This is a genomic window from Thauera terpenica 58Eu, assembly GCF_000443165.1.
In the GTDB taxonomy this organism is placed as follows: Bacteria; Pseudomonadota; Gammaproteobacteria; order Burkholderiales; family Rhodocyclaceae; genus Thauera; species Thauera terpenica.
Window position 1 is genome coordinate 1 of sequence record NZ_ATJV01000002.1, and the last position, 115,343, is coordinate 115,343.

101 protein-coding genes, 4 tRNA genes and 1 pseudogene (1 of these 106 running past the window's edge) are annotated in these 115,343 nt (G+C 64.3%); 46 read left to right on the forward strand and 60 right to left on the reverse strand.

The window, feature by feature from the left end:
* Positions 1-76: 76 nt before the first annotated feature.
* From M622_RS22320 to M622_RS22385, 17 genes and pseudogenes are all read right to left on the reverse strand, one after another.
* Positions 77-538: a bacteriohemerythrin gene (locus M622_RS22320; RefSeq protein ID WP_021247776.1), complete on the reverse strand. Its 462-nt coding sequence runs from the start codon at positions 536-538 to the stop codon at positions 77-79.
* Between the two features lie 344 nt (positions 539-882).
* A pseudogene (locus tag M622_RS40945) lies at positions 883-1,191 on the reverse strand (type II toxin-antitoxin system RelE/ParE family toxin); the annotation flags it as partial.
* Between the two features lie 21 nt (positions 1,192-1,212).
* Positions 1,213-2,439: a glycosyltransferase family 4 protein gene (locus tag M622_RS22325; protein ID WP_021247778.1), complete on the reverse strand. Its 1,227-nt coding sequence runs from the start codon at positions 2,437-2,439 to the stop codon at positions 1,213-1,215.
* A gap of 19 nt (positions 2,440-2,458) precedes the next feature.
* On the reverse strand, positions 2,459-4,114 hold the full coding sequence (locus M622_RS22330) for a heparinase II/III family protein (protein ID WP_021247779.1): 1,656 nt from the start codon (positions 4,112-4,114) through the stop codon (positions 2,459-2,461).
* A 77-nt stretch (positions 4,115-4,191) separates the two neighbouring features.
* Positions 4,192-4,773, reverse strand: coding sequence for a hypothetical protein (locus M622_RS22335; protein ID WP_157281926.1), 582 nt, complete (start codon positions 4,771-4,773; stop codon positions 4,192-4,194).
* A complete protein-coding gene (locus tag M622_RS22340) occupies positions 4,766-6,184 on the reverse strand; it encodes an AAA family ATPase (protein WP_021247781.1) in 1,419 nt (472 codons plus the stop codon). Before M622_RS22340 ends, M622_RS22335 begins: the two co-directional genes overlap by 8 nt.
* A gap of 125 nt (positions 6,185-6,309) precedes the next feature.
* The gene (wecB, locus tag M622_RS22345) at positions 6,310-7,404 is read right to left on the reverse strand and encodes a non-hydrolyzing UDP-N-acetylglucosamine 2-epimerase (protein WP_021247782.1); all 1,095 of its coding nucleotides are present in this window, start codon (positions 7,402-7,404) and stop codon (positions 6,310-6,312) included.
* 1 nt (position 7,405) lies between these two features.
* Entirely contained in the window at positions 7,406-8,572 is a 1,167-nt protein-coding gene (locus M622_RS39555; RefSeq protein ID WP_157281929.1) for an O-antigen ligase family protein, read from the reverse strand.
* Complete coding sequence (locus tag M622_RS40090; protein WP_157281932.1) at positions 8,556-9,815, reverse strand: phenylacetate--CoA ligase family protein; 1,260 nt, start codon at positions 9,813-9,815, stop codon at positions 8,556-8,558. Before M622_RS40090 ends, M622_RS39555 begins: the two co-directional genes overlap by 17 nt.
* A complete protein-coding gene (locus M622_RS39560) occupies positions 9,812-10,849 on the reverse strand; it encodes a CapA family protein (RefSeq protein ID WP_084520646.1) in 1,038 nt (345 codons plus the stop codon). Before M622_RS39560 ends, M622_RS40090 begins: the two co-directional genes overlap by 4 nt.
* A complete protein-coding gene (locus M622_RS22360; protein ID WP_084520647.1) occupies positions 10,846-11,979 on the reverse strand; it encodes a glycosyltransferase family 4 protein in 1,134 nt (377 codons plus the stop codon). The genes M622_RS39560 and M622_RS22360 overlap by 4 nt, the downstream gene beginning before the upstream one ends.
* Positions 11,969-12,802 (reverse strand): carbohydrate deacetylase, encoded by an 834-nt coding sequence (locus M622_RS39565; protein ID WP_084520648.1) that lies wholly within the window; start codon positions 12,800-12,802, stop codon positions 11,969-11,971. Before M622_RS39565 ends, M622_RS22360 begins: the two co-directional genes overlap by 11 nt.
* Positions 12,799-14,013, reverse strand: coding sequence for an oligosaccharide flippase family protein (locus M622_RS39570; RefSeq protein WP_157281935.1), 1,215 nt, complete (start codon positions 14,011-14,013; stop codon positions 12,799-12,801). The genes M622_RS39565 and M622_RS39570 overlap by 4 nt, the downstream gene beginning before the upstream one ends.
* Before the next feature lie 205 nt (positions 14,014-14,218).
* Complete coding sequence (gene tviB, locus M622_RS22370; protein WP_021247788.1) at positions 14,219-15,505, reverse strand: Vi polysaccharide biosynthesis UDP-N-acetylglucosamine C-6 dehydrogenase TviB; 1,287 nt, start codon at positions 15,503-15,505, stop codon at positions 14,219-14,221.
* A gap of 28 nt (positions 15,506-15,533) precedes the next feature.
* Positions 15,534-17,177, reverse strand: coding sequence for an MraY family glycosyltransferase (locus M622_RS22375; RefSeq protein ID WP_021247789.1), 1,644 nt, complete (start codon positions 17,175-17,177; stop codon positions 15,534-15,536).
* Between the two features lie 390 nt (positions 17,178-17,567).
* The gene (locus M622_RS22380) at positions 17,568-19,754 is read right to left on the reverse strand and encodes a polysaccharide biosynthesis tyrosine autokinase (protein WP_031346102.1); all 2,187 of its coding nucleotides are present in this window, start codon (positions 19,752-19,754) and stop codon (positions 17,568-17,570) included.
* A gap of 822 nt (positions 19,755-20,576) precedes the next feature.
* Positions 20,577-21,806, reverse strand: coding sequence for a polysaccharide export protein (locus M622_RS22385; RefSeq protein WP_021247791.1), 1,230 nt, complete (start codon positions 21,804-21,806; stop codon positions 20,577-20,579).
* A gap of 454 nt (positions 21,807-22,260) precedes the next feature.
* On the opposite strand from M622_RS22385, the gene M622_RS0119740 reads away from it, so the two are divergent.
* A complete protein-coding gene (locus tag M622_RS0119740) occupies positions 22,261-22,479 on the forward strand; it encodes an antitoxin MazE family protein (RefSeq protein WP_084520654.1) in 219 nt (72 codons plus the stop codon).
* Positions 22,476-22,802: a type II toxin-antitoxin system PemK/MazF family toxin gene (locus tag M622_RS22390; protein ID WP_021247793.1), complete on the forward strand. Its 327-nt coding sequence runs from the start codon at positions 22,476-22,478 to the stop codon at positions 22,800-22,802. Before M622_RS0119740 ends, M622_RS22390 begins: the two co-directional genes overlap by 4 nt.
* 39 nt (positions 22,803-22,841) lie before the next feature.
* Here M622_RS22390 and M622_RS22395 read toward each other — a convergent pair whose 3' ends face one another.
* The 5 genes from M622_RS22395 to M622_RS22415 all read right to left on the reverse strand — a co-directional run bounded on the left by M622_RS22395 (position 22,842) and on the right by M622_RS22415 (position 27,884).
* Positions 22,842-24,845: a chorismate-binding protein gene (locus tag M622_RS22395; RefSeq protein WP_021247794.1), complete on the reverse strand. Its 2,004-nt coding sequence runs from the start codon at positions 24,843-24,845 to the stop codon at positions 22,842-22,844.
* Between the two features lie 19 nt (positions 24,846-24,864).
* Positions 24,865-25,230, reverse strand: a complete 366-nt coding sequence (locus M622_RS22400; protein WP_021247795.1) for a HepT-like ribonuclease domain-containing protein — start codon at positions 25,228-25,230, stop codon at positions 24,865-24,867.
* The gene (locus tag M622_RS22405; protein ID WP_442478135.1) at positions 25,227-25,493 is read right to left on the reverse strand and encodes a nucleotidyltransferase family protein; all 267 of its coding nucleotides are present in this window, start codon (positions 25,491-25,493) and stop codon (positions 25,227-25,229) included. Before M622_RS22405 ends, M622_RS22400 begins: the two co-directional genes overlap by 4 nt.
* Before the next feature lie 100 nt (positions 25,494-25,593).
* Positions 25,594-26,964, reverse strand: coding sequence for a DNA repair protein RadA (radA, locus tag M622_RS22410; protein WP_021247797.1), 1,371 nt, complete (start codon positions 26,962-26,964; stop codon positions 25,594-25,596).
* Positions 26,964-27,884, reverse strand: a complete 921-nt coding sequence (locus M622_RS22415) for a LysR family transcriptional regulator (RefSeq protein WP_021247798.1) — start codon at positions 27,882-27,884, stop codon at positions 26,964-26,966. The genes radA and M622_RS22415 overlap by 1 nt, the downstream gene beginning before the upstream one ends.
* A gap of 186 nt (positions 27,885-28,070) precedes the next feature.
* Between M622_RS22415 and lplT the strand changes: the two genes are divergently transcribed.
* Positions 28,071-29,321, forward strand: coding sequence for a lysophospholipid transporter LplT (gene lplT, locus M622_RS22420; protein WP_021247799.1), 1,251 nt, complete (start codon positions 28,071-28,073; stop codon positions 29,319-29,321).
* Between the two features lie 41 nt (positions 29,322-29,362).
* Here the strand turns inward: lplT and M622_RS22425 are convergent, their stop codons facing one another.
* From M622_RS22425 to M622_RS22440, 4 genes are all read right to left on the reverse strand, one after another.
* Positions 29,363-30,370, reverse strand: a complete 1,008-nt coding sequence (locus tag M622_RS22425; protein WP_040830258.1) for a uracil-DNA glycosylase — start codon at positions 30,368-30,370, stop codon at positions 29,363-29,365.
* A 4-nt stretch (positions 30,371-30,374) separates the two neighbouring features.
* Complete coding sequence (gene rimI / locus M622_RS22430; RefSeq protein WP_021247801.1) at positions 30,375-30,797, reverse strand: ribosomal protein S18-alanine N-acetyltransferase; 423 nt, start codon at positions 30,795-30,797, stop codon at positions 30,375-30,377.
* Positions 30,798-30,826: 29 nt separating this feature from the next.
* Positions 30,827-31,519: a tRNA (adenosine(37)-N6)-threonylcarbamoyltransferase complex dimerization subunit type 1 TsaB gene (tsaB, locus tag M622_RS22435; protein ID WP_021247802.1), complete on the reverse strand. Its 693-nt coding sequence runs from the start codon at positions 31,517-31,519 to the stop codon at positions 30,827-30,829.
* 137 nt (positions 31,520-31,656) lie between these two features.
* Complete coding sequence (locus M622_RS22440) at positions 31,657-32,034, reverse strand: hypothetical protein (protein WP_021247803.1); 378 nt, start codon at positions 32,032-32,034, stop codon at positions 31,657-31,659.
* Positions 32,035-32,256: 222 nt separating this feature from the next.
* On the opposite strand from M622_RS22440, the gene ompR reads away from it, so the two are divergent.
* From ompR to M622_RS22475, 7 genes are all read left to right on the forward strand, one after another.
* Complete coding sequence (gene ompR / locus M622_RS22445) at positions 32,257-33,066, forward strand: osmolarity response regulator transcription factor OmpR (protein ID WP_052028657.1); 810 nt, start codon at positions 32,257-32,259, stop codon at positions 33,064-33,066.
* Positions 33,067-33,113: 47 nt separating this feature from the next.
* A complete protein-coding gene (locus M622_RS22450) occupies positions 33,114-34,484 on the forward strand; it encodes an ATP-binding protein (RefSeq protein WP_021247805.1) in 1,371 nt (456 codons plus the stop codon).
* Between the two features lie 3 nt (positions 34,485-34,487).
* Complete coding sequence (locus M622_RS22455; protein ID WP_021247806.1) at positions 34,488-35,204, forward strand: MBL fold metallo-hydrolase; 717 nt, start codon at positions 34,488-34,490, stop codon at positions 35,202-35,204.
* A 78-nt stretch (positions 35,205-35,282) separates the two neighbouring features.
* Positions 35,283-35,891 carry a septation protein A gene (locus M622_RS22460; RefSeq protein WP_021247807.1) on the forward strand — a complete coding sequence of 203 codons (609 nt, stop codon included), beginning with the start codon at positions 35,283-35,285 and terminating at the stop codon, positions 35,889-35,891.
* Complete coding sequence (locus tag M622_RS22465) at positions 35,891-36,190, forward strand: YciI family protein (protein ID WP_021247808.1); 300 nt, start codon at positions 35,891-35,893, stop codon at positions 36,188-36,190. The genes M622_RS22460 and M622_RS22465 overlap by 1 nt, the downstream gene beginning before the upstream one ends.
* Positions 36,187-36,474, forward strand: coding sequence for a BolA family protein (locus M622_RS22470; protein ID WP_021247809.1), 288 nt, complete (start codon positions 36,187-36,189; stop codon positions 36,472-36,474). Before M622_RS22465 ends, M622_RS22470 begins: the two co-directional genes overlap by 4 nt.
* Before the next feature lie 10 nt (positions 36,475-36,484).
* Entirely contained in the window at positions 36,485-37,267 is a 783-nt protein-coding gene (locus M622_RS22475; protein WP_021247810.1) for a peptidyl-prolyl cis-trans isomerase, read from the forward strand.
* A 160-nt stretch (positions 37,268-37,427) separates the two neighbouring features.
* Here M622_RS22475 and M622_RS39235 read toward each other — a convergent pair whose 3' ends face one another.
* The 6 genes from M622_RS39235 to M622_RS22500 form a co-directional block, all read right to left on the reverse strand.
* Complete coding sequence (locus tag M622_RS39235) at positions 37,428-40,346, reverse strand: hybrid sensor histidine kinase/response regulator (protein ID WP_021247811.1); 2,919 nt, start codon at positions 40,344-40,346, stop codon at positions 37,428-37,430.
* Between the two features lie 45 nt (positions 40,347-40,391).
* Positions 40,392-41,483: an ABC transporter substrate-binding protein gene (locus M622_RS22480; RefSeq protein WP_084520650.1), complete on the reverse strand. Its 1,092-nt coding sequence runs from the start codon at positions 41,481-41,483 to the stop codon at positions 40,392-40,394.
* A gap of 296 nt (positions 41,484-41,779) precedes the next feature.
* On the reverse strand, positions 41,780-43,576 hold the full coding sequence (locus tag M622_RS22485) for an acyl-CoA dehydrogenase (protein WP_021247813.1): 1,797 nt from the start codon (positions 43,574-43,576) through the stop codon (positions 41,780-41,782).
* Positions 43,577-43,607: 31 nt separating this feature from the next.
* Positions 43,608-44,273 (reverse strand): energy-coupling factor ABC transporter permease, encoded by a 666-nt coding sequence (locus tag M622_RS22490; protein WP_021247814.1) that lies wholly within the window; start codon positions 44,271-44,273, stop codon positions 43,608-43,610.
* A gap of 27 nt (positions 44,274-44,300) precedes the next feature.
* Positions 44,301-45,233: an electron transfer flavoprotein subunit alpha/FixB family protein gene (locus M622_RS22495; protein WP_021247815.1), complete on the reverse strand. Its 933-nt coding sequence runs from the start codon at positions 45,231-45,233 to the stop codon at positions 44,301-44,303.
* A 2-nt stretch (positions 45,234-45,235) separates the two neighbouring features.
* On the reverse strand, positions 45,236-45,985 hold the full coding sequence (locus tag M622_RS22500; protein WP_021247816.1) for an electron transfer flavoprotein subunit beta/FixA family protein: 750 nt from the start codon (positions 45,983-45,985) through the stop codon (positions 45,236-45,238).
* A gap of 176 nt (positions 45,986-46,161) precedes the next feature.
* On the opposite strand from M622_RS22500, the gene M622_RS22505 reads away from it, so the two are divergent.
* Entirely contained in the window at positions 46,162-46,776 is a 615-nt protein-coding gene (locus tag M622_RS22505; RefSeq protein WP_021247817.1) for a TetR/AcrR family transcriptional regulator, read from the forward strand.
* Here the strand turns inward: M622_RS22505 and M622_RS22510 are convergent.
* The 8 genes from M622_RS22510 to ppx all read right to left on the reverse strand — a co-directional run bounded on the left by M622_RS22510 (position 46,765) and on the right by ppx (position 55,454).
* Positions 46,765-47,544: a TatD family hydrolase gene (locus M622_RS22510; protein ID WP_021247818.1), complete on the reverse strand. Its 780-nt coding sequence runs from the start codon at positions 47,542-47,544 to the stop codon at positions 46,765-46,767. The genes M622_RS22505 and M622_RS22510 overlap by 12 nt on opposite strands.
* 34 nt (positions 47,545-47,578) lie before the next feature.
* A complete protein-coding gene (locus tag M622_RS22515) occupies positions 47,579-48,379 on the reverse strand; it encodes an enoyl-CoA hydratase (RefSeq protein WP_021247819.1) in 801 nt (266 codons plus the stop codon).
* A 172-nt stretch (positions 48,380-48,551) separates the two neighbouring features.
* Positions 48,552-50,204 carry an acyl-CoA synthetase gene (locus M622_RS22520; protein ID WP_021247820.1) on the reverse strand — a complete coding sequence of 551 codons (1,653 nt, stop codon included), beginning with the start codon at positions 50,202-50,204 and terminating at the stop codon, positions 48,552-48,554.
* 46 nt (positions 50,205-50,250) lie between these two features.
* The gene (locus M622_RS22525; protein ID WP_021247821.1) at positions 50,251-50,883 is read right to left on the reverse strand and encodes an ABC-type transport auxiliary lipoprotein family protein; all 633 of its coding nucleotides are present in this window, start codon (positions 50,881-50,883) and stop codon (positions 50,251-50,253) included.
* Between the two features lie 7 nt (positions 50,884-50,890).
* On the reverse strand, positions 50,891-51,844 hold the full coding sequence (locus M622_RS22530; protein WP_021247822.1) for an MlaD family protein: 954 nt from the start codon (positions 51,842-51,844) through the stop codon (positions 50,891-50,893).
* 1 nt (position 51,845) lies between these two features.
* A complete protein-coding gene (locus tag M622_RS22535) occupies positions 51,846-52,652 on the reverse strand; it encodes an ABC transporter ATP-binding protein (protein WP_021247823.1) in 807 nt (268 codons plus the stop codon).
* Positions 52,649-53,752, reverse strand: coding sequence for an MlaE family ABC transporter permease (locus tag M622_RS22540; RefSeq protein ID WP_021247824.1), 1,104 nt, complete (start codon positions 53,750-53,752; stop codon positions 52,649-52,651). Before M622_RS22540 ends, M622_RS22535 begins: the two co-directional genes overlap by 4 nt.
* 202 nt (positions 53,753-53,954) lie before the next feature.
* The gene (gene ppx, locus M622_RS22545; RefSeq protein ID WP_031346128.1) at positions 53,955-55,454 is read right to left on the reverse strand and encodes an exopolyphosphatase; all 1,500 of its coding nucleotides are present in this window, start codon (positions 55,452-55,454) and stop codon (positions 53,955-53,957) included.
* Between the two features lie 203 nt (positions 55,455-55,657).
* Between ppx and ppk1 the strand changes: the two genes are divergently transcribed.
* Positions 55,658-57,739, forward strand: coding sequence for a polyphosphate kinase 1 (gene ppk1, locus M622_RS22550; protein WP_021247826.1), 2,082 nt, complete (start codon positions 55,658-55,660; stop codon positions 57,737-57,739).
* A 24-nt stretch (positions 57,740-57,763) separates the two neighbouring features.
* Here ppk1 and M622_RS22555 read toward each other — a convergent pair whose 3' ends face one another.
* On the reverse strand, positions 57,764-59,974 hold the full coding sequence (locus M622_RS22555; RefSeq protein ID WP_021247827.1) for a RelA/SpoT family protein: 2,211 nt from the start codon (positions 59,972-59,974) through the stop codon (positions 57,764-57,766).
* Positions 59,975-60,151: 177 nt separating this feature from the next.
* Here M622_RS22555 and M622_RS22560 point away from each other — a divergent pair, with 177 nt between their 5' ends.
* The 3 genes from M622_RS22560 to M622_RS22570 all read left to right on the forward strand — a co-directional run bounded on the left by M622_RS22560 (position 60,152) and on the right by M622_RS22570 (position 62,030).
* Entirely contained in the window at positions 60,152-60,931 is a 780-nt protein-coding gene (locus M622_RS22560; protein ID WP_021247828.1) for a M90 family metallopeptidase, read from the forward strand.
* Entirely contained in the window at positions 60,928-61,392 is a 465-nt protein-coding gene (locus M622_RS22565) for a flavodoxin family protein (protein ID WP_021247829.1), read from the forward strand. The genes M622_RS22560 and M622_RS22565 overlap by 4 nt, the downstream gene beginning before the upstream one ends.
* Positions 61,393-61,592: 200 nt before the next feature.
* Positions 61,593-62,030 carry a host attachment protein gene (locus M622_RS22570; protein WP_021247830.1) on the forward strand — a complete coding sequence of 146 codons (438 nt, stop codon included), beginning with the start codon at positions 61,593-61,595 and terminating at the stop codon, positions 62,028-62,030.
* Positions 62,031-62,202: 172 nt separating this feature from the next.
* Here the strand turns inward: M622_RS22570 and ispF are convergent, their stop codons facing one another.
* Together ispF and ispD are read right to left on the reverse strand one after the other, a co-directional pair.
* A complete protein-coding gene (gene ispF / locus M622_RS22575) occupies positions 62,203-62,697 on the reverse strand; it encodes a 2-C-methyl-D-erythritol 2,4-cyclodiphosphate synthase (RefSeq protein ID WP_021247831.1) in 495 nt (164 codons plus the stop codon).
* Complete coding sequence (ispD, locus tag M622_RS22580; protein WP_088178565.1) at positions 62,694-63,458, reverse strand: 2-C-methyl-D-erythritol 4-phosphate cytidylyltransferase; 765 nt, start codon at positions 63,456-63,458, stop codon at positions 62,694-62,696. The genes ispF and ispD overlap by 4 nt, the downstream gene beginning before the upstream one ends.
* A 173-nt stretch (positions 63,459-63,631) precedes the next feature.
* Here ispD and amrB point away from each other — a divergent pair, with 173 nt between their 5' ends.
* The 6 genes from amrB (at position 63,632) to corA (ending at position 71,654) form a co-directional block, all read left to right on the forward strand.
* Complete coding sequence (gene amrB, locus M622_RS22585; RefSeq protein ID WP_021247833.1) at positions 63,632-64,456, forward strand: AmmeMemoRadiSam system protein B; 825 nt, start codon at positions 63,632-63,634, stop codon at positions 64,454-64,456.
* Positions 64,443-65,036: an AmmeMemoRadiSam system protein A gene (amrA, locus tag M622_RS22590; protein WP_021247834.1), complete on the forward strand. Its 594-nt coding sequence runs from the start codon at positions 64,443-64,445 to the stop codon at positions 65,034-65,036. Before amrB ends, amrA begins: the two co-directional genes overlap by 14 nt.
* Positions 65,033-66,151, forward strand: a complete 1,119-nt coding sequence (gene amrS, locus M622_RS22595) for an AmmeMemoRadiSam system radical SAM enzyme (RefSeq protein ID WP_021247835.1) — start codon at positions 65,033-65,035, stop codon at positions 66,149-66,151. Before amrA ends, amrS begins: the two co-directional genes overlap by 4 nt.
* 48 nt (positions 66,152-66,199) lie before the next feature.
* Positions 66,200-66,919, forward strand: coding sequence for a dienelactone hydrolase family protein (locus tag M622_RS22600; RefSeq protein WP_021247836.1), 720 nt, complete (start codon positions 66,200-66,202; stop codon positions 66,917-66,919).
* 291 nt (positions 66,920-67,210) lie between these two features.
* Complete coding sequence (gene mfd, locus M622_RS22605) at positions 67,211-70,669, forward strand: transcription-repair coupling factor (RefSeq protein WP_040830273.1); 3,459 nt, start codon at positions 67,211-67,213, stop codon at positions 70,667-70,669.
* Positions 70,670-70,688: 19 nt separating this feature from the next.
* Positions 70,689-71,654, forward strand: a complete 966-nt coding sequence (corA, locus tag M622_RS22610) for a magnesium/cobalt transporter CorA (RefSeq protein WP_021247838.1) — start codon at positions 70,689-70,691, stop codon at positions 71,652-71,654.
* Between the two features lie 11 nt (positions 71,655-71,665).
* Here corA and mgtA read toward each other — a convergent pair whose 3' ends face one another.
* On the reverse strand, positions 71,666-74,410 hold the full coding sequence (gene mgtA, locus M622_RS22615; RefSeq protein ID WP_021247839.1) for a magnesium-translocating P-type ATPase: 2,745 nt from the start codon (positions 74,408-74,410) through the stop codon (positions 71,666-71,668).
* Positions 74,411-74,616: 206 nt separating this feature from the next.
* On the opposite strand from mgtA, the gene M622_RS22620 reads away from it, so the two are divergent.
* Together M622_RS22620 and serB are read left to right on the forward strand one after the other, a co-directional pair.
* Positions 74,617-75,696 carry a 3-deoxy-7-phosphoheptulonate synthase gene (locus M622_RS22620; protein ID WP_021247840.1) on the forward strand — a complete coding sequence of 360 codons (1,080 nt, stop codon included), beginning with the start codon at positions 74,617-74,619 and terminating at the stop codon, positions 75,694-75,696.
* Positions 75,693-76,523, forward strand: a complete 831-nt coding sequence (gene serB, locus M622_RS22625; protein WP_021247841.1) for a phosphoserine phosphatase SerB — start codon at positions 75,693-75,695, stop codon at positions 76,521-76,523. The genes M622_RS22620 and serB overlap by 4 nt, the downstream gene beginning before the upstream one ends.
* A gap of 17 nt (positions 76,524-76,540) precedes the next feature.
* Here serB and M622_RS22630 read toward each other — a convergent pair whose 3' ends face one another.
* Positions 76,541-77,266, reverse strand: a complete 726-nt coding sequence (locus M622_RS22630; RefSeq protein WP_021247842.1) for an ABC transporter ATP-binding protein — start codon at positions 77,264-77,266, stop codon at positions 76,541-76,543.
* Here M622_RS22630 and M622_RS22635 point away from each other — a divergent pair.
* Positions 77,250-77,864: an arylesterase gene (locus M622_RS22635; protein ID WP_021247843.1), complete on the forward strand. Its 615-nt coding sequence runs from the start codon at positions 77,250-77,252 to the stop codon at positions 77,862-77,864. The two genes, M622_RS22630 and M622_RS22635, sit on opposite strands and share 17 nt — an antisense overlap.
* A gap of 21 nt (positions 77,865-77,885) precedes the next feature.
* On the opposite strand, the gene selD is transcribed toward M622_RS22635, so the two are convergent.
* Entirely contained in the window at positions 77,886-78,926 is a 1,041-nt protein-coding gene (gene selD / locus M622_RS22640) for a selenide, water dikinase SelD (RefSeq protein WP_021247844.1), read from the reverse strand.
* 45 nt (positions 78,927-78,971) lie between these two features.
* Here selD and mnmH point away from each other — a divergent pair, with 45 nt between their 5' ends.
* Positions 78,972-80,048, forward strand: a complete 1,077-nt coding sequence (gene mnmH, locus M622_RS22645) for a tRNA 2-selenouridine(34) synthase MnmH (RefSeq protein WP_040830275.1) — start codon at positions 78,972-78,974, stop codon at positions 80,046-80,048.
* 17 nt (positions 80,049-80,065) lie between these two features.
* On the opposite strand, the gene M622_RS22650 is transcribed toward mnmH, so the two are convergent.
* Entirely contained in the window at positions 80,066-80,626 is a 561-nt protein-coding gene (locus tag M622_RS22650) for a class I SAM-dependent methyltransferase (RefSeq protein ID WP_021247846.1), read from the reverse strand.
* A gap of 256 nt (positions 80,627-80,882) precedes the next feature.
* Between M622_RS22650 and M622_RS0119750 the strand changes: the two genes are divergently transcribed.
* From M622_RS0119750 to M622_RS22700, 13 genes are all read left to right on the forward strand, one after another.
* Entirely contained in the window at positions 80,883-82,250 is a 1,368-nt protein-coding gene (locus M622_RS0119750; protein WP_174377403.1) for a sensor histidine kinase, read from the forward strand.
* A 166-nt stretch (positions 82,251-82,416) separates the two neighbouring features.
* Positions 82,417-85,104, forward strand: a complete 2,688-nt coding sequence (locus M622_RS22655) for a bifunctional acetate--CoA ligase family protein/GNAT family N-acetyltransferase (RefSeq protein WP_021247848.1) — start codon at positions 82,417-82,419, stop codon at positions 85,102-85,104.
* Positions 85,105-85,109: 5 nt separating this feature from the next.
* The gene (locus M622_RS22660; RefSeq protein WP_021247849.1) at positions 85,110-85,961 is read left to right on the forward strand and encodes a D-hexose-6-phosphate mutarotase; all 852 of its coding nucleotides are present in this window, start codon (positions 85,110-85,112) and stop codon (positions 85,959-85,961) included.
* Between the two features lie 89 nt (positions 85,962-86,050).
* Positions 86,051-88,402 (forward strand): Tex family protein, encoded by a 2,352-nt coding sequence (locus tag M622_RS22665; RefSeq protein WP_021247850.1) that lies wholly within the window; start codon positions 86,051-86,053, stop codon positions 88,400-88,402.
* Between the two features lie 16 nt (positions 88,403-88,418).
* A complete protein-coding gene (locus M622_RS22670; RefSeq protein WP_021247851.1) occupies positions 88,419-88,781 on the forward strand; it encodes an ArsC family reductase in 363 nt (120 codons plus the stop codon).
* On the forward strand, positions 88,778-89,641 hold the full coding sequence (gene hslO / locus M622_RS22675; RefSeq protein WP_031346134.1) for an Hsp33 family molecular chaperone HslO: 864 nt from the start codon (positions 88,778-88,780) through the stop codon (positions 89,639-89,641). The genes M622_RS22670 and hslO overlap by 4 nt, the downstream gene beginning before the upstream one ends.
* 66 nt (positions 89,642-89,707) lie before the next feature.
* Entirely contained in the window at positions 89,708-90,502 is a 795-nt protein-coding gene (minC, locus tag M622_RS22680; RefSeq protein ID WP_021247853.1) for a septum site-determining protein MinC, read from the forward strand.
* Positions 90,503-90,535: 33 nt separating this feature from the next.
* A complete protein-coding gene (gene minD / locus M622_RS22685) occupies positions 90,536-91,348 on the forward strand; it encodes a septum site-determining protein MinD (protein WP_084520652.1) in 813 nt (270 codons plus the stop codon).
* 1 nt (position 91,349) lies between these two features.
* Entirely contained in the window at positions 91,350-91,613 is a 264-nt protein-coding gene (gene minE / locus M622_RS22690; protein WP_021247855.1) for a cell division topological specificity factor MinE, read from the forward strand.
* A 39-nt stretch (positions 91,614-91,652) separates the two neighbouring features.
* Positions 91,653-91,737, forward strand: a tRNA-Leu gene (locus tag M622_RS22695).
* A 72-nt stretch (positions 91,738-91,809) separates the two neighbouring features.
* Positions 91,810-92,253 (forward strand): DUF1178 family protein, encoded by a 444-nt coding sequence (locus M622_RS0119755; RefSeq protein WP_031346135.1) that lies wholly within the window; start codon positions 91,810-91,812, stop codon positions 92,251-92,253.
* A 263-nt stretch (positions 92,254-92,516) separates the two neighbouring features.
* Positions 92,517-92,651 carry a hypothetical protein gene (locus tag M622_RS40680; protein ID WP_281168215.1) on the forward strand — a complete coding sequence of 45 codons (135 nt, stop codon included), beginning with the start codon at positions 92,517-92,519 and terminating at the stop codon, positions 92,649-92,651.
* Between the two features lie 50 nt (positions 92,652-92,701).
* Positions 92,702-93,850, forward strand: coding sequence for a baeRF3 domain-containing protein (locus M622_RS22700; protein WP_031346136.1), 1,149 nt, complete (start codon positions 92,702-92,704; stop codon positions 93,848-93,850).
* 31 nt (positions 93,851-93,881) lie between these two features.
* On the opposite strand, the gene M622_RS22705 is transcribed toward M622_RS22700, so the two are convergent.
* From M622_RS22705 to pgsA, 8 genes are all read right to left on the reverse strand, one after another.
* Complete coding sequence (locus M622_RS22705) at positions 93,882-95,069, reverse strand: alkaline phosphatase family protein (RefSeq protein ID WP_031346137.1); 1,188 nt, start codon at positions 95,067-95,069, stop codon at positions 93,882-93,884.
* A 59-nt stretch (positions 95,070-95,128) separates the two neighbouring features.
* Positions 95,129-95,204 (reverse strand) — tRNA-Gly (locus M622_RS22710).
* A 189-nt stretch (positions 95,205-95,393) separates the two neighbouring features.
* Positions 95,394-96,671 (reverse strand): glycolate oxidase subunit GlcF, encoded by a 1,278-nt coding sequence (glcF, locus tag M622_RS22715; protein ID WP_021247859.1) that lies wholly within the window; start codon positions 96,669-96,671, stop codon positions 95,394-95,396.
* A 49-nt stretch (positions 96,672-96,720) separates the two neighbouring features.
* Entirely contained in the window at positions 96,721-97,824 is a 1,104-nt protein-coding gene (glcE, locus tag M622_RS22720; protein WP_021247860.1) for a glycolate oxidase subunit GlcE, read from the reverse strand.
* Positions 97,824-99,323: a glycolate oxidase subunit GlcD gene (glcD, locus tag M622_RS22725; protein WP_021247861.1), complete on the reverse strand. Its 1,500-nt coding sequence runs from the start codon at positions 99,321-99,323 to the stop codon at positions 97,824-97,826. Before glcD ends, glcE begins: the two co-directional genes overlap by 1 nt.
* A gap of 272 nt (positions 99,324-99,595) precedes the next feature.
* A tRNA-Cys gene (locus M622_RS22730) sits at positions 99,596-99,669 on the reverse strand.
* 75 nt (positions 99,670-99,744) lie between these two features.
* Positions 99,745-99,820 (reverse strand) — tRNA-Gly (locus M622_RS22735).
* A gap of 62 nt (positions 99,821-99,882) precedes the next feature.
* Positions 99,883-100,458, reverse strand: coding sequence for a CDP-diacylglycerol--glycerol-3-phosphate 3-phosphatidyltransferase (pgsA, locus tag M622_RS22740; protein ID WP_021247862.1), 576 nt, complete (start codon positions 100,456-100,458; stop codon positions 99,883-99,885).
* Between the two features lie 239 nt (positions 100,459-100,697).
* On the opposite strand from pgsA, the gene M622_RS22745 reads away from it, so the two are divergent.
* From M622_RS22745 to M622_RS22755, 3 genes are all read left to right on the forward strand, one after another.
* Positions 100,698-101,711: a glucokinase gene (locus tag M622_RS22745; protein WP_306415630.1), complete on the forward strand. Its 1,014-nt coding sequence runs from the start codon at positions 100,698-100,700 to the stop codon at positions 101,709-101,711.
* A 72-nt stretch (positions 101,712-101,783) separates the two neighbouring features.
* Positions 101,784-103,448 (forward strand): glucose-6-phosphate isomerase, encoded by a 1,665-nt coding sequence (gene pgi, locus M622_RS22750; protein WP_031346138.1) that lies wholly within the window; start codon positions 101,784-101,786, stop codon positions 103,446-103,448.
* Positions 103,449-103,551: 103 nt separating this feature from the next.
* Positions 103,552-105,189 (forward strand): alpha-D-glucose phosphate-specific phosphoglucomutase, encoded by a 1,638-nt coding sequence (locus M622_RS22755; protein WP_021247865.1) that lies wholly within the window; start codon positions 103,552-103,554, stop codon positions 105,187-105,189.
* A gap of 190 nt (positions 105,190-105,379) precedes the next feature.
* Here the strand turns inward: M622_RS22755 and M622_RS22760 are convergent, their stop codons facing one another.
* Positions 105,380-105,790: a RidA family protein gene (locus M622_RS22760; protein ID WP_031346139.1), complete on the reverse strand. Its 411-nt coding sequence runs from the start codon at positions 105,788-105,790 to the stop codon at positions 105,380-105,382.
* Positions 105,791-105,867: 77 nt separating this feature from the next.
* Entirely contained in the window at positions 105,868-107,118 is a 1,251-nt protein-coding gene (locus M622_RS22765) for an MFS transporter (protein ID WP_245543025.1), read from the reverse strand.
* 270 nt (positions 107,119-107,388) lie between these two features.
* On the opposite strand from M622_RS22765, the gene M622_RS22770 reads away from it, so the two are divergent.
* From M622_RS22770 to M622_RS22780, 3 genes are all read left to right on the forward strand, one after another.
* Complete coding sequence (locus M622_RS22770) at positions 107,389-108,534, forward strand: helix-turn-helix transcriptional regulator (protein ID WP_031346140.1); 1,146 nt, start codon at positions 107,389-107,391, stop codon at positions 108,532-108,534.
* 169 nt (positions 108,535-108,703) lie between these two features.
* Positions 108,704-110,065, forward strand: a complete 1,362-nt coding sequence (locus M622_RS22775; RefSeq protein WP_245543026.1) for an NAD(P)/FAD-dependent oxidoreductase — start codon at positions 108,704-108,706, stop codon at positions 110,063-110,065.
* Between the two features lie 234 nt (positions 110,066-110,299).
* Positions 110,300-111,184, forward strand: a complete 885-nt coding sequence (locus tag M622_RS22780; RefSeq protein WP_031346141.1) for a ZIP family metal transporter — start codon at positions 110,300-110,302, stop codon at positions 111,182-111,184.
* A gap of 38 nt (positions 111,185-111,222) precedes the next feature.
* Here the strand turns inward: M622_RS22780 and M622_RS22785 are convergent, their stop codons facing one another.
* The 3 genes from M622_RS22785 to M622_RS40780 form a co-directional block, all read right to left on the reverse strand.
* Complete coding sequence (locus M622_RS22785; protein WP_021247871.1) at positions 111,223-111,846, reverse strand: class I SAM-dependent methyltransferase; 624 nt, start codon at positions 111,844-111,846, stop codon at positions 111,223-111,225.
* Positions 111,847-111,850: 4 nt separating this feature from the next.
* Positions 111,851-112,831, reverse strand: a complete 981-nt coding sequence (locus M622_RS39240; RefSeq protein WP_021247872.1) for a toll/interleukin-1 receptor domain-containing protein — start codon at positions 112,829-112,831, stop codon at positions 111,851-111,853.
* 234 nt (positions 112,832-113,065) lie between these two features.
* Positions 113,066-113,260: a type II toxin-antitoxin system HigB family toxin gene (locus tag M622_RS40780; protein ID WP_088178564.1), complete on the reverse strand. Its 195-nt coding sequence runs from the start codon at positions 113,258-113,260 to the stop codon at positions 113,066-113,068.
* Between the two features lie 126 nt (positions 113,261-113,386).
* Here M622_RS40780 and M622_RS22790 point away from each other — a divergent pair, with 126 nt between their 5' ends.
* Both M622_RS22790 and M622_RS22795 read left to right on the forward strand, forming a co-directional pair.
* Positions 113,387-114,904: a TIGR02677 family protein gene (locus M622_RS22790; RefSeq protein WP_021247873.1), complete on the forward strand. Its 1,518-nt coding sequence runs from the start codon at positions 113,387-113,389 to the stop codon at positions 114,902-114,904.
* Positions 114,904-115,343, forward strand: partial view of a TIGR02678 family protein gene (locus M622_RS22795; RefSeq protein WP_021247874.1) — the start only. The gene runs 853 nt beyond the window's last position; only the first 440 of its 1,293 coding nucleotides appear in the window; its start codon is at positions 114,904-114,906; its stop codon lies off the right edge, out of view. The genes M622_RS22790 and M622_RS22795 overlap by 1 nt, the downstream gene beginning before the upstream one ends.

A 115,343-nucleotide genomic window follows, 5' to 3' on the forward strand; every position in this document is an offset into this window, starting at 1 on the left:
CACCCCATCACCGCCCTACCGCCCCCAACCGTCCTACCGCCCCTACCCACCAACCGCCCAACCGTCCTACCACCCCCTACCGCCGAAAAAACCGCTTCAACCACCCACCCTCTTCCTTCTTCTCCCGCCGCTCATTGGCAATACCGACCATCGTCGCCTTCACCGCGCCCACATAGTCGGCGTCGTCGCGGCGGATGTGGTTCAGCAGCCAGGTGGTCAGCAGCTTGTACAGCTCATCGCCAATCTCGTCGCCCAGGCGGTGGCGTTCGACGTAGTCGCCCACGCGACGCACAAACAGCTCATGCACGCGCTTGTGCGGCTTGCAATAGGCATAGCCCGCCTCCTCCTGCAGGCTCTCCTCGAACGCAAAGTGCGACATCGTGTAGTCGACCAGCTCATCCAGGGTGTCCCCCACCGCCTGGCGGTCGTGGGCCTGATTGGCGGCCTCGAGCGCGTTGATGTAATCAACGATGCGGCGATGCTGCTGATCGATGACGTCGATCCCGGTATCGAGCTCTGGGCTCCAGACGATAGGCATATTTTCCCTCGCTTCGTGTAAAGGCCAGGAGCTGCGCGGGACACATCACAAAATGTCGCCGAATACCCCTGGCCATGAACTACAACAAGCTGACTAGATCAGGCTGCAGGAGCGACGCAAGTCGCGAGCCCTTCCACGCGCCCCACCGCCCCATTGTCGCCCAAGCACCCCTGGCGCCGAAAAAACCGCATCAAGCACCCGCCCTCTTCCTTCTTCTCGCGGCACTCGCTGATGATGCCGACCATCTTCGCCTTCACCGCACCCACGTAGCCGGCGGCGTCGCGGCGGATGTGCTTAGTCGAGCTGGGCAGGCTAGACCAAAAAACTCGCGACTTGCGTCGCTCCTACAAAAAACCTCGTGCATACGGGAGTTGCCGCGCCAACGGAGACTTGCCGAACCAACAGAAACCGACCGCGCCAACGAAACCCACCCCTGCTCGATCTGGCTGTAGGAGCGACGCAAGTCGCGAGCTTTTCCTCTCGTCCCACCGCCCCACTGCCGCCCAATCGCCGCTCAGCTCATGAGCGCGCCACTCAAGGTCAAGCCGCTGCTCCGTCACCAGCGCCAAGAAAACAGCCTTCAAATCGCAATCGAGCGTAGCCCGGTGCTGGCCCTTGGTCTCGCGCTTATAGCCATGTTTGAACGCTGTGGCGCGGTCAAGCGTCCGCCCTCCCTACTTCCGCAGCGACTCCAGCACCCGTAACATCTTCCGCGCCAACTCACTGCGGTCGTAGTTCTTCGCTCCCGCCAGCGCGTTGCTGCGGTATTGCTCATACAGCGCCGGGTCTTCGGCCAGCTTCACCAGCCCATCGCACAGCGCATTGGCGTTCTCCGGCTCGCACACGATGCCCACGCCTTCCTTCTCCACGATTGCAGCAGACTCGCCCGCCACGCCGTGCAGCACGGGGATGCCCATGCCCATGCACTCGAACAGCTTCGACGGAATCACGGTGGTGAATAGCTCGGTCTTGCGCAGATGGATGATGGCCACGTCCAGCAGTGACCAGTAGCGCACCACCTCATCCTTCGACACCGAATCCACAAAGATCACGTTGTCCAGATTCTTTGCCTTCGCCTGCTGCATCAGATCGGCTTTGCGCGCACCGTCGCCCAGCAGGATCAAGCGATAGCGATCGCCGTCCGGGCGTGCCTTCAGTTTTTCAGCTGCTTCCAGCAGGGTTTCCAGCGCATGCGCCATGCCATGCGTGCCGATGTAGCCGGCAACGAACTTGCCGTCCAGCCCCAGCTCGCGCACCAACTCGGCGTCCTTCTCGCGCGGGTTGAAGCGGCTGATGTCCACGCCGTTGGTCACCACTTGGATCTTGTCGGCGTCGATGCCGCGGCCAATGAGGTTGTCACGGAAGGCATTCGTCACCGACACCACCGCGTTCGCCTTACGGTACAGAAACAGCTCCAGCTTCTCGAGCCAGTCGAGCGCCTTCGATTCCTTCATCGCCCCCACAGCGCGGATCGACTCCGGCCACAGGTCGCGCAGCTCGAACACCCAGGGCACGCGCTTCATGCCCGCGACCACGTATGCCGCGCAGGCGGTAAAGAACTGCGGCGACGTACCCACCACCACATCCACCCCGCGCACGAAAGGACTCGCCAGCGTCGCCATCACCATGAAGCTCTGGTAGTCCAGGATGCGCTTCACAAAACCCTCGTTGGCGGTGATGTACGACCACACCCGGATCACGCGGATGCCGTCCATCTCTTCGGTCTGCCACGCCCGGTTGCGGTAGCCGTCGAACACCTTACCCTTGGGAAAGTTCGGCGCGCACGTCACCACGGTAACCTTGTGTCCCGCCCTCACCCACTCGCGGCAGTGCTCGAAAGTGCGGCTGGCCGGTGCATTGACCTCGGGCGGAAAATTGTCGGTCAGGAAAAGAATATGCATAAACGCCTTCTGCTATCGCCTACATCCACTTGAAGCGCACGCGTGCGCTCTGCCCTACCAACTTCACGCGCAGCAGCATGCAAGGCTGCGCAACCCCAAAGCGCGGGTGCCACGACGAAGGCACCAGCTCGCCCGCTCCGCGCTCGATCTGCCACCCAACACGCCGGCCGTCCGCCAGCACGGCCACGCCCTCGCGGCCATACGGATCGGCAGAAACCACCACATCGGGATGAAAGCGGTAATGCGCCACGGCCTCACCGTAGCCTCCGGACACGTTGTCCTCCACGGCCAGCGAGCCCACATGCAGGAACCAGATCCGCGTATGCACCGGGCGTCCCTTCAGCCAGCGGTAACCATCGTGACTGCAACTCACCTGCAGGCAGTTCGCATCCTCCAACAGCGACAAGCCAGCGGGATAGGCCCGCCGCGCCACACGAAAGCCGCCCCACACCTCGGACGAATCCTGCCCGTCCACCGTTACCGTGTTGTGCGCAGCCGTGCCGCGCTGGCGCAGCCGCTCGGCGCTCGTGCCGTAGCACGAAGTACCTCCATTCACCAGGACACGCTGCCCGAACAGTGACAGCTCGAAGCTCAGCGTATCCGCATGCGCATGCCCCGGCAGGTAGTCCGGCCCCACCCGCGCCACGTCCAGCAAGGCCACCGCGTCGCCCGACTGCAGGCGCACATAGCCGCTGTCCGGTAGGCGCTCCACTGCCTGCAAGGGCAGCGGCACCGCATCGGGAAGGCAGCGCGCAAAGTAGCCCTCCAGCTCGGCCACCGACGGCGCGATACCAATCGCCGCATCGTTGAACAGCGCAATCTCGCCATCCGGGTGGCACATCACCTGCAGCCAGCGACGCATTGCCGGCAAGCGCGGAATCAGCCAACCCCGAACCCGCTGGTCATCTTCAGCGGGCGCCGTGCCCGCGTAGCAGGCCGCCACGTTGATCAGGTCCAGCGCATCCTCCAGCGCCAGCGCGTGGTACATCGTGCTCAGCTCGAACTGCCCGCCGTCGGGCAGAAACTGCTCGGGGATCTCACGCGCCAGGATCTCCAGCGCCGTCCTGCGCCATCCATCCGCCTCCTGGCCCTCGAAGAACAGCCCGGCAAACAGCAAGGCCTTGGCGTTGCCAAACAAATGGTTGCCCAGCAGATGGATCTCGAGCCGTCGAGTCAGCCAGCGCGCCTGCACCGCCAGGCTATGAACCGCAGCCGGCGACAGCTCGCCGCCCGACAGCGCCCACTTCACCCAGTTAACAACGCGAAGCGACAGCGGGTAGGGCTCCCAGCCGTTGCCCTGCCCCGGGGGGTTGTGCGCGATCCAGTCCTCGATCAGCACCAGGTGCCAGGCCTGGCGCGCCTCGGCGTCGACCGCGTTGAGGTCGTCGAAATAGTGCTGGTTGTAGCGCCACAGCTTCTCGCGCTGCCCACCGTCCCAGCCAATCTCGTCCAGCCCGCCCGGTTCGTTCAGGAACACGAAGCTGCGCGGCCCGCTCATGCTCGGCAGCCGCCGTGCCGGCGCCTGCCATGTGCCCGACCGTGCGCGCAGCGCGGACGCCGCACGCAGGTCGGGCCTGGGCCGCGAATACCGGAACCACACCCGGCCATAGAACTGCACCGGCCGCAAATGCCGCAGGGTGTACCAGTAGCGCCCCGTCTTGTTCAATAAACCCATCGTCGCTCAGTTCGTCCCACGCTCATCCAGGCCCGACATGTCCGAGCCCATGCTGTTCAATCATCGTGATCCCAAGATCACACACTCAACCGCACCCGCGCATTTCCAGCCGCATCGCGCTCATGTCTAAAATGCTTCAAGCGCGGAAACCGACGATCGATCTCCACCGAGCCACTGATCCAATCGGCAACGTCTCCGCTCACCTCGACCCGGACTCCGACCTGCGCCTTCAACAGCACCGGGTTCTGGCTCAGCGCATCCTGCTTGTAGGCGGTGTGGCAGACGACTTCCTTGGGGCACTCCAATCCAAGCACCCCCAGCAAGGCATGCGCGTTATGCAACGCGCCCTGCAGTTGAAGCTTCACGCTGCGCCATTGACTGGAGCCCACCTTGCTCTTCAACTCGACCAAGTGCAGCGCCCGCAGCGACTGGTCGCGGCCAAAATGCAGGATCACCCCATCCGCGGCCTTACCCTGTCTGATGCACGGAAAGCGCCCGCTTTCGGTCAGCCTGAACCGCAGCGCAGTCTCCCCCTCATCAACCTCGAAGGACAACCTGCCCTCGCCACCTGACTTCGTTTCCACCACATCGACCTGCTGGCCCTTCTCATAGTGATCGGGGTGAATCCAGTCGAGCCGGGCCTGCGCCAGATCAAGCATCACCCCCCTCCACATCGCCATCCAAGTCTTCCTGCAGGCGATAAATCTCCCTGGTCAGCGCTGCCAGCGGCTCGTTGAACGTCTGCACCGCAACACCGTACGCCGTCACCGGCAAGGCCGTCACCGTGGTCTCGCCCGCCTCGCGTCGGAACTGGAACACGCTCAACATCTCCTCCGCGAGCGTCTCCCCGGCCTCATAGCCCAGCTCTGCGGACAAAGCCTTTCGTTGCGGATGACCATGCAGCTGCACCAGGTTGTTGATCTGCTGGAACAGCGTGTCGCCATGGGTGGTCGCCACCACCGGCAATTCGGCATTGACCAGGCGCACGATCGCCCGCGCCATCGCCCGCTGCGCCTGCGGATGCAGATGCGCTTCCGGCTCCTCGATGAACAGCGTCCGGAACGACGGCCGATGCTTCAGGAAATGCACGATCGGCGCGAGCTCGGCCACCAGCGACGAGCTCAGGTACATCGGCAATCTCGTGTTGCCCTCGCCAAAGGGCTGATACTCATAGTCGGGGGCGCCACCGTGCTTCACCTGCTGGATTCCGCCCTGCAGCAGGGTCTTCTCCAGCCAGCCCGCGGTCCTGGCATAGGCCGCCCCTGCCGTCGGAGGCGTGCCGTTGAGCGCCTGCAAAAAACGCACCACCGGCAGGGTGAACTGGCTGGGTGGCACCGCATCGTCCGCCGCCGCGTCATAAAGGGTTAGCGCCTCGCCCACCAGCGCGCGGAACGTCAGCATGAACCCTGTGCGCGACGCGGGCAGAAACAGGGGTTCGCCATCAACGCGCTGCGATGCCCCAGGCGGGTAAAGCGGCCCGGCAATATCCCCACCGATCAGCTTCCATGTCACGTAGCAAGCTACACGGTGGAACTCGCCCGCATTCGGCCAACCATCGCCATCGCCCAGCGGCACGCTGATTCGGTGCGCTTGCCGCGCCGACAGACGCACCGCCTCGTCGTCCGTGCGGAACACCAGCGTGATCGGCTTCACGCGCGAGTAATCCACCAAGCGGAGATCGCCTACCGGGAGATCGCGGTTGCCAAAGATCCGCCCCACCAACTGTTTCTTGTGCTTCGCCAGCAGCTCATTGAACCACTGCACGAACAACTGCATATCCTCGGCCGACAACACGACTTCGCCGCTGCCGCCTTGGGCAATCTGCGTCTGCGCACGCGCCCGGTGCTTCATCAGCACTACGATGCACGCCTTGTAAGCCTTCGACTCCCCCGGTCGCGCCGGGAACAGCGTCCGCCCCAAGGCCAGCACGCCCCACAGCAGGCTTGCCATGTAGCTCTTGCCGCTGTTGTTCTCACCAACGAACAGCGTCAAGGGGCGCAGTGCCACCTCCGCATGCTTGAAGCGGGCAAACCCTTCCACACAAAGCGTCCACCGCTGATGCATGGCCATCGAAACACCCCTCAAGAATCAGCAAATGGCGACACGCTACACCCATCGCCCCCAACACGTCGCCCCCATAGATGGTCAAACCGTAGGAGCGGCGCCAGCCGCGAGCCTCCGATTACCCCCCGCGCCTACCCCAGCAACTCTTCCAGAATCCCAACGATCCGCTCGCCGGTCCTGCCGTCCCACATCTCGGGAATGCCACCCTTCTTCCACTGCCCGGCAAACAGCTTGTCCAGCGCAGGGGCGAGGGCTGCCGGATCGGTGCCGATCAGTTCGTTGGTGCCGGTGGTCACGGTTTCGGGGCGCTCGGTGCTGTCGCGCAGCGTCAGGCAGGGCACGCCCATCACGGTGGTCTCCTCCGTAATGCCGCCCGAATCGGTGATCACCGCCTTGGCGTTCTTCACCAGGTAGTTGAACTCCAGGTAGGGCTGCGGATCCACCAGGCGGAAGCTGTCCGGCACCTCATTGAGGTCGCGCAGCGTCTTGGCCGTGCGTGGATGCACCGGGAACACCACCGGCAGGCCGCGCGTGCCTTCGGCAATTGCGCGCAGCAGGCGGGCGAAGCCGTCGCCCTTGTCCACGTTGGCCGGGCGATGCAGCGTCACCACAAAGTACTCACCCGCCTTCAGGCCCAGTCCGTCCCAGAAGTCCGGCTTCTGCAGGCGATCGATATTGGCGAGCAAGGTGTCGATCATCGTGTTGCCCACGAAGAAGATGCGCTCGTCGCCCACCCCGGATTTGCGCAGGTTGGCGTTGGCCACTTCGCTGGTGGTGAAGAACCAGTTGGTGATCGCGTCCGTCACCATGCGGTTGATCTCTTCGGGCATGGTCCAGTCGCCCGAGCGGATGCCCGCCTCAACGTGCGCCACCGGCACATGCAGCTTTTGTGCGGCAATTGCGCAGGCCATGGTCGAGGTCACGTCGCCCACCACCAGGCACAGATCGCTGGGCGACTCCAGCAGCAGGCGCTCGTAGCGGCTCATGATTGCGCCGGCCTGTTCGGCCTGCGTGCCCGAGCCAACCTCCAGGTTTACATCCGGTTCGGGAATACCGAGCTGGCGGAAAAATTCGCCCGACATGCGCGGATCGTAATGCTGGCCGGTGTGGATCAGCCGGTAGCGCAGCATGCCGCCCGCAGCCTTGCGCGCTTCGAAAGCGCGAATGATCGGGGCGATCTTCATGAAGTTGGGGCGAGCGCCCGCGATGATGTCAACTGTATTCATACTAATCTCTCACCAACGAACCTTCACGCGCAGCACGTAGTCTCTCAGCGAGCAAAATTCCCATTAAGAAGAACAACATCCGTGCGTCAGATATCGTAAAACTCTTCATAAAATTCAGAAATTCATAACAAATCAACGCCAAGACAACACCCAGATATGGAAATCTAACCTTTAACCCCGCCCACACTGAAAAAACAAAAACAAGAACAAAAAGAAAAAGCCCGATCACGCCATTCTCGAACAGCAACTCGAGCACGATATTGTGTGGATAAGCCCTTTCGTCATAACCAAGAACCATAAAACCCCAAGAGCCCGTTCCGTATCCAAATACCACTGCAGCGTCATCTGCAAGCCATTCACGCATTTGCACCCAAAGATCCGTTCGCGACGAAAGCTCACCTTCAAATAGCAGAATAAAACGCGCAACTGCTCTATCTATGAAAAAAGCCGCCTGTTCAAACTGCGAAAGAAACTGGCCGATAAGCAAAATCGAGAATCCAACAAACGACAATACCGTTATCGAACTCCAACTCCTGCGGACAATCAGCCCTAAAAAAAGCATTCCGACACCGAAAAGCAGCGGCCCTCTAGCGCCCGTGAGCAATAAACACAACAACACAAAACACGTTAGTGCCAAGTCTATTAACCACGATCTACTAACGCTAAAAAAGCCTAGTATTGCCAGCAATCCACCGCCAAAATAGCCAGCTGTGAGATATATAGACCGCTGCGAATCTGACAACGAGTAAAAATCACCCGCACTTCTCAACATCCCAAACGCGGAAAAGGCGAGCACAGAAACTGTCAAAAAAAAATAAATCCTTATAAAACTATCAACATAAACACTGCCGGACAGTATTGGCAACCAAAATAGCAGCGCACAAACCATCAACCCAGCAAGCTTTTCATAAACGTAACCTTCCGAGGGAGTCCAGATAACACTACATACTGCCCACAAGAGAAACGGCAAAATCAATGTAGCAGTTGCAAACCTATCCCTTTCGACACCCCTTAAAATCCCCCCTAGAGTCGCAATTATGAGAAATCCAAAAGCAACGCTTACCACAGGAAACTTCACACCAACGACCAGAAGAATTGCTTGACTGAGCAAGCCAGAAGCGAGCGAAACCGCTGCAGCAACCGCCACAAGGCTAAATTTCTCGGACAACAGATTTAACCTTTCCACCTTTGGTCCTCACGAATTCATCTTGGTGAACAACCGTAAGCTCCACCTCTTCACCAAGCATATTTTGAAGGTCACGCTGGAATTCTGTCTTATCAACAACACCGCCACGCCCGAGATTAAGGACAAACCGCTTCAAGCCAATTTGGACTAGTTGGGCCTCACCGCAATTGCGAACGTGCGTGAAGATCCTCGCCAACCTTCCGACCCTTGTGCCTTTACTGTTAAGGACGTAGTCATCGACTCTACCCTCGATCTCTAGTCCAATCGGATAGGGAAAGCCGCATCCGCAATTGTCCACACGCCCTGTCAAAATATCGCCTGTTCGATATCCGAGCAAGGGCATCACAGAATTCCAGTATCCCGACCCAACTATCTCAAACAATTCGTCATCACGTGGATCAAGGGTGATATCTCCAATCACACCCAGATCATGCAGCGTTCCTCTCGGACAACGCCACATTGCACAAACATTCTCGACCTGACCATAGAACTCCGACACTTCACACCGAAAAGCCTCTTTAAGCAGTTCACGTCCCGCGGATGAAATCGTCTCGCTGCCTGTGCTAACTAGGCGCAGATCAAGATTCAGACGCACATTCTTCCGAAGAATATGCTCGGCTATAACCAGGAGTGCAGACGGGTACCCGTGAACCCAACGGACACCATATCGCTCCATCGCCGTCAGATACTCATCAATTGCGTTAGCAGACATGTTGAACGATGACACGTAAAGCTGCCGAAGGCCCGGCAAGACAATCCAGTCTCCGAGGCAACCAGAACCACGTGGTATCCGCCTCCCGCCAACAACCATCCCGCGATCCCCAAGCTCAATCCCGAAGAACGAGCGAAAGAGCCACCAAGCTGCCGCTTGTGTCGCTATAGCTTCTCGGTCTGTGTACAGCGTTAATCCAACCCCTGTCGTACCACTCGTCTTCGTCTTTACTACACTTGGCCAAATCCCCTTCCTGACCATAAACAAGTCAGGCCTAGACCGCACTACACTTTTATCTACTTGGCCGACAGTCAGAAACTCCCCCTTACCATAGTAGGGTGCACTTCTAGCCAACAACTCTATTTCCTGCCGCCTTCTAAGCCTCCACTCATCAAAGCGAGCAGGGTCACCCTGAAAAAGCGATCTAAAAATCTCGAGCCTTTTTCTAAAATCGGCGCCTTGGCGCGTAGCCGATAGCACGGCTGCACCGATCTTCAATGCAGTCCGCTTCATTTATTCCGCCCAATCAACTTAATCAGCATAGCGCTCAAAGCACCAAACTGGCGAGGCCCCACTTGCCTGATGCGCGCTGGATGCAACCAATATACTGCACGTTTCGCAAGCCTAAAGGCAAAATAAAACCGTATAAATACAGAGTAACCCTTCGAATCAAAGCGAAGCGGATATGAATACAAGCGAAATAAAAAGCCGACATCCCGCGAAAACCTTATCTCACGTCGGACAGGATCGTAAACTGCGCGCACTAGTTCAACAGAGTTTTGATCAAAGTCCACTCCGATAACCAACGAGTCACGGTTCTCGTCCGGCAGGCGCAACACCCCCTTTCGACTCGCATATTCATCAAAGATGAAGTTCCCAAGTGAGTAGAAGACATCGCTACTACCCTTCTTTTCGCACCCCTGAACAACATGTGCATGATGCCCGACAACATAACGAGCACCCCGCAAAACATACTCATTAGCTAAACGCCGCATCTTCCATGACGGATAGCGATAGTTTGTCTCTCCCCAATGAACATAGACGACAGAGGTTACTCCGTGCTTTCTATTCTTTGCGAGGGCGCCCAGCAACTCTTCGGACTCGGCATCGCAACAACGAACACCATCTTGCGATACCAGGTCAGTGACCGCGCCGGTCTCCGCTTCTACGACAAAAAAAACTTCTACCTCTCTACCCGCCGCCGTCCTAAAAGTCACGCTACTATGGGATCCACTCTTATCGCGGAACCCCACAACTTCAAACCCACTCGCTTTCAAAGCATTTACTAAAGACTCAAACGCTCGCTCACCGTAGTCGTGAACATGATTATTCGCAACTCCGAAGTGCGTAACTCCGACTCTTTTAGCCAGCGTCAAACTGTTAAGACCTTGTCCGAGATAAACTTTATTTTTCTCAAACTTAGAGACCTCGTTCACGACACCCTCATAGTTCCCTATAACGATGTCGCCGGGCGCAAAAGGAGAGTCGAGCAGCGACAAATCTCCTTCGCCTCTCACCGAAAAATCTCCAATAAACCACGCTTTCATGCGATGCCTCGCCCGTAGTAGGCAATCAAGTCGCTATAAAGCGAATCTGCATTCCAATCTTCCACGAACCTACTTCTTGGCAAGCTCCCTGCGGCGTCCGCCGCTTGCAAAATCATCGCTTTCTTCATCCCTGCAGCTAAGTCCACCGCACTATCGGGCTTAACGAGCACAGCAAACTCCGCCTGATCCAGGTAGCGCCGCTGAGGGGGAAGGTCGCTCGCAACGATATATAGCCCAGCAGCCGCATACTCAAACATCTTCGTCGCGGGGTTTCGATGAAACTTCTTCATGTCCTTTAGGGGAATAACGCCAACCTTGCAGGCGCTCAACTCCGCGGGGACTCTCCTGTAAGGGACACGTCCGGTGATCTCAAGATCAACGTTGGCTGCACGAGCTATTGAAGCGAGTTCAGATCCCAACTCGCTCCCTGGATCTCCAATCAACCGCGCCTTTCCTGTCCACCCTACTTCGCGCTTTAGAATTCCTAAGGCCTCGACGAACTCAATGACACCAGTTCTCCGTGACATTGAACCCAAAATACAAAAATCGGCTTCCTTAGCACTTATTTCGTCCAAGCCACCTACACCCGAAAAGTCCTCTAGACGGGGGAAGTTTGGGAACAAAAAGCAGTTCTTGGCCCCCCACTTTCTGTACTTTTCTTCCAGCCAGTGGTCAGAAACTGAAATGCCGCCAAAAACCTTCGCTCCCCAATACTCCATCAAGAGCGTGGACTTTGCTAAACCATATCGGAAAAGCAGAGGAATCTCTGTTTTGTGCTCCAATAGTGAAGTAGGCATATCCTCGCGACAATCATAGAAAACCTTAACTCTTGTAAACTGCGCAAGAAAAATTGCTAGCGGCAAGAACTCAACACTGCAAATCTGTACTGCATCTGGCTTCCAACTCAAGACTCTATTTAGTAAATTTAGCCCACCTGTCAGCCTAGTTAGTCGGCGCACGCCCTTAGGCAAGACCGTGCATATCAGATTAGTGAAGACGCTTGGCGGGTTATCTCGACAAAAGAAGTTTACTGACCATCCCGCACGAGTCAGCGCACCAATTTCCTTGTAGTAATACCGGTGATCATCCGCAGGCCCTACTGACGCCACTACGATAATTTTATAAGTCATTGTAGGAGACTCTCTCAATACTCAGTTCAGCCAGAAGACTCAAAAAGCGTTCATCGCTCAAAATTGAAAAGTCTGAACGACGCCGTTGCTGCATCTCAGGCGACTGATTTAGAACACCACCGCCTAAACTAGGATGACAACTTAGCTCCGCCGTGCTCTGCTCCCCCCACACACCATCAGACGCATAACATCTAAATAGCCTCTCGAAGTCTTGCCACGACTCCACCTTTGGTATTCCAAAGCGCACAACTGGAAAACACAATTTTCTCGAACTGTAAATCCGTTCATTTAATCCAATTACGAATCTACGGTGAGCCGGCAATAACTTACCGGAGGAACCTCTTGGTGTTCGGACACGCGAAATTCCATGCCGCTGGGCCGCTTCTGCAACTTCGATTGCTATTGTGGGAAGTCGGGCAACATGGTGGTGCGTATCAAGATGTGAGATCCGCTCCGCTTTCGACAATACAGTTTCGATTTGCGCATCGAACTCGTGAGCGATATCCCTCTTTCTGAGGGAAAGCATAAAACTAGACAGATTATTTAAGTTTATTGCCTTGAAATACCCTGTTTCTAAATTCACTAGGGCGCTATTTTTGGTCTGGGGCGAAACAGGCTTTCCCGTGCTTATATTCAAGTGAACACCTACGGAAACTGCCCTCCCCTCGTTCGTCTGAAATCTGCAATCGTCCAACGACTCAATACACCCTGCCATTGCCGAAACACTAGTTAGAGAGCCATGCAACGCAAGTGAATGACATGCCTTGTTTATATCTTTGTCCCAACCGTAGTCATCTGCATTAATTATTAGAAATCTAGTCATACCTTAAATACCTTAATGACAATATAGATTAACGAGATGTACGCCAAACCCATTGAGACCACAAGACTTAAAACTGCTTGAAGAGCGCTCGCCTCTAAAAAAACTACACATATGAACGAAACGACGCACAAGAGCAGAAGCCTGAGCACCTCCCATTTCATCTGAGCCTGTGAATTCTGCGTAACGACGAGCGCCTGAGATATTGGTATCACAAAGAACGAAATCAGAAATGCCGGCCAAATGACATATAGATAATCAAGTGCGAAAATCCACTCTATCAAGTAGCTCTCAACAAGCAAGCTCGCGAGCAAAACAACAACCCCATAAACAGGCAAACTAATTAAGAACCCAATCTTTAAATACTTATACAAAATACCTCGAACAGCCGCTCCGGAACGATAGCTTGCGCTAAACTCACTCAAAAAGTACGGCTGTAGAGCTTGAGATACAATTCGAACTGGAGCGCTCAATATTTTGTAAGCCACACCTACCGCAGCAGAAGCCTGGGCGCCAAAGAAGATTCCGGAAAATATAACAATGAACTGCACTGACAATCCATTGAACAGAACGGACAAATTTGAAAGAAAGAGATCTTTGATCCGAACAACATTCCAGTTTATTCTCGTCACCCTCAATCTGGGCATAGCAGGGCAGCGCCCTTTTTTATTCTCTATAAATAAAACAACAGCAAAGAAGAGCCGAGCAAGGACATCACTTAATAGAAGTGCTTCTATAGAGCCGCCTAAATAAACGAAGAGTGGCTGAAAGAGACCATAGACAATCCCTTGAGCAAGTCTTGCGTCTATTATTGCACCTGGATTTCCTTGATAGATTGCGATCGCTTGATGGATATTTGACCAGCCTTGGAAGTAACTGGCAGCAAATAGGGCTAGTGCGAAGCTGAGGGTTAAGTAACCTCCAAGTACGCCAACTGATGACGCGAACACAAGGAGACCTGTGGTGACGGTCAGCGCCACCCCTGACAGTTTAAAAAACTCTTCGCAAACTCCCGCATCCTTTGCTGCCGGAGCAACCATTTCTGCCCGAATGGTTAGCAGAGGGGTAATCAGAGTGACAACCGCCACAAAAACTGCATAGATACCGTAGGATGCAGGGTCAATAAACTTCAGAGTAAACGGAATTCCTATTAGAGGCCCAATATAGCCAATTCCATTTTTTAAGACGGCAATTTTTTTTTGATCTCTCTTCACAGAAAAAATTTTCCACGCAGGGTCAGCTTAAGAAAAACCAGTCACTGAAACCACTAACCTTCCTGTTTGTAATGTCATGAAGCAAAGGGGTGCTTAGCGTTATAGAAGCAAACGCTTAGCTTCGGACAAAGCTGAGACATTAATTCTTGAAAAGTCAGTTACCTTAAGCAACTGGTTTTTTATGTTGATTACATTATGGAAAGAACTACAGCCTGAGATCAGCGGCGTCGCGCGGCATCACATACTTGAGGTCATACACCACATGTTCCGGCTTGCCGAGGGCGCGAATCGCAGCCGGGCCCATGGCCTTGAACTGCTCATGCGCCACACCGACGATGATGGCGTCGTAGGCGCCCTGCCTGGGCGCATCGATCGGGGCAAGACCGTATTCGTGCTTGGCTTCGGCCACATCCACCCAGGGGTCGTATACGTCGGCTTGGATGTTGTACTCGCCCAGCTCCTTGACGATGTCGACGATGCGGGTGTTGCGCAGATCCGGGCAGTTCTCCTTGAAGGTGAGGCCCATGACGAGCACACGCGCGCCTTCGACGGTGATGCGGCGCTTGAGCATGGCCTTGACCAGCTGCGACACCACATAGGCGCCCATGCCGTCGTTAAGGCGCCGGCCGGCCAGGATGATCTCGGGGTGGTAGCCGATGGACTGCGCCTTGTGGGTGAGGTAGTAGGGGTCCACGCCGATGCAGTGGCCGCCCACCAGACCGGGACGGAAGGGCAGGAAGTTCCACTTGCTGCCGGCGGCTTGCAGCACGGCTTCGGTGTCGATGCCCATCTTGTTGAAGATGATGGCCAGCTCGTTGATGAGGGCGATGTTGACGTCGCGCTGGGTGTTCTCGATCACCTTGGCGGCTTCGGCCACCTTGATGCTTTCGGCCTTATGCGTGCCGGCGATGATGATCTGCAGGTAGAGGTCGTTGACCAGTTCGGCCACTTCGGGCGTGGAGCCGGAGGTGACTTTCTTGATGGTGGAGACGCGGTGTTCCTTGTCGCCCGGGTTGATGCGCTCGGGGCTGTAGCCGGCAAAGAAGTCGACGTTGAACTTGAGGCCGGAGAATTCTTCCAGCACGGGCACGCAGTCTTCTTCGGTGGCGCCGGGGTAGACGGTGGATTCGTAGATGACGATGTCGCCCTTCTTGAGCACCTTGCCGATGGTCTCGGAGGCTTTGATCAGCGGCGTCAGGTCGGGCTGCTTGTGATCGTCGATGGGCGTGGGCACGGTGACGATGAAGACGTTGCAGGCGGCCAGGTCAGCGGCGTTGGCGCTGTAGTGCATGCCGGTGGCTTCGCGCATTTCTTCGTCGGAGACTTCCAGCGTGGCGTCGTGGCCGGCTTGCAGGGCTTTGATGCGCGCCTGATGGATGTCAAAGCCGAGTACGTCGCGCTTCTTGGCGAATTCGATGGCGAGGGGCAGGCCTACGTAGCCCAGGCCGATGATGGCGAGTTTGATCTGGTCGAGAGTAGGGAGTGTGTTCATCTGGATTAGCTCTGTGGAAACGAGAGGTTCAGGGTTTGGGGATGATGGTGTCGGGTGCGGGCGCGAGCGCGCGAGCGCGCTTTTCGGCGGCTTGGGCCTGCACTTGCGCGTGCGCGACCCTGAGATTGACGTCCTGGTCGAGGATGCGGCCGCGATGCACATAGGTGAAGGACTCTTCAAGCAGCAGGCGCTTTTGCTTGCGACGGTCGCGACTGCGTTTCTCGAAGCGCTCATCGCCGCTTAGGGGGGTGGCGCGACGGTCGTTGAAGGGGTCGCGGTGAACGTAGCTACGGATGAAAACGCCACTGTGCGGGTGTAGCGCCTTGCGGATGAGGCGCAAGTAGTCGACCTGTTGCTTCAGCGGTGCGGCTTCGTCTTCCAGCAAAATTTCGACCACTGCATAGCGCAAACCGGGTGTGCCGTCAGGATTGGTCTGCTCATACAGACGCGTGCGAAAAGCGGTTTTTTCGCCTAATTGGGGGGCGATCAGGGCGTTGATCTGTTCCACGTGCTCGAGCTTGCAGTTGCCAAAAAACACACCGCAGTTGCCGGCCGGGGTGAGATTCAGACGGCGGTGAATGGCGCGCAGTGCCGGCACGAAGCGCCACGGCCTGGCCGTGATGCCGAGGTAGGCGGCAAACACGCACAGAAAGGCGAAGAACATCAGCCCTTCCGAAGCGCCCCATTGCAAGGCCAGCACGCCCACGCTGCCCAGCCCGAAATGCAGCAGGCCAATGGTGGTGACGACGTTCTCGACCCGAAAACCCGCGCGCTGCAGCAAGTGGTGCAGATGGTTGCGGTCGGGGGTGAAGGGGGACTGCCCCAGCCACACGCGGCGCAGCATGACGCTGAGCGTATCGACGAGCGGAATGGCAAACAGCCACAGTGCGGCCACCGGGCTGATGAGTGCGCCCTGCCCTGCACCCTCGACGCGGCCATTGCCCACTGCGCCCGTGTCCTGCGTGAGGGTGATGAGCAGCCACACCACGATGAAGCCCAGCATCATGCTGCCGTTGTCCCCCATGAAGGTGCGAGCGCGGTGTTGCGTGCCAAAGCGCAGGTTGAACCACAGAAAGCCCAGCACGCCACCCAGCGTGGCCATGGCCAGCAGGTGCGTGGCGCCGCTGCCGGACAGGCCGGTGATCACGGCCACCAGCACCAGCGTGCCGGCGGCGATGGTGCCGGCCAGGCCATCGATGCCGTCGACCATGTTTTGGGCGTTGATGCCGCCGATGGTGGCGAATACGGTAAACGGCACGGCCAGCGCGCCCAGTGAAACGTCGCCGGTAAACACCAGGTCGCCCAGGCTAGTCAGCGACACACCGCCGCCGTACACCATCAGGAAGGCAAGCGCGGCCTGCACTACCAGGCGGATTCTGAAGCTCAGCTTCCAGCGGTCGTCGGCCAGGCCCACCAGAAACATCACCAGGCCGCACACCAGCAGCGACAGCCATGCCGTGCCTTGCGCCGGGTAGTAAAAGAACAAGGCCGCCACCGCCACCAACAGGGCCGCGACCACGCCAAAGCCGCCGACGAAGGGGGTGACGTGTTCGTGTTGTTTGTGTTCACCGGGGTGATCGACCAGCCCGACGCGCGGCGCCAGCGCGATCATCAGCCGGATGATGATGGCCGATGCAGCCGCAGCCAGTATTAGAACGACGAGTCCGTCCATGTCAGGACTCTCCTGTGTTTTTCATTGAAGTTATGCGCTTGTTTGTGGCGGTGGCGGTGGCGGGTCGATCGGCGTTAAAGGCTCGCGGCTTGCGCCGCTCCTACAGGGAGGCAGGTGCTGTTTTTGTAGGAGCGACGCAAGTCGCGAGGTGTTGCGTTTGTGTGTGGCGAAGGCGGTTGGTGGGTCGTCGGCGTTAAAGGCTCGCGGCTGGCGCCGCTCCTACAGGGGGGCAGGTGCTGGTTTTGTAGGAGCGACGCGAGTCGCGAGGTGTTGCGTTTGTTTGTGGCGAAGGCGGTTGGTGGGTCGTCGTCGTTAAAGGCTCGCGGCTTGCGCCGCTCCTACAGGAGGGTGTCAAGGCGTTCAAGGCGTGGGGCGTGGAGGCGGTCACGCTCAGGCCTTGTATTGGTACTGGTAATGGTAGCCATGCTGCCCGAAGCGGTGGCGCTGACGGGTCAGGTCTAGGCCGTTGAAGACGAAGCCCTTGACCTCGACACCACCCTGCGCCAGGCGCTTGACGGCTTGTTCGAGTTCGCCCATGGGGTGACGGCCGGCGCGCACCACCATGAGGGTGGCGCCGGTGAGGCGGCCGATGATGGCGGCGTCGGACACAGCCAGCACGGGCGGGGCATCGACGATGAGCACGTCGCACTGTTGTTCCAGGCTGCGCAGCATGGCGCCAAAGCGCTCGTGCATCAGCAGCTCCGACGGGTTGGGCGGGATCTGACCGGTGGTGACAATGGCCAGGCCGGGCACTGTGGTTTGGCGCACGACGGCTTCGAGCGTGGCCTTGCCAGTGACATAGTCGGACACACCGCCGGCGCGCGGCAGGCCGAATTCCTTGTGGATGTGGCCCTTGCGCATGTCGGCATCGACCACGATGACGCGCTTGCCGCTTTGGGCCAGCACCGCGCCCAGGTTCTTGGAAATGAAGCTTTTGCCCACATCGGGCGCCGGGCCGGTGATGAGCACCGAGCCGCGATCTGCGCCCAGCAGCGCGAAGTGCAAGGTAGTGCGCAGGCTGCGCAGGCTCTCCACCGCGTTGTCGTCGGGGTGGCTGGTGGCGAGCAGTTCGCCCGAGCCCTTGCCGCGCTTGACGCGACGGTCGAGCTCTTCTTCGGCCTTGCTCTCGGGCACGGTGGCGTACACCGGCAGCGACAGCTGGCGTTCGATGGCGTCGGGGTCTTCCACCACCACGCGCAGCGCGCGGATGGCCCACACCAGGCCCAGGCTGGCCAGACCGCCCAGCACGCCGGACAGCAGCACGATGAGCGCCTTGCGCGGGGCGATGGGGAATTGCGCGGTGACGGCGTCGTCGATGACGCGCACGTCGCCCACGGTGCCGGCGCGGGCCACGCGCAGCTGCTGGGCGCTGTTGAGCAGGTTGGTGTACAGCGCGGTGGACACCTCCACGTCGCGGTGCAGGCGCAGCGCGGTCTGCTGGGTGTCGGGCAGGCGGGAGACGTCCTTGTCCAGCGTGCTACGCAGCGCGCGCAGGCGCGAGATCTGCGAATCCACCGCCTGCACCTGGGGGTGTTCGGCGGTGAAGCGCTGGCGCAGCTCGTCGCGTTTTTGCTGCAGGATGACGATGTCCTGGTCGACCTTGACCACCGAGCTGAGCATGGATTGGGTTTCCATGGTCAGGTCGATGGAGCCGCGGGTCTGGCGGTAGTTGTTGTAGGCGGCTTCGGCGGTGTCGAGCTGGCGCTTGAGCTCGGGCAGCTGCAGCTCCAGGAACTTGAGCGTGGATTCGGCTTCGGCCGAGCGGTATTCCACGTTCTGGCGCACGTAGGCGTTGAGCACTTCGTTGAGCACCGCCGCCACCTGCGCGCGGTCGGTGCCGGTGAAGGCGACTTCGATGACGTTGGACTGGCGGGCGCGCTCGCGCACTTCCATTGATTCACGCAGGTCGGCGATGGCGCTGGCGTCGCTGCGACGCATGACATTGAAGCGCGTGCCGGGGCGGGCGATCAGTTCGGCCACGAACAGGCTGACGCGATCGGTTTCGACCGGCTCGCCCACCCTGCCCTGGACGATGACTTCGCCCTCTTCACCCAGCAGGGTGAAGTGATTGTCTTCTGCGGCGATGAGGGTGAGCGGCAGGCCGACCAGCTCAGCAGGCACTTCCAGACTCTGCACGGTGATGCGCTCGCCACCCCAGGCGTAGCTGCTCAGGCCCAGCAGCGGCGCGGCGATATCGTCGCCATTGCCAAAACGGCGCGCATAGGCGCTGCCGATGATGGGGGCGTAGTCCGGCTGGGCAACGACGCTGAGGTTGAGGCGCTCGACGACGCGGGCCAGGATCATGCGCGAGCGCAGGATTTCAAGCTCGGCCGCCACCGAACTGTTGTCACCCAGCACGCCTTCGACATCACGCAACGCGGCAATGCCGCCCTTCATCTTGCCTTTGTCCTCGACCTGCAGCAGGGCGTCGGCGCGGTAGATGGGGGTGGACACCAGCGCCACGAACACCCCTATCGCCACCGCCAGGGTGGTGACGGCGAGGATGAGCCACTTGTATTCAAGCAGGGTGGCGATGATCTCGCCCAGGTTGATGAAGTCGTCTTCGTCGTTCCGCATGGATCTGGCGCGACCAGCATTGTCGGCATCAGCCACAGCAGAAGGTGCAATTTCTCGACGCACAGGTAAGGGTTCCTTTGGGGTTGTACAGGTGCAAATGTTTGCAGATTTCAAATAAGGCCGCAGGGGTGGGTCGGCGGTTTTTCGTCGGGGCGATGATCTGTCGGGGCGGTTGCTATGTCGGGGCGTCGCTCCTACAAAAGTCAAAACCTCTCCAGCTGCCTTGCTGCTACCAAACCGTTGTCGCGGCGTTTTCCCTGTAGGAGCGGCGCGAGCCGCGAGCCTTTGACCTTGGTTGGTGCGCGCACGGCGTTTGTTTAAAAGCTCGCGACTTGCGTCGCTCCTACAAAAGTCAAAACCTCTCCAGCTGCCTTGCTGCTACCAAACCGTTGTCGCGGCGTTTTCCCTGTAGGAGCGGCGCGAGCCGCGAGCCTTTGACCTTGGTTGGTGCGCGCACGGCGTTTGTTAAAAGCTCGCGACTTGCGTCGCTCCTACAAAAATCATCAAGACCTCTCGGCTTGCCTTGCTGCTACCAAACCGTTGTCGCGGCGTTTTCCCTGTAGGAGCGGCGCGAGCCGCGAGCCTTTGACCTTGGTTGATGCGCGCACGGCGTTTGTTAAAACCTCGCGACTTGCGTCGCTCCTACAAAAATCATCAAGACCTCTCGGCTTGCCTTGCTCCTACCAAACCGTTGTCGTGGCGCTTTCCCTGTAGGAGCGGCGCGAGCCGCGAGCCTTTGACCTTGGTTGGTGCGCGCACGGCGTTTGTTAAAACCTCGCGACTTGCGTCGCTCCTACAAAACCGTCGACTCTACCAAAGCCATTACTGGCGGCCGCTGAAGAGCGGGTAGCGGGTGTCGCTGATGAGGTTGAGCATTTGCGAGGTAGGCAGGATGTTGCTGACCACGCGGTTCCAGCGCGCGATGGCGGCGACGTCGACGTAGACGATGTCGCGCGGGCGCAGGGGGAAGCGTTCGGCGAGCAGCAGGGCGTCGGCGTTGCTGGCGTTGAGGTGGAAGAGTTCGGAGCTGCCGGTGTCGCTGCGCATGACGTAGATCCAGCTGGCGTCGGCGGTGATCTGGTTGACGAAGCCGGCTTCGCTGAGGGCTTCGGCCAGCGTGGTGCGGCGCTTGTTCATGACGAAGGAGCCCGGCGTCTTGACCTCGCCGAGCACGAACACCTTGTTGAGCTGGCGGTCGGGGACGTTGACGATGTCGCCGGGCAGCAGAGAGACGTTTTGTGAGACGTCGCCGTCTTCGTACAGGGCTTGCAGGTCTACGCGCCAGGTCTCGCCCGCGCGCGTCAGCAGCACGTTGCCGTGGTCGGCCTCGCCGGTGATGCCGCCGGCGCGGTTGATGGCCTCGAGCATGGTCATCTGGATGTCGTTGATGGGCTGCAGGCCGGGCTGCTTGACCTCACCCACCACATACACGCGCTTGCTGCGGAAAGAGATGATGCGCACATCGAGCTGGACGTTTTCGATGACCTTGGACAAGCGCTGCGAGAGCATGTCGCGTACTTCGCGCGTGGTCTTGCCCGCCACCTTCACCGTACCAGCAAAGGGGAAGAAGATGGTGCCGTCGTCGGCGACCAGGGTGCCGGATTGCTCGGCCGAGCGGTAGGAGCCGGCCGGGATGGTGATCTCGGGGTGATCCCAGACGATGACGTTGATGATGTCACCGGGGCCGAGCTCGTAGTCCTGATGCATGAGCCCGAAGTCGGGCACGGTGGACTGGCGGGCGGCGGTGCGCCCCCCCGCGCCGGTGCTGCGAAAGCTGGATTCGAGGTCGCGCACCTGGGCGATGATGAGATCGGCGGTGATGGGCGTGACCGTGACGTTGGCGGGGACTTGCTCGGCAAGCGCCTTGTCCTGCCCCGCGACGGGCAGCGCCACCGAGGATTCCTTGCGCATGTCCCAGCCCGATGTGCCGGGCACCAGCGCGCAGGCTGACAGTGTACTTACCAGACCTGCGATCAGGCCCGCCTTCAGCAGCTGCTTGCGCGCTGCGATCCCCCGCCGCAGCGACGCCATGGTCATCGATTCGCCTTTCATCAGCCCACCCCGTTCAAACTACTGAATGTTTGTGGATGACGCATTCGCACCATTCCATCTAAAAAACACCAGAATCACGATAAAAATCAGGACTCTGGCTACAAAAAATCAAAATCGTGCTTATCTGTTCAGGCTGTCAAATCCAGCGTATTTCTTATTTATCAGTGCTTTGCGAGGCGCAATGATACACGCTCAACGGCATATCGAGCCCGCATCATTTCGTGATCATGGGTATTAGTTCCTGTGTCCGCGCAGGATTCAACACCTGCTGCACAGCCCGCCGAAGCCGCAGGCCAGAGCCGTTCAGGATGCCTTGCGAGGATGGAATCGTCCAGCGCATGGGAGGCGCACTTGCCAGGTTGGGCTCAGGAAACGGGAAAGATCGTGCTTCAGTTCTGTTGCATGTAACACAAGAAGATCGTAGATTGTTCCATGTAACATCAGGGAGATGAGCATGGCACACGTCAATTCAAGAGTTCAGAAGCACCGCGACGCCCTTCGCATGGCGGGCTTGCGCCCGGTGCAGATCTGGGTGCCGGATACGCGCCGTCCAGACTTCGCGGAGGAATGCCGTCGCCAGTCGCGCCTTGCCGCTGAGACGGACAAGGCCGACGCCGACCTGCAGCACTTCATGGATGAAGCCCTGGCTGACGTGGACGGCTGGACGGAATGAGGTGGGGCGATTTCGTCACCATCGCCATGCAGGACGACTTCGGCAAGCCACGGCCCGCCTTGGTGATTCAGGCCGACCATTTCGACGAGCACGCCACCGTTACCGTGCTGCCGGTGACGAGCACGCTGGTGGATGCACCCTTGTTTCGGATCACGCTGGTGCCGGATGCCGCCAACGGCTTGCACAAGCCTTCGCAAGTCATGGTGGACAAGGCGATGACCGTGAAGCGCGACAAGCTGGGGCCGGCCTTCGGACGCATTGATGGTGATGCGCTGGTCGAGCTTGAGCGTTGTCTGGCGGTGTTCCTTGGCATTGCCAAGTAGATAGGCAGCGACAGCCCGGGCTTGTCTGCTGCGCCTGCCTTATTCGACCAGCACAGCATCCACCGCGCCGCGCAAGGCGTTGCACACGATGATGCGCTCGGCGTGGCGCAGGTCGTCGAGGCTGAGCGCGGCCTCGCGCGCGTTCCAGGTCGGATCGTCGAGCAGCACGCTGCGCATCACCCCCGGCAGCACGCCGGCGCCCAGGGGCGGGGTGAGCCACTGCCCGCGGACGAGGGTGAAGACGTTGCTGCGTGCGCCTTCGGTGAGCTGGCCATGGGCGTTGAAGAACAGCATGTCGAAGGCGCCGTGGCGGCTGGCGTGGGCGATGGCGTCGTCGTAGCTCTGGCGCAGCGTGGTCTTGTGCCCGATGAAGGCCGCCAGCTGCGGCACGGAGCCGGGCGACGGCCTGAGCGCAGCGCCCCTGCCCTGCCCTTGCAGCAGCACACGCACCGGGCCGGGCGGCAGGGCTTCGAGCCTGGCGGCGAGCAGGCGGGTGCTGCCGTCGTGATGCAGGTCCAGACGCAGGCGGTAGTCCTGCCCGGGGGCGAGGCTGGCGCAGTGTTGCTCCAGCGCGTCGACGATGGCGCTGCGCTGGAAGCCAAAGCCCAGCGCCTGGGCGCTGGTTTGCAGGCGTTGCAGGTGGCGTTCGAGGTGGCGGATGCCGCGCTCGCGACTGGCGAGCATGGTCTCGAAGAGCGCAAAGCCGGGGTCCAGCGCGGTGAGAAAGCGCGCCTTGAGCAGGCATTCGTCAAATTCGTCCTCGGCGCGGCTGTCGATGACGATGCCCGCACCCACGCCCATCACGCCTGCACGCAGGCCGGTTTCGTCCGCTGCATCGAGGCTGAGGGTACGGATGGCGACCGACAGACAGAAGTCGCCGCAGGCCGGGGCGCTTGCAGGCAAGTGCGCGCCGGCCGGTGGCGGCTCTATCCAGCCGATGCTGCCGGTGTACAGGCCGCGCGGAGTGGTCTCGAGCTCGCCAATGAGGTGCATGCTGCGGTGCTTGGGAGCGCCGGTGATGGAGCCGCAGGGAAACAGCGCGCGCAACACCTCGGGGAAGCGGATGTGGGGGGCGAGCTCGGCTTCGACCGTGGACGTCATCTGGAACACGGTGGCGTAGCGTTCGACCTTGAACAGCTTGGGCACGCGGACCGAGCCGGTGCGCGCGATGCGACCCAGGTCGTTGCGCAGCAGGTCGACGATCATCACGTTTTCGGCGCGGTTCTTGCTGTCGTGGCCGAGACGGTGGGCGATCTCGCGGTCGGCGGCGCTCTCCCCGTCTGCGCTGCCATCACTCTCGCCGCTGCCCTCCCCCTCGCCAGGCTGGGCGCGCGCGGCCGTGCCCTTCATCGGCCGTGCCTGCAGGGTGCCGCCACGGTTGCGCAGGAAGAGCTCGGGCGAGCACGACAGGATGTGCCCGCCCTCCGCCCCGTCCGCGGCCGGCGGCAGCGCGATGAAGGCGCCAAAGCCCACCGGCTGACGCATGCGCAGGCGGCGGTAGAGGCTGACCGGCGCGCCGAAGCTGCGAAAGTGCAGGCGGTAGGTGTAATTGATCTGGTAGCTCTCGCCTTCGCGGATGAGGGCGTGAATGCGTGAGATGGCGTCGCTGAAGGCGTCGCGGTCGACGCTGGGGCGCAGATCAAGGACGCCGGCCGCGGTGGGCAGACTCGATACTGAATTGAGCAGCTCGCCGCCGAGTTCGTCCGCTTCGCGCTGGGCGAGCCAGCTATCGGTCTGGGCGCTGTCAAGCTTTTGCAGCTGCGCGAACATCATCACCCGCAGCGCGCCGGCGGCCGCAGGCGCGAGGTGTTGGTGGCCGGCCTGCAGCAGGCGCGCACCCCACTCGTAGTCGATCAGCACAAGCGCGTGCAGGCCTGCGCCCATGTCAGCCGCGACCGCCTGCCAGCTGGCGTCGAGCGTGTCGGGGTCGGTGCAGCGATGCTCGCGCACAAAACCGGTATACAGCCGGCTGCTGGGCTGGGCCGCGCTGGCGTGGCAATCGTCGAGCAGGGCGAAGCAGTACTCAGGGGACGGGGGCAACATCAAGAACGTGTTCGACCGATCAAGCGGGTTTGTCTTCGGCGGCCCGGCGTACAGCTGGCAGTTGCTTGAGCAACTCCGGGAGCCATTCTTGAACGGTCTCCCACACTAGATCGAGGTTGACGTCGAAATAGCCGTGGGCCATGCGGTTACGCATATTGCGCATGCTGCGCCACGGCACTTCGACGTGTGCCAGGGTGAACTCGACGTAGCCATCCATAACCTTCGTGGCTGCCTCGCCGATGATGATGAGGCTCATGATGACAGCCTGCTGGGTGCGCCTGTCAGCCAGGAAGTCGTCTTTGGTCAAGCCCTCGATGAAGCTACGCGCGTCGGTTGCGGCCAGCTGTATGTGATCGAGATAATCGGGCAGCCGGTTCTCGTTCATACCGGCCGCGCCTCTGCCAGCACCTTGTCGCGGAACTTGGGCGGCAGGTCACCGGGTGTAAGCAGATCGACGGGTACGCCGAGTAAGGTTTCCAGCTCGTATTGCAAATCGCCCAAGTCCAATAGCGTCGCCCCGGGTAGCGCATCGACCAGCAGATCGATGTCGCTGTGGTCCTGATCCGTGCCATGAAGCACTGAGCCGAAGACGCGCGGGTTCGCCGTGCGAAAGCGGCTTACCGCTTCGCGCACTGCGCTTCGTTTCATGTTGAGTACGACGGACGGTCGCATGAGCAGCCTTTCTTGTCGAAACTTGGTCAGATGATAGGCAATCAAGCAGCAAGAGCAAGCACAGCACCGCCGCGCCCTACTCGAGCTCGCGCATCTTCTCCAGCGCCTGTTCCACGCGCTCCACGCCGATCACGGTGAGGCCGTCGATGGGGTGTTTGGGGGCGTTGGCGCTGGGGATGATGGCGGTGTCGAAGCCGAGCTTGGCGGCTTCGCGCAGACGGTCCTGGCCGCGCGGTGCGGGGCGGATCTCACCGGCGAGGCCGACTTCGCCGAACACCGCCAGGCCGCGGCGCAGCGGGCGGTCGCGCAGCGAGGACACGATGGCGAAGAGGATGGCGAGGTCGGCGGCGGGCTCGGTGATCTTGACGCCACCAACGGCGTTGACGAACACATCCTGATCGAAGCACACCACGCCAGCGTGGCGGTGCATGACGGCGAGCAGCATGGCCAGGCGGGTGGGCTCGAGGCCGACCGACAGCCGGCGCGGGTTGGGGCTGTGGGCGGCGTCGACCAGGGCCTGGATCTCGACCAGCAGCGGGCGCGTGCCCTCCTGGGTGATGAGCACGCAGCTGCCCGCGACCTGCTGCGAGTGCTGCGACAGGAAGATGGCCGAGGGGTTGGAGACGCCGCGCAGACCGCGTTCGGTCATGGCGAACACGCCCAGTTCGTTGACCGCGCCGAAGCGGTTCTTGAAGGCGCGGATGAGGCGGAAGCTGGAGTGGGTGTCGCCCTCGAAATAGAGCACGGTGTCGACGATGTGCTCGAGCACGCGCGGCCCGGCCAGGGTGCCGTCCTTGGTGACGTGGCCGACGAGGATGAGGCTGGTGCCGCTTTGCTTGGCAAAGCGCGTGAGCTGGGCCGCGCATTCGCGCACCTGGGCGACCGAACCCGGCGCCGACTGCAGCGCTTCGGAGTACACGGTCTGGATGGAGTCGATGACGGCGACCAGCGGCCTGGCCTCGCGCAGGGTGTGCAGGATGCGCTCGAGGTTGATCTCGGCCAGCATCTGCAGCTCGGACGGCGGCAGCTGCAGGCGGTGCGCGCGCAGCGCGACCTGTTCGCCGGATTCTTCGCCGCTGACATAGACCACCTTGTGCGCTGCGGCGAGGTGGGACAGCGCTTGCAGCAGCAAGGTGGATTTGCCGATGCCGGGGTCGCCGCCGATGAGCACCACCCCGCCCACCACCAGCCCGCCACCGAGCACGCGGTCGAATTCGTCCAGCCCGGTGGGCTGGCGCGATTCTTCGCGCGGCTGCAGCGAGGACAGTGAGCGCAGGCGGCTGGTCTCGCCGGCGAGCGCGGCAAAACGGCTGCCGGCCGCGGGGCCGGGCTGGATGACGGTTTCGGAGAGGGTGTTCCAGGCCTGACACTGGGGACACTGCCCCTGCCAGCGTGGCGCCTGCGCGCCGCATTCACTGCAGACGAAGGCCGACTTCGCCTTCGCCATCAGATCACGGCGTCCTTGTCCTTGGCCATGCGCGCGAACTCTTCGCACACATAGTCGGCGAAGGTGGTGATCAGGCGCGAGCGGAACTTGTCGCGCGGCAGCAGGACTTCGAGCGGGGTGTAGATGCGGGGCTCGAGGCGGATGGCGGCCAGGCGGCCTTCGAGCACGTCGCGACGGATGGCACGCTCGGAGGCGATGGCAAAGCCCAGCCCAGCGGCGGCGAGCTGCTTGATCGCGGCCAGGCTGCCGAGCTCGGCGCACAGGGTGATCTCGCTGCCGGCGATGCCCGCGGCTTCGAAGAACTCGTCGGCGATCTGGCGGATGCCGTTGCCGGGGTCGCGGTCGATGAAGGGGTGTGCGATCAGATCCTTGGCGCTGAGCTTCTTGAACTTGGCCAGGGGGTGGTCGGGGCTGCAGATGATCATCAGCTCGTCACGGGCGGCGCTGCGACGTTCGATGTTGTGCTGCTCGGTGACGATCTCGATGAGGCCGATGTCGAGGTCGCGCGCGGCGACGCGCTCTTCGGTGAGCTTGGAGTTGCCCACCACCACGCGCGGCAGCACGCGCGGATACTTGCGCTTGAAGCTCTCGAGGACGTCCGGCAGCCAGTAGGCGGCGATGGTGGTGCTGGTGCCGATCTTGATCTGGCCGGCGAGCTCGTCGGTCATCTCGGAGACGCGCGAGTCGAGCTCGGCCGACAGGCCGAGGATGCGTTCGGCGTAGGCGAGCACGATCTCGCCAGCGGGGGTGAGGCTGATCTTGCCGTGGCCGCGATCGAGCAGGCGGGTGTCGAAGTGCTCTTCGAGCTGCTTGATCTGGAAGGTGACGGCCGGCTGCGTCATGAAGAGATGCTCGGCGGCACGTGTGAAGGAGCCGTGTTTGGCCACGGCATGAAATACCTGGAGTCTGCGATCTGCCATGGTCTTGATAAGGAGTATTTATTGTTTGGATTAGATCACAAACGCAGGCCCTTGGCACGGTTCGGATCGGGGTCGAAGCGTCGCTGCAACAGTGACTTTGCAAGCGCATGTGATCAGCGTCCGCACGAGGGGGACTTCATCCATGTTATAAACCGCGCTCCCGACAACCGGTGCGCGGTACCTTCGATGCCGTTCGGCTTCTACATCATCATGGCAGCGCAGTTCTTTTCTGCGCTCGCGGACAACGCCCTGCTCATCGTCGCCATTGCCCTGCTGCGGGACATGGCGGCACCGTCGGAATACGAGCCGCTGCTGAAGCTGTTTTTCGTCATCTCCTATGTGGCGCTGGCGGCGTTTGTCGGCGCCTTCGCCGACTCCATGCCCAAGTGGCGGGTGATGCTGATCAGCAACACGATCAAGATCGGCGGCTGCCTGATGCTGTTCAGCGGCCTGCACCCGCTGCTGGCCTATGCGGTGATCGGCCTGGGTGCGGCGGCCTATTCGCCCGCCAAGTACGGCATCCTCACCGAGTACCTGCCCCACCGCCTGCTGGTGGTGGCCAATGGCTGGATCGAGGGCCTGACCGTGGGCGCCATCATCCTGGGCACGGTGATGGGTGGGGTGATGATCCGTGGCGACGTGGCCCAGGCCTTGATGGCGCTGAACATCCCCTTTGTGGATACGCCCTTCGAGGCCGGCGTGCTGGTGATCGGTTCGCTCTACCTGATCGCCGCCGCCTTCAACATGCGCATTCCCGACACCGGCGTCGACCACAAGCCGCTGAAGAACAACCCGATCTACCTCATCCACGACTTCAACCATTGCCTGCGCCTGCTGTGGCGCGACAAGCTGGGCCAGATCTCGCTGTCGGTCACCACCCTGTTCTGGGGTGCGGGGGCGACGCTGCAGTTCATCGTCATCAAGTGGGCGGAGCAACACCTGAGCATGACGCTGTCGGAGGCGTCGATGATGCAGGGGGTGGTGGCGCTGGGGGTGGCGGCGGGATCCATCCTGGCGGCACGCTATGTGACGCTGCGCAACTCGGTGCGGGTGATTCCGCTGGGCATTGCGATGGGCCTGGTGGTGATCTCGATGATCTTCGTCAACAACAAGTCGGTGGCGATCGCCCTGCTCGTCCTGGTGGGTGGGCTGGCGGGCTTTTTTGTGGTGCCGATGAATGCGCTGCTGCAGCACCGCGGCCACATCCTGATGGGTGCGGGGCATTCGATTGCGGTGCAGAACTTCAACGAGAACCTGTCCATCCTGGTGATGATCGGCGCCTATGCGCTGCTGATGTGGCTGGGGCTGTCGATCGACACCCTGATCGTGCTCTTCGGCCTGTTCGTCGCCGGCACCATGCTGCTGGTCAAGCGCAGGCACGAGGCCAACCAACGCGAAAACGACAACACCGTGTTGCTGGACGATCACAGCCACTGAGCGTGTCTGGCACGCTGAGGGCCACTGCGGGCCACTGCGGGCTAGGTCTGCTCGGCCATGAGGCGGCGGGCGAAGCACAGGTCGGCCCAGGCCTTGCCTTTGTCCTGCGGGTTGCGCAGCAGGTAGGCGGGGTGGTAGGTGACCACGACCGGGATGCCCTGGTAGTGCAGACGCTGGCCGCGCGCGGCGGCGATGTTGACGTCGGTGTTGAGCAGGGCGAGCGCGGCAGGACGGCCCAGGGCGACCAGCAGCCGGGGTTTGACGAGCGCGATCTGGCGTTCGAGATAAGGCAGGCAGGCGCCGATTTCGGCCGCTTCGGGAGTGCGATTGTGGGGCGCGCGGCACTTGACGGCGTTGGCGATATAGACATTTTCGCTACGCTTGAGCCCGAGCGCGGCCAGCATGTTGTCGAGCAGGCCGCCGGCAGGGCCGACAAAGGGCTCGCCGCGCTTGTCCTCTTCACTGCCCGGCCCTTCACCAACGAACATCCACTCCGCCTGCCGCTCGCCTGCGCCAGGCACGACCTGATTGCGGCGCTCGCACAGCACGCAGGCGCGGCAGGCCGCAATCTCGGCCTCCAGCGCTTCCCAATCGAGGGTGGCGATGCGCGCCGCGCGCTCGGGGTCGCTGCTTGCAGGCAGGGTGCGTGCGGAGGCGCGCACGGCGGCGGCTGCGCGCGCAGCGGGCGGGGTCGCAGCGGGGGAGCGGGATTCTGGCGCAGGCGCTCTGCGCTGTTCACGCGGACCCGGCGCTGGAGCGGGGATGTGGCTGGGCGCTGGGCGGCTGGCCGGGGCTGGGGCCGCGGACCTGGGGGCGGGTGCAGGGCTTGCGGCGGCGGGCACGGGTGGCGTGGCGGGCGGGGACGAAGGCGCGACCTCGTCATGCACGGCATCGCCATGAACGAAAGCCTCATGCGCGTCATCGTCGAGCGCAGCCTCAGCGTCCCTGGCGCTGCGCAGGCGCCAGATCGGCCCCAGGCCCATCTCACGCAGGACGGCGTCGCGGCGCGAGCTCAGGCGTGGGCGGGACCGGCGTGCTGGGGTGCTCATGTGCTCAGAGCTCCCTTCGCATCACGATGGCGTCCTCGCGGCCATTGAGCCCGGGGTAGTAGCCACGGCGGCGGCCGATCTGCTCGTAAGCCATGTCCTGGTAGAGCGCGAGCGCGGCGGTATTGGACGGTCGAACCTCAAGGAAGCACTGGGTGGCGCCCTGCTTGCGCGCTTCATCGTGCAACCAGGCCAGAAAGGCGCGGCCGTGCCCCCGACCCTGGGCTTCGCGTGCGATGCTGATGGTGAGCACGTGGGCTTCGTCGAGCACACGCAGCATGACCGCATAGCCGAGCTTGTCGGTGCCGGCGCTCATCACCCAGCTGCCATGTCCGGCGGCCATGGAGTCGAGGAAGTTGCCGCTCGTCCACGGGAAGGTGTGCAGCTCCACTTCACACGCGCTCACCCAGTCAAGGTGCTCTTCGCGCATCGGCGTGAAGCGATAGGCACTGGCCCCGCTCACGCCTTGCCCCCGCGTGCGAGGCGTTCGGCGGTGGTGAAGGCGACCTTGTCGCGCACGTAGAGCGGCGCCGCCAGCGCGGGCGCGAGCAGGCGCTGTTCGCGCACCTGGCGGACAGCCAGCAGGGCGACTTCGTCCGCGCGCGCGCACAACGCGTCACGGCAGTCCAGGAGCTGGTCGCCGAGGCGGGCGCGCAGGACATCGGGCCAGACGCGGAAGGCCGAGCCCGCTCCCAGCCAGGGCCCGGGCGGGATCTCGAGCGCCTCGGGCAGCGCACAGCGCACCGGCCCGAGGGCTTGCAGGCTGTCGGCCTGATCGCCTTCGAAAGCGGCGTAATAGAGCTCGCCCATGCGCGCATCGGTGGCGACGAGCACGCGCGGCGCCCGCGCCTGGAGTGCAATGGCGTCAAGGCTGCCAACCACGGCGATGCCCAGATCGGCCCCCAGCGCCAGCCCCTGGGCGACGCCACAGGCCAGCCTGAGGCCGGTGAACGCGCCCGGCCCGGCGCCAAAGGCGACGGCGTCGAGCGCGCCGATGGGCAGGCCGGCTTCGGCGAGCAGGTCGCGCACGTCGCGCAACACGGTCTGTGAGTGCTTGGTTGCACCGTCGATGCGACGGCTGGAGATCGCGCCGTCGATCAGGAGCGCGACGCTGGCCTGTTCGGACGAGGCTTCGATAGCGAGGATTTTCATGGTGGCGGTATTCTACTGGCTCGGCCACCGCCCCGGGTCAGGGGAAAGCTGGAGAAGGCAGCGGAAGTCGCAGCAGCGGCGGCCTTGTGCCCGGCGTGCCCGGCGTGCCCGCAGGCGCCGCTGCCGCCCACGCGCGCTCAGCGTCGCTGGCTGCGCGCGCTGGAGTGATCGGGGTAGGCGCCGCGCATGGCGTCGCGCAGGTCACGGTGCAGGGCGCTGCGTTCTTCGGCGTTGAGACGCCGGCGTTCGGTGGGGCCTGTGGGTTCGGCGCCGCGGTCGTGGCTGGAGACGAAGAGGCTGCGCAGGCTGGGCTGCTTGGGCTCCTGTTCTGCCATGTCCTGAGTCTGCAGATCCTGAACCGGCATGATCCGCGCCCGCCCGCCCTCCTCCAGCGCGTGCGCGGTGGCGCTCAGTGTCAGCAGGCAGACAAGCGGGCACACGAGCGCGGCGGGAAGGCACAGACGACTGCGGCGCGGCGGCGAAACGGGTGGAGTAAGGGCGAGCTTTGATTTCATTGGAATTCCATCCGGGCTGGTGCAGCCCGCGCAGCGCATCAAACACAATCGCGACCATACGTCAAAGCGCGGCATTCGGACAGTGCCGCAGGTCACGGCTGCAGGCGTTGTGTAAGGCGGCATTGCCTGCCGGCGCTGCGCTTACGAAGCGTTACCTGTGAGTTCAAGCCGGGGCCTGCGCTGGCACTGGTACGGCAGGGTTTTGAAGGTTACGATTTGGCCATGAACGGAAAAACACGCTTTCGGATATTGCTGGTGGACGACGACGCGCGCTTGCGCGAGCTGTTGTCTCGCTACCTCCTGGAACAGGGCTTCGCGGTGAAGGCCGTGGGCGACGCGTCGATGATGGACAGGGCACTGCACCGCGAGCATTTCGATCTCATGGTGCTGGACCTGATGCTGCCCGGCGAGGATGGTCTGGCCATCTGCCGGCGCCTGCGCGCGGCGGACAACGCCCTGCCCATCATCATGCTCACCGCCAAGGGCGATGACGTCGATCGCATCATCGGCCTGGAGATGGGTGCGGACGACTACGTGGCCAAGCCCTTCAACCCGCGTGAGCTGGTCGCGCGCATCCAGGCGGTGATGCGGCGCCAGCCGCAGACCTTGCCGGGCGCGCCCGCGGCCGAGAGCGAGCTCGTCGTCTTCGGCAGTGTGCGCGTCAATCTGGGGACACGCGCGCTCGAGCGCAATGGCGAGGAGATACAGCTCACCACCGGTGAGTTCTCCTTGCTCAAGGTCTTGCTGCAGCACCCACGCCAGCCGCTGTCGCGCGACAAGCTCATGGAGCTTGCGCGCGGGCGTGAATACGGCGTGTTCGATCGCGCCATCGATGTGCAGATTTCGCGCCTGCGCAAGCTGGTCGAGGACGACCCGGCCAAGCCGCGCTTCATCCAGACGGTGTGGGGCTTTGGTTACGTGTTCGTCCCCGATGACAGCAAGACCGCGGCTGAGGACAGCAAGGCCGCAAACGCGGCTGAGGACCCGGACGCAGCGGGCGCGGATGGGGCCGGGGCCGACAGCGGCGAGTGAACACGCCACACATCAGGCAAGGCCCGTCTGGCGCGGCAAGGCGCATCATGATCGCCTGCCTGCCCCGCACCTTGCTGTGGCAGACATTCTTGATGGTTGCGCTGCTGCTGATCATCGCGCTGGGCTCGTGGTCGCAGATATTTCGCTACTTCCAGGAGCCGGCGCGCGCGCGCGACGTGGCGCAGATGGTGGTGTCGGTGGTCAATCTGACCCGCACCGCACTCATCAACGCCGATGCGGGGCGACGCACCGACCTGCTCATCGAGCTCGCCGCCCTGGAAGGCATCCGCATTTACCCGGCCGAGGCTTCGGACGAGCTCGAACCGCTGAAGGCGACGCGGCCGATGCGGCTGCTGACCGACGACGTGCGCAGCCAGCTCGGCGCGCACACCCGCTTTGCGTCGCGCTGGAAGTCGCTGTCAGGGTTCTGGGTGAGCTTTCGGCTCGAGCCTGATGATCAGCTCGACGAGTACTGGGTGATGCTCCCCGGCGAGCGCATCGAGAACCCGAGCAGTTTCGACTGGCTGATGTGGGGGGTGGGCGCGCTCGTCGCTGCCATGCTGGGGGCGTATCTTATTGCCGCGCGCATGGGCAAGCCCTTGCGCCAGGTCGAGGACGCCGCCAAGCGTGTCGGCAGCGGTGAGACGCCGATGCCGCTGGATGAGTCGGGGCCGCAGGAGATCGCGGTGGTCGCCCATGCCTTCAACCAGATGACGAGCGCGCTGGCCCGCACCGACGCCGACCGTGCGCTCATCCTCGCGGGCGTCTCGCATGATCTGCGCACCCCGCTCGCGCGCCTGCGGCTGGGGGTGGAGATGTCGGGTGCGCCGGACTCCGAGGTCAGTGCGATGGTGTCGGACATCGAGGAGATGGATCGCATCATCGGCCAGTTTCTGGATTTCGGCCGCGGCACGCCGCAGGAGCCACCGCAGGCGCTGGACCTGGTGCAGCTCACGCGCGAGATCATCGAGCCCTACCGTCTGCGCGGTGTCGAGCTGCGTCTGGATGCGCCTGAGCGCCTGGTCGGGTGCGTGCGCCCGCTCTCGTTGCGGCGCGCGCTGGCAAACCTGATCGACAACGCCTTGCGCTATGCCGGTGAGGACTCGGCGCTCGATGTCAGTGTGGGCGTGCAGGAGGGGGAGTTGTGCATCGAGGTGGCTGACCGTGGGCCAGGGATTCCGGAGAGCGAGGTGGAGCGCATGCGCCACCCCTTCACCCGGCTTGAGAAGGCGCGCTCCAATGCCAAGGGCGCCGGGCTGGGGCTGGCGATCGTGGAGCGCGTGATGCGCGCGCACGGTGGCAGACTGGATCTGCTTGCCCGCGAGGGCGGGGGTCTGCGCGCGATCCTGCGCCTGCCGGGCGGCGGAAACGCCAGCGTCCGCGCTAGAATGCAATCCGCTCACCCAGGAGGGCAATGACACATGAGCATCGTCTTTCGCCAGTTGTTCGATGAACACAGTTCCACCCTGACCTATCTGCTCGCCGACGCCTTGTCGGGCGACGCAGTGCTGATCGACTCCGTCGCCGAGCAGGCCGCGCTGTATCTGGGCTTGCTGCAGGAGCTCAAGCTCAATCTCGTCTATCTCCTCGAAACCCATGCCCATGCCGACCATGTGACCGGGGCGGGCTTGATGAAGGAGCGCACCGACGCCTTGACCGCCACCGGCCGCCACACCGGCACGACTTGTGCGGATGTGCAACTCGCCGACGGCGACACCCTGGTGTTTGGCGATGAGCTCATCCGCGTCATCGCCACCCCCGGCCACACCCCCGGCTGTGTCAGCTACCGCTGGCGCCACTGCGTGTTCACCGGCGACGCGCTCCTGATCGGCGGCTGCGGACGCACCGACTTTCAGGGCGGCGACGCGGGCAGGCTCTACGACAGCATCACCCAGCGCCTGTTCGTGCTGCCGAACGAGACCCTGGTCTATCCGGCACACGACTACAAGGGCAGGCGGGTGAGCTCAATCGGGCAGGAAAAACTCACCAATGAACGCGTGCCCGGACGCAGCAAGCAGGCTTTCATCGAGCTCATGGACAACCTCAAGCTGCCGCCGCCACGGATGATCGATGAGGCGGTGCCGGCCAACCAGCGCTGTGGTGATCAGTACGCAATCATCGACATCCATGCTTCCTGAAGCTGTACGTGAACTTTGCGCGCGCGCGGCACAGGTGCACGCGGGCAGCGCACACCACAATCGCTATAATTCGGCCGCATGAAATTCCTCTTCGATCTCCTGCCAGTCATCCTGTTTTTTGCCGCCTACAAGTTCGCCGGTGCACAGCCCGAGGCTTCCCATGCCTTTGCCACGCATTGGCTGGGTGACAACATCGCGCTGACCCAGGCTCCCATCCTGATCGCCACCGCGGTGACGATCGTCGCCACCTTTGCCCAGATCGCCATTGTCTGGGTCAGGCACCGCAAGGTGGACACCATGCTGTGGGTCAGCCTGGCGATCATCGTGGTGTTCGGTGGCGCGACCCTGTTCTTCCACAACCCCACTTTCATCAAGTGGAAGCCGACCGCCTTGTACTGGCTGTTCGGGACGGTGTTGCTGGGCTCGGACCTGATGTTCGGGCGCAACCTGATCCGCAAGGCGCTGGAGGCTCAGGTCGCCTTGCCGGAGCTGATCTGGGGGCGACTGAACCTGGCGTGGGCGGGTTTCTTCGTTGCGATGGGCGTGCTCAACATCTATGTCGCTTACAACTTCAGCGAGGAAGCCTGGGTCAATTTCAAGCTCTTTGGCGGCATGGGTCTGATGTTCGCCTTCGTGCTGGGCCAGGGTTTTTACTTGTCACGCCACCTGGAGGAGGAAAAGAATTGATGTTTTACGCTCTGATCGGCGAGGATGCACCGGATTCGCTCGCGCGCCGCATGGCGGTGCGTGAGGAGCACCTCGCCCGCCTGCAGATGCTGAAGGATGAGGGCCGGCTGCTGATCGCGGGACCGATGCCGGCCATCGACGCGCCCGACCCGGGGCCGGCGGGCTTTGTCGGCAGCCTCGTTGTTGCCGAGTTCGACTCACAGGCCAGCGCCGAACAATGGCTGGCTGCAGATGCCTACGTCCGCGAAGGCGTGTTTGCGCGCTACAGCGTGCGTCCATTCAAGAAGGTGCTGCCATGAGCCAGGCCATTGCCGAACGCATTCACAGCTGTCTGGTCGAAGCCTTCGCGCCCGACGAGATCGAAGTCCGCGACGATAGCGCGCTGCATGCAGGACACGCGGGCGCGCGCGACGGCGGCGGTCACTACAGCCTGCGTATCATTGCCCCGGCCTTTGCCGGACGTAACACCGTTGCACGTCACCGCATGATTTATCAAGCCTTGGGCGATCTGATGATCAGAGACATTCACGCGCTCGCCATCAAGGCAAATACGGCCGCAGAGGCCACCAAGCAACCCACCTGAAGGAACATCGATGAAACGCTTTCCGAGCCGCCTTGCCATCGCCATGCTGGCTGGCTTTCTCGCCCTCCCCGCCGCGGCGGCCGATTCGATCGCCAAGGTCAATGGCGTCGCCATCCCGGCCGAGCGTGCTGAAGCGATGCTAGCCGAACAACGCGCCCAGGGCGCACCCGACAATGAACAGCTCAAGGGCGCCGTGCGCGAGGAGTTGATTCGTCGTGAGGTGCTCAGCCAGCAGGCCAAGGCGAAGGGCTTTGACAAGAAGGCCGACGTGCAGGCGCAGATGGATATGGCCAAGCAAGCCATCCTGATCCGTGCCTATCTGCAGGACTTCGTCAAGAACAACCCGGTGACCGACGCCGAGGTGCTGCAGGAGTACGAGACCATCAAGTCGCGCATGGGTGAGAAGGAATACAAGCCCCGCCACGTGCTGGTCGAGACCGAAAACGAGGCCAAGGCGGTGATCGCCAAGCTGCAGTCGGGCGTGGCGTTTGAAGAGGTGGCCAAGGAGTCGCGCGATCCGGGCTCCAAGGACCGTGGCGGCGAGCTGGGCTGGAGCAACCCGGCGATGTTCGTGAAGCCCTTCTCCGATGCGATGGTCGCACTCGAAAAGGGCAAGTACACGCCCACCCCGGTGAAGAGCGACTTCGGATACCACGTCATTCAGCTCGACGACGTGCGCGCCACGCAAACGCCCCCGTTCGAAGAGGTCAAGCCCCAGCTGCAGCAGCGTCTGCAGCAGCAGAAGGTTGAGCAGCAGGTGCTCGACCTGCGCGCCAAGGCCAAGGTGGAGTAAACGCCCCACGCGGCCGGCTTCGTGCTCGCCGCGCCTTGAATTGAAGAGAGACCGCAGCCCAAAAGGCGCGGTCTTTTTTTTGCGACGGAAGGTGTGCTGATCGTACTTCTGCTGCGTCCACCGCGGGCTGCCGGCCTGCTGGCGCGCAGCCCAAGGTCTGCTACGCCGGCAGCCAGCGCCTGAGCATCACCACGAGCTGGTCGCGGCTGTAGGGTTTGCTGAGGTAGTCGTCCATGCCCGCGGCGAGGCATCGCTCGCGATCGCCCTCCACGGCATTGGCCGTGAGCGCGATCACCGGCAGCGCATAACCCAGCTGCCCTTCATGCTGACGGCGGCGAATCTCGGTTGTGGCCTCAAAGCCGTCCATTTCGGGGAGATGGCAGTCCATCAGCACCAGGTCGAAGGACTCGCACGCCAGCTGCTTCAGCGCCGACAGCCCATCCTCGGCAAGGCTGCAAGTGAGGCCGAGCGATTCGAGCATTGCAGTGGCCAGCATCTGATTGACCAGGTTGTCCTCGACCACCAGCACATGTCCACGCAACTTCTCAGTGCGACCGGCGGCGGCCTGTGCAGGCGAGTCCTCCGAGGCGATGCGCCGCAGCGCCACGCTGCTCACCATGGCGTCGTCGAGATCGGACTGGCGCACGGGCTTGGTCAGCCAACGGTCGATGTACGCAACACGCTGATCGAAGTGGTCGGCACTGGCAGTGATGGAGGAGAGCATGAGCAGCGGCATCGCGGCGAAGCGCCCATCGGCCTTGATTGCCGCTGCCAGCTCAAGACCATCCATTTCCGGCATCTCGCAGTCAATGATCGCCAGATCGAAGGCAAGATCGTGATCGGCGGCGTGTGCCAGGGCGCGCAAGGCGGCCGCCCCGCTCTCGGCGCCGGTGCAAGGCATCGACCCGCCGCTGAGCTCGAGCTCGAGGGCCTCACGGCTGCTGGCGTTGTCATCGACCACGAGCACGCGCAGGCCCTGCAGCTGTTGTGGCCTGGGGTGCGCGACGCGGGCAAGGTCGTCCACCTTCATGAACGGAATCTCGAACGAGAACACCGAGCCCTGACCGGGCGCGCTGGCCAGGGCGATCTGGCCCTGCATCATCTCCACCAGCTGTCTGGCGATCGCCAAGCCCAGGCCGGTGCCGCCGTAGCGCCGCGTGGTCGAGCTGTCGGCCTGGGCAAAGGCGCTGAACACGCAGGAATGCAGGGCCTTGTCGATGCCGATGCCGGTGTCCCTGACCTCGAAGCGCAAGCGCGCCTGCTGCGCATCCGCGTGCACCAGGCTGACGCGAATGACGATCTCACCGCTGTGGGTGAACTTGACCGCGTTGCCCACCAGATTGGTGAGGATCTGGCGCACGCGCACGGGGTCGCCCTTGAGTTCGGGCGGCAGATCATGCGGCAGCATGCAGACCATCTCCAGGCCTTTGGTTGCGGCCGTGCGCGCGCAAAGGTAGCTCACGTCCTCCACGAGCTGGCGCGGGCTGAAGCTGATGTTCTCGATCTCGAGCTTGCCGGCCTCGATCTTGGAGAAGTCGAGCACGTCGTTGATGAGGCTCAGCAGGTGCTCGCCGGACTGGTACACCGCATCGGTGAAGCGGCGCTGTTGCGGGTTCAGCGGCGTGTTGTGCAGCAACTCGGTCATGCCGAGGATGCCGTTCATCGGCGTGCGAATCTCGTGACTCATGGTGGCGAGGAACTCGCTCTTGCTTCGACTGGCCGCTTCGGCGGCTTCCTTAGCGAGGGCAAGGTCATGCGTACGCGCGTGCACCATGTCCTCAAGACCGTCGCGCTGGCCTTCCACCTCACGGCGCGCGATGCGCTCGGCCTCCTCCGCGTCGCGCCGCCGGTCAACCTCGTAGACCAACTGCGCGACCAGGGTGGCACTGTGCAGGGAGTGGGTGGCCAGCAGCAGCAGGATGGAAATGAACAGCATGAGCAGGGAAAGCTGGCCCTCGCGGAACACCAGCAAGGGGGCGATGGGCACCAGTTTGCTTGCTTCCCAGACGCCGCCAGGCAGGGGCACCGAGGCCCAGAGCCAGAGTTTGCCGGCGTCATCTCCCACCCATTGCTCGCCAAGCCTCTGCAAGCCCAGCTGGACAAGGTCGGCCGGCCCGAAAAGGCGCTCCTTCGTCACGCTCTCGCCCAGGTCAGCGAGCGGAAACAGGGCACCGCGGGCGTAGGGTTCCGGGCCGTAGAGGATGACGCCCTGACGGTGAAGGATGACCCCGTCCATGCGCACGTTGTCGCCGATGAGCCCACTGAGATTGAAAGCGGCGACCATCACCCCGGAGATGAGCGCCGCCTCGTTGAGAATGGGGCGGGCGTAGTACACCCGCGGCAGGCCGCTCGCCGCACCACGCGCCAGATACTGGTTGGCATCACCGCGCAGCGCGGCCTGGAAATAGGGGCGGTACTGGTAGTTGTTGCCCTTGAGCGCGGGGTCGGAGCTGGCGATGACCTGCCCGCGCGCATCGAGCAAAACGGTCAGGTCCGCACCGAGGCGCCGGTTGAGGATGCGAAATTGCAGGTCGTGCTCCTGAGCGGGGCGTGTGCTCGCGTCCAGAGCGATCCGGTCCGCGGTGGCCATCTTGAGCAAGTCGAAACCATGTTTGTCCATGCTTTCGATGCGGCTCATGGTCAATTCGAGGCGCGCATGGGCGTCTTGCAGCAGCTCGGTACGGAAGTCGGCCTCGTTGCTGACGATGACGCGTCCGGAAACGCCGAGCAGGACGGGAAACAGCAACAAGCCGACGACCAGGCTGATCAGACGGCGACGGGATAATCCAGCGTTCGACCACAAGTAGAGGATCAGCGCCGCCAGCACCAGGGCTTGCACGAGCTGGACGAGGAACATGTGCTGCAATGGGCCGGCGCTGGCGCGCAGCGACGCCAGGCTGCTGCCCGCCATCGCCAGCGCGAACAGGCTTACATAAGCGGTATGGCGCAAGGCATTGCGCGAGCGCTGTTTGCGGAAACGGTGCGTGCTGAGCGCGGTCGCGCCCAGAAACAGGGCATAGGCCATCACCCCAAGGGCAAGCAGATCGGGCAGGAGCGGGAGGACCGCAAGCTCAGTCATCGCACGATGAAGCGGCGCTGGACGGATGCAGGTTGGTGAGCCAAGTCAGTCGATCCATTTATCGACGATGCTGCGGGCCTCCGGGCTCAGGCGGATGCCGAGTTCCTGCATGCGCTTGCGGTTGACCGCAACGATGGAGCGCCTGGCATCCTCGATGGGGATGTCCTTGATGGCGCCACCTTTGAGCAGCTTGGTGGCGAGAAAACCGGTTTGAAACCCCATCTGGTAGAAGTCGATGCTCACCCCACCGAAGAATCCGTACTCGGTGAACGACGAGTTGAGCGAGAGGTCGATCTTGCGGATGTGCTTGATCAGCGTGGGGGCCACGAGATCCATGGTCTTGCGCTTGTTGTCCGCCGGGTCGGGCACCGACATGGTCACGGGTATGTAGGCATCGATCTGATCGTCGTCATTGATCGCCTTGGCATGCCTGATCATGGTCGGGATGTCTTCGGCCGCAAACAGGACGATGCGGCTCTCGTAGGGCGTGCCTTTGAGCTCATCGAGGATCTGGTCCTTCAGGATGACGCCGATGGCATCGGTCGAATGGAGTACGGCAAGCTTGTTGAGCTGACGGTTCAGGACGGCTTCCAGCATGCCAATCTGGTCGCGCATGAAGAGATATTCGAACACGCCGGTGATGTTGGCGACCGGCGTGCGACCGTCGAGGAAGCGTGCCTTGTCGTTGTAGTAGCCCAGACTGAGATTGAGGCCGGTGAACACCATTCTGGTCTCCGGGTGCTGGAGCACTTCTTCGTACAGCATCGCGAAGGCAGCATCGTCGATGGTGAACACCAGCTTTGGCTTGTCGCTGCGAATATCCTGCTTGATCTGCTCGACGGCCTTGAGCACCTCCTCCTTCGAGCTGACTCGAGTGTCGAGGAAATAGCCTTTCGACGACAGGTCAGCGAAGCCGGCCTGTTTCAGTGCGTCCATCGCCGCCTCGTACTGCGGTTGCCCGCAGGCATCCTTCTCGTCATAGCTCGCGACCAGGAAGACATCCGTCGCCGTGGCCGGCGTTGCGAGCGCCAGCGCCGCGAACACGGTGGCGAGGGGGGTGATGCAGGACCTGATCTGACTACAGAGGGCAGTGACAAGGCCTGCGCGCGCTCGATCTGCCGATGGAACTGTAGTCATGGGGAGGGCCTCAGTGATGTCCGGGCGAATTCAGGCCCGCAGCGTGGAGAGCACGCAATACGGCTCATCTTACGGCGCGCAGGCTGAAACCTTTAGAGACATTTCGGTGCTGAGACTGCGCCCGGGTGAACACGCTCCATGAACGCAGCCCGGCTGCGCGGATCAGGTGGACGTAAATCGCCCCGGGTTCGATGGAGGTTCCATCAGACCCGGGGCGATTCATGAGCGCTGGCTGCCGATCTGACCCCCGCTTGCGCGAGGGCCTGCACAGCCATAGCCTGAGGCTGGAAGCCGCCTTAGAACTGCGCTTCGCTCAACTCCAGCGCGCCCGCCGCACCATTGACCACCGCATAGGCCAGACCTGATGCCTGCGACAGTACGTGGTCGGCATAGAAGCGCGCGGTGATGATCTTGCCCTGGTAGAAGCCCTCCTCGCCCGCGCCAGCCTCGAGCTTGCGCTTGGCCACCAGTGCGGCGCGGCCCATCTGCCAGCCACCGGCGACGATGCCAAGCAGCTTGAGGAAGGGTACGGAGCCGACCGACGCGGCCTTGATGTCCTTGCTGTAGGTCGCGAGGATGTAGGCCACCGCCTCTTCCACTGCGCCGATGCCGGTGTCGAGCGACCTGGCGATGGCAGCGAAGGCTTCGCCCTCGGTCGCGGCCAGCTCGGCCTGGACCGCGCGCATGGCCTGCACCACGGTGGCGATGGTGGCGCCGTTCTCGCGTGCGATCTTGCGCCCGATCAGGTCGTTGGCCTGAATCGCGGTCGTACCTTCGTAGATCGTGGTGATACGGGCGTCACGGAAGTGCTGCGCCGCGCCGGTCTCTTCGATGAAGCCCATGCCGCCGTGGACTTGAACGCCGTCCGAGGTGACATCGATCGAGTTCTCGGTGCACCAGCCCTTGACGACCGGAATCATCAGGTCCACAAAAGCCTGGTTCTGTGCCCGCACTGCTTCGTCGGCGTGGTGGTGTGCCTTGTCGGTGGCGGCGCCGACGACATAGGCGAAGGCGCGCATGGCCTCGGTCTTGCTCTTCATCTGCATGAGCAGACGACGGACGTCGGCGTGGTGCAGGATGCTGACCTTGGGGCCGCCGCGAACGCCGGCTTCAGTGCCTTGCACGCGGTCCTTGGCGTACTGCAGGGCGAGCTGATAGGCGCGCTCGGACAGGGCCAGACCTTCCATGCCGACCGCGAAGCGGGCCTCGTTCATCATGATGAACATGTACTCGAGGCCGCGGTTCGGCTCACCGACCAGGGTGCCGACTGCCCCACCCTTGTCGCCGAAGGCGAGCACGGCGGTCGGGCTGGCGTGGATGCCGAGCTTGTGCTCGATGGACACGCAGTGCACGTCGTTGCGCGCGCCCAGGCTGCCGTCGGCGTTGACCATGAACTTGGGCACGACGAACAGCGAGATGCCCTTCACGCCCTCGGGCGCGTCCGGCAGGCGGGCGAGCACGAGGTGAATGATGTTGTCGGTGAGGTCGTGCTCGCCGTAGGTGATGAAGATCTTCTGGCCGAAGATCTTGTAGCTGCCGTCACCCTGGGGTTCGGCCTTGGTGCGCACGGCAGCGAGGTCCGAACCGGCCTGCGGCTCGGTCAGGTTCATGGTCCCGGTCCATTGCCCGGAGATCATCTTCGGCAGATACATGTCCTTCTGTTCGTCGGTGCCGCGCAGCATCAGCGCTTCGATCGCGCCGGTGGTGAGCATCGGGCACAGGGAGAAGGCCATGTTGGCCGACTTCCACATCTCCATCACCGCCGTCGACAGCAGCTTGGGCAGGCCCTGGCCACCGTAGTTGGGGTCGCCGGCGATCGCCGTCCAGCCCGACTCGGAGAACTGAGCGTAAGCATCCTTCCAGCCCGGAGCGGTGGTGACCGCACCGTCGTTCCACTTGGCGCCTTCCTGATCACCGGTCCAGTTCAGCGGCGCGAGCACACCGCTGGCGAACTTGTCGGCTTCTTCGAGAATGGCGTCGACCAGGTCGGTCGAAACCTCCTCGTTGCCGGGCAGCTGCGCGACCTCATCGAGGCCGGCGAGCTCGCGCATCACGAATTGCATGTCACGAATCGGGGCGCTGTAGTTGCTCATGGATTCGGTTTCTCCAGTCAGGTTGTTGGAACTACTTGTTCAGCAGGTAGCGGCTGTCGTCGAAGCTCACCACCCACTGGGGTCGGTACACCACCAGCAGCGTGACGAGCGCGCCGCTGAGCCAGGCTTCGGAAAAGCCCAGCAGCAGGAAATAAGGCAGGTAGTCGCTGAGCAGGAAATCAGCTGTGTAAGCCCCCGCTGCCACCATCACCGCGGAGGCGAGCGCACCTTGCAACATGATGCACAGCGCCGCACCGGCAAAGCTCGTCACGAAAATGTAGATGAAGAAATGGGCTGGCAGCCAGCGTTCGACGCTGCGCTGTATGACGGAGGCCAGCGCCACCGGCACCGCTGCCATGAGTACGAAGTTGATCGGCCAGGCACTCCACTCGAGCGCCCCGTTCAAGGTGATGCCGGTGAGCGCGGCGCCCAGTGCCAGCAGCCCGAGCCACGGCCCCAAGGTCAGCGTTGCCGCCATCGCGCCCAGCATGTGCAGGCTGAGCCCTGGTTTCACGCCCGCACGCAGGCTCCACAGCAGGGTGAGCCCCACCGCAAAGCCGAGCAGCAGATTGAGTTGTGAGCTGTCGAGCAGACGCCGCCACGGCGCACGCCGTACCAGGCGCGACACGATGAAGATCGAGAGCACCAGCATGATCCAGTGCCAGGTCGCTGGAAACAGCGAGCTCGCAAGGTTCATGCTGGCGTCCCGAGATTCACGTCCTGATCAGAGCGCGGCGGTGAGCTGGGGAACGAGCTCGAACAGATCGCCCACCACGCCATAGTCGGCAACCTGGAAGATCGGCGCGTCAGGGTCCTTGTTGATCGCGACGATCACCTTGGAGTCCTTCATGCCGGCCAGGTGCTGGATGGCGCCCGAGATGCCGACGGCGATGTAGAGCTGGGGCGCGACGATCTTGCCGGTCTGGCCGACCTGGTAGTCGTTGGGCACGAAGCCCGCGTCGACCGCGGCGCGCGAGGCGCCCAGCGCTGCGCCCAGCTTGTCGGCCAGGGGCTCGAGCAGGCTGTGGTAGTTCTCGCCGTTGCCCATGCCACGACCACCGGAGACGATGACCTTGGCCGCGCCCAGCTCGGGGCGCGCGCTCTTGACGATCTCGCGATCGACGAGCGCGGTGACGCTGAGATCAGCGCCAGCGGCCAGGGCTTCGACCGGCGCGCTGTTGCCCTCGGCGGCGGCAGCGTCGAAGGCGGTGGTACGCACCGTGATCACCTTGACGGCGTCGGCGCTCTTGACCGTGGCCAGCGCATTGCCGGCGTAGATCGGGCGCACGAAGGTATCGGCGGATTCGACCGCGACGATGTCGCTGATCTGGGCGACGTCGAGCAGCGCGGCGACGCGCGGCAGCATGTTCTTGCCTGCCGGCGTGGCCGGAGCGAGGACATGGCTGTAGTTGGCGGCGAGGCCCTTGACGAGCTCGGCGACGTTCTCGGCGGTCTGCGCTTCGTAGTGGGCGGCGTCGCACACCAGCACCTTGCTCACGCCGGCGACCTTGGCGGCGGCCTCAGCTGCGGCGGCGCAGCCTGCGCCGGCAACCAGCACGTGCACCTCGTCTCCGAGCTGGGTGGCAGCGGCCACGGTGTTGAGGGTTGCGACCTTGATGGATTGGTTGTCGTGTTCAGCGATAACGAGAATGGCCATGTTCAGAGCACCTTTGCAACGTTCTTGAGTTTGTCGACCAACTGTGCAATGTCGGCCACGAGTTCGCCTGCGCTGCGCTTGGGCGGCTCGGCGACCTTCAGGGTGGTCAGGCGCGGCGTCACGTCAACACCGAGGTCGGCCGGCTTGTAGGTGTCAAGCGGCTTCTTCTTGGCCTTCATGATGTTGGGCAGGGTGGCGTAGCGCGGCTCGTTCAGGCGCAGGTCGGTGGTGACCACCGCCGGCAGGCTGATCGACAGGGTCTCGAGCCCGCCGTCGATTTCACGCGTGACCTGAGCCTTGCCATCCGCAATCACCAGCTTGGAGGCGAAGGTGGCCTGCGGCCATGCGGCCAGCGCCGCCAGCATCTGGCCGGTCTGGTTGGCGTCGTCGTCGATCGCCTGCTTGCCGGCGATGACCAGAGTGGGCTGCTCCTTGTCGCACACGGCCTTGAGCAGCTTGGCAACGGCCAGCGGTTGCAGCTCGACATCGGTCTCGACGAGAATGCCGCGATCGGCGCCGATGGCCATGGCGGCACGCAGGGTCTCCTGGCAGGCTCCCAGGCCGCAGCTTACGGCAACCACTTCGGTGGCCACGCCGGCCTCTTTCAGACGCACTGCCTCTTCCACTGCAATTTCGTCGAAGGGGTTCATGCTCATCTTCACGTTGGCGATATCCACGCCAGTGCCATCGGCCTTGACGCGAACCTTGACGTTGTAATCGACAACGCGTTTGACGGGTACAAGAATCTTCACTCTGCCGCGCTCCTTTCGTTGATCAAAGTCTCTTCCACCGCTGCGTGAGCGGAGTGCCTGATTATGTCACTGCTCCACACATATGACACGCATGCCGGCCAAGGCTCGGGGATGACACCAAAACTGCACTATACATACGGTAGCGTATGGAAGAAGAATCGTCAATACTAGCCCGTATGGAAAACACACCCAAGAAAGCCCGGGTCCAGCTCGATCGTCAGAGTTGGGTCATGGCTGCCATCGAAGTCATGGCCGAAGAGGGCATTGCCGGCCTGCGCGTCGAGGTTCTCGCGAAACGATTGAAAGTGACGAAAGGCAGCTTCTACTGGCACTTCGAGGATCGCCGCGACCTCCTGGTCGCGATCCTGCAGCACTGGAAGGAAGGCCGCATCCGCGACATCATCAAGCAGACGCGCGCCCAGCCCGGCAGCGAGCTGGCGCAGATCTATCACGTCATCGACGTCTACAGCGCCAGCCGCAGTCGCCGCGGCATGATGATAGAGCTCGCGGTGCGCGACTGGGCGCGCCGAGACGTCGAGGCCGCCGCGATCGTCGCCGAAGTGGACGACGTGCGCCTGCGCCGCGCGCGCGATCTGTTTCTGGCCTGCGGGGTGCCGATGGAAGAAGCCTCGAGCCGCTGCATGTTGCTCTACGCCTATGTGTTCGGCGTCTCGCTGATGAACTACGAGAAGTTCGACAGCGACGTGCTGCGCCTGAAGCGCGACATTGCCGATCTCATTGCGCGATCACACTCGAGCGCAGCAAGCGGCCCGATGGACTCAGCAGCCTGAGGGCGCGCGCGTCCAGCGCAGCACCTCGAGCGCATTGCGCCCGGTGGTGGTGATGACTTCGGCGACGTCGATGCCGCGCAGCTCGGCAAGAATGGCTGCGTAGCGTGCGAGGTTGGCGGGTTCGTTGCGCCCACCCTGCGCCCACTCGGGGGCAATGTCCGGGGCGTCGGTCTCGAGCACGATGGACTCCAGCGGCAGCGTGGCCGCCAGCGTGCGGATGCGGGTGGAGCCGCTGAAAGTCATCGCCCCGCCAAAGCCGAGCTTGAAGCCCAGGCCGATGAAGATGTCGGCTTGCTGACGACTGCCGTTGAAGGCGTGCGCGATGCCACCGCAAACCGGCAGGCGGCGCAGCTCCTTGAGCACGGCGTCGACCGCGCGCCGCACGTGCAGGATGACCGGGCGCTCGTGCTTGCGCGCGAGCCTGAGCTGGGCTTTGAAAAATTCCTGCTGGCGCCCGGGATCGACATCGGTGACGAAGTGATCGAGCCCGATCTCGCCCAGCGCAAGCGCGGCGCCCTCGCCCAGGCGCTCATCGAGCACGTCCACATCTTCCATCCGCGCCTGCATGACGTAGAGCGGATGGATGCCGAGCGCGCAGCACATGTCGGCGTTGGCCGCGGCGAGCGCCTCCACCGCAGCGAAGTTGGCAGCTTCGACCGCAGGCAGCACGAAACCTGCGACGCCCACCGCGCGCGCAGCGTCGATGAGTTGCTGACGGTCGGCGTCGAACTGCGCTGCGTCAAGGTGAATATGGGTGTCGATCAGCATCGTCGCTGTGCCATCCCGGACCGCCGCAGGAGACTCAGCGCCCCTTCCACTGCGGCTTGCGCTTGGCGACGAAGGCGTCCATGCCCTCGGCGGCGTCCTCGCACATGGCGTTGCAGGCCATGGTCTCGCCGGCGGTCTGGTAGGCGCCGTCCAGACCCATCTCGAGCTGCTTGTAGAACATCTGCTTGCCCATGCGGATAGCGACCGGCGACTTGGCCACGATGGAGGCGGCGAGCCTGGCCACTTCGGCATCGAGCTCGTCGAGCGCGACCACGCGATTGACCAGGCCGCGGCGCTGGGCTTCGTGCGCGTCGATGAAGTCGCCGGTGACGAGCATCTCGAAGGCTTGCTTGCGCCCCATGTTGCGCGACAGGCCAACGCCAGGCGTGGCACAGAACAGGCCCACGTTGATGCCCGACACCGCAAAGCGCGCGTGATCGGAAGCCACGGCGAGGTCGCACATCGACACCAGCTGGCAGCCCGCCGCGGTGGCGATGCCGTGCACACGGGCGATCACCGGCTGCGGCAGCTCGGTGAGCTTCATCATGAACTTGCTGCACAGGCGGAACAGGCGCTGCTGGAACTCGAGCTCGTGATTGCCGCGCATCTCCTTGAGGTCGTGCCCGGCGCAAAAGGCCTTGCCCTCGCCGGCCAGCACCACCACGCGCACGCTGTCGTCGGCGGCGATCGCGTCCACCGCGGCGATCAGGGTCTCGAGCATTTCGTAGGACAGGGTGTTGAATTGATGCGGACGGTTCAGCGTCAGCGTGGTGACACCACCATCGTCGTGGCGCAGGAGCATGGCATCGGCATTGGGAACGGGAACGGCACTCATCAGGGGTCTCCTCGGCAAATTCGGGCGTTGGTCCAACTGTTTTTTAGTTAACGTTAACGTCAACGGAGGCTCATGCTAACTCTTCCTGCCAGGAACGGCCAGCGCTTGCCACGAGCGGCAAACGGCGCTTCCGCGGCGGACCGCGGAAGCGCCCCTGCCCACGGGCGCAGGATCAGTCGAAGGCTGAGGTGGATCTTGCCTTTTCGCGCAGCACGAACTTCTGGATCTTGCCGGTCGAGGTCTTGGGCAATTCGCCGAAGATGATGCGCTTTGGCACCTTGAAGCTGGCCAGGTGCTCGCGGCAGTGCGCGACCAGGGTGTCGACGCTGACCTCGTTGCCCTCGCGCAACTCGACGAAGGCGCAAGGCACCTCGCCCCATTTGTCGTCCGGCAACGCCACCACCGCCGCCGCCATCACCGCGGGGTGACGGTACAGGGCGTCTTCGACCTCGATCGAGGAGATATTCTCCCCGCCCGAGATGATCACGTCCTTGGAGCGGTCCTTGATCTTGATGTAGCCGTCGGGCTGGATCACGGCGAGGTCACCGGAGTGATACCAGCCGCCACGGAAGGATTCCGCGGTGGTCTTTTCGTTCTTGAGATAGCCCTTCATCACCAGGTTGCCGCGGAACATGATCTCACCCATGGTCTCGCCGTCCCAGGGCACCATCTCCATGGTCTCCGGATCCATCACGGTAATGCCTTCGAGCGCGTGATAGCGCACACCCTGGCGACCGTTGAGCACCACCTGCTCGGCCAGCGGCAGGTCCTTCCAGCCATCGTGTTTGGCGCACACCGCGGCCGGGCCATAGGTTTCGGTGAGGCCGTAGACGTGGGTGATGTCGAAGCCGATCTTTGCCATGCTTTCGATCACGGCAGCGGGCGGCGGCGCGGCGGCAACCAGGCCCGACACCTTGTGGTTGATGCCATCGCGCCAGGCTTCCGGGGCATTGGCCAGCATCGAATGCACGATGGGCGCGCCGCAGTAGTGGGTGACGCCGTGCTCGCGGATGGCATCGAAGATCAGGCGCGGATCCACACGTCGCAGGCAGACATTGACGCCGGCATTGGCGGCCATCGTCCACGCGAAGCACCAGCCGTTGCAGTGGAACATGGGCAGGGTCCACAGATACACCGAGTGCGGCGGCATGCCCCAGGACACGATGTTGGACATGGCGTTGAGGTAGGCGCCGCGATAGTGATACACCACGCCCTTGGGGTCGCCGGTCGTGCCCGAGGTGTAGTTGAGCGAAATCGCATCCCACTCGTCCGCAGGCGGCTCGAACACGAAGTCGGGTGTGCCGCTTGCGAGCACGGCCTCGTATTCAAGGCTGCCGACACGCTCACCGGGGCCGGTGTATTCGGGGTCATCGACGTCGATGACGATCATGTCCGGGCGATCGGCGAGCGCAATCGCCTTCTTCGCCATGCGCGCAAACTCACGGTCGGTGAATACCACCTTGGCTTCGGCGTGGTTCAGGATGAAGGCCACCGCCTCGGCGTCGAGCCGGGTGTTGATGGTGTTGAGCACCGCGCCGCAGGCCGGCACGCCGAAATGGCATTCGAACATTTCGGGCGTGTTGTTGAGGATGGTGGAAACGGTGTCGCCCTTGCCCACGCCCAGTTGCTTGAGCGCCGAGGCAAGGCGGCGACTGCGCTCATAGCTTTGCGACCAGGTATAGCGCCGGGCGCCGTGGACGACGGCAAGGCGATCGGGATAGATGTAGGCGCTGCGCTCGATGAAGGTCAGTGGCGACAGCGGCGCATAGTTGGCCGTGTTTTTTTGTAGCCCGATTTCATAGGGCGATTGTCGGCTTGCAGTCATGGTTCTCCCTTGCAGTGATGTTGTGCCCGTCTGCGGACGGGTCGTTTCAGACGCCGCAGCGCCCGTAGCCATTCAATCCCGCTGTGCTGGCGCGGTCAAGCGCGAGCAGCCAGGCGGAGATTTCATGCACCAGACGCTGCGCCGCGCTGCGGTGGGCGCTGACGCCGCCGCTCGCATCGGCGCTGGGCGCAGCCTCGGTGATGCGAAACTCGGTGCGCGCGAGCGGGACTGTGCTGCGCGAAGGCAGCAGCGCAACACGCACGATCAGCTCCACATGGCTCTGGGTGTCGCTGTCGAACACCTGAACGAACTCATCGAGCTCCACGCGCAGATGGCAATGCAGACCGCCCGCGCCGGCTGCAAGGCCGCGCTCGAGGGCAAGGCCCAGCATCTCGGCCGGGGCTGACACCCAGCGGCTCTCGACATAGGCACGGCGACGACTCGGGTCCAGCCATGACAGCCGATAGTGCATGGCGGTGGCCGACAGCCAGGGCGCGGCGGACAATTTCAGCTGCGCGGGCGCGAGCTCGGCTGGCAGCGACTGGCTGGGGCTGACGCCCAGGTCGTACAAGGCCATGGGCGCAGGGCGCAGGTCCAGCCCGCTGCAGGCGCCCAGGGTGAGCGCAAGGCACAACGCAAGGCAGGCGTGGCGCAAACTGCGGTAGTGCACATGATTCATGATCCATTTACTCCGTAGGATTGGGCGCGGCGTCAAAACCAGCCTCGCCCGGCCCGGGTGCGGGCGCGGAACGCCCCAGCAAGAGCATTTGCGGCGCCGCATCGAGCTCCTCGAGCAGACGCCCCAGGCGCAGCGAGCTGGATGTGAGTTGGCGCAACAAGGTGTCGAGCTGCGGCAAGGCGCCATCGACCAGGCCATCACTGGCGGCGCCTGCCGCCTGGTCGAAACGTGCCGCCATGAGGTCGATGCGGCTGACCAGCGCGCGCACCTCGGCGATCGCGGGCGCAGCCTGGGCGCTGCCGCGTTCAAGGTTTTCCAGCGTCGCCGAAAGGCGGGCGACATTTTGTGGCGTGAGCACGCTGTGCAGCGCAGCGAGGGTCCTGGGCAGCTCGTTGAAGCTCTTGTCCATCCCCGCGGCGGCTGAGTCGATGCGGGCAAGCGTGGCGCGCAGCTGGCTCACCCCGTCCTCGTCGAAGATGTTCGACAGACGCGCGCTCAACTTGCGAAACTGCTCGACCGCCTCCAGCGCGTGCTCGCCGAGCTGGCTGAGCAGGCCGGACTCGAGGCTGATGCGCGGCGCCTCACCGCCCTCGCCCAGCAGCGGTGTGGGGTCGGTGCCGCGGTCGTCGAGCTGGACGAAGGCGAGCCCGGTGACGCCTATGGTTCCGATCGAGGCGCGCAGGCCGCGGGTGAGCGGCAGCTCCTCACTGACCTGAACCCGAACCAGGATGTTGCGGCTGTCGGTCGGGTCGATGCGGATCTCCGCCACCGTGCCGATGGCCAGCCCGCGAAAGCGCACCCGCGCCTGCGGGCCGAGGCCGCCGATGTCGTCGCGCGCCACCAGAACGAGCGCGCGCGTCTGCTCGCGGTCCTGCGAGAACCACCACAAGGCCGTCATCAGCCCCAACCCCAGGGCCAGCGCAAACAGGCCGGCAGCGAGCGCATGCGCGCGATTTTCCATCTCAGTCCTCCGCTCTGTGGCGGGCCAGGGCGCGCCGCCCTTGAGCGCCACCGAAAAAGCGTTCGATGAAGGGATGTTCGACCTGCAGCGTGTCATCGAGCGAGGCGTAGCTGATGATGCGCTTGTCGGCCAGCACCGCGATGCGGGTGGCCATCGCCACAATCGTATCCAGATCGTGGGTGATCAGCACCACGGTGAGGCCGAGCGCCTGGCGCAGCGACAGGATGAGGCGTACGAAGGCGGCGCTGAGGTCGGGGTCCAGCCCCGCCGTGGGTTCGTCGAGCAGCAGCAGCTCGGGCTCCAGCGCCAGCGCACGCGCGAGCGCCACGCGCCGCACCATGCCGCCGGAGAGCTCGGCCGGCATGAGCACGGCGTGCTCGGGTTCGAGCTCCACCATCGCCAGCTTGACGGCGATGAGGTCGTCGATTTCGTGCGGGTGCACCACGCCCAGCTCGCGCAGCGGAAAGGCGATGTTCTCGGCCACGGTGAAGGCCGAGAACAAGGCGCCCTGCTGGAACAGCACGCCATAGCGGCGCTGGCGGGCGAGGCGTGCGCGCGTGCTGCCCGCCCGCAGGTCCTCGCCAAACAGGGCGACGCTGCCGGCAGCCGGCTGGGTGAGCCCGATGAGGTGGCGCAGCAGGGTCGTCTTGCCACTGCCGGAACCGCCGACCAGGGCGACGATCTCGCCGCGCTCGATGTCGAGGTCCAGGCCCTCATGCACCACCTTGCGCCCGAAGCGGGTGCTGATCCCGCGCAAGGAAACGATGAGCTCGGGGCTGGGCGCGTGCGTGATCGTGGCCTCACTCATCCGGGAATGCCGATCGAGCGCGTGGCGATGGCGAAGATTGCATCGACCAGAATGACCAGGGTGATGGAGGTGACCACAGAGGCCGTGGTGTTTCTGGACAGGCTCTCGGTATTGGGCTGCACGCGCAGGCCGAAATGGCAGGCGATGAGCGCAATCAGGAAGCCGAACACCGCGCCCTTGGCGAGCCCGATGTAGAGGTTTGCGATCGGCACCGCGTCGGGCAAGGCGGTGATGAAATAATGAAACGAGAGGTCGAGCTCGATCAGCGCCGACACCCATCCGCCCAGCAAGGCCACGCCCGAGGTCCACAACACCAGCAAGGGCATCGCCAGAGTCAGCGCGATCACCTTGGGCAACGCCAGGCGCTGCGAGATCGACACCCCCATCGCCGCCAGCGCGTCGATCTCCTGCGTGACCCGCATCACCCCGAGCTGCGCGGTCATGGCCGAGCCCGAGCGCCCCGCCACCAGCACCGACACCAGTACCGGCCCGAGCTCGCGGATGATGCCCAGCCCCAGGATGTTGACGATGAAAACGTCGGCCCCAAAGAGCTTGAGCTGCAGCGCCGACAGGTAGGAGAGCACGACGCCGATGAGAAAGCCCACGAGCGCGGAGACCGGCATCGCCTTGACGCCGACCTTGTACACGTTGGCGGAAATTTCAAGCACTGGCCATGCGCGCGGATGGCGCAGCAAGTGCAGGACATCGAGCAGGAGCTGTCCGAGCAGACCCAGCATGGCCGTCAGGTGGCGGCCAAAGCCGAGCAGCTGACGGCCCAGATGCACCAGCAGGTCGCTTGCGCTCTGGCGTGGCACGGCGGGCAAGCCCTGCAGGGCGTGCTGCGCGACACGGGCGAAAATGCTGCGCTGTGCGACGCTCAGTTGCAGGCGCTCGGGCCAGCGTCCGCCCCAGGCTCGCCACAGCAAGGTGGCGCCAAAGCTGTCAAGCCCTTGCACCGCACCCAGGTCCCAGGCCGCAGCGGGCGCGGCGTGGGCGAGCTGGCTGCGCACCGTATCCAGGCGCTCGGTGAGCGCGCGCAGGGTCCAGTCGCCGTGCACGCGCGCGGTGTCGGCAGCGCCGTCCAGCGTGATCCGCGGCAAGGCGCAGGCGACGGGGCTGGGGGGGTGCGCAGGATCAGGGGGGCGAGCACCCGCGCCAGCAGTCGCGGCGGAAGGTGCGGAAGCGTCAGCGCGGGAGTCGTCAGGCGACTCGTTGTGCAATGCGGACTTGGACACGACCCCTGACTCGGAACCCCTGGTGCTTGATCAGATTGCTGCTCGGCTCGTCACGCAGTTTGGCCACTCAGGCGGCGACGTTGCGTACGCTGGGTGAGCGTACATACAGGCCGCGCCCGAGCGCAAGCCATTGGCGCTGCTCCTCCTGCAGCGCCGCGGCGGTCAGCGGCAGCTTCTGCAGCCAGCCGGGAGGCGTATTCACGCTGAAGCCGCGACCTTCGCGCTGCATGGTGATGGGCGGCGTGCCGCGCAGGTCGCGCGCGCGGTGAATCACCACCGCCAGCCGCAGACAGGCCACCAGCAGCCAGTCGACACTGCCCTGGTCGATGGATGCGACGCGTTCGAGCTTGCCGCGGTGAGACAGCACCAGGCGCGACAGGCGGCCCTGGTCCTTGCGCGAAAAGCCCGGCATGTCGGCGTTGGCGACGACGTAGGCACTGTGCTTGTGGTAGCTGGAGTGGGCGACCGAAATGCCGATCTCGTGCAGCAAGGCGGCCCAGCGCAGGAAGCGGCGGTCGGGATGCTCGGGCTCGGCCATCGCGGGTTCGAGCTGCGCCAGCAGATGGCAGGCGGTGTCGGCCACTTGCTGCGCCTGGCGCAGGTCCACGTTGTAGCGCCGCACGAAGGCGCTCACCGTGGCGTCGCGCAGGTCATGATGGTGGTAGCGACCAAGCAGATCGTAGAGCACGCCCAGGCGTAGCGCGCCTTCGGAGAAGGTCATGCGCTCGATGCCGAACTCCTTGAAGATCGCACTCATGATGGCGAGGCCGCCGAGGATGACGGGCAGGCGATCGCCCTTCAGCCCGACCAGTTCGAGCGCGTCGACCCGGCCCGCACGGAACAAGGCGGCCTTGAAGCGCTCCAGGCCCTCGCGTGTGATGCCTGAGCGCGAGAAGCCGTTCTGCTCGAGGATGTCGGTCAGGGCCTTGGCCGAACCACTGGAACCGACCGCCTCCTCCCAGCCCGCTTCGCGATAGGCGCCGACGATGGTCTGCATCTCGCGACGCGCAGCGAGCTCGGCTTCTTTCATGCTGCGTTTGTCGACGCGGCCATCGGGGAAAAAACGCAGGCTGTAGCCGACGCAGCCCATGTAGCGTGATTCGAGCAGCAAGGGTTCGAAGCTCTTGCCAATGATGAACTCGGTCGAGCCGCCGCCGATATCGACCACGAGCTGCTGCTTGTGGGGGTCGGGCAAGGTGTGCGCAACCCCAACGTAGATCAGGCGTGCCTCTTCGCGTCCGGCGATGACTTCGATCGGGAAGCCGAGTGCCGCCTCTGCACGAATAAGGAAGTCGGGCGCATTCTTCGCCACGCGCAGGGTATTGGTTGCCACCGCACGCACCGCGTCGATGTCGAAGTCGTGCAGGCGCTCGTGGAAACGCTGGAGCGCGCTCACCCCCCGCTCCTGCGCATCGAGGTCGAGTATTTTTTCCGGCGACAGGCCGGCCGCCAGGCGTACCGATTCCTTGAGGCCGTCGAGCGGGTAGATCTGATCATTGACGATGCGACCGACCTGCAGTCGAAAACTGTTGGACCCAAGGTCTACCGCGGCAATGAAATTTCGCATCTTCAGAGTTTCTGGCGTGAATGGCACGGGGCCCAAGCGGCGGATTCTAGCATCCGCACCCCGGATGCGTTGCGGCAGGAAATATTGCCGCCCATGCACCATGAGCGCCCTGGTCGGCGGCCGCGATGGGCCGCTGCGCGCCATGATGCGCAAGCCAAACTGCTCCATAATTGATGACATCCAGCAGCGCGCAGCGGAGACCCATGTACGACTCGAAGACCGAACACAACTTTCCCACCGATCACTTCATCAACCGCGAGCTGTCCTTGTTGCAGTTCCAGCGCCGTGTGCTCGCCCAGGCGGCTGATCGCACCGTGCCCTTGCTGGAGCGGCTGCGTTTCCTGTGCATCGTGTCGAGCAATCTCGACGAGTTCTTTGAGATCCGCGTCTCGGGCATCAAGGAGCAGATCCGCATCGCGTGTCGCAAGGCGGGCGATGACGGCATCTCTCCGCTTGAGCTGCTCGAGCGCGTGAGCGACGAGGTGCACGAGATCCTGACCCTCCAGTACAGCTTGCTCAACGACGACATCCTGCCCGCGCTGGAGCAGGAGGGGGTGGTCTTCCTGCGCCGCAGTCTGTGGACGGAAGCACAATTGCGCTGGATTCGGGACTACTTCATGCGCGAGGTGATGCCGGTGCTGACCCCGATCGGTCTCGACCCCGCCCACCCCTTCCCGCGCGTACTCAACAAGAGCCTGAACTTTGCCATCGAGCTCGCTGGCCGCGACGCCTTTGGCCGCGATTCGGGCGCCGCGATCGTGCAGGCGCCGCGCGCCCTGCCCCGCGTCATTCGCCTGCCGCGCGACATCTGCGCTGACGAATACACCTTCGTGTTCCTGTCCTCGGTGCTGCACGCCCACGTCGATGAGCTGTTCAGCGGCATGAAGGTGCTGGGCTGCTACCAGTTTCGCGTCACGCGCAATTCCGACCTGTTCGTGGATGAGGAGGCAGTGAAGGACTTGCGCGCATCCCTCAAGGGCGAGCTGCAACAGCGCCACTTCGGCGATGCGGTGCGGCTCGAGGTGGCCGACAACTGCTCGGAGCAGATGGTCGCGTTCCTGTTGCAGCACTTTCACCTTGAAGAAGACGACCTGTATCGCACGCCGGGCATCGTCAATCTGGTGCGGCTGATGCAGGTGCCGGACTGGGTCGAGCGCCCCGACCTGAAGTACCCGCCCTTCGTGCCCGGCCTGCCGAAGACACTGGACAAGCGCCGCCAGATCTTCGCCGCGCTGCGCAACACCGATGTGCTGCTGCATCACCCCTTCCAGAGCTTCGCGCCGGTCATCGACCTGCTGCGTGCCGCCGCCGATGACCCCCAGGCACTCGCGATCAAGATGACGGTGTATCGCACCGGCACCGACTCGGTGCTGATGGAGCACCTCGTGCGCGCGGCGCAAAAGGGCAAGGAGGTGACGGTGGTGCTGGAGTTGATGGCGCGCTTCGACGAAGAGGCCAACATCACCTGGGCGAACCGCCTGCAGGAAGTGGGCGCACACGTGGTGTATGGCGTGTTCGGCTACAAGACCCACGCCAAGCTGCTGCTGGTGGTCAGGCGCGAGGAAGACGGTCTGCGGCGCTATGTGCACATGGGCACCGGCAACTACCATGCGCGCACCGCGCGTCTGTACACCGATTTCGGCCTGCTCACCGCCAACCCCGAGATCGGCGAGGACGTGGCCGCCGTGTTCAAGCAATTGACCGGTCTGGGCACAGCGAGCGAATTGCGCCACCTGTGGCAGGCGCCCTTCACCCTGCACTCCAGGGTGATCGAGGCGATTCGGCGTGAAGGCGAGATCGCGCGCGCCGGCCGACGGGGCCGCATCATCGCCAAGATGAATGCGCTGCTCGAGCCCGAAACCATCGAAGCCCTGTACGAGGCCTCGCAGGCGGGGGTGGAGATCGACCTCATCGTGCGCGGCCCGTGCGCGCTCAAGCCCGGCGTTCCCGGCCTGTCGGACAATATCCGCGTGCGCTCGGTGGTCGGCCGCTTCCTCGAGCACCACCGCATCTTTCATTTCCGCGCCGACGGCGAGGACCGCATGTTCCTGTCCAGTGCAGACTGGATGGACCGCAATTTTTTCCGTCGTATCGAGATCAGCTTTCCGGTGCTGGACCCGCGCCTGAAGCGACGCGTGATGAAGGAGGGTCTGCGCGCCTACCTGGCGGACAATTCCCAGGCCTGGGAAATGCAATCGGACGGCAGCTACAAACGCAGGAACCCGCGCGGCGCACGCCGCACCGCGCAGCTCAGCCTGCTGCGCGAGCTCGCCGCCAGCAGCTGATGCACGCGCAGACCGACGGCAGATCTACTTGCGCTGGACGTCGATCACGCCGGTGACTTGGCGGATCAACATGATGGCTTGTTGTACCTGCTTGGTGCCGCTGACCTCCATGGTGAAACGCATGTAGGCCGTGCCCTTCTTGGTCAGCGTGTTGACCGCGGTCACATTGAGCTTTTCACGCGACAGCACTTCCGAGATGTCACGCAGCAAACCCTGGCGATCCATGGCTTGCACGTTGATGTCGACCGGATACAACCCGCTCTTGTTGTCGAACGCGCGCTCGCCCCATTCGGCGCCGATCACACGCTCAGGGTGGTGCAGCGCCAGCGCCTGGAAGTCGGGGCAGTCGACACGGTGGATGGAGATGCCGCGTCCGCGTGTGACGAAGCCTTCGATGGCGTCGGGCGGGGCGGGCTTGCAACAGCGCGACAGCGAGGTCATCAGCTTGCCCACGCCGGCAATGAGGATCTTGTCGGTGTTGTCGCCCGAGCGGCTGCGGTTGACGACGAAGGCCGGCTCCACCGGCGTCTCCGCCACCGGCGCGCTGCCATCACGTAGCGCGACCTGCACCGAGCGCGGCCCCACCTCGCCGCGGCCTGCGGCCAGATACAGCCCCTCCGCGTTCTTGAAGCCGAGGCGCTCGGCCAGGCCGTCGATGTTGGCCTGGGTGTGGCCGTCACGCTGCAGCTCCCTGGTGACGAAGCTGCGCCCGCGCGCGAGCAGGTCTTCTTCATCGAGCTGGGCGAAATACTGCTTGATCTTGTTGCGCGCGCGCGATGTGGCGACGTAGTTCTGCCGCGGATCGAGCCAGTCGCGCGACGGCCCACCCTCCTTCGCCGCCGTGATCTCGACGGTCTGGCCGTTTTCGAGCGCGGTGTTGAGCGGCACGAGCTGGCCATCAACCTTGGCACCGCGGCAGCGGTGGCCGAGGTCGGTGTGCAGGCGATAGGCGAAATCGACCGGGGTCGCGCCGCGGTGCAGGTCCACCACCCGGCCCTGCGGCGTGAGCACGTACAGCGTGTCGTCCAGCGAGGCGCGCTTGAACTGCTCCATCCAGTGCGCCGAATCGGTGACTTCATCGCGCCACGACAACAGGTTGCGCAGCAGCGCGATCTTCTCGTCGTAGTCCGAACCCGCCGCACCCGAGCCTTCCTTGTAGCGCCAGTGCGCGGCCACGCCCAGTTCGGCATGCTTGTGCATGTCATGGGTGCGGATCTGCACCTCGAGCGCGCGCCCGTCACCCGCCAGCACCGCGGTGTGCAAGGACTGGTAGTTGTTGCCCTTGGGCTTGGTGATGTAGTCGTCGAATTCCTTCGCGATCGGCTGCCAGATCTGGTGCACGAAGCCCAGCACCGTGTAGCAGTCCTTGACCTCGTGCACCAGCACGCGCAGCGCACGGATGTCGTACACCTGCGAGAAATCCAGCCGCTTCTGGCGCATCTTGTTGTAGATGCTGTAGATGTGCTTGGCGCGACCGGTGATCTCGGCCTCGACGCCGACCGCGGCGAGTTCGCCGCGCAGGCGGTCGATGGCGTCCTGGATGAACTGCTCGCGCTCGGTGCGGCGCTCGTCGAGCATCCTGGCGATGCGTTTGTAGGTGTCGGGCTCGATGAAGCGGAAGGACAGGTCCTCGAGTTCCCACTTGAGCTGCCAGATGCCCAGCCGGTTGGCGAGCGGCGCGTAGATGTCCAGGCTCTCGCGCGCTACCTCCAGGCGCGCTTCGTCGCCAGGCAGGTCGGTGTAATAGCGCAGGGTCTGGGTGCGCGAGGCCAGCCGTACCAGCACGACGCGGATGTCCTCGACCATCGCCAGCAACATCTTGCGCAGGACTTCGGCCTGGGCGCGGATTTCGGGCGCAGTGCTCGGTGTCTTCATCTGCGTCAACACGCGCAGGCCATTGAGCTTGTGCAGCCCGCGCACGAGCCGGCTGACATCGGCGCCAAAGCGCGCCTCGATCGTCAGCACCGGATCATCGAGCGCCTCCCAGGCGGCGAACAGCAGCGCCGCAATGCGCGTGTCCGCATCCAGGCGCAAGGACGCCGCAATCAGCGCAGTGCCGATCGCATGCGTCCATGCCGATTCACCCGTGCCCAGCACCTGGCCGGCGTAGAGCTCGACGATCCAATCAACGGCAGACTCGACCCGGCGCCGTTCGTCGACCGTCAGGCCGGCGGCGAGCAGGTCAATCGGGGCTGCGGTATCGCCCGGGGCGATGGCGTGAGTGACAGAGACCATAGGGTCCGATTATCCCATACTGACCCCCAGACAAACTGTGCAATTCGACCGCCCCGCCCGCACGCAGGCGCGCAGGAAGAGTCCGGCCTGCCCGCCCTCGGGTCGCAGCAGGTCGGCACTGTGCGATCATCCGCGCTCGCTTTCGACACCCTGCCTGCGATGAAACGCCTCCATGCCATGCTCGATCGCCTGCGCCGCTGGCTCGGCCTCGCCCACCCCCTGCCCCTGGTGACGGACGCACAGTGGGCGCGGGTCGAGGCCACCCTGCCCTTTCTCGATTACCTCGAACCCGGCGATCGCCCGCGCCTGCGCCAGATGGCGCTCGAGTTCCTGGCGTGCAAGCAGTTTCACGGCGCCCACGACTTCGCGCTGCACGACGACATGTTGTTGAGCATCGCCTTGCAGGCCAGCCTGCCGGTGCTCAACATCGGGCTTGATGCCTACAAGGGCTGGGTGGGCGTGGTGGTCTATGCGGGCGATTTCATCATCCCGCGGCGCGAATATGACGAGGCCGGCGTGGTGCACGAATACGACATCGAGGCGCTGGGCGAGGCCTGGGAAGGTGGGCCGGTGCTGCTGTCGTGGTTCGAGGGCAAAGCGCAACCGTTCGGTGTCAACGTGGTGATCCACGAATTTGCGCACAAGCTCGACATGGAAAATGGCAGCGTTGACGGTCTGCCGCGGCTCAAACCCGGCATGGCGCGCACACACTGGGCAGACGCCTTCTCCAGCGCCTATGAGTCCTTCTGCGATGAGGTCGAGCGTGGCGTGCACACCGAGATCGATTCCTACGGCGCCGAACATCCGGGAGAGTTCTTCGCCGTGGTGTCCGAGGTGTTCTTCGAGACCCCCCACGTGCTGCAGCGACGCTTCCCGCAAGTGTATGAACAACTTGTGCTGTTCTATGGTGTCAACCCGGTGCTGCGTGAAACCCTGTTCAGAGGAGGCTCCGCATGAACGCTCGCAAGCGCCTGTTGATCGTCTTCCACTCCCAGACCGGCAACACCGCTCGTCTCGCCGAGGCCGTGTTGCGCGGCGCGCAGCGTGTGGAAGAGACCGACACCGAACTCAAGCGCGCCTTTGACACCCGCAGCGAGGATCTGCTGGTCAGCGATGGCGTCCTGCTCGGCACGCCGGAGAACTTCGGCTACATGTCGGGCGCGCTCAAGGACTTCTTCGATCGCACTTACTACGCCTGCGAGGGCAAGCTCGTTGGCATGCCCTACGCGGTGTTCATCAGCGCCGGCAATGACGGCCGCGGTGCGGTGCGCGAGATCGGCCGTATCGCCAACGGCTACCGCTGGAAGAGCGTTGCCGAAGCCTTGATCGTGCGCAACCCGATCAAGGACGAAAACCTGCTCGCGGCAGAAGAGCTCGGTGAGGCCATGGCGGCGGGCCTGGCGATGGGGATATTCTGAGCGCCGCTCATGCCTGCGCCACTGCGTAGCGCGGCCAGGAACGGCGGGAATGTTGATTGTCAGGATGAATTTTCACGGGCCAGGAAAAATGGGTTTGGCAGAGCCGCCGCGAGTGACTAAGCTGGAAGCGGTGTCGCCCACGGCGGCCGCTCCCTTGCCACGGGTCAGACACCATTTTTTCATGTCACGGAGGTCGTCCTATGCCCGTCACCTGGATTCTGGTTGCCAACGCCAGCCTGGCGAAACTGTATGCAAACCTGGGCCCCCACAAGGGTCTGCAGCTGGTGAAGGAACTGATCCACCCTGAAAGTCGACAGAAAAATTCGGAACTCGTCAGCGATCGCGCCGGTGCCATGAGTGGCGGCGGTGGCGGCGGGTCCATGCAGCCACAGACGCTTCCCAAACAGCATGAAGCCAAGGTCTTCGCGCAGGAAATCGCCCAGGAGCTGTATCACGGACGCACGGTGAACGCCTTCAAGCGCGCCATCATTGTTGCTCCGCCGGCCTTCATGGGCATGCTCAACACCGTCATCGACGGCCCCACCGCACAATTGATCAGTGAGCGCTTTGAAAAGGACTACACCAAGTGCAGCGAACCGGAGTTGAACGAGCGCCTCGCCTCGGCCATCTTCCTATGATCTCTTCACAGCCCACGCACAGGAGGACGAATTTGAGCGGAGACATGGAGCATCCTCACCATCCTTGTTGATTGATGTGCACATGAACATTGACGTCTCCGTTCAGGAGACCTGACGGTGCAATGATTGGCACCGTAGAGAAGCGGGGCGCCTCTGGCGCCCCGCTCCCATTTCAGCGCTCGTCAGCGCGCGCGATCAGGGCCACGGCCTGAGCGGCAATGCCCTCGCCGCGGCCGGTGAAGCCCAGCTTTTCGGTGGTCTTGCCCTTGATGTTGATCGCGCTGGCGTCCATCGCCAGATCGAGCGCGATGTTGGCAACCATGGCGGGCGCGTGCGGCATGATCCTGGGCGCGGCGCAGATCACCGTGGCATCGATGTTCACCACCTCCCAGCCGGCCGCACGCACGCGGGCGAAGGCCGCACGCAGGAGCACGCGACTGTCGGCCCCGGCGTGGCGGGCGTCGGTGTCGGGAAACAATCTGCCGATGTCACCCAGCGCGGCCGCGCCCAGCACCGCATCGGTGATGGCGTGCAGCAACACATCGGCGTCGGAGTGGCCCAGCAAGCCGCGCGCAAACGGGATGTCGACCCCGCCGATGATCAGCGCCCGGCCGGGCACCAGGGCATGGACGTCGAAGCCCTGACCAATGCGGAACGGAACCTTCATGACTTCAAGCCCTCGCGATTTTGCAGAATCCACTCGGCCAGATGCAGGTCGAGCGGATAAGTGACTTTCAGATTGGTGGTGTCGCCCTGCACCAGGCGCGGACTGAGACCGGCGGCCTCCATGGCGCTCGCCTCATCGGTGACCTGGGAGGCGTTCTCGAGTGCGCGGCGCAGCATGATGTAGCGGAACATCTGCGGCGTCTGCGCCTGCCACAAGCTGTCACGCGGCACGGTGGCGGCGACGCGGTGATAGTCATCGGCGCGCTTCAAGGTGTCGGCGACGGGCACGGCGAGCAGTCCACCCACTTTTTCATGCGCGAGTTCGCGCACCAGCTTGTCGATGTGCCAGGCCGCAAGGCAAGGTCGTGCGGCGTCATGCACCAGAATCCAGTCCGACTGCGCGACCTCGGCGCCGATCGCGCGCAAGCCCCCGAGCACGCTGTCGGCACGCGTGGCGCCACCACAGAACAGCGGCACGAGCTTTTCGCCCAGCGCAGACCAGTCGTGACGCGACCACTCGCGGTCGTCGATCGAGAGCACGACAAAGACCTTGTCGATATGCGGCGACCCACACAGCACGGCCAGGGTGTGATGGATGAGGGGACGCCCGAGCAGGGGCAGATACTGCTTTGGCCGCTCCGTCCCCATGCGCGATCCGCTGCCTGCAGCGGGCACGATGGCGAAGTGATGCGCACGGCCATCGGCGTGGGCGCTGGCGAAGGGTCGCACAAGGGGGTCGGGATGAGAGCGGGCATTCGGCATGGCGCGCATTCTAACGTGCGCATCGGCGCGCGCGCCGCAGAACCAGACAAGGCAGCGTGCACCCCGCGTGCGCGCCCATCGACACCTGCGACAAGACCCCACCGAACCCACTCCTGCGCAGGCGGTCTATAGTCAACGCGTCGATAACAGGCGCGAGCTTGTGGAGGTTGGCGATGGCCATTGCATCTGTGCGTCCGGCGGCCCTTGCCGGACAGTTCTACCCGCGTGAAGAGCGCGTGCTGCGCATGCAGATCACCGAAATGCTTGCAGCCGCCCTGCCGCTCGAGCACGCGATCACGCCCAAGGCCATCATCGTGCCGCACGCGGGCTACATCTATTCGGGGGGCGTGGCCGCCTACGCCTATCGCACCCTGGCCGCAGTGCGCGAACAGGTTCGGCGCGTGGTCGTGCTCGGTCCGGCGCATCGGGCGGCAGTGCGCGGCTTCGTCCTGCCCGCCGCGCAGGCTTTCAGCACGCCGCTGGGTGAGGTGCCGCTGAGTCGTATCGACTGGCTGATGCTGCAGGCACGGGGCGATGTGTACGTTGACGATCAGCCCCATGCGCAGGAGCACTGCATCGAGGTCCAGCTGCCCTTCCTGCAGACCATGCTCGGCAGTTTTTCCATGGTGCCTATCCTGGTGGGCGACGCCTCCGACGATTCCGTCGCCGAAGTGCTCGAGGCCTTGTGGGGTGGGCCGGAAACCCTGATCGTGATCAGCTCCGACCTATCGCATTACCTGCCCTATCGCCAAGCCCAGTGGACGGACCGCTCGACGGTGGACCAGGTGCTGGAGCTGCGCCCTGGCATCTCGCATCAACAGGCCTGTGGTGCAACACCGGTCAATGGCCTGCTGCTGGCAGCGCAGCGGCGCCTGCTCAAGCCCCAGCTGCTCGACCTGCGCAACTCCGGCGACACCGCGGGCGATCGCAGCCGCGTCGTCGGCTATGCCAGCCTGGTGTTTTCCGAACCCGAGGCAACCACCCATGCCCGACACTGAATTCGGTGCCCTGCTGCTGCGCCTTGCGCGCGCCGCGATCGCCCACCATCTGGGCCTGGGCCCGCAGCCACAGGCGCTCGGTGACCCACGCCTGGACGAGCGCGGCGCCACCTTCGTCACCCTCACCCTGAACGGTGAATTACGCGGCTGCATCGGCAGCGTGCGCCGTACACGCAGCCTGGGCGAAGACCTCATCGTCAATGCGGTCGGCGCCGCCAGCAGGGATTCGCGCTTTCCACCCTTGTCGCAGGCCGAGTTCGAGCACGTACTCATCGAGGTGTCCGTACTAAGCGAGCCCGAGTTCATCGACTTTGATACCGAGGCTGCCTTGCTGGAAAGGATCACGCCGCACGAGGACGGGCTGATGCTGTTTGCCGGCTGTCGCAGCGCCACCTTCCTGCCCCAGGTGTGGGAGCAGCTGCCCGCACCGGCCGACTTCCTCGCCGCGCTCAAGCGCAAGGCCGGCATGGCGGTCGAACGCCCGGTGGACGGGCTTATGGCCGCCCGCTACGGGGTGCGCAAATGGCGCGAATCCGAGCGCCCGTCTGATGATCCAGCGCAACTGCAGGAGCTCCAATGACCCCATCCGGCGCCAAGGCCGCCCACCCCGGCAGCCATCACCCTGCGCTTTACTGGCATGCCCTCGCCGATGGCCGCATCCAGTGCGACCTGTGTCCGCGCTACTGCAAGCTGCACCCCGGCCAGCGCGGCGCGTGCTTTGTGCGCATGCGCGAAGGGGATGGCGTGGTGCTGACGACTTACGGACGCAGTTCAGGTTTCTGTATCGACCCGATCGAGAAGAAGCCGCTCAACCACTTCTATCCGGGCAGCAGCGTGTTCTCCTTCGGCACCGCCGGCTGCAATCTCGCCTGCAAGTTCTGCCAGAACTGGGACATCTCCAAGTCGCGCGACATGGACAGCCTGATGGATGCGGCTTCGCCGGACGAGATCGCCCTCACCGCCCTCAGTCACGGTTGCCACAGCGTGGCCTTCACCTACAACGACCCGGTGATCTTCGCCGAATACGCCATGGACGTGGCCGACGCCTGCCATGCGCGCGGCCTGAAGACGGTGGCGGTGACCGCCGCCTACATCACCGAGCTGGCGCGACCGGACTTCTTCTCGCGCATGGATGCGGTCAATGTCGACCTCAAGGGCTTCAGCGACGACTTCTACCTCAGGCTGTGTGGCGCTCACCTGCAGCCGGTTCTCGACACCCTGGTGTGGCTGCGCCACGAGACCCAGCCCTGGCTCGAGCTGACCACCCTGCTCATCCCCGGCCAGAACGACTCCGACGCCGAGCTCACCGCCTTGTCGCGCTGGGTGAGGGACGAGCTGGGTGATGAGACCCCCTTGCATTTCAGCGCCTTCCACCCTGATTTCAAGATGAGCGAGATCCCACCGACGCCGCCTGCGACCCTGGGTCGGGCGCGGCGCATCGCACGCGAGATCGGACTGAAGCACGTCTACACCGGCAATGTGCACGATGTCGACGGTGACACCACGCGCTGCACCGGCTGTGGCAAGACCCTGATCGTGCGCGACTGGTACGAGATCCTCAGCTACCGGCTTGATGCCCAGGGCCGCTGCCCCGACTGCGGCACGCCGCTCGCGGGCCGTTTCGGTGCCGTCGGCGCAGCCCGCGGCGAAGCCTTCGGCGCACAGCGCATCCCGGTCGCCATCCATCGGCGCTGAGCGCGGCGGCTTGCGCCCGCGCCTTGCCCCGCAAGCCGGTCGTGTGCAATGCTCGTCCCATTCGAACTCCAGGCCTTTCTCGCCCAGCCCGCCGTGAAGTTGCGCCACACCCTCATCAGCATTCCCACTGCAGGCGTCTGGCTTGACGGCGTGCTGGCGCATGCGCCCGATGTGCGCGGACTTGCGTTGATCCCCGAATCCGACTTCTATCGCCCGCCACGGATTGACGACAGCCGCCGCGCGCGCGAGCTGCAGGCCGCCGGCTTTGCAACGATGAGCCTGAATCTGCTCACCCGCCATGAAGCCGCACGCGACCCCGACGCCGGTTACAACATCGCCCGCCTCACCCGTCGCCTGCTCGACACCATCGAATGGTGTCAGCATCAGCCCGCGCTCGCCCCGCAGTCGCTGGGCATCGTCGCCGCCGGCACCGGCTGTGCGGCCGCGGTGCGCGCGGCGGTTGCGCAGCCCGAGCGCATCGCGGCCATCGTCTGCATCGCCGGTCGGGCCGACCTTGCCGGTGGCGTGCCCCTGCGCGCGCTGACGACGCCGATCCGCTTCATTGTGGCCGCGGACGACCCCCAGGCGACGATCTGCAGGTCTGCCTTCGAGCTCATTGCGCGCACCCTGCGGGACTGGGTCGAGGTCCACCAGGACACGCCCGGCCGTCCTCCTGGCGTGCACGCGGCCGCCGCCGCCCAATGGCTGCAACGCCATCTGCCGCCACCCAGGCCACCCCAGCCCGAAGTCGAAGCCGTCCGCGCTTGAGTCTCCTGCACCCACGACCGCATCCACGGCCGCATTCACGCCGGCCTCCACCGAAGAGCCGTGGCGCGCGCGCCCTGTCCTCTATAATCCCTGCTCTGACCGGCACCGGCCCCATGGCCGCAATCCGGCCGTAGTCCGTTTACTGTCCCGTCTGCCAAGATGCCCAGCCTCCTCCACAGCACCAGCCCGAGCACCTCCTCAAACGCATCGAAGAGCGCATCCCGAAGCACCGCTTCCAGTACGTCGCCAGATGCGTCGACACATCCGCCCGCGAGCCCGTCGCCCAGTCAGCTGGCGGCCTTGCTGCCGGCGCTGTCCGGCCTCGCCCTGCCGCGGGCCGGCGCCCGCCTCGAGCTGCCCGCCTGTGCGGGCTCGGCCGATGCCCTGGCCATCGCCCAGCTGGCCCAGCGCGCGCAGCGCCTGCTGGTGATCACTGCCAACCCGCTCGACGCCCAGCGCCTGCAGGACGAGCTCGGCTGGCTGGCGCCGGGCTTGCGCGCGCACCTGCTGCCCGACTGGGAAACCCTGCCCTACGACAACTTCTCGCCCCACCAGGACCTCATCTCCGAGCGCCTGTCGTCGCTGTATGCCATCAGCCGCGGCGAGACCGATGTCGTGCTGGTGCCCGCGTCGACCGCGCTCTACCGCATGGCACCGCCGTCCTACCTGGCCGCCTACACCTTCTTTCTCAAGCAGGGCGAGCAGTTCGACGTCGAGCAATTCAAGGCGCAGATGGTGGTGGCCGGCTACGCCCACGTCACCCAGGTGGTCAGTCCGGGCGAATTCTCGGTGCGCGGCGGTCTGGTGGACCTGTTTCCGATGGGCTCACCGCTGCCCTTTCGCATCGACCTCTTTGACGATGAAGTCGAGAGCATCAAGACCTTCGACCCCGACACCCAGCGCACCGTCTATCCGACCCATGAAATCCGCCTCTTGCCGGCGCGTGAGTTTCCGCTCGACGACAAGGGGCGGGCGCGTTTTCGCAGCCGCTTTCGCGAGACCTTCGAGGGCGACCCGACGCGCGCGGCAATCTACAAGGACGTCTCGAACGGCATTGCACCGGCTGGCATCGAATACTTCCTGCCGCTCTTCTTCGAGGAATCGGCAACCCTGCTCGACTATCTGCCCGCCGACACCGCGGTGCTGCTGCATCGTGACGTGCCCACCGCCATCGCCGAATTCTGGCGCGACACGCGCTCACGCCACGACCTGCTCAAGGGCGATCGCAGCCGCCCGGTGCTGCCGCCTGAGCAGTTGTTCCTCAGCGATGAGGCCTTCTTCATCGCCCTCAAGGACCGGCCGCGCCTGAGCCTGGGAGCTGGCAGCGGCAGTGGCGCGGCGATTGCCCAGGCCTTGCCCGAGCTCGCGGTGGAGCGCAAGGCGAGCGATCCCTTGCACAAGCTCAAGGCCTTCCGGGACGGTTTCGGTGGCCGCATCCTGCTGCTCGCCGACTCGCCGGGCCGGCGCGAGACGATGGCGGAGTACCTGCTCGAGTACGGGCTGCAGCCCGAGCCCGCCACTGACTTTGCCACCTTCCTCGCGGGCGATGCCGCCTTTGCGCTGGGCATCGCACCGCTGGCCAGCGGTTTCATGCTGCCCGAAGCCAGCACGCACACCCCGGGCATGGGCGCCGGTCTCGCCGTCATCACCGAAGCCGAACTCTACGCTTCGACCGCGCGCAGCCGCGCGCGCCGCGACAGCCGCAAGGCGGCGACGATGGAGGGCTGGCTGCGCGACCTGTCCGAGCTCAAGCTTGGCGACCCGGTGGTGCACGTCTCCCATGGCGTGGGTCGTTACCTCGGCCTCATTCACATGAACCTCGGCGAGGGCGAGACCGAGTTCCTGCACCTGGAGTACAACGGCGGCGACAAGCTCTACGTGCCGGTGTCGCAGCTGCACGTCATCACCCGCTACGCCGGGGCCGACCCCGAAACCATAGACCTGCACCGCCTCGGCTCCGGGCAATGGGAGAAGGCCAAGAAGAAGGCCGCGCTTCAGGTGCGCGACACCGCGGCCGAACTGCTCGCCCTCTACGCCCAGCGTGCGGCGCGCGCCGGCCACCGTTTCGACTTCAAGCAACATGACCTGGACGCCTTCACCGAAGGCTTCGGCTTCGAGACCACCCCCGACCAGCAGGCCGCCATCGACGCCGTGATCAGCGACATGAGGTCGGGGCGGCCCATGGACCGGCTGGTGTGCGGCGACGTCGGCTTTGGCAAGACCGAGGTCGCGCTACGCGCCGCCTTCATCGCAGTCGCCGATGGCAAGCAGGTAGTGGTGCTGTGCCCCACCACCTTGCTCACCGAGCAGCATTACCAGCATTTCGCCGACCGCTTTGCCGACTGGCCGATCAAGATCGCCGAGCTGTCGCGCTTCCGCTCTGCCAAGGAGCAGACCGAGGCACTCGCCCAGCTCGCCGAGGGCAAGATCGACATCATCATCGGCACCCACCGCCTGCTGCAGAAGGACGTGGTCTTCAAGCGCCTCGGCCTGGTGATCATCGACGAGGAGCACCGCTTCGGTGTGCGCCAGAAGGAGGCGCTCAAGCAACTGCGGCGCGAGGTCGACATCCTCACCCTGACCGCGACGCCGATCCCGCGCACCCTGGGTCTGGCGATGGAAGGCCTGCGCGAGTTCTCGGTGATCGCCACCGCGCCGCAAAAGCGCCTGGCGATCAAGACCTTCGTGCAGCCCGCCAGCCGCGGCGTGATTCGTGAGGCGGTGCTGCGCGAATTCAAGCGTGGCGGCCAGGTGTACTTCCTGCACAACGAGGTCGACACCATAGAGAACACACGCAACGGACTCGAAGAACTGCTGCCCGAAGCGCGCATCGTGGTCGGCCACGGGCAGCTGCCCGAGCGCGAGCTCGAGCGCGTGATGCGCGAATTCACTCAGCAGCGCGCCAACCTGCTGCTGTGCACGACCATCATCGAGACCGGCATCAACATCCCCACCGCCAACACCATCATCATCAACCGCGCTGACCGCTTCGGCCTGGCGCAGCTGCACCAGCTGCGCGGCCGGGTCGGGCGCTCGCACCACCAGGCCTACGCCTATCTGCTCACCGATGCCAATGGCAAGCCCACCGCCCAGGCACAGAAGCGCCTGGAGGCGATTGCGATGATGGAGGAGCTCGGCTCGGGCTTCTATCTGGCGATGCACGACCTCGAGATCCGTGGCGCCGGCGAGGTGCTGGGCGAGAGCCAGTCCGGTGACATCCAGCAGATCGGCTTCAGCCTGTACACCGAGATGCTCAAGCGCGCGGTCAGGGATCTGCAGGCGGGCAAGGAGCCCGACCTCTCGCAGCCGCTGGAGGTGGTGTCCGAGATCAACCTCCACACTCCGGCGCTGATGCCCACCGACTATTGCCCTGACGTGCAGGAACGTCTGACGCTGTACAAGCGCCTGGCCAACTGCGACACCGATGATGACTTGCGCGCGCTGCAGGAAGAGCTGATCGACCGTTTCGGCGAGTTGCCACCGCAGACCGTGGCCCTGATCGAGACCCACCGCCTGCGCATGCTGGTGAAGGACTACGGCGTGCACAAGCTCGACGCCTCGGCCACCCAGATCAGCGTGCAATTCAGCAAGGACGCCCCGATCGATCCGCTGAAGGTGATCTTCCTCATCCAGAAGGACCGCAGCACCAAGATGGCGGGTCCGGAAAAACTCGTACGTCGTGCCAACCTGCCAAACCTGAAGGAGCGCGTCAAAGCCGTGCGCGAGCTGCTCGACGCGGTCAAGGCCTGAGGCGAGAAAGAGAGTTCCCATGCTGATCAACTGCATCGCTTACAAAAACGGCCACAGGCAGACGAGCATCCCGATCGAAGAGCTCAGCGCAGCGCTCAAGCAGCCCGACACCTTCGTCTGGGTGGCATTGCAGGACGCCAGCACAGAGGAGCTCACGACCATGAAGGACATCTTCGGACTTCACGAGCTCGCGGTCGAGGATGCCGATCACGGCAATCAACGCCCCAAGGTCGAGGAGTATGACGATGAACTCTTCGTCGTCATGCACCTGGTCGAGGAACACAAGGGTGCGCTTGCGGTGGGCGAACTCCATATCTTCGTGGGCGCCAACTACATCCTGTCGGTGCGCAATCGCAGCAAACAGGAGTTCAAGTCCGTCCGGGCGCGCTGCGAACGCGAACCGAAGATGCTCGCCAAAGGCCCGGGCTATGTCCTGTATGCCTTGATGGATGAGGTGGTGGACCGCTACTTTCCGCTCATCGAGCGCTTCGAGCACGAGCTCGAGGCGATGGAAGAGCGCATCTTCACCAAAGGCGCGGCGCTGTCCAACATCCGCCGTCTATACCGCCTCAAGCGCAAGCTCACCGTGCTCAAGCATGCGGTGCTGCCCTTACTGGAGGCCAGCGGCAAGCTGCACAGCGGGCGCGTGCCCGAGGTGTGCACCAAGAGCCGGCACTACTTTCGCGACGTGTTCGATCACCTCACCCGCCTCAATGCCTCGCTCGACGGCATCCGCGACACCATCTCCACCGCCATCCAGGTCAACCTGTCGATGGTCACGATCGATCAGACCGAAGTCAGCAAGCGCCTCGCCGCGTGGGCGGGCATCTTTGCGGTGGCCACCGCTTTCGCTGGCATCTGGGGCATGAACTTTCGCAACATGCCCGAGCTGGAGTGGGAATACGGCTACCTGTTTGCGGTGGCGGTGATCGCGGGCACCAGCTCCTTTCTGTGGTGGCGTTTCAGGAAGGCAAAATGGCTGTGAGGCCCTTGCGCCTACTGCCAGCCAAAGCGGCGGATGTAATAACGCTTCATCATTGAGGTCAGGAAGGCGTAGCCCAGCAAGATCCCGATCAGCCATACAAAGTAGGACCAGGGCAGCGTCTGCAGCTTGAAGTAGTCGGCCAGCGGCCCCATCGGCAGGAACACGCCAAGCGCCATGATGAGCAGCGTCATCCCCAGCAGTGGCCAGGCGGCACGGCTTTCGATGAAGGGGACTCTGGGCGTGCGGATCATGTGCACGATCAGGGTCTGCGTGAGCAGGCCGACGACGAACCAGCCCGACTGGAACAGCGCCTGGTGTTCGACCGCGTTGGCCTTGAACACGTACCACATCAGACCAAAGGTGAAGACGTCGAAGATCGAGCTCAGCGGCCCGAAGAAGAGCATGAAGCGGCTGATGCTGGCGGGATTCCAGCTCAGCGGCTGGCGGATGAGTTCAGCATCCACATTGTCGAAGGGGATGGCGATCTGCGAGATGCTGTAAAGCAGGTTCTGGACCAGCAGCTGCAGGGGCAACATGGGCAGGAAGGGCAGGAAGATGCTCGCAATCAGCACCGAGAACACGTTGCCGAAGTTTGAACTGGCTGCCATGCGGATGTACTTGAGCATGTTGCTGAAGGTCTTGCGGCCTTCGATCACGCCCTCTTCGAGCACCAGCAGGCTGCGCTCGAGCAAGATGATGTCGGCCGCCTCCTTGGCGATGTCGACGCCGCCATCGACCGAAATGCCGATGTCGGCGGCCCGCAGCGCCGGGGCATCGTTGATGCCGTCGCCCATGAAGCCGACGACGTGGCCGTTGGCGCGCAGGCTGCGCACGATGCGCTCCTTGTTGAGCGGCGAGAGCTTGGCAAACACCGTGTTGTGCTCGACGGCGAGGGCCAGCGTGGGTTCGTCCATGGCGTCGACCTGAGCACCGAGCACGATGCCGTCCACCGCGAGCCCGACCTGGCGGCAGACTTCGGCCGTGACCAGCTCGTTGTCGCCGGTGAGCACCTTGACGACGACGCCGTGCGCGGCCAGGGCCTCGAGCGCAGGCGCGGTTGATTCCTTGGGGGGGTCGAGAAAGGCGATGTAGCCGATCAGGGTCAGCCCTGATTCATCAGCCTTTGAATAAACCAGCTGATCCAGCGCCAGCTCCTTCATCGCCACCGCGACCACGCGCAGACCGTCCTCGTTCAGTTCGCGCGTGACCTTTTGCAAGCGCGCCCGCGCGCTGGCGTCCAGCGGATAGGTCTGACCCTCGAAGCGCACATGGCTGCACACCGCGAACATTTCTTCCACCGCACCCTTGCAGATGAGCTCGTGGTGATGCGCACGCTCGGACACCACCACCGACATGCGGCGACGCTCGAAGTCGAACGGGATTTCGTCGATCTTCCTGTAGTTGCGGGCAAGGTCGAGCTCGGTCTTGAGCTCGACATGCTCGAGCACCGCCCGATCGAGCAGGTTCTTCAGGCCGGTCTGGTAATAGCTGTTGAGGTAGGCGAAGCCGAGCACCTCGTCCGATTCGCGACCGGAGACGTCGGTATGGCGGGCGAGTGCGATCTTGTCCTGGGTCAGGGTGCCGGTCTTGTCGGTGCACAGCAGGTTCATCGCGCCGAAGCTCTGGATCGCGTCCAGGCGTTTGACGATCACCTTCTTGCGCGACAGCATCACCGCCCCGCGCGCGAGCGTGGAGGTGACGATCATCGGCAACATCTCTGGCGTCAGCCCGACCGCCACCGAGAGCGCAAACAGGAAGGCTGCGGGCCAGTCACCCTTGGTGAAGCCGTTGATCAGCACCACCAGCGGCACCATGACGAGCGCGAAGCGGATCAGCAGCCAGCTCACCTTGTTCACGCCAAGCTGAAACGCGTTCGTATCCGCCCCGTCGCGGGCACTGGTCACGCGCCGCGCCAGGGTGCCGAAATAAGTGTCGTTGCCGGTCGCGAGCACGAGCGCGCTGGCCGCACCCGAAATGACGTTGGTGCCCATGAACACCAGATTGGCCATGTCCAGCGCGGAGGCTGACTCCGGTCCGGGGGTGGCAAATTTCTCCACTGGCAGGGACTCGCCGGTCATTGCGGACTGGCCGACGAAGAGATCGGTGGCGCTCATGATGCGACAGTCCGCCGGGATCATGTCGCCCGCGGACAGCGCCACGATGTCTCCGCGCACGAGCTGCCGGATCGGGATCTCGATCGTTCTACCCGCTGCTGGGGCGGCGTCGGTGGCGGTCCCGGCTGCGTCCGGGTCGGCGCGCCTGCGCACGCTGGCGGTGTTGCTCACCTGCTCCTTGAGCGCCAGGGCCGCCTTGTTGGAGCGCCGCTCCTGGACGAAGCGGATCAGGGTGGCCAGCAGCACCATGGTGCTGATTACCGCCGCCGCCTGGGTGTCGCGGGTAAACAGGGACACCACCGCGAGCAGGGTCAGCAGCAGGTTGAAAGGGTTGTTGTAGCTCAGCCAGAGGTGGCGCCACCCGGACACGGGGCGCTCGTGCTCGACCTCGTTGAGGCCATGGCGGGCACGCACGGCGGCGGCTTCTTCATCACTCAGGCCGTGCGCAGACGAACCCAGCTGCGCCAGCACCGCCGCCAGTTCACCGCGCGCATGATCGACCAGGCGGCGGTTCAGGGCGTCGGACAAGCGTTCGGCGCGCTTGCCGCGCGACAGCGAATCGAGGATGGTGCGCCGCCGAAACAGGTTGCTGCTGTGGCGCGATGCGAGGAAGCGGCCAAAGTACTGGCTGAAGATGTTCATGTTGTCCTGTTCGCGGTCAAGGCCCTGGTGCGCGGCGACAGCCGCGCCGGCGCGCCCGTAAAACCACCTCGGGGCGATGCTGAGTCGGTGTCTGATGCGAACGCGTGCGGCATGTCCATTGTGCACTGCAGGTGGCGCGCTGGCCCGCGAGCACCGGCGGGAGTTACAATCATCGGCTTTCACGCCGCACACCGGAGCCACCCGCAATGTCCGTTGTCCAGACAGAAAACCTCAACATCGCCGCCTTTGATCACATGCCCTCGCCCGAGGAGATCAAGGCCCGCGTCCCGATGACCGTGCCTGCCAATGCTGCGGTGGTGGCCGGGCGCAAGGCCGTGATGGACATTCTAGACCGTCGTGACCCCCGCGTTTTCGTCGTCGTTGGCCCGTGCTCCATCCATGACGCCGAAGCCGGGCTGGACTACGCCAGACGGCTGAAGAAGCTGGCCGATGAGGTGTCTCAGACCATGGTGCTGGTGATGCGGGTGTATTTCGAGAAGCCGCGCACCTCGACCGGCTGGAAGGGCTTCATCAATGACCCCTTCATGAACGACTCCTTCCGCATCGATGTCGGCATGGAGCGCGCGCGCAAGTTCCTGCTCGACGTCTCCGAGATCGGCCTGCCCACCGGCACCGAGGCGCTGGACCCGATCGCACCGCAATACTACGGCGACCTCATCTCGTGGACCGCCATCGGTGCGCGCACCTCGGAGTCGCAGACCCACCGCGAGATGTCGTCCGGCCTGTCCACCCCGGTCGGCTTCAAGAACGCCACCGATGGCGATCTGGAGGTCGCCATCAACGCCATCATCTCGGCGGCACACCCGCACAGCTTTCTCGGCATCAACAGCCACGGCGTGTCTGCGATCACGCGCACACGCGGCAATCGCTACGGCCACGTCGTACTGCGCGGCGGTGGCGGCAGGCCGAATTACGACACCGTATCGATCTCGCTCGCCGAGCAGGCGCTGACCAAGGCGAAGCTGCCCAGAAACGTGGTGGTGGATTGTTCCCACGCCAACTCCTGGAAGAAGCCCGAATACCAGCCGCTGGTGATGAAGGACGTTGCCCATCAGATCCGCGAAGGCAACGACTCGGTGGTCGGCATGATGATCGAGAGCAATCTGGTCGCCGGCAACCAGCCAATTCCGGCCGACCTGTCGCAGCTCAAGTATGGCTGTTCGGTGACCGACGCCTGCGTGAGCTGGGAGACCACCGAAGAGATGATCCGCAACACCGATGCGATGCTGCGTGACGTGATTGGCAAGCGGGAGCGCCGCGCATGAACCTCGTGGTGTTTGCCGAGGACGTCGACAGCCTGGCGCTGAAGAATGTCGCGAAGCTGACCGGGGCACACGCCATCGAGCAGATCACCCCGCGCTCGTTTCGCCTGCTCGCAGCGCAGAACCACGCCGAGCTGGCGCGCACCTGCAGCGCCGGCGGGCTGGATTACGCCTGGGTGCCCGCTGGACGCAGGCTGAAGGACTTCGGCCTGTTCGTCACCGACATGGATTCGACCCTGATCAACATCGAGTGCATCGATGAGATCGCCGACATGCAAGGCCTGAAGGCCGAAGTCGCGGCGATCACCGAGGCGGCGATGGAGGGTGAGATCGACTTTCGCGAATCGCTTCTGCGCCGCGTGTCACTGCTCGCCGGCCTGCCCGAGCAGGCCCTGGAAGAAGTCTACACCCACCGCCTGCAGCTGAACCCCGGCGCCGAACGCCTGATGAAGGGTCTGCAGCGCGCTGGCTTGAACACCGTGCTGGTGTCGGGCGGCTTCACCTATTTCACCGCGCGCCTGAAGCAGCGCCTGGGCTTTGACCACGCTTTTGCCAACGAGCTCGAAGTGATCGATGGCCATCTGAGCGGGCGCATCGTCGGCGATATTGTCGATGCTGCGGCAAAGGCCACTCACCTGCAGCGCATTCGCGACCAACTGGGCCTGCAGGCCCATCAGGTGATCGCCATGGGCGATGGCGCCAACGACATCCCGATGATGAACGCCGCCGGCTTCAGCGTGGCTTTCCACCCCAAGCCGGCGCTGCGCGAGCTCGCCGACTGCTGCATCGAACACAGCGGCCTTGACGGGGTGCTAGACCTCTTTGGCTGAACCTCAGCCGCTTGTGCTCAGTCCGCGAGCGCCGGCGCAATCGTGGTTTCGCGCAAGTGGCCTGCCGTCATGCGCAGCACGCGCCCGCAACGGCGCGCCAGCGACTCGTCGTGGGTGACCAGGATCAGGGTCGTGCCCACCTCGCGATTGAGCGCGAACATGAGCTCGATGATCGCACTGCCGGTTTCGGCATCGAGGTTGCCGGTGGGTTCGTCAGCCAGCAAGAGACGCGGATGGGGGGCAAAGGCGCGCGCCAGGGCAACACGTTGCTGCTCGCCGCCGGACAGGTGCTTCGGGTACTGGCGCAGCCGGCTCCCCAGCCCCACCCGCTCCAGCCATTGCGCCGCCAGCGCGCGCGCCCCGGCTACGCCGGCGAGCTCGAGCGGCAGCATGACGTTCTCCAGCGCATTCAGGGCGGGCAGCAGCTGGAAGGACTGGAACACGAAACCGATCGCTTCGCCGCGCAGCGCGGCGCGCGCATCTTCGTTGAGCGCAAACAGGTCCGTGCCCTGCAGTTTCACCGAACCCGCGCTGGGAACATCCAGCCCCGCCAGCAATCCCAGCAGGGTTGATTTGCCCGAACCCGAAGCGCCGACGATGGCGACCGATTCACCCGCGCCAACGACGAAGCTCACATCCTGCAGGATGTGCAACTCGCTCCCGGTGTCCGCAAGACGCACACGCTTGGACAAGCGCTCGACCTCGATGACTGGAATGGAGATTTCAATGCTGCTGCGATCCATCGCTACCTTCTTTTGCATGTTGTTGTTCATGGGAACCGCACAGGCGGCGACGATCATGGTCTGGGGCGACAGCCTGTCGGCCGGTTACGGTCTGCAAGCTGACGAGGCCTGGCCCACCCTGTTGCAGACGCGGCTCGAGGAGAAAGGGTTCCGTCACACCGTCGTCAATGCCAGCGTTTCGGGTGAGACCTCCGCCGGTGGCCGCTCGCGCCTGCCGGCTGCGCTCGAACAACATGAGCCGGACATCGTCATCCTCGAGCTCGGTGCCAACGACGGCCTGCGCGGCCTGCCACCCAAGCTGCTGGCCGAGAACCTGGACGCGATGATCAGCGCCGCGCAAGGCGCGGGCGCGCAGGTGCTGCTGGTCGGCATGCAGATGCCACCCAACTATGGCCCGGTCTACACCCGTCTGTTTGCCCAGACTTTCGCCACCGTGTCCAAGGCCCGGAAGGTGCCGCTGGTGCCGTTCCTGCTCGAAGGTTTCGCCGATCAGCCTGAACTGTTCCTGAATGATGGCATTCACCCCACTGCGGACGCACAACACAAGGTGCTCGACACCATCTGGCACGGCCTCAAGCCCTTGCTCGGCAGGCACTGAGCGCGGCCGTTGCGGTCGGCCTCACTCCACCTGCAGCTGCGGCGCGCCGGCGACCATGCGTCCGATCACCGCGCCTTGCTCACCCTGAGCCGCGCTGATCGCGGCCTGCACGGCCTCGAGCGCACTTTCGGCGCAGGCAATGAGCAGGCCGCCAGAGGTCTGGGGATCGGTGAGCAGGGTGCGCTGCCATTGCTCTGCCGCCGCCATCAGCGCCAGGTCCTGACCATAGCTCGCCCAGTTTCGCGCTGAGGCGCCGGTGGCAATGCCTTCGCGCACCAGCACCGCGGCCTCGGCGATCACCGGCAAGGTCGCAAAGCGCAGTTGCGCGCCCAGCTTGCTGCCACGACACATCTCCAGCAGGTGGCCGGCAAGGCCAAAACCGGTGACATCGGTGACCGCATGCACGCCCTCGATATCGGCCAGGCGAGCCCCAACGCGATTGAGCGTCGTCGTCCACTGGATCATTGCTGCGTAGCCCTGCGCCGACAGCAGGCCTTTCTTGAGGGCGGCGGAAAGAATGCCTATGCCCAGCGGCTTGGTCAGCACCAGCACGTCGCCATCGCGCGCGCCGGCATTGGTCCTGACCTTGGCCGGATCGACCACGCCCAGGCCGACCAGACCGTAGATCGGTTCAAGGACGTCGATCGAATGGCCGCCGGCGATCGGGATGCCGGCCTCGCGGCACACTTCAGCGCCGCCCTGCAGGATCGCGCCGATGACTTCGCGTGGGAGCTTGTCGAGCGGCATGCCGACCACCGCGAGCGCGAAGATCGGCGTTGCGCCCATCGCATACACGTCGGAGAGCGCGTTGGTGGCGGCGATACGGCCGAAATCGCGCGGGTTGTCGACGATGGGGGTGAAGAAGTCGGTGGTGGCGACGATCGCCTGGCGATCGTTGAGGCGATACACGGCGGCGTCATCCGAGGTATCGGTGCCGACCAACAAGTCGGCCGGCACGATGCCTGCAGGCATGCTCGCGAGCAGTTCGGACAGTACGCCGGGAGCGATTTTGCAACCGCATCCACCGCCGTGGGAGAATTGCGTCAGTTTGATTTCGTTCATATTCGGGAAGGAGTGGCGGGCGTGCCCATGCGCACCCGCAAAATCATGTATAAAGGCGTCGCGACCGTAGCACAGCTGTCTGACTTTGACGAAATAATCGACGCCCGCAGCCCGGCAGAGTTCGCCGAAGACCACATCCCCGGGGCCATCAACCTGCCCGTGCTCGACGACGCACAGCGCATCATCGTCGGCACCCTGTACAAGCAGCAGTCGGCGTTTGCGGCCAGACGCCTGGGCGGCGCACTGGTGGCGGAGAACATCGCCCGTCACCTGCAAGCCCATCTCCAGGACAAGCCAAAACACTGGCGCCCGCTGCTCTATTGCTGGCGCGGCGGCCAGCGCAGCGGCGCATTCGTGAGCTGGCTGCGCATGGTGGGCTGGGACGCGCATCAACTGCAGGGCGGCTACAAGCGCTTTCGCCATCTTGTCATCGCCGAAATCGAGCGCATCGCGCCCGCACTGCAGTGGCGAGTGGTGTGCGGCCCGACCGGCAGCGCCAAGACGCGGGTGCTCGAGGCGCTTGCGCGCCAAGGCGCACAGACGCTGGATCTCGAAGACCTGGCCGCGCACAAGGGCTCGGTGCTCGGCGCCCTGCCCGACCGCCCGCAGCCGACACAAAAATCCTTCGAAACCACCTTGCATACGAAGCTGCAGGCGCTCGACCCCGCACAGGCCGTGTACGTCGAGGCAGAAAGCCGCAAGATCGGGCAGGTCTCCGTGCCCGAGCCCCTGATCCTCGCGATGCGACGCGCGCCCTGCATCGCGATCGATGCCACGCGCGCTGCACGGCTCGAATTCCTGGTGCGCGACTATGCCTACCTCGGCGACGACATCGCCCGCCTGAAAGCCAACATCACCCGCCTGTCCGAGCTGCAGAGCCGCGACACCCTGCTGCGCTGGCACGATCTCGCCACCCGTGGAGTCCTGCCCGAGCTGTTTGGCGAGCTCATCGACCTGCACTACGACCCGCTCTATCGACGCTCTCAGAACGGCAACTACACCGGCTTCAGCAGTGCGGCCCGCTTGCACACCGATTCGCTCAGCGACGCCGGAATCGACGCCCTCGCCCGCCGTATCCTGCAGCTTGAGGCGGAGTCTGGCGCAGCCACGGCTGCGCCCTGAGGCCTGCGCTCAAGCGCTCAGGCCAGGGGCAGCACGAGCGCCGCCGGCAGGCCGCGCACCGCGCAGATGCGCTGCACGACCGCAGGGCGCGGAGACTGCACTTCACCCTGCTCGAAGGCGACGATGGTCCACTCGCCCGCCAGGCGCTCGAGCAGCTCATTCGGGCGCAGCAGGAACTCCGGGTTGCTGGGCTTGCCGAAACGCTCATTGCCGACCATGAAGGTTTCATAGATCAGCACGCCACCGGGGCGCAGCAGCGCGAGCAGCAGCGAAAAACGCGGGCGAAACAGGTAATTGCTCACCACCACGGCGTCGAACTGGCGCCCCTCCAGAGGCCAGGCTGCGCCTTCCAGGTCGGCCTCACGGGTGTGGACCTTGGGCAGCCCGTGCAATAGCTGCAGCGCGATGCCATCGCGATCGACGGCCTCGACCCGAAACCCGCGCTGCGCCAGCCAGCGCGCGTGACGGCCGCTGCCGCAGGCGTAGTCGAGCACCTCACCGCCCGCCGCAACCAGCGGCGCAAAACGAGTCAGCCAGGTGGAAGGGGTCGCCGAGGCGGTGTGCAGAGCATCGTGCATGAGGAATCCCGGGAAACGAAGAAGACTGGGGCGCATTCTAACCAGCTCACCCGACCAGGGCGCAGGGTGAGCAGCACGGCAGGGGCAATCCATTCCGAATGACCCTGCATGGCGCTCGGGAACTATGCTATAGATTCGGCTGCTTGCCAGTCGTCGTCGCTGGCCTGCTTTTCATGGAACGATGGACCGCGCCTTGAAAAACGACACCACCGCTTCGCGATCGAGAGCTGATGCAGCGCGCTCCAGGCGCTGGCTCATGGCCAGCCTCACGCTGGCCGCGGTCTGCCCCGCCATCGCCGCACCCGGCCCCCTGCCTGCGGTGACGCATGCGGTGGCGATCGAGCTCGTGCTTGCGCTGGTGCTGGGTCTGATCATCGGCTACCTGCTTGCCTATCGCCCAAGGCCGCACTCCGGAACGGCGCCGGAAGGGCTGACGCGAGTGTCGACAGAGCTGCCCGTCAGCCCACCCGCGCCGGGCGCGCTGTCAGCGGTGGCAGCGGAGGCTGCTCTGGAGCCGGGTTGCGATGTCTATCAGGACATGCTCGAGTCCGTCGGCGAGGTCATCTTCCGCACCGATGAACTCGGTCGTCTGATCTATCTCAATGGCGCCTGGCACAAGCTCAGTGGCCATACGGTGCAGAGCAGCCTGGGCAAACCGATGTTCGAGTTTCTCCACCCGGACGATCGCGTACGCGCGCGACAGCTGTTCCAGGACCTGACCACAGGCGCCAGTGACGACTGTGAGTGCGAATTCCGCTTGCGTACGCGCAGCGGTGAGATCCGCTGGGTGGAGGTCACCGCCCGCCGCGCCCGCGATGCCGGACTGGCCGAGGCGGCATTGACCGGCACGGTCGATGACATCTCCGCGCGCAAGGTCAGCGAGCTCACCTTGCGTAACCTCAATCAGGAACTCGAGGCCCGCGTCAGGTTGCGTACCGCAGAGCTGGAGACCTCCAACCGCGAGCTCGAAGCCTTCTCCTACTCGGTGTCGCACGACCTGCGCGCGCCCTTGCGTGCGATCGACGGCTTCGCGCGCATTCTCGAGGAAGAGCTCAAGGAAGGAGACCAGGCGCAGGCGTCCGCGCATCTGGCCCGCATTCGCAAGGCCACTGCGCGCATGGCCCAGCTCATCGACGCCTTGATCAACCTCGCCCTGCTCACGCGCCAGCCGCTGCAGAAGGAAACCTTCGATCTGTCCCGGGTTGCCTCCCAGATCGCCGACGAGCTGCATGCCGAAGAGCCCGATCGCAAGGTGAGCATCGAGATCACCCAGGGTTTGACGGTCACCGCCGATCAGGCGCTGATCTACGCCATGCTCGACAACCTGTTGCGCAACGCCTGGAAGTTCACCGCTGAGCGCGAACACGCACGCATCGCGCTCAAGGCAGAACGCATCGGCGAGCGCCGCGTGTTCTGCATCGAAGACAACGGCAGCGGCTTCGACATGGAGCACGCCGGCAACCTCTTTCGCGCCTTCTATCGCCTGCACAACAGCGATTCCTACCCCGGCACGGGGATCGGGCTGGCAACCGTGCAGCGCATCGTGCATCGCCATGACGGCTCGATCTGGGCCGAGTCGAGGTCGGGCGAAGGCGCGCGCTTCCTGTTCACCCTCGGCCAATGAGCGTCAAGCGTGACGGGGTGCATGCATCGCGCACTTTGATCCCTGCTTTAATCTGCAGCGCCACCGCGCAGATTGTGCACTGCAGTATAATGTGCTTGAATCGCTTGCAAACGCCCACCACCATGGGCAAACGCACGACACATACTCATCCAGACAGGTTGCAGCCATGAAAGACAAGCACTATCTCTCTCCCCTCCTCGAGCCGCGCTCGGTCGGGATCATCGGTGCCAGCGAACGTGCTGGCTCGCTGGGCGACGTGCTGATTCGCAACATGCTCGACGCGGGCTACAAGGGCAAGCTCTTTGCCATCAACCCCAAGCACGAGTCGGTGCATGGGGTTGCCTGCTACAAGTCGGTGGAGGACGTGCCTCAGCGTCTCGACCTGGTCGTGGTTGCCCTGCGCGCCGACAAGGTGCCGGCCATCATCGACAGCTGCGGACATGCCGGCGTCAAGGCCGTGATCGTGCTGTCGGGCGGGTTTGCCGAATCCGGTCCGCGCGGCGCGCTCTACCAGCGCCAGATGGTGGACGCCGCCCAGCGTCACCGCATCCGCCTGCTTGGCCCCAACTGTCTGGGCGTGATGCGCCCGCAGCTGGGCGTCAATGCCACCTTTGCCCACGCCAGTGCGCTCAAGGGCAGCATAGGCCTGATTTCGCAGTCCGGCGCGCTGTGTGCGGCCATCCTCGACTGGGCCAAACCGAACAACGTCGGCTTTTCGACGGTGGTCTCGCTGGGCACCTCTTCTGACGTCGATTTCGGCGAAGTGCTCGAATACATGATCTCGGACCCACGCACCGAGAGCATCTTCCTCTACGTCGAAGGCATCCGTGATGCACGCCGCTTCATGAGCGCACTGCGCGGCGCAGCGCGGGTCAAGCCGGTGCTGCTGATCAAGGCCGGCCGCCACCCCGAGGCTTCGCGCGCCATCCTCTCGCACTCGGCCTCGCCGATGGGCGACGATGCGGTGTTCGATGCCGCCCTGCGCCGCGCCGGCGTGATCCGCCTCTACAACCTGGGTCAGCTGTTCGCGGCGGCCAAGGCGCTGTTCTCGCACTTCCGCCCACGCGGCAACCGCCTCGCGATCATCACCAATGGCGGCGGGCCGGGCATCATGGCTGCCGACCGCGCCGCGGATATCGGCATCCCGCTGGCGGAGTTCTCCGAGGGCACGATCGAAAAGCTCAACGCCGCACTGCCGGTGAGCTGGTCAAAGGGCAATCCGGTCGACCTCCTCGGCGACGCTGACTCCGAGCGCTATGGCAAGGCACTGAAGGCGGTGCTCGAAGGGCCGAACGTCGACGGCGTGCTGGTGATGCTGACCCCGCAGGCGATGACCAATCCGAGCGGGGTGGCCGACGTGGTGATCGAGCTCGAAAAGACAGCCGACAAGCCGGTGCTCACGTGCTGGATGGGCGAAGACCTGGTCGCCGAGTCGCGGCAGAAATTCAGTGCCGCCGGCATTCCCAACTTCCGCACCCCCGAGCCGGCGGTCGAGCTGTTCAGCCACATCTCCGCCTATTACCAGAACCAGAAACTGCTGGTACAGACGCCGTCCTCCCTGTCCCACTTGTCACCGCCTTCGGTCGAGAGCGCGCGCCTGGTGATCGAGATGGCGATGTCGGAGCGGCGCAAGAAGCTCAACGAGATGGAGTCGAAGGCCTTGCTCGCTGCCTTCCGCATCCCCATCGCGCAGACGGTGGTCGCGCGCTCGGCCTCCGAAGCCATGGTGCTGGCAGCCGAGATCGGCCTGCCGGTGGTGTTGAAGATCGATTCGCCCAGCATCGTCCACAAGTCCGATGTCGGTGGCGTACGTCTCAACCTGCGCAGCCTGGCAGCGGTGCGCTCGACCTACCAGGAGATTCTCGACGAGGTCAAGCGCGTACAGCCGGACGCAATCATCAACGGCATTGCCATCGAGCCGATGATCCAGAAGCGCAATGGCCGTGAGCTGGTCGTGGGCGTGACCCGCGACCCGGTGTTCGGCCCGGTGATCACCTTTGGCGAAGGCGGCAACCTGATCGAGGCCAATCGCGACATCGCGGTCGCCCTGCCACCGCTCAACAGCTATCTGGTCAAGGACATGATCAGCTCGACCCGGATCGCAACCCGACTCGGTGAATTCCGCCACATGCCGGCGATCGACATGAGCGCGCTGGAACTGGTGCTGCTGCGAGTGTCGGAGATGGCCTGCGAGCTGCCGTGGATCACCAGCCTGGAGATCAACCCGCTCATCGTCGATGAGAACGGTGCGGTGGCGGTCGACGCCACCATCCATGTGGACAACGTCTCGCCGACGGCAGACCGCTACGATCACATGGCGATCCACCCCTACCCCTCGCACCTGACCCAGTCCTGGATCCTGCCCGATGGCACGGCGGTGACGATTCGTCCGATCAAGCCCGAGGACGCCGAGCTCGAGATCGAATTCGTACGCGAGCTGTCGGCCGAGACCAAGTACTACCGCTTCATGAACACCATGCGCGAGTTGCCGCCGGCCATGGTGGCGCGCTTGACGCAGATCGACTACGACCGCGAGATGGCCTTCGTTGCCACGCTCATCGTCGATGGCCGCGAGAAGGAAATCGGCGTCTGCCGCTACGCGGTGAATCCGGACGGCGAGTCCTGCGAGTTTGCGGTGGTGGTGGCCGACGAATGGCAGCACCGCGGCCTCGCGCGCAAGCTCATGGGCGTGCTCATCGAGACCGCCCGCAGCCGCGGCATCGCCTACATGAACGGCGTGTTCCTGTCGAACAACGAGCGCATGCTCAAGTTCGTGCAGAAGCTGGGCTTCGTGCTCAGCAACGACCCCGAGGACAACACGGTGAAGCTCGGCGTGCTGGCCTTGCAGGACTGAGCGCGATGGCCATCACCGGCATCGAACATATCGAGCTCAAGGGCATCCCTGCGCTGCGCCTGAGCATCGCCAACGGCGCCAGCGCGGTGCTCAGCCTGTTCGGCGGCCAGGTGCTGTCGTGGTCGCCTCCTGCTGGCGGCGAGCGCCTGTACCTCAGCCCGCTCGCCGCGCACGACGGCCTCCAGCCCATCCGCGGCGGCATCCCGGTGTGCTTTCCGCAGTTCGCCGACCTCGGGCCGCTGATGCAGCACGGCTTTGCGCGCACCGCCCAGTGGACCGTGCTGACCGAGCGCCACGGCAAGGATTTCGCCCTCGTCAGCCTCGGACTCAGCGACAGCGCTGCCACGCGCGCGCTGTGGCCACACGCCTTCGAGGCCGAGCTCAGCGTGCTGATCGAAGACAACCGCCTCGACCTTGAGCTGGAGGTCGGCAACCGCGGCGACAGCGAATTCAGCTTCACCGCCGCACTGCACACTTACCTGGCGGTGCACGAAGTCGAACAGACCCGCCTTGAAGGCCTGCACGGCTACAGCTACCGCGACAAGACCGACGCCAACCGGATCAAGCGCGACAGTGGCGACGTGGTCGAGATCGAAGCCGAGACCGACCGCATCTATCACGACGTCCAGCGCCCGCTGTTGCTACGCGAATACCGGCGCAGCCTGGGCATCAACGCCGAGGGCTTTGCCGACGTGGTGGTGTGGAACCCATGGGTCGAGCGCAGCGCTGCGATTGCCGATCTACCCAAGGACGGCTTCCGTCACCTGCTGTGCGTCGAAGCCGCTGCTGCACAGCACCCGGTCCGCCTTGCCGCCGGCGAGCGCTGGTGGGGGCGGCAGACACTGGTCGAGTTGTAGGCACTGGTGCTGAAGCCCAACGGGGCTTGTCGGGCTGCGGCGCTTGCTGCACCATCGCGGCCTTCGATTCACCGTAACGCGCCTACACCATGCTCCCCCCCATCGAAGATCGCCTCGCCGCCGAGCTCGGCGTGCCCTCCTACCAGGTCAATGCCGCCGTGCGCTTGCTCGATGAGGGCGCGACCGTGCCCTTCATCGCCCGCTATCGCAAGGAAGTCACCGGCGGTCTGGATGACACTCAATTGCGGATGCTCGAAGAGCGTCTGGGCTACCTGCGTGAGCTCGAGGCCCGCCGCAGCACCGTATTGAGCTCGATCGAGGAGCAGGGCAAGCTGACGCCGGCGCTGCGTGCCGAGATCGAACACGCCGACACCAAGCAACGCCTCGAAGACCTCTACCTGCCCTACAAGCCCAAGCGCCGCACCAAGGCCCAGATTGCGCGCGAAGCCGGCCTCGCCCCCCTGGCCGAAGCCCTGCTTGCCGACCCCATGCTGGAGCCCGAGGCTGAGGCCGCGCGCTATCTCAACGCCGACGCCGGCTTTGCCGAAGTCAAGGCGGTGCTCGATGGCGCGCGCCAGATCCTGATGGAGACCTTCGCCGAAGACGCCACCCTGCTCGGTGAGCTGCGTGGCTTCATGCACGAGCACGGCCTGGTGCGCGCGGCGGTGATCGAAGGCAAGGAAGCCGAGGGCGCGAAGTTTCGCGACTGGTTCGACTTCCAGGAGCCCATCGCCAGCATGCCCTCGCACCGCGCCCTGGCCTTGCTGCGCGGTCGCAACGAAGGCGTATTGCGCCTGACGCTGGACGTCGATCGTCCCGACCCACAGGCGCCCCACCCCTGCGAGGGCCGCATCGCGGCGCGCTTTGGCATCCGCAATCAGGGCCGCCCGGCCGACCGCTGGTGCGCTGACACCGTGCGCTGGGCGTGGAGCGTGAAGATCTCGATCCACCTCGAACTCGAGCTCATGAGCGAGCTGCGCGAGCGCGCCGAAGAAGAAGCCATCCGCGTGTTCGCGCGCAACCTGAAGGCCTTGCTGCTCGCCGCCCCCGCCGGCAGCCGCAACACCATCGGCCTGGATCCCGGCATCCGCACCGGGGTCAAGGTGGCGGTGGTCGATGCCACCGGCAAGCTCGTCGACACCGCCACCGTGTACCCCTTCGAGCCGCGCCGGGACCGCGAAACGGCGATCGCCACCATCGCCGCGCTGGCCAGGAAACACGAAGTCGAACTGATTGCCATCGGCAACGGCACGGCCTCGCGCGAAACCGACGCACTCGCAGCCGAGCTCATGAAGCGCCATGCCGCGCTGCCGCTCACCAAGGTGATGGTGTCCGAGGCCGGCGCCTCGGTGTATTCGGCCTCCGAGCTCGCGGCAAAGGAGTTTCCCGATGTCGACGTCACCTTGCGGGGCGCGGTGTCCATCGCCCGCCGCCTGCAGGACCCGCTCGCCGAGCTGGTTAAGATCGACCCCAAGTCGATCGGCGTCGGCCAGTATCAGCACGACGTCAACCAGAGCCGCCTGGCGAAGAGCCTGGATGCGGTGGTCGAGGACTGCGTCAACGCCGTGGGCGTGGATGTGAACACCGCGTCAGCGCCGCTGCTGGCACGCATCTCTGGCCTGAACGCGACCCTTGCGGCCAACATCGTTGAGCTGCGCAACAACCAGGGGCCGTTCCGCAGCCGCAACGCGCTCAAGGACGTACCGCGCCTGGGCGCCAAGACCTTCGAACAGGCGGCGGGCTTCTTGCGCATCAGCAATGGCGACAACCCGCTCGATGCGTCCTCGGTGCACCCGGAAGCCTATCCGGTGGTGCAGCGCATTCTGGCGAAGGTGCACAAGAGCGTGCGTGAGCTGATGGGCAACGGTGGCTTCCTGAAGTCACTGCAGGCCGCTGAATTCACCGACGAGCGCTTCGGCCTGCCCACCGTGCAGGACATCCTGCTCGAGCTGGAAAAACCCGGCCGTGATCCGCGCCCGGAATTTCGCACCGCCAGCTTTCGTGAAGGGGTCGAGACCCTGAAGGATTTGCAGCCCGGCATGCAGCTCGAAGGCGTGGTGACCAATGTCACCAACTTCGGCGCCTTCGTCGACATCGGCGTACACCAGGACGGCCTGGTGCATATCTCGGCCTTGTCGAACACCTTCGTCAAGGACCCGCACAGCGTGGTCAAGGCCGGTCAGGTGGTGAAGGTGAAGGTGCTCGAGGTGGACATTGCGCGCCACCGCATCGCGCTCACCATGCGCCTCGCCGACGAGCTCACCCCGCGCGCCAGTGGGGCAGCGGCGGGCGCGGCGGCAGACCCAGCGCGGAACACGCGCAACCGTGCAAGCGATCCAGCACGCGCACCGACACGACGCACGTCCGCCACCACTGCAAATTCGAACGCCGCCGGCAACGCGCTTGCCGATGCGTTTGCGCGTGCGCGCGGCGGCAAATAGAGGTGGAGAGAGGTGGATGGAGAACGTGATTTACGGTATCAAGAACTGCGACACGATGAAGAAGACCTTCGCCTGGTTTGCGGGCGCGAGCGTCGGCTATCGCTTTCATGACTACAAGAAGTCCGGCATCGGCGCCGCCACGCTGGCAAGCTGGTGTGCGCGGCTGGGCTGGGAGGCGCTGATCAACACGCGCGGCACCACCTGGCGCAGGCTTGCACCGGAACAGCGCGTGCTGGCCGATACCGCTGCGGCCATCGCGCTGATGCAGGCCCAACCCAGCCTGATCCGCCGGCCGCTGATCGAGACCGTGAGCGGTGAGCTCATCATTGGCTTTGATGCGCAGCGGCTGGCGGCGATTTTTGTGGAGAATCCGCAATGAGTGCAGCTCTTCCGGGTAGTTACGTCCAGCGCTTCTTGCTGGAAGACCTCGATATCCGCGGCGCGGTGGTGCGTCTGACCGACGTCTGGCAAGCGCTGCAGGCCGGGCGGGACTACGCGCCTGGCGTGGCGCGCCTGCTGGGCGAGATGAGCGCGGTGGCGACGGTGATCGCCGGCAATCTCAAGCAAGCGGGTCGGCTCACCTTTCAGATCAGCGGCCACGGCCCACTCAGCCTGCTGGTGATCGACTGCGCCGAGACCCTCAACCTGCGTGGCTACGCCAAGGCTGAGGGCGTGCCCAGCGGCGACACCCTCGGCACGCTCGTGGGCGACGGGCGGCTGCAGCTGACACTGGATGTGCCCGGTCTGGATCAGCCCTACCAGAGCCTGGTGCCGCTCGAAGGTGAGAGCATCGCCGAGGTCTTCGAACACTACCTGATGCAGTCCGAACAACAGCCTGCCGCGCTGTGGCTGGCCTGCAGCGCGCACGCGGCGGTGGCCTTGTTCCTGCAGAAGTTGCCGGGCGCTGACCAGAAAGATGCGGATGGGTGGTCGCGCGCGCACCAACTGGCCAACACCGTGCGCGACGACGAGCTGCTCGGGCTGGAGGCCAGCGAAGTCCTGCGTCGCCTGTTTGCCGAAGAAAACGTGCGCGTGTTCGAAGCACGCGGCGTGAGCCATGACTGGCCCGCCGAGCCGGAGAAGGTCGCAGGCATGCTGCAGAGCCTGGGCGAGGACGAGGTCCGCGCCGTCCTCGCCGAGCATGGCGAAATCGTCGTGCATGATGAGCTGTCGAATCACCGCTATCGCTTCCACGCAGCCGATGTCGACGCCTTGTTCACTCCACGTACCCTGCATTGAGCACGGCAGCTTGCCCGAACGCAGCCCCCTCAGTACACTTCCTTGATTTTGAAGAAGCTTCCCTCCATGTCCGCTTCCGCACCTGCCCGTCTGATCGAGTTTCGCAACACCACGCTCGGTGCGACTGTCGCCATGCTGCAGGCCAGCGAGCCGCCGGCGCTGGCGGACGCGCTGCACAAGATGCTCGGCGGCATGCCGGATTTCTTCAACGGCGAAGCGGTGATTCTCGACTTCTCCCTGCTCGGCGACGCCCCCTCAAGCATTGACTGGGCCGGGCTTAATTCACTGCTGCGGCGTTACCGCCTGCAGCCGATTGGCGTGCTCCGGCTGCCGCCGGCCCAGGCAGAAGGCGCACGTCGGGCCGGGCTGGCTGAGCTCGACGCCGCCGTGGTGCGTGACCGGCCTGCTGCACAGCCCCCTGCGCAAGCGCCGACGCCGACACCCGCAGCCGCCGCCACGCACACACCCGCCCCGGCCTCAGCGAGCGTCAGCACCACGCCAGGCCAGGATGCGGCGCTGCCCACCCTGTTCGTCGATCGCCCGCTGCGCTCAGGGCAACAGGTTTATGCGCGCGGCACGGACGTGGTCCTGCTCGGCGGCGTCAGTCCGGGGGCGGAGATCATCGCTGACGGCAGCATTCACTGTTACGGCCCGTTACGCGGGCGCGCCATTGCAGGCGCTCAGGGCGACGACAGCGCACGTATCATCACCAGCAACTTCGGTCCGGAACTGGTCTCGATCGCGGGCGTTTTCCGCACCTTCGAGAGCGGCATTCCCGGCACGCTCGCCGGTCGCGCTGCGCAGGTCCGCCTGAGCGGCGCTGAAAATACGCTCAACATAGAACCGCTGCAGCTCGACTGAGCGCGGCCACACAAGCATGCACAAGGGGATAACGTGAAAGTCATCGTCGTAACGTCCGGCAAGGGGGGTGTGGGCAAGACCACCACCAGCGCGGCCTTCGCTTCGGGCCTCGCTTTGCGCGGTTACAAGACCGCGGTGATCGATTTCGACGTTGGCCTGCGCAATCTCGATCTGATCATGGGCTGCGAGCGCCGTGTGGTGTATGACCTGGTCAATGTGGTTAACAACGAGGCACGCCTGAATCAGGCGCTGATCAAGGACAGGCACTGCGAGAACCTGTTCGTGCTGCCTGCCTCGCAAACCCGTGACAAGGACGCCCTCACCGAGGACGGCGTCGAAGGCGTGCTCAAGGAGCTCGAACACATGGGCTTCGAGTACGTGGTGTGCGACTCCCCTGCCGGCATCGAGCGCGGCGCGGTGATGGCGCTCACCTTCGCCGACGAAGCCATCATCACCACCAACCCCGAAGTATCTTCGGTACGCGACTCCGACCGCATCCTGGGTATCCTGCAGAGCAAATCCAAGCGCGCGCGCGAAGGTGGCGAGCCGATCAAGGAACACCTGCTCATCACCCGCTACTCGCCCAAGCGCGTCGAGGATGGCGAGATGCTGTCGTACAAGGACGTGCAGGAGTTGCTGCGCGTACCCCTGATTGGTGTCATCCCCGAATCGGAGTCGGTGCTGCACGCTTCCAACCAGGGCACGCCCGCCATCCACCTCAAGGGCACCGACGTGGCCGAGGCCTACGGCGACGTGGTTGCACGCTTCCTCGGTGAGGAGCGCCCCTTGCGCTTCATCAATTTCGAAAAGCCGGGCCTGATGAAGCGCCTGTTCGGAGGCAAGTGACATGTCATTCCTTGCCCGCCTGTTCGGCGAAAAGAAGAGCAAGACCGCCGAGACCGCAAAAAACCGTCTGTCCTTGTTGATCGCGCATGAGCGCACAGGTGGAACACCCGCGGCCGATTTTCTGCCCGCCTTGCAGCGCGAGTTGATCGAGGTGATTTCCAAGTACGTTGCGGTCAATCCGGACGACATCAAGGTTCAGCTCGACAAGCAGGACAACATGGACGTGCTTGAAGTCAATATCATCCTGCCCGAGCAGCCGCGCTGAGCTCGGTTCTCCTGTCCAGCACTTCTTCGCAAGTCCACCGCCCGGGTGATGAAATCGGTAACCATAGCGGACTTAAAATCCGCCGGCGCAAGCCTTACGGGTTCGAGTCCCGTCCCGGGTACCATTCGAGGACTACTGCTCGAATGAAATCCGCTGTCCGTCCTGGGCACGCCCTGCCCCCTCATGTGCGCACACCGTGATCGTCCTTGATCTGTGTTGCGACCGGGATCATCGCTTCGAAGGCTGGTTTGCCTCCGCGAGCGCATTCGAGGATCAGCAGGCGCGCAATCTGGTGAGCTGCCCGGTGTGCGCCAGCACCGCGCTGCGCCGACTGCCGAGTGCGCCCTATGTGCACACCCGCAGCCCTGCAAGCACATCACCTCCACCTGCACAAACGGAGATGCCCGCGACGCCCTCCTCGCCCGCTGTTGCCGCGGAGCTGATGCAGCTGCTGCGCCACATGTCGCGCACGGCCGAGAACGTGGGCGAACGCCTGCCCGAGGAAGCACGCCGCATTCACTATGGTGAAACGGAGGCGCGTGACATTCGCGGCCAGGCCTCGGCCGAAGAGCTCGAAGCGCTGCTCGACGAAGGCATCATGGTGTTGCCCCTGCCTCCACCCGAGGACGATCTTCACTAGTCGATCGCTCGGGAAGTCCGTGTGCCAGACAGGAGGTAAGCAAGCCCCTTACTGCGAAGTACAAGCAGGCCGACTTGGCTGGTCAGACACATCGCGAGGCTGATCGTGCTCCAGGCCAGCATGGCCTTCTCCGCGCTTCCCGTCGCGCTCACGCCAGGCACACGACTGGAAAGCTTTGGGTTTGGGATGGATCGGACAGTCGGAACGGTGATGCAAAAACAATGCTTGGCGACCCATAAGGGTTTACCTACACGATGTGGGCTATGATGGTCCATGCACTAGGAGCTCTGAGCATCAGCGCTCTCGGTGGCTTGTGCATGAAGCGGCGCCAGCGTTCCTTCATCGAAACCTGGATTCAGCGCTTCATCGAACGCAACCCGCGCCTGTTCCGCGACTGAACCGGCAAGTCAGTGCCTGTGCAAGGGCTTGCCATCACCATGGAGGTGCTATGACCACGAGTTCTCTTACCCAGGATTACCCCGCCATTCTCTCTGGGGACCATGAGTCGCCTTGCCTCTCCCTGTATCAGCCGACACACCGCCGGCATCCAGAGAATGATCAGGACCGCATCCGCTTCCGTAATCTGGTGAAGCAGATGGAAGAGTCCTTGCGCCAGAAATACCCGAAACGCGATGTGGCGCCGCTGCTCAAGCCTTTCGAGGACCTCGCCGACGACCGCATGTTCTGGAACCACAACGCCGACGGTCTGGCGATATTGAGCGCGCCCGGGCTGTTTCGCGTGTACAAACTGCAGCGCCCGGTGGCCGAACTGGTGGTGGTCGCCGACAGCTTTCATACCAAGCCCCTGATGCGCATCACGCAGTCTGCCGAGCGCTATCACATCCTTGGCTTGAGCCGGGACAGCTTCAAGATCTACGAGGGCAACCGTGACGCCGTGGGCGAGATGTTGCCGATCGAAGGTGTAGCGCAGACGGCTGCCGCATTGATTGGCAAGGATACCGACAGTCGCGAAGGCGCCCATCGCACCTACGGACCAGGCGGAGACGCTGCCCGACATGGCACGGACGTCAAGCAGGACGTTGCGGATCGCGACACCGAGCAGTTTTTCCGCGCCGTCGACCGGGCGGTGATGCAGCATTGTTCGCAGCCTTCAGGCATGCGCCTGATCCTGGCGGCGCTGCCCGAGCATCACCATCTGTTTCGCACCATCAGCAGCAACCCCTTGCTGATGAAGGAAGCGCTCGACGTTCATCCGGACAGCCTGACGCTGGACGCGTTGCGCGAACGTGCCTGGCAGTTGGTGCAACCGCATTATCTCCAGCGTCTGGCCGGTCTGGTGGAGGCCTTTGGCAAGGCTGCTGCAAACGCACAGGGCTCGGAAGCGCTGGACGCCATTGCCAAGGCCGCGATCGAGGGGCGAATCGCCACCCTGTTGATCGAAGCGGACCGCCTGATCCCCGGAACCGTCGATGTCGATGCCGGAAAGATCATCCCCGGTGATCTGGCTGACCCGAATGTTGATGATGTGCTCGACGACCTCGGCGAGCGCGTCCTCAAGGCGGGCGGCGAAGTCATCATCGTTCCAGCCGAACGCATGCCGACCAAGTCCGGCGCGGCCGCGATCTTCCGCTTCTGAGCGTGGGCTGAAACTCGTCCGATGACGGGTTTCAGCGCTGCTGGAGTCGTGCAAGCACCAGCGGCACGCGCATCTCATCGGCGCTCATGCCGCCATGGACGCCGATGAGATCAAACGGCGTCTCACCCTCCACCGTATCGGCAATCGTCCACCCCGGCTCCATCAGCAACACGTGCGTCCCCGCACGTTCGGCGAGTCGGGTGTTGGGCTGCCCCGGGCCAAACAGGCCGGATCCGATGCAATCCGCACCTGACATCAGCACCGCCCGCCCCTCCAGGGCTTCAGCGGCCCAGTGCTCGAATTCGTCCCTCGCCCCCTCCCTCACCGCACAGAAGGCCAGACGGCGCTCGCCCCACAGGGGCGCAGCCAGCATCGCCGACACCGCGCTCTCCGGCGCGAGCTGCAGGCTGCGTTCGGGCGAGCTGTCGATGAAACCATGATCAGCCGTGACCAGGATGCGCACCCCGCTCCCGGCCAGGCGCTCACACAGGCGCGCAAACATCGCGTCGATACGCGCGAAGCAGGTCTGCGCATGCGCTGAGCGGCAGCCATAGGCATGGCTCACCGCATCGAAGCGCGGATAGTAGGCATGGACGAAGCCACCCTCCGCCCCCAGCCCCATCACCGCATCAACAATGCCGTCCTCCAGCTCTTCCCGTCCGCCGTAGGGGTGCACGCGCGCGCCGCGTGCATGGTGACGCGAGTAAGGCGAAAAGGCGATCTCCTGCGGCGACACCATCACCACTGGTCGCACTGCGCGGTGAAACATGGATGGCTGCGGGAACAGGCGTTGCGTCAGGCGAGACGCCTCCAGCGGCCCATTGCCGCGCAGCTCGAGCGGGAGCGGCGCAATCACGCCACCGAAGCGCTGGTCGTGGATGAACCAGCCATTGAGGCCGTGCTCGGCCGGCGAGGCGCCGGTCATCAAGGTGGTGATGGCGCTGGCGGTCGTACTGGGAAAGACCGAGGTCAGCGTGCGCCGGCAATGCGTATGCAGCGCAGAATCCGCGCCTATGCTTTGCAGAAAGTTGGCGCCCAGGCCATCAATGACCAGCAGCACGACGCGCGCGGGCTCGCCCGCCGCCACCTCGGCCACCTCACAGCCGGCCTGCAGGTCGTGCAGCCAGGCGCGCAGGCTGCGCGCCAGCCCGTAGATGCCACCTTGTCCGTAGTCAGGCAGCACATGGCCGGACGGCCAGCGCGGGGATGTCGTGTTCAAGAGCGCCCCCTGAAGCAAAAAAGCCGGACAAGAAGAGATCTTGTCCGGCTTTCGAATTTTGGAGCGGGAAACGAGGCTCGAACTCGCGACCTCAACCTTGGCAAGGTTGCGCTCTACCAACTGAGCTATTCCCGCATTTCGACGATCCGACACGTTTGAGAGGTTTTCCAGAACCGTTCAAACCATTTGCCAACCCGCGCCATCCGGCACGTGAGCGCATCGTCTACAAGACTTTAACGTCTTATTACACGCTAATTCCGCTTCGCGCCCTGCAGCGCTAGACGGGCGCAGATTATGCCGCGCTTCCCCGCCACTTGCAAGATCTCACCGGGGCCGCGGCGCATTTTCCCGTGCACCGACCGCTTCGCACGCCGCATCGACGATCTCGATCCAGTGCCGAACCGGCGTGCGACCAGCGCCATCAAGGTGGCTCTGGCAGCCGATGTTCGCACTCACGATCAGCTCGGGCCGTGCGCTCTCCAGCGCATCGAGCTTGTTGTCGCGCAGGCGACGCGAGAGCTCGGGCTGGGTCAGGGAATAGGTGCCCGCCGAACCGCAGCACAGATGCGCATCGGGCACGGCGGTGAGTTCGAAGCCCAGCCTGCTGAGCACACTCTCAACCGCCCCGCCCAGTTTCTGTGCATGCTGCAGCGTGCACGGGCAGTGAAAGGCGACGCGCTTGTTGCCGCGCACGCCGAGGCCCTCGAGCGCCTCGCCGCGTAGCACCTCGACCAGGTCCCTGGCCAGTGCGCTGACGCGGGCGGCCTTATCCGCATAGGCTGGATCGTCACGCAGCAAAAAGCCGTAGTCCTTGACGAAGGCGCCACAGCCGCTGGCGGTGATGACGATGGCCTCGACCTTCGCCCCCACGCCAGCCCCCTCGCCGCCCTCGATGGCCGGCCACCAGGCGTCGATATTGCGTCGCGCGCGCGCCCGTCCTGCCTCCTGTGCATCAAGGTGGAAGTCCACCGCGCCGCAGCAACCCGCCTCGGTCACCGCCAGCACGCTGATGCCAAGACGATCGAGCACGCGTGCGGCCGCGGCGTTGGTGTCGGGCGCAAGCCCGGGCTGCACGCAGCCCTCCAGCATCAACACCGTGCGCAGATGGCGCCCGGGCGGCCGCGAGCGCACCATTGGCGTACGCTGCGGCAGCTTTGCCGCCAGCAGCTCAGGCAGCAGCGGACGCATCACATCACCGATCTGCACCAGCGCCTTGAAGAGCCGGGGGCGCGGCAGCACGCTGCGCATGAGCGAGCGGGCCACAACTTCAGCCCGCGGGCGTGGCGCCCAGTGTTCGATGGCAGCCCGGCTGAAATCGAGCAGCTTGTGATACTGCACGCCAGACGGGCAGGTGGTCTCGCAATTGCGGCAGCTCAGGCAACGATCGAGATGCAGCCGCGTGCTGGCGCTCACCGCGTTTCCCTCCAGCATCTGCTTCATGAGGTAGATGCGCCCGCGTGGCCCGTCCAATTCATCGCCAAGCAGTTGGTAGGTCGGGCAGGTCGCATTGCAAAAGCCGCAATGCACACAGCTGCGCAATACGCGCTCCGCGACATCGGCACCGGGCAGCTTGCGCGCTGCCTCACTCAGATTGGTTTGCATGGGTCGTTCGAGGCCTGTTCGGGTCGGGACTCGGGGCTACACCTTGTGCTTACAGCTCGGCGTACATGCGCCCGGGGTTGAAGATGCGCTGGGGATCAAGTTGCGCCTTGAGCTGGAGGTGATAACGCATCAACACCTCGCTCAGCGGATGCAGCGGGCTGGCGCAGACCCCAGGCGTGAAGCAGCTCGCATGTCCACCCGCGGCCGAGGCCGCGCTACGCACTGCCGCAGCCTCGGCATCCGTCTTCAGCCAGCGCTGTGCACCGCCCCAATCGATCAGTTGTCGGCCTGGCGGCAGTGCGGGGCGGCTGTCATTGGCTACCGAGACACGCCACAGCGGCGCGGGATCGGCAAAGAAGTCGAGCGCGTGATCACGCAGCGCACGCCAGAAGGCCGGCTCGGCTTCTTCGCCACCCAAACTTGCATGCGCTGCCTTCACCGAGCCCTCACCGCCTTCGAGGCGCAGCATCAAAGCTTCACCATCGTGGCAGGCGGCGGTGATCGGCAGCGGCAGCTGGCCCCACTGCGCAAACCGCAGCAGCGCCGTTTCGGCGTCCATCTCCAGACGCAGCGTCAGGCTGCTGCGCGGTTTGGGAAGCACCTTGAGCGACACCTCGGTGAGCACGCCGAGACAGCCCAGGCTGCCAGTCATCAGGCGCGACACGTCATAGCCAGCGACGTTTTTCATCACCTCGCCGCCGAAGCGCAGCGGCTTGCCATGCCCGGAGATCAGGCGGCAGCCGAGCACGAAATCGCGCACCGCCCCCACCCACGGACGCCGTGGGCCGGACAGGCCCACCGCCACCATGCCGCCGACAGTCGCCTCAGACCCTGTTTCCGCCGCCTCCCCCGCCGCCTTGTTCACGCCGAAATGCGGCGGCTCGAATGCCAGCATCTGTCCCGATTCGTCGAGCACCGCTTCCAGCTCGGCCAGTGGCGTGCCGGCGCGCGCAGTGAGCACGAGTTCGGTCGGCTCATGGCTGACGATGCCGCGGTGCGAGCGCGTATCGAGCACGCTGGCCTGGATCGAACGCCCGTAAAAGGCCTTCGTGCCGCCGCCCCGGATCAGGATGGGTGTATTGGCCGCGAGCGCCGTACGCACCTGTTCGAGCAGGGCTGCGCTGCAGTCGGCGTCCTGGGTGGGCGTGCTCATCAGAAACGCTCCAGTTCGGGAAATGGCAGCTTGCCGTGGTGCACATGCATCGCGCCGTGTTCGGCACAGCGCCGCAGGGTGGGAATGTTCTTGCCCGGGTTGAGCAGACCTTCGCCATCAAACGCCGCCTTCACCGCATGGAAAAAACTCAGTTCGTCGCTGTTGAACTGCACGCACATCTGGTTGATCTTCTCCCGCCCTACGCCGTGCTCACCGGTGATCGTGCCGCCGACCGCAACGCAAAGCTCCAGGATGCGCGCGCCCAGTTCTTCCGCCTTCTGCAGCGCCCCGGGCTCATTGGCGTCGAACAGGATGAGCGGGTGCATGTTGCCATCACCAGCATGGAAGACGTTGGCCACGCGCAAGCCGTACTGTGCGGACAGCGACGCTGTGCCACGCAACACGTTTGCCAGCTCACGACGGGGAATGGTGCCGTCCATGCAATAGTAATCGGGTGACATCCGCCCCACGGCCGGGAAGGCGTTCTTGCGCCCGGCCCAGAACAGCGCGCGCTCGGCATCATCACGCGCCAGGCTGACGGCGGTGGCGCCGGCCTGGTCCAGCAGCGCACGCACGCGCTCGATGTCTTCGGCAACGTCCACCTCCACGCCATCGAGCTCGCACAGCAGAATCGCTTCGGCCTCGATCGGATAGCCCGCATGGATGAAGTCCTCGGCGGCCTGGATCGCCAGCTTGTCCATCATCTCCAGCCCACCCGGGATGATGCCGGCGGCGATGATTTCGGCCACCGCCCTGCCCGCCTTGTCGACCGAATCGAAGCTCGCCATCAGCACGCGCGCCACTGTGGGCTTGGGCAACAACTTGACGCTGACTTCGGTGACGATGCCGAGCAAGCCCTCGGAGCCGTTGAATAGCGCGAGCAGATCGAAGCCAGGGGCGTCGAGTGCATCGGCGCCCAGCGTCATGCGCTCACCCTCCATGCTCAGGACCTCGAGCTTCAACACATTGTGCACAGTGAGACCGTACTTCAGGCAATGCACCCCGCCCGCGTTTTCCGCCACGTTACCGCCGATCGAACAAGCGATCTGGGACGAGGGGTCGGGCGCGTAGTACAGCCCATAGGGCGCGGCGGCTTCCGAAATGGCCAGATTGCGCACGCCGGGCTGAACGCGGGCACGGCGTGCGTTCGGGTTCATCTCGAGAATGTTCTTGAAGCGCGCCATCACCAGCAGCACGCCCTGGGCAAGTGGCAGCGCACCACCGGACAAGCCGGTGCCCGCGCCGCGCGCCACCACCGGCACACCACGTGCGTGACAGAGGCGCAAGATGGTCTCCACCTGCTCCAGGCATTCGGGCAGCACCACCAGCAAGGGCAGCGTGCGGTAGGCCGCGAGCCCGTCGCACTCGTAGGGATGCAGATCCTCGGCCCGATCAAGGATGAGCAGATCAGGCAAGCGCTGGCACAACTCGGCAAGGAGATCGGCACGATCCACCTTGTGCAGCACGCCGTCGATTTCCTCGTCGTAAAGAATGTTCATCGCTGAGCTCTCCGCAGGTCCTCATCAGGGCGTGCCACGGAGCCTGGTGCTGCGAAGCCGTGGCATTGGGCGCTAGCCTAAAACCAATGCCGCTGCAGTCCAAGCATTGTCTGATCTGCACGGAGCCATCTGCACCGAGCCAGCGGGGAGGAAACGGCGTGGGCTCGGCAAGAACCTGCGGCAAAGCGCAGCTTCGTGTCAACGCGAGTCGGCAGCGCAACGGAAAAAGCCCGCACATGGCGGGCTCTTTCGTCGATGCTGCTTGATGTTACTGGAGGCGCGACTCGGAATCGAACCGGGGTACACGGCTTTGCAGGCCGCTGCATAACCACTCTGCCATCGCGCCTTGAAACCTTGCTGGGGGCTGCCACCTGTGTGTCAGCCTGCTACAAACGCGATGTAACGTTTGTCCCGAAATGCGTGGAGCGGGAAACGAGGCTCGAACTCGCGACCTCAACCTTGGCAAGGTTGCGCTCTACCAACTGAGCTATTCCCGCTCTGGAAAGACCGCCATTATAGGCGGCATTTTTCATGTGTCAAGCCAGATTTTGCTGTGCAACTACCTGCCCTGATCGGCGGTCAGCAAGGGGATCGCCCGCTGCAGGTAATAGCCCATGGACCACAGCGTCAGCGCGGCTGCGATGTAGATCAGGACGCTGCCCAGCGTGCCGGCGTCGATCGACTGCACGGGGGCGTCGTACAGCAGCAAGGGGATCGCCAGCATCTGCGCGGCGGTCTTGAGTTTGCCCACGTAGGCCACCGCCACACTGGCGGATTTGCCGACGCGCGCCATCCACTCGCGCAATGCCGAAATGGTGATCTCGCGGCCAATGATGACGACGGCAACGATGGCGTCGACACGCGCGAGCTGAACGAGCAGGATCAAGGCAGCCGCCACCATGAGCTTGTCGGCCACCGGGTCGAGGAAGGCGCCGAAGGCCGAGGTCTGGCCGAGCGCCCGCGCCAGGAAGCCATCGAACCAGTCGGTGACCGCGGCGGCGGCGAACAAAGTGGTGGCGATCAGGTTCTTGTGGGGTACCGACAGCAGGCTGTCGGGCAGGTAGAACACGCCCACAAAAATCGGGATCAGCGCGATGCGAGCCCAGGTCAGGGTGTTGGGAATATTGAGTGGCATGCCGGGAAAGGGACCGGGTCGCAAAATGAGTGTAGGCGCAGTATATCAGCGCCCCTGCATGACTCAGGGCTCGCGATGCTGCGGCGTCGTGCACAAGCCATGAGGGCGCCCTTGCGTGGCGCACGCTTCGTGGTCGGCCCTGCCGCGGCTGCTCGCCGGGGGTGGTTGGACAGAGTGCGCGCGACGTTTCATGATTCGGGCCATGTGCGCCATTCGCACAAGTCATGGAAGAGGCGGACTTGGCTACTCTCGGACAAACACGGACGAAAACACAAGCACGACTTGTCGGCGACATTGGCGGCACCCATGCGCGCTTTGCGATTGCCGATGCAAACGGCCGCCTGGACCATGTGCGCGTGCTGCGCTGCGCGCAATTCGCCGATCCCGAGCAGGCGATCCGGCATTACCTGGCGCTCACCGGGCTCGCCCTCCCCTCCACTGCGGCCTTTGGCATCGCCAACCCGGTGAGCGGCGACGAAGTGGTGATGACCAATCATCACTGGCGCTTTTCGGTCGCTGCGCTGCGCGCCGCGATCGGCCTGCAGCGCCTGCTGCTGCTCAACGATTTCACCGCACTCGCGCTCGCCCTGCCCTTGCTGCAAGTGCACGAACGCCACGCCGTCGGCGGCGGGCAGATCGTCACTGGCGCGGCGATCGGAGTGCTCGGTCCGGGCACAGGTCTGGGCGTATCGGGCCTGGTGGCGGCGGCCGGACACTACGTGCCGCTGCAGGGCGAAGGTGGTCATGTCACGCTGGCGGCACGCAATCGCCGTGAAGCGGACGTCATCGACTGCCTGCGCCAGCATGATGAACACGTCTCCGCCGAGCGGGTGTTGTCCGGCCCCGGCCTGATCATCCTGCACGACGCCCTGCGCGCGATGGCCGGCCAGCCGGCGGCGTCCTTGCCCAGCACCGAGATCAGCGCCCGCGCCATCGCCAGCACCTGCCCTTACTGCATGGAAGCCCTGCACCTGTTCTGCGCACTGCTGGGCACGGTCGCCGCCGACCTTGCGCTCACCCTGGGCGCGCGCGGCGGCGTCTATCTCGGCGGCGGCATCCTTGGGCAGCTGGGCAGGTTTTTCACCCGCTCGGCCTTTCGTCAGCGCTTCGAGGACAAGGGTCGTTTTTCCGCCTACCTCGCGCAGATCCCGACCTTCATCATCGATGCACCCTACGCGGCCCTGAGCGGTGCGGCAATTGCCCTCGAAAGCCCTCTTTGCATAGGTTACGAAAGCACAGAACGGGCACAATGAGGGCTGACGGCTGCGCGTCGGCCCGCCCCAGGGTCGCCCGTCGGCCTGCCCCACTCCAGCACTGTATCGATCATGAGCACTCCTTCCCCAAGTAGCACTCCTTCCCCAAGTTCCACCTGGCAAGACCTGCTTGCGCACCGCGACCACCTCAGCGCCCATCCGCTTGCGCAGCTCTTTGCATCCGACCCGGAGCGCGCCGCACGCATGCAGGTCGAGGCCTGCGGCCTCTTCCTCGACTATTCGAAGAACCGCATCAACGCCCACACCCTGAGCCTGTTGTTTACACTGGCGCGCGAAGCGAAGCTGAGCGAGCGCACCACCGCCATGTTCGAGGGCGAGCGCATCAACACCACCGAGCAGCGCGCCGTCCTGCACACCGCGCTGCGGCGCCCCTCGGGCGAGGTGCTGATGGTGGACGGGCGTAACGTCATCGACGACATCACCGAGGTGCGCGAGCGCTGCGCCCGCTTTGCCGAAGCCGTGCGCAGCGGCGAGTGGCGCGGGCACGACGGGCGCGCGATCACCGACGTGGTCAACATCGGCATTGGCGGCTCGGACCTCGGCCCGGCGATGGTATGTGAGGCGCTGAAGTCCTTTGCCCATCCGCGTCTGCGCCTGCACTTCGTCTCCAACGTGGACGGCATCGAGCTCGAGGCGCTGTTGCGCGAGCTCGATGCCGGCACCAGCTTGTTCATCATCGCCTCCAAGACCTTCACCACTCAGGAAACCCTCACCAACGCCCAGCGCGCACGCCGCTGGCTGCTCAAGCACAGCGCCGACGAGACCGCGATCGCCCGCCACTTCGTCGCCGTGTCGACCAACGCTGGCGCGGTGGCGCGCTTCGGCATCGACCCCGCCAACATGTTCGGCTTCTGGGACTGGGTCGGCGGGCGCTATTCGCTGTGGAGCGCGATCGGCCTGTCCATCGTGCTGCAGATCGGCGCCACCCGGTTCGACGCCTTGCTCGCCGGCGCTCATGCGATGGACACCCACTTTCGCAGCGCCGCATTCGAACACAACCTGCCGGTCATCATGGCGCTGATCGGCATCTGGAACGTGGACTTCCTAGACGCCAGCAGCCAGCTCATCGCCCCCTATCATCAGCACCTGCACCGCCTGCCGGCCTTCCTCCAGCAGCTCGACATGGAATCGAACGGCAAGTCTGTGCGGCTCGATGGCTCAGCGCTGACTTGCCACTCCAGCCCGGCGATCTGGGGCGAGCTCGGCATCAATGGTCAGCATGCCTACTTTCAGATGCTGCACCAGGGCACGCAGTGCGTGCCGATCGACTTCATCGGGGTGATGGAGGGCTGCGCCAGCCTCGCCCATCCGCGCCGTATCGCGTTTGCCAACATGGTTGCGCAGGCCGAAGCCCTGATGTGCGGAAAAACCGCCGCTGAAGTCGAAGCCGAGATGCGCGCGACCGGCATGGACGAGGCGCGCATCCAGGCACTCATCCCGCATCGGGTCTTTGCGGGCAACCGGCCCAGCAACATGTTGCTGCTCGAGCGCCTCGACCCCTTCACCCTGGGCGCGCTGATTGCGCTCTATGAGCACCGCACCTTCGTCCAGGGCGTGGTGTGGGGGGTGAACTCCTTTGATCAATGGGGCGTAGAGCTCGGCAAGCAGCTCGCAGCGCGTGTGCTCGACGATCTGCTCTCGCCTGCCGACCTGCATGCACACGACGCCAGCACCACCGCCCTGATCGCCCGCTACCGCCGGGCTGCAGCGCAGTAGGGCGAAGGCAGGCGCCAGCTCCCCCGGCAAGGGCTGGGGCGCGCCTGATCGCAGTCGAACCCCAGGCCCCCAAGCCCCATCCTCTTACCGCATCGGCTCGAACATGACGATCCAAACCATTCCCACCCAGCCCTTCAACGATCAGCGCCCCGGCACCTCCGGCCTGCGCAAGAAGGTCAGCGTCTTCCAGCAGCCGCACTACCTCGAGAACTTCGTCCAGGCCGTGTTCGACGTCCTGCCCGATCGCGCCGGGCAGACCCTCGTCCTCGGTGGCGATGGTCGCTTTCACAACCGCGCTGCGGTGCACACCATCCTGCGCATGGCCGCGGCCAACGGCTTTGGCAAGGTGCTGGTGGGACGCAAGGGCTTATTGTCCACGCCGGCGCTGAGCGCGGTGATCCGCAAGCATGGCTGCTTCGGCGGCATCATCCTCTCAGCCAGTCACAATCCCGGTGGGCCAGACGGCGACTTCGGCATCAAATACAACATCGCCAACGGCGGCCCTGCCCCGGAGAAAGTCACCGAGGCCATCTTCGCGCGCACGCGCGTGATCGACGAGTACCGCATCCTCAGCGCCGAGACGACGATCGATCTCGACACCCTGGGCATCCAGACCCTCGGTGACATGGTGCTTGAAGTCATCGACCCGGTCGCCGACTATGCCGAGCTCATGGAGCAGCTGTTTGACTTCGACGCCATCCGGGCCTGGTTCGCCGCCGGCGGGCGCATGCGCTTTGACGCGATGAACGCGGTCGGTGGCCCCTATGCGCATGCGCTTCTCGAAGGCCAGCTCGGCGCACCCGCCGGCACGGTGATCAATGGCGAGCCGCTGGAAGACTTCGGCGGCCATCACCCCGACCCCAACCCCGCCCACGCCACCGAGCTCATCGCGCTGATGAGCGGGCAGCACGCCGCCGACTTCGGCGCGGCTTCCGATGGTGACGCCGACCGCAACATGATCCTGGGCCGCCACTTCATCGTCACGCCCTCGGACAGCCTCGCCATCCTCGCCGCCAACGCCACGCGCATCCCCGCTTTTCGCGACGGCCTGCGCGGCATCGCGCGCTCGATGCCGACCTCGTGTGCAGCCGATGCGGTCGCCGCCGCGCTCGGCATCCCCTGCCACGAGACGCCAACCGGGTGGAAGTTCTTCGGCAACCTGCTCGACGCCGGCAAGGTGAGCCTGTGCGGCGAGGAGAGCTATGGCACGGGCTCGGACCACATCCGCGAAAAGGATGGTCTGTGGGCGGTGCTGTTCTGGCTCAACCTGCTCGCCGTCAGCGGGCAATCGGTCGCCGCCCTGGTGCGCGCGCACTGGGCGCGTTTTGGCCGTCACTACTATTCGCGCCACGACTGGGAAGGCATCCCCAGCGCACAGGCGGATGCGCTGATGGCCGCACTGCGGGCGCAACTGCCCACCCTGGGCGGACGGGACTGCGGCGCCGGGCTGTGCATCGAACAGGCTGACGACTTCGCCTACAACGATCCGGTCGACGGCTCGCTCAGCACCCGGCAGGGCGTACGCCTGATCTTCACCAATGGCAGCCGCATCATCTTCCGCCTGTCGGGCACCGGCACCGAGGGCGCCACCTTGCGCGTGTACCTCGAACGCTTCGAGCCCGACAGCCGTCAGCACGAGCTGCCGGCGCAGCAGGCCCTGGCCGAGCTGATCCGCATTGCCGAGGACATCGCTGCCATCCGCGCGCACTGCGGCATGCAGGCGCCGAGCGTGATCACCTGAGGACCTGCGCTGCGCCGCCAGGAATACATCCCAGTAAAAAAAGAGGCCCGGAGGGAAGCCGGGCCAAAAAGGGAGAACCTGAATTCAGCAGTACTCAATCGTGCTCAGCTGCCACAGCCAGCCAAAGGGGAGAGGTTCGAGTCACCCAAAATCACCGCGCCTGGCCACAAGTGGCTGAGCACGCCTCGGTTCAAGCCTGCAGCACGGCGATCGCGGAGATCTCGACCAGCAGCTCCGGCCCGGAGAGGGCCTCGACCCCGATCATGGAGAAGGCGTGCGCGGGAAAGGGCTTGCCGTCGATCGCGGTTGCCATCGCGGCCATGACCTGCTCGCTGGCCTGACCGTTCAAGCCCTTGATGTAGACAGTGCTGCTGACGATGTTCTCGACCGTGCCACCGGCGGCTTCCACCGCAGTCCTGAGGTTGTGCAGCGCCTGCGTCGCCTGGGCGCGATAGTCGCCGGCACCGACGAGCTCGAAGGTGTTGGTGTAGGCCGACTGGCCGGCGATATAGACGGTCGAGCCCCCGCCTGCGGCCACCACGACCTGGGCAAGGCCATCGAACTTGAGCAGGGTGGGCGGGTTGATCTTCTGGATTGACATGGTGTTCATCTCATTGGGGTTTGTCGGAGCGCCATGCGCTGGATGGAACAGGGTGGAGCTCACGTGCGAACACGCGCTCAGGATGGAACGACTAGCGCTGCGCGCGGCAGCCGTGGCGAGCGCAACAACATGATCAGCGGCAGCAGCGCAAGCGCCATCATTGCCGCGCTCAGTGACAGTGGCAGGACATAGCTCCTGGTGGAGTCGACGAGGTAGCCGAAGAGGGTGGGACCCATGGCCGCGCCCAGACCGGAGATGAGGTTACCTATGCCCAGCAGGCTGCCGAAGTTGCGCTGGCCGATGAGCTCCATCAGCAGCGTCGGCGAAAACTGATTGACCAGATTGAAGGTCGTCCCGCCGATCAGCACGAACAGCACGAGGGCGAGCACGCCGAAGCTGGGATGGGGAGCGACCAGCAGGCAAGCCATGCCCAGGCTGGCGAGGATGACCCCCAGCACCAGCGTGCGCCCTGCCCCCCAGCGTGTGCTGAGCGCACCGAACAGCAGGCTGCCGACAATGGCCGCCGCGGCGAGGGTGCCGTAGATGAGCGCTGCCGCGTCCGCGGTGTAGCCCACCGACACGAGGTAGGGCACGAGCCCCATCAGGATGCTCAGACTGCTCAGCGTGATGAGCAGGAACATGCCGACCCACAGCCAGTAGCGTGGCATGCACAAGGCCTTGCCGATCCCGCCCTGGGTGCCGGCATCGGCCGCGGCCTGCTCGGCGGCGTGCAAGCCGGGCGGCGGCAGGCGCACCAGCCACAGCAACAAGGGCAGGCAGATGAAGAACACCATCGCGGCACAGACTTGCAAGGTGTCGCGCAAGCCGAAAGCGGCAATCATCCGCGTCAGCAGGATCGGAAAGAAGATGCCCCCGATCGCCGTCACCGCGAGCAGGACACCAAAGGCCAGGCCCTGGCGCCGCGGCGACATCCAGCGCGTCACCAGGGTGAAGGCCGGGACATAGGTCGATGCACCCACGCCTACGCCAGCAAGACCGATGGCCGCGGTGAACAGGGTCAGGCTGTCACTGTGGGCCGCCAGCACATAGCCCAGCGCAGTCACCACTGCGCCCAGCGTCATCACCGGACGCGGAGGGGCATGATCGAGCAACCAGCCCGCTGCAGGCATGGTCAGCGTCATGGTGATCATGAACACGGTGGCAATGCGCGCCGCTTGTTCAAGGCTGGCGCCGAATGCGTCTACGATGGGTAGGGTGAAGATGCTGAAGGCGTTGAAGCTGATTCCGAAGCTGATCGCCATCACCACACCCAGACCGACGACCAGAATCCAGGCCTGGCGCGTGTTGGAAGTGCTGGAGTTGGTCATCATGGTCTGGTGACAGAAGTCATTGGCGGACGACTTGATAGACAAAGAAGGAAAATCTATCGTAGCGAAACACCGCGACAGCGCTCTAGTGCCAACTGGTACCAATCGCCGACAATGGGGCAAGCAGCCCGCGTCCGCGCGAGTTTGCGCGACGCCCCCCGCAAAGGAAGCCATCATGCAGGACCTGAGTTTTCCACGCCGCGCGCCGGCGCGCAGGACACGGACGACTGGAGCTGGATCGCGCACGATTCAGGTTCTGATCCAGTGCCGGTGAACGGCCGCTTTTCCAGCCTGATCGGCCACGTCTACGAGGGCGCCTCCGAGGCGGTTCCCTGGCAAGCCTTTGTCGAGGCGCTGCGCCTGGCGCTGGACGCGCGCAACGTGATTGTCACCTTGCATCATGCCGACGATGAGGGCAGCGACATTTACGTGATGGCGCGCGTACCCGGAGACGAGATCGACTGGGCTGCGGTGGAAGCCACTTATCGTGCCGAGCTCATGATGGACGACCCCCTGCGCCCTGACCTCATGGAGCCGGGACAGGTGAGCCTGGTCGATCGCTCCACGACCGACTTGAAGAAACACGCCATTTTCGAGCAGATCGGCTTGTCACAGACCTTGCGTATGTGCGTCGCAGAACCCAGCGGCATCCGCTGCTGGGTGGACGTGATCCGCAGCCACAAGCATGCGGAGCCCCTGTTCACCGAGGCCGATCTCGCCCTCATGCACGCGCTGACCCCGCACCTGAGCCGCGCGCTCGGGCTGTACGCCCAGCTCAAGCGCCAGGAGACCGAGAAAGCCATCTACGAGAGCATGGCGGAGCACTTTGGCCTGGGCTGCGTGCTGCTCAACGATCAGGGCGAGGTGATCCTGGTCAATCGCGTGGCGGCGTCCATCATCGAGCAGCGACCTGGCATCGCGGTGAACAAGCAACGTCTGGTGTTGAGCGACCGCGCCGCCCAGCTCGCCCTCAACGACGCCATTGCGGCGGTCATCTCGGCACGCTGGCAGACAGACGCCAGCCAGGGCGGAAATCTGATCCGGGTGGGCGACAGCCACGACCGGCTGGTGGGGCTGTTGGTCTATCCCGCGCCGCTGCTGCGCTATTACCGCGGTGGGCAATCGCCCTGTGTGGTGGTGCACCTGTCGGACCTGAGCGCCAGCCTCGAAGCCCTGCGTCCCAGCCAGGGGCACTCGGTGAGCCGAATCGCCCAGCTCTTCAACCTGACCCGCCAGGAAGCCACCCTGGCCCTGCTGCTGGCCTACGGCAACACCCTTGCGGAGGCGGCGCAGGAGATGGGCATCGCCGAAATTGCCGCGCGTAATTACTCGAAAAAAATCTACGGCAAGATGGGCATCGCCGGCCAGGCCGACCTGATTCGCCTGACGCTGCGCAGCATCGCCTTCCTGCGCTAGCCTCCGGCCTCCGGCTCAAGCGCCAAACCTGAAAGGCAGCAGCAGGCATGCACAAAGTACCAGCTGGTACTAGAGCGGCGCGCAGCGCATCCCTACCATTCCCGAGGTAAATGCGCAGCAAGAAAGGGCTGTGTCCGAATCACTTGCACACGCGTCAAAGGCCTTGCTGATGAATTTTCCCGCCCCTCCGATGACCGCCTCCAATTCCTGCACCGCCACCCGCGCCGAATTCGAGAGCGGCACCGTGCCCATCCATTGCAGCGCATGGCCGCCAGCCACCCTCACCGCCAGCTACCCCGCCCTGGAACAGGACATCGAAGCCGACGTCGTCGTCATCGGCGCAGGTCTGGCGGGCTCTTCCGTCGCCCTGCATCTGGCCGAACGCGGCATCTCGGTGGTGGTGGTGGAAGCCGCACAGCCCGGCGACGGCGCATCCGGACGCAACGCCGGCCATGTACAACCCTTTCTCGACGCGCTCGAGCCGCTGCAGTCCTGGCCCGGCCAGGGACAGCCCTTCATCGACTTCTTCATTGAAAACCGCAATATCGTGTTCGACTTGTGCGCCAGGCACGGCATCGACGGCGACGCGGTGAAATCAGGCATGGTCGAAGCCGCGTACAAGAAGCAAGGTGCGCTGGAAACCAAGGCGGCACGCTGGCAAAAGCTCGGCTACGAGGTCGATGTCATCGGCGCGGACCGCCTGCGCGAAATGCTCGGCACCGACGCTTACAGCTACGGCTTGCATTGGCGCGAAGGTGGGCAGGTCAACCCCTACCTGTTCACCCATGGCCTGACTAGTGCGGCTGCGGGCCTGGGTGCCCGTGTCTTCGGCGACTCGCCCGCCCTGAGCTGCGACAAGCGTGGCCAGGGATGGATCGTCACGACCCCCCGCGGCAGCGTTCGCGCCCAGAAGGTCATCATCTGCACCAACGGCCACACCGGCAACGCGTTTTTCCCCGAACTGGCGCGCACCCGCTATCCCCTGGTGGCCTGCGCCATGGCGACCAAACCCTTGCCGCAGGCGGTGCTCGACACGGTCAACCCCGCCCGCGTGGCGCTCACCCAGTACCCCGCCGGCCTTTTCCCGATCGTCATCGACGGCCGCAAGCGCATGATCACCGCCACCATTCCCTACCCCGGTCGGGCCGATGCGGCGCAAACGTATTTCGCCTATTTCCTGCGCTATCTGCACCGCACCTTTCCCCAGACCCGGGGCGCCGCCATTGAGCTCGAGTCCTACTGGACCGGGGTCACGGCCAGTTCATCCCACGTCTATCACAACGACTTCGCCAAGCTCTATGAGGTGGCCGACGGTGTCATGGCGCTGATGAACCTGGGCACCTGGGGCAACGTCATGGGCCCCTTGCTGGGCATGAACCTGGCCCACGCCATCGCCGCCGAACGCCCGCAGGATCTGCTCATGCCTGTCGAGCGCCCGGCCAGCGTGCGCTTTCCGCGTCTGTTCGAATTCAAGATTCGCCATCTGGCGATCCCGGCGGCGCGCGTGGCGGACCGCTTCGGACTGGTCTGAGCGCAGCCGCACACCACAGCTGCCAAGCAAGGGCGGATACCTGCGCGACGGTCTCACTGTACTCGTCGATGAATCGTGTCCGCGATGCTCGCTTCGCTTTGGGTGTCTAATGGAAGCCTGTTAAGCCATACCTTAGCGATACTTCTCCTGCGCGCGCTCGTGTATCGTGGCAATCTCGGCCAAGGCCTTAAGGCTTTGCCAACCTTCCATCACGGAACCGTGTTGCTCAAGGCCATGGACGCTTTTCCACTCAGACTTCGCAGCCGATTCGCCTTTCTCGCCAGCCTGGCGGGCCTACTGGTCTGTCTGGGGGTGTATCGGCTCTGGGCGTATTTTGACGCCCATGCGCCGACGCTGGCGCTGGCGCTGGCGGGTGGGCTGATGGCGGCAGCAGCGACCGCAGCGGGCACGCTCCCCATCCTGACCATGCGCACGCTGTCGGCGCGCGTACAGGATTCGATGTATGGCTTTGGCGCGGGCATCATGCTGGCCGCGACCGCCTTTTCGCTGACCATTCCAGGGCTAGACGCCGCGGCGCAGGAGGGCCACGGCCCGTGGGCCGCAGGCGCGATCATGGCCACTGCCATCTTGCTGGGCGGGGCCGCATTGCTGGCGGTCGATCGGGTACTGCCACACGAGCATTTCATCAAGGGCCGCGAAGGCGTCGAGGTTCAGCGCCTGCGCCGCACCTGGCTGTTCGTTTTCGCCATCGCCCTGCACAACCTGCCCGAGGGCCTGGCCATCGGTGTCGGTTATGCCGGCAATGATGTCGCGCGCGGCACGGCGCTGGCCATCGGCATTGCGATACAGGATATTCCCGAGGGCCTGGTCGTGGCCGTCGCCTTGCTGTCTGCGGGCTACAGCCGGGCCTTTTCGGTCCTGCTGGGCATGGCCTCGGGGCTGATCGAACCCATCGCCGCGGTATTCGGCGCCGCAGTCGTGGTCTGGTCGGCGCCGCTGCTGCCCTGGGGCCTGGGCTTTGCTGCGGGCGCCATGCTGTTCGTGGTCAGCCACGAGATCATCCCCGAGTCCCACCGCCAGGGCCACGAAGCCTACGCCACCGCAGGCCTGTTGGTCGGCTTCGTGCTGATGATGGTGCTGGACACCGCGCTGGCCTGAAAGGCCGACATCAAACACGACGGCTGGGTCCGCGCTGCCTAGGCGCGCGCCGCCACGACCACGAAGCTGCCCTCGCCGTAGCCGGGACGCACGGGCTCGATCACCGCGGGCTCAGCGCAAATCAGGGTCTGCGCCCAGGCCTCGATGGTGAAGCCGGCGCTTTCGAGCAGGACGCCGACCTCCTCCGCACTGTGAAACTTTGCGTCCCGATAGAAGGTGCTCTCGGCACTGCGGGCAAGGTAGTCACGCCCGAGTGGGCTGGCACGATCGATGAAGCCGATCACCAGGCGCCCTCCCGGACGCAACACCCGGCGCGCCTCGGCGAGCAGGCGCGACGGTGAATCCACAAAGCACAGCGTGGTGACCACGAGCGCATGGTCAAAGCTGTGCGCTGCAAACGGCAGCGCCTCGGCATACCCACGCACCGCCGCCACCCCGCGCGCGGCAGCGAACGCAAGCATCGCCGGCGCTGGATCCAATCCAGTGGCAATGCCTAGCGGCGCGGCGAAGCGCCCCCCGCCTACGCCGATCTCGAGACCGCGCCCGCCGCAGGGCACGAACGCTCGCAGCGCAAGCAGTTCAGAGAGATAGGCGATGTGATGACGCTCAAACCATTGGTCATAGCGCGCGGCGTTGGCATCAAAAACTTCGCTTGCTGACATGGCCTCATTTTTCCATGCGCGCGCGGTGGCGGGTGCCGAACAAATGTGTTGCGTCCTTGACCAGCAATCTGGCCAACTCGTCGTAAGTCGTCCATTCGTCGGCGTCACTGATCGAGACGTGGGTAAACACCTCGGGCAGCTTGCGCATCAGAAATGGCAGGTCGCTGGCCTTATGCACCATGAAGCGACAAGGCATACCCCGCGCCAGCGCGTAACCCGCCTCGAACAAGGCGCTGCTGACCAGGCGCTGCGGGTAGATCAGCACGAAGTTCGTGCTGTCGTGCAAGGCCTTGAGGTCGGTTTTTGCACTTGCGCCATAGCTGTCAAAGTCATCCATCGACGCGATGTTCTCGAGCGCGCAGTACACGCGCAGGTCACAGCTGTCGCGCAGCGCGCTGACCACCTTCATCGCGTCAGCGCGAAAGGCCTTGTACTGCACATCGGTTTCGAAGGCCGCCATCGGCACGGAAAGGAACACGTCGTAGGACGGATCGCTGCGCACCGCCGCTTTTACCGCGGCCTCCAGCTCTGGCCACACCGCATCGAACGAGCCTTTCAAGCCCAGCGGCTTCATCGGCGAGCCCAGGCTGAGGTTGATCGATTCGAACAGGCGCTGCATGCCCTCACGGTCGAAGCGGGTGCTGTTGAAGCGCGCCATCGGATCGACCAGGTCAGTGACGTCACCCTCGAGCTGCACCGCCACCAATTTGAGCCCCGGCAGTTTGCCGGCCACCGCACCCGCCTCGAACATCACCCACGGCGAGGCGGCGTTGCGCTGGGTCAGGCACACAATCGCCAAACGCGTGCTCTCCAGCGCGGAGCGCAGTTCGGTGAACCATTCCTGCCCAAGCTGAATGTCCTTGCTGGATATCCACGGCTGGGCGTCGTTGAACACACTGTCGATGGCGTGGCCAATCGCCTGCGCCGCCGCCTGGCTGGACTTGCCCGACCAGCTGAGGAAGATCGTCATCTTGTCCTGAGGCATCGCGTTCTCCATGTGTCGAAGGCATCGGTTGGGTCCATGCGTGAGCGCGACAGCGCGGCATGGCATGTGACTGAATTGCAGAGCAAGTGAACGATCAGCGGCGATTTCATGGTCATCGCTCGCCAGCAACATCAAGTCAGTCCGCAACGCTCACCGCAATCAGAATCTCAGCCGGAATGCCCAGATCGTGGTGCAATCTACGGATCATGCCAAGTGTCAGAGGGCGCTTGTGGTTCAGGACTTCGTAGACGCGCTTGCTCCTGCCGATGAACGGCTCCAGATCCAGACGGTTTCTGCGTCCACCTCGTCGTATCCTTTGTGGGTAACGACGAATTTCACGTAGACGGCCTGCAGCCTGCAAACGATGGTCACGATCAAGCGATAGTCGTTTCCTTTGATGTTGAAAACGACACGCCGGTTCTTGAGGATGCTGGCGCTGGCCTACTGTGATCACAACTCCCTTGAAGATAATAGTCCCGAAGTGCAAATGCAGGCGCTCGACAAGCGCTCGCATTGTTGCCAACATCGGACGCAGACCCCCTCAGAACCCAAGCCATGCCATTTACGGACACATCGGCCGACCTGTTCCGACACGTCAGCGCGGACAAGGCCGGCATCTACCGCAGCATCATGGCGAGTTTCGCCGCGGCAAAGCGTCAGTTCAGGCTTCACATGCGCCCCGACGAGGTGCTGGCCGAAGCGCACTGGACCGATGGCCTGCCCAGGCTCGAGGAGGTCCAGGTCGCGCTCGCCCAGCTCGCCGAGTGGGGCAACCTCGAGGCACAACCCGACACCGCGCGCGTCGCCAGCATCAGCGATTTTTACCGCGCCCGCTTCCTCTATCGCCTGTCCCATGGTGGTGAGGCCGTCGAGACGGCGCTTGCCGCCTTCGCCCAAGCGCTCGGTCGGCGGGCCGAGCTGCAGACCGTGGCGCTCGAAGACATCGCGAGCCGGCTCAAGACCTTGCTCGCGCTGGCCGACGCGCCGACGCTGGACGCGGCCAAGCTGCACGAAACCCTGCGCGATCTGGTGCGCGTGTTCGAGAGCCTCGCCGACAACGCCCAGGCCTTCATGGCCGGCATGGCACGCAGCATTGAGCTGCAGCAAGCCGATGCGAGCGCGGTGCTGGCCTACAAGCAACGCCTGATCAACTACCTCGAGCGCTTCATCGGCGACTTCGTCGGGCGCTCCGGTGCGATCGCGCAGCACATTTCCCTGCTGCATCCGCGCATCGATCCACTGCTGTGGGCGGCCGCGCAGCGCGAGGCGCGCGACGCGGCGCCCGGCGACCAGCAAGCGCAGGCTGACGCGCTCGCCCAGCGCCAGCAGGCCTGGCGCGAACGCTGGGGTGGCCTGCGCGGCTGGTTCGTCAGCACCCATCATGAACCGCCACAGGCCGAGGTCCTGCGCTCGAAGGCACGCGCGGCGATTCCGCAGCTGCTGGCCGCAGTCGCGGCGCTCAATGAGCGGCGCAGCGGGCGTAGCGACCGCTCGGCTGACTTCCGCGTGCTCGCTGGCTGGTTCGCGACCTGCGGCAGCGACGACGATGCCCACCGTCTGGGACGCGCCGCCTTCGCCCTCAATCCGGCACGCCATTTCTCGCTCAACCCCGACGCCGACAATGAGCTTCCGGCCACCACGCCGTGGGCCGAGGCGCCGCCGCTGCGCATCCATCCGCGCCTGCGCGAGTACGGCGAAGCCGCTCCGCGCGGGCCCTTGCCCAAGGTGCGCGAGCGCAACGAGGAGCGCGCCCTGCTCGCGCGCCAGTTGCGTGAGGAGCATCTGCAGGTCGAAGCCGCGCGCGCACGCCTGGCCAGCGGCCGAACGACGCGCCTGTCGGAGATCGGGCAGCTCGACCCGCACGCCTTCGCGCTGTTCCTGTCACTGCTCGGCGAGGCGCTGAGCGCGCAGTCCTCGCCCGAAGGCGTGGTTGAGCGCCAGACCGGCGACGGCCTGCTGCACATCCGCCTGGAGCCGCTGGAGGCGCACACACGCGCTGAAGTGAGCACCGATGCCGGCGTCTTTGCCGGTCGCGACCACCTCATCACGATCACCGCCACCCAAGCCCCCTGATGACAAGCGACAGCACCACAATCGGCCAGCAGCAGGCCCTTCATCAACGCGAGGAGTTCACCGCCGCGCTGCGCGCCCTGCTGATGAGGCCGCTGATGACGCCGGCGCACGCAGAGTTCGCCGCCGTGCGTCGCCACGCCGAGGCCTTGCGCGAATGGTTCGTCCGCGAGGCCGGCTGGCCTCTGCATATCGAACGCGATGCGGCGCGCCTGTACAAGCGCCCGGCCGATGTGCGCGACGCCAGCCGCGGGCTGCCCGGCTACGAGCGCCGCCGCTACGTGTTGCTATGCCTGGCCTGCGCGGTCCTGGAGCGCGCAGACCCGCAGATCACCCTGCGCGTGCTCGGCGACCGCTTGCTCGTCCTCGCCGCAGACCCCGCGCTGGCAGCCCTCGGCTTCAGCTTCACCCTGCAGGCACAGCACGAACGGCGGGAGCTGGT

What these genes read in the sequence shown, in the direction of transcription:
- M622_RS22320 (WP_021247776.1), bottom strand. Translation starts at nt 538, where the DNA reads ATGCCTATCGTCTGGAGCCCAGAGCTCGATACCGGGATCGACGTCATC.
- M622_RS22325 (WP_021247778.1), bottom strand. Translation starts at nt 2,439, where the DNA reads ATGCATATTCTTTTCCTGACCGACAATTTTCCGCCCGAGGTCAATGCA.
- M622_RS22330 (WP_021247779.1), bottom strand. Translation starts at nt 4,114, where the DNA reads ATGGGTTTATTGAACAAGACGGGGCGCTACTGGTACACCCTGCGGCAT.
- M622_RS22335 (WP_157281926.1), bottom strand. Translation starts at nt 4,773, where the DNA reads ATGCTTGATCTGGCGCAGGCCCGGCTCGACTGGATTCACCCCGATCAC.
- M622_RS22340 (WP_021247781.1), bottom strand. Translation starts at nt 6,184, where the DNA reads ATGGCCATGCATCAGCGGTGGACGCTTTGTGTGGAAGGGTTTGCCCGC.
- wecB (WP_021247782.1), bottom strand. Translation starts at nt 7,404, where the DNA reads ATGAATACAGTTGACATCATCGCGGGCGCTCGCCCCAACTTCATGAAG.
- M622_RS40090 (WP_157281932.1), bottom strand. Translation starts at nt 9,815, where the DNA reads ATGAAGCGGACTGCATTGAAGATCGGTGCAGCCGTGCTATCGGCTACG.
- M622_RS39560 (WP_084520646.1), bottom strand. Translation starts at nt 10,849, where the DNA reads ATGAAAGCGTGGTTTATTGGAGATTTTTCGGTGAGAGGCGAAGGAGAT.
- M622_RS22360 (WP_084520647.1), bottom strand. Translation starts at nt 11,979, where the DNA reads ATGACTTATAAAATTATCGTAGTGGCGTCAGTAGGGCCTGCGGATGAT.
- M622_RS39565 (WP_084520648.1), bottom strand. Translation starts at nt 12,802, where the DNA reads ATGACTAGATTTCTAATAATTAATGCAGATGACTACGGTTGGGACAAA.
- tviB (WP_021247788.1), bottom strand. Translation starts at nt 15,505, where the DNA reads ATGAACACACTCCCTACTCTCGACCAGATCAAACTCGCCATCATCGGC.
- M622_RS22375 (WP_021247789.1), bottom strand. Translation starts at nt 17,177, where the DNA reads ATGGACGGACTCGTCGTTCTAATACTGGCTGCGGCTGCATCGGCCATC.
- M622_RS22380 (WP_031346102.1), bottom strand. Translation starts at nt 19,754, where the DNA reads ATGCGGAACGACGAAGACGACTTCATCAACCTGGGCGAGATCATCGCC.
- M622_RS22385 (WP_021247791.1), bottom strand. Translation starts at nt 21,806, where the DNA reads ATGAAAGGCGAATCGATGACCATGGCGTCGCTGCGGCGGGGGATCGCA.
- M622_RS0119740 (WP_084520654.1), top strand. Translation starts at nt 22,261, where the DNA reads ATGGCACACGTCAATTCAAGAGTTCAGAAGCACCGCGACGCCCTTCGC.
- M622_RS22390 (WP_021247793.1), top strand. Translation starts at nt 22,476, where the DNA reads ATGAGGTGGGGCGATTTCGTCACCATCGCCATGCAGGACGACTTCGGC.
- M622_RS22395 (WP_021247794.1), bottom strand. Translation starts at nt 24,845, where the DNA reads ATGTTGCCCCCGTCCCCTGAGTACTGCTTCGCCCTGCTCGACGATTGC.
- M622_RS22400 (WP_021247795.1), bottom strand. Translation starts at nt 25,230, where the DNA reads ATGAACGAGAACCGGCTGCCCGATTATCTCGATCACATACAGCTGGCC.
- M622_RS22405 (WP_442478135.1), bottom strand. Translation starts at nt 25,493, where the DNA reads ATGAAACGAAGCGCAGTGCGCGAAGCGGTAAGCCGCTTTCGCACGGCG.
- radA (WP_021247797.1), bottom strand. Translation starts at nt 26,964, where the DNA reads ATGGCGAAGGCGAAGTCGGCCTTCGTCTGCAGTGAATGCGGCGCGCAG.
- M622_RS22415 (WP_021247798.1), bottom strand. Translation starts at nt 27,884, where the DNA reads ATGGCAGATCGCAGACTCCAGGTATTTCATGCCGTGGCCAAACACGGC.
- lplT (WP_021247799.1), top strand. Translation starts at nt 28,071, where the DNA reads ATGCCGTTCGGCTTCTACATCATCATGGCAGCGCAGTTCTTTTCTGCG.
- M622_RS22425 (WP_040830258.1), bottom strand. Translation starts at nt 30,370, where the DNA reads ATGAGCACCCCAGCACGCCGGTCCCGCCCACGCCTGAGCTCGCGCCGC.
- rimI (WP_021247801.1), bottom strand. Translation starts at nt 30,797, where the DNA reads ATGCGCGAAGAGCACCTTGACTGGGTGAGCGCGTGTGAAGTGGAGCTG.
- tsaB (WP_021247802.1), bottom strand. Translation starts at nt 31,519, where the DNA reads ATGAAAATCCTCGCTATCGAAGCCTCGTCCGAACAGGCCAGCGTCGCG.
- M622_RS22440 (WP_021247803.1), bottom strand. Translation starts at nt 32,034, where the DNA reads ATGAAATCAAAGCTCGCCCTTACTCCACCCGTTTCGCCGCCGCGCCGC.
- ompR (WP_052028657.1), top strand. Translation starts at nt 32,257, where the DNA reads ATGAACGGAAAAACACGCTTTCGGATATTGCTGGTGGACGACGACGCG.
- M622_RS22450 (WP_021247805.1), top strand. Translation starts at nt 33,114, where the DNA reads ATGATCGCCTGCCTGCCCCGCACCTTGCTGTGGCAGACATTCTTGATG.
- M622_RS22455 (WP_021247806.1), top strand. Translation starts at nt 34,488, where the DNA reads ATGAGCATCGTCTTTCGCCAGTTGTTCGATGAACACAGTTCCACCCTG.
- M622_RS22460 (WP_021247807.1), top strand. Translation starts at nt 35,283, where the DNA reads ATGAAATTCCTCTTCGATCTCCTGCCAGTCATCCTGTTTTTTGCCGCC.
- M622_RS22465 (WP_021247808.1), top strand. Translation starts at nt 35,891, where the DNA reads ATGTTTTACGCTCTGATCGGCGAGGATGCACCGGATTCGCTCGCGCGC.
- M622_RS22470 (WP_021247809.1), top strand. Translation starts at nt 36,187, where the DNA reads ATGAGCCAGGCCATTGCCGAACGCATTCACAGCTGTCTGGTCGAAGCC.
- M622_RS22475 (WP_021247810.1), top strand. Translation starts at nt 36,485, where the DNA reads ATGAAACGCTTTCCGAGCCGCCTTGCCATCGCCATGCTGGCTGGCTTT.
- M622_RS39235 (WP_021247811.1), bottom strand. Translation starts at nt 40,346, where the DNA reads ATGACTGAGCTTGCGGTCCTCCCGCTCCTGCCCGATCTGCTTGCCCTT.
- M622_RS22480 (WP_084520650.1), bottom strand. Translation starts at nt 41,483, where the DNA reads ATGACTACAGTTCCATCGGCAGATCGAGCGCGCGCAGGCCTTGTCACT.
- M622_RS22485 (WP_021247813.1), bottom strand. Translation starts at nt 43,576, where the DNA reads ATGAGCAACTACAGCGCCCCGATTCGTGACATGCAATTCGTGATGCGC.
- M622_RS22490 (WP_021247814.1), bottom strand. Translation starts at nt 44,273, where the DNA reads ATGAACCTTGCGAGCTCGCTGTTTCCAGCGACCTGGCACTGGATCATG.
- M622_RS22495 (WP_021247815.1), bottom strand. Translation starts at nt 45,233, where the DNA reads ATGGCCATTCTCGTTATCGCTGAACACGACAACCAATCCATCAAGGTC.
- M622_RS22505 (WP_021247817.1), top strand. Translation starts at nt 46,162, where the DNA reads ATGGAAAACACACCCAAGAAAGCCCGGGTCCAGCTCGATCGTCAGAGT.
- M622_RS22510 (WP_021247818.1), bottom strand. Translation starts at nt 47,544, where the DNA reads ATGCTGATCGACACCCATATTCACCTTGACGCAGCGCAGTTCGACGCC.
- M622_RS22515 (WP_021247819.1), bottom strand. Translation starts at nt 48,379, where the DNA reads ATGAGTGCCGTTCCCGTTCCCAATGCCGATGCCATGCTCCTGCGCCAC.
- M622_RS22520 (WP_021247820.1), bottom strand. Translation starts at nt 50,204, where the DNA reads ATGACTGCAAGCCGACAATCGCCCTATGAAATCGGGCTACAAAAAAAC.
- M622_RS22525 (WP_021247821.1), bottom strand. Translation starts at nt 50,883, where the DNA reads ATGAATCATGTGCACTACCGCAGTTTGCGCCACGCCTGCCTTGCGTTG.
- M622_RS22530 (WP_021247822.1), bottom strand. Translation starts at nt 51,844, where the DNA reads ATGGAAAATCGCGCGCATGCGCTCGCTGCCGGCCTGTTTGCGCTGGCC.
- M622_RS22535 (WP_021247823.1), bottom strand. Translation starts at nt 52,652, where the DNA reads ATGAGTGAGGCCACGATCACGCACGCGCCCAGCCCCGAGCTCATCGTT.
- ppx (WP_031346128.1), bottom strand. Translation starts at nt 55,454, where the DNA reads ATGCGAAATTTCATTGCCGCGGTAGACCTTGGGTCCAACAGTTTTCGA.
- ppk1 (WP_021247826.1), top strand. Translation starts at nt 55,658, where the DNA reads ATGTACGACTCGAAGACCGAACACAACTTTCCCACCGATCACTTCATC.
- M622_RS22555 (WP_021247827.1), bottom strand. Translation starts at nt 59,974, where the DNA reads ATGGTCTCTGTCACTCACGCCATCGCCCCGGGCGATACCGCAGCCCCG.
- M622_RS22560 (WP_021247828.1), top strand. Translation starts at nt 60,152, where the DNA reads ATGCTCGATCGCCTGCGCCGCTGGCTCGGCCTCGCCCACCCCCTGCCC.
- M622_RS22565 (WP_021247829.1), top strand. Translation starts at nt 60,928, where the DNA reads ATGAACGCTCGCAAGCGCCTGTTGATCGTCTTCCACTCCCAGACCGGC.
- M622_RS22570 (WP_021247830.1), top strand. Translation starts at nt 61,593, where the DNA reads ATGCCCGTCACCTGGATTCTGGTTGCCAACGCCAGCCTGGCGAAACTG.
- ispF (WP_021247831.1), bottom strand. Translation starts at nt 62,697, where the DNA reads ATGAAGGTTCCGTTCCGCATTGGTCAGGGCTTCGACGTCCATGCCCTG.
- ispD (WP_088178565.1), bottom strand. Translation starts at nt 63,458, where the DNA reads ATGCCGAATGCCCGCTCTCATCCCGACCCCCTTGTGCGACCCTTCGCC.
- amrB (WP_021247833.1), top strand. Translation starts at nt 63,632, where the DNA reads ATGGCCATTGCATCTGTGCGTCCGGCGGCCCTTGCCGGACAGTTCTAC.
- amrA (WP_021247834.1), top strand. Translation starts at nt 64,443, where the DNA reads ATGCCCGACACTGAATTCGGTGCCCTGCTGCTGCGCCTTGCGCGCGCC.
- amrS (WP_021247835.1), top strand. Translation starts at nt 65,033, where the DNA reads ATGACCCCATCCGGCGCCAAGGCCGCCCACCCCGGCAGCCATCACCCT.
- M622_RS22600 (WP_021247836.1), top strand. Translation starts at nt 66,200, where the DNA reads ATGCTCGTCCCATTCGAACTCCAGGCCTTTCTCGCCCAGCCCGCCGTG.
- corA (WP_021247838.1), top strand. Translation starts at nt 70,689, where the DNA reads ATGCTGATCAACTGCATCGCTTACAAAAACGGCCACAGGCAGACGAGC.
- mgtA (WP_021247839.1), bottom strand. Translation starts at nt 74,410, where the DNA reads ATGAACATCTTCAGCCAGTACTTTGGCCGCTTCCTCGCATCGCGCCAC.
- M622_RS22620 (WP_021247840.1), top strand. Translation starts at nt 74,617, where the DNA reads ATGTCCGTTGTCCAGACAGAAAACCTCAACATCGCCGCCTTTGATCAC.
- serB (WP_021247841.1), top strand. Translation starts at nt 75,693, where the DNA reads ATGAACCTCGTGGTGTTTGCCGAGGACGTCGACAGCCTGGCGCTGAAG.
- M622_RS22635 (WP_021247843.1), top strand. Translation starts at nt 77,250, where the DNA reads ATGCTGCTGCGATCCATCGCTACCTTCTTTTGCATGTTGTTGTTCATG.
- M622_RS22630 (WP_021247842.1), bottom strand. Translation starts at nt 77,266, where the DNA reads ATGGATCGCAGCAGCATTGAAATCTCCATTCCAGTCATCGAGGTCGAG.
- selD (WP_021247844.1), bottom strand. Translation starts at nt 78,926, where the DNA reads ATGAACGAAATCAAACTGACGCAATTCTCCCACGGCGGTGGATGCGGT.
- mnmH (WP_040830275.1), top strand. Translation starts at nt 78,972, where the DNA reads ATGTATAAAGGCGTCGCGACCGTAGCACAGCTGTCTGACTTTGACGAA.
- M622_RS22650 (WP_021247846.1), bottom strand. Translation starts at nt 80,626, where the DNA reads ATGCACGATGCTCTGCACACCGCCTCGGCGACCCCTTCCACCTGGCTG.
- M622_RS0119750 (WP_174377403.1), top strand. Translation starts at nt 80,883, where the DNA reads ATGGCCAGCCTCACGCTGGCCGCGGTCTGCCCCGCCATCGCCGCACCC.
- M622_RS22655 (WP_021247848.1), top strand. Translation starts at nt 82,417, where the DNA reads ATGAAAGACAAGCACTATCTCTCTCCCCTCCTCGAGCCGCGCTCGGTC.
- M622_RS22660 (WP_021247849.1), top strand. Translation starts at nt 85,110, where the DNA reads ATGGCCATCACCGGCATCGAACATATCGAGCTCAAGGGCATCCCTGCG.
- M622_RS22665 (WP_021247850.1), top strand. Translation starts at nt 86,051, where the DNA reads ATGCTCCCCCCCATCGAAGATCGCCTCGCCGCCGAGCTCGGCGTGCCC.
- M622_RS22670 (WP_021247851.1), top strand. Translation starts at nt 88,419, where the DNA reads ATGGAGAACGTGATTTACGGTATCAAGAACTGCGACACGATGAAGAAG.
- hslO (WP_031346134.1), top strand. Translation starts at nt 88,778, where the DNA reads ATGAGTGCAGCTCTTCCGGGTAGTTACGTCCAGCGCTTCTTGCTGGAA.
- minC (WP_021247853.1), top strand. Translation starts at nt 89,708, where the DNA reads ATGTCCGCTTCCGCACCTGCCCGTCTGATCGAGTTTCGCAACACCACG.
- minE (WP_021247855.1), top strand. Translation starts at nt 91,350, where the DNA reads ATGTCATTCCTTGCCCGCCTGTTCGGCGAAAAGAAGAGCAAGACCGCC.
- M622_RS40680 (WP_281168215.1), top strand. Translation starts at nt 92,517, where the DNA reads ATGATGGTCCATGCACTAGGAGCTCTGAGCATCAGCGCTCTCGGTGGC.
- M622_RS22700 (WP_031346136.1), top strand. Translation starts at nt 92,702, where the DNA reads ATGACCACGAGTTCTCTTACCCAGGATTACCCCGCCATTCTCTCTGGG.
- glcF (WP_021247859.1), bottom strand. Translation starts at nt 96,671, where the DNA reads ATGCAAACCAATCTGAGTGAGGCAGCGCGCAAGCTGCCCGGTGCCGAT.
- glcE (WP_021247860.1), bottom strand. Translation starts at nt 97,824, where the DNA reads ATGAGCACGCCCACCCAGGACGCCGACTGCAGCGCAGCCCTGCTCGAA.
- glcD (WP_021247861.1), bottom strand. Translation starts at nt 99,323, where the DNA reads ATGAACATTCTTTACGACGAGGAAATCGACGGCGTGCTGCACAAGGTG.
- pgsA (WP_021247862.1), bottom strand. Translation starts at nt 100,458, where the DNA reads ATGCCACTCAATATTCCCAACACCCTGACCTGGGCTCGCATCGCGCTG.
- pgi (WP_031346138.1), top strand. Translation starts at nt 101,784, where the DNA reads ATGAGCACTCCTTCCCCAAGTAGCACTCCTTCCCCAAGTTCCACCTGG.
- M622_RS22755 (WP_021247865.1), top strand. Translation starts at nt 103,552, where the DNA reads ATGACGATCCAAACCATTCCCACCCAGCCCTTCAACGATCAGCGCCCC.
- M622_RS22760 (WP_031346139.1), bottom strand. Translation starts at nt 105,790, where the DNA reads ATGTCAATCCAGAAGATCAACCCGCCCACCCTGCTCAAGTTCGATGGC.
- M622_RS22765 (WP_245543025.1), bottom strand. Translation starts at nt 107,118, where the DNA reads ATGACCAACTCCAGCACTTCCAACACGCGCCAGGCCTGGATTCTGGTC.
- M622_RS22775 (WP_245543026.1), top strand. Translation starts at nt 108,704, where the DNA reads ATGAATTTTCCCGCCCCTCCGATGACCGCCTCCAATTCCTGCACCGCC.
- M622_RS22780 (WP_031346141.1), top strand. Translation starts at nt 110,300, where the DNA reads ATGGACGCTTTTCCACTCAGACTTCGCAGCCGATTCGCCTTTCTCGCC.
- M622_RS22785 (WP_021247871.1), bottom strand. Translation starts at nt 111,846, where the DNA reads ATGTCAGCAAGCGAAGTTTTTGATGCCAACGCCGCGCGCTATGACCAA.
- M622_RS39240 (WP_021247872.1), bottom strand. Translation starts at nt 112,831, where the DNA reads ATGCCTCAGGACAAGATGACGATCTTCCTCAGCTGGTCGGGCAAGTCC.
- M622_RS22790 (WP_021247873.1), top strand. Translation starts at nt 113,387, where the DNA reads ATGCCATTTACGGACACATCGGCCGACCTGTTCCGACACGTCAGCGCG.